At 65.9% G+C, this 115,343-nt stretch carries 103 protein-coding genes and 2 pseudogenes (2 of these 105 running past the window's edge); 37 read left to right on the top strand and 68 right to left on the bottom strand.

Annotated features, from left to right (window positions below; genetic code table 11):
- Positions 1 to 889: the 3' portion of an IS982 family transposase gene (locus ACQPZ2_RS11435; protein ID WP_433523944.1), read on the top strand. It extends 5 nt beyond the left edge of the window; only the last 889 of its 894 coding nucleotides appear in the window; its start codon lies off the left edge, out of view; the stop codon is at positions 887 to 889.
- Positions 890 to 1,039: 150 nt separating this feature from the next.
- Here ACQPZ2_RS11435 and ACQPZ2_RS11430 read toward each other — a convergent pair whose 3' ends face one another.
- The gene (locus tag ACQPZ2_RS11430; protein WP_433525513.1) at positions 1,040 to 2,284 is read right to left on the bottom strand and encodes an AAA family ATPase; all 1,245 of its coding nucleotides are present in this window, start codon (positions 2,282 to 2,284) and stop codon (positions 1,040 to 1,042) included.
- 175 nt (positions 2,285 to 2,459) lie between these two features.
- Here ACQPZ2_RS11430 and ACQPZ2_RS11425 point away from each other — a divergent pair, with 175 nt between their 5' ends.
- Entirely contained in the window at positions 2,460 to 2,825 is a 366-nt protein-coding gene (locus ACQPZ2_RS11425; protein WP_433525512.1) for a hypothetical protein, read from the top strand.
- A 93-nt stretch (positions 2,826 to 2,918) separates the two neighbouring features.
- Here ACQPZ2_RS11425 and ACQPZ2_RS11420 read toward each other — a convergent pair whose 3' ends face one another.
- The 9 genes from ACQPZ2_RS11420 to ACQPZ2_RS11380 all read right to left on the bottom strand — a co-directional run bounded on the left by ACQPZ2_RS11420 (position 2,919) and on the right by ACQPZ2_RS11380 (position 12,468).
- Positions 2,919 to 4,004 (bottom strand): S-adenosylmethionine:tRNA ribosyltransferase-isomerase, encoded by a 1,086-nt coding sequence (locus ACQPZ2_RS11420; protein ID WP_433525511.1) that lies wholly within the window; start codon positions 4,002 to 4,004, stop codon positions 2,919 to 2,921.
- Positions 4,001 to 4,699: an SDR family NAD(P)-dependent oxidoreductase gene (locus ACQPZ2_RS11415; RefSeq protein WP_433525510.1), complete on the bottom strand. Its 699-nt coding sequence runs from the start codon at positions 4,697 to 4,699 to the stop codon at positions 4,001 to 4,003. The genes ACQPZ2_RS11420 and ACQPZ2_RS11415 overlap by 4 nt, the downstream gene beginning before the upstream one ends.
- An 84-nt stretch (positions 4,700 to 4,783) precedes the next feature.
- Positions 4,784 to 6,898 carry an NAD-dependent DNA ligase LigA gene (gene ligA / locus ACQPZ2_RS11410; protein WP_433525509.1) on the bottom strand — a complete coding sequence of 705 codons (2,115 nt, stop codon included), beginning with the start codon at positions 6,896 to 6,898 and terminating at the stop codon, positions 4,784 to 4,786.
- 62 nt (positions 6,899 to 6,960) lie between these two features.
- Entirely contained in the window at positions 6,961 to 7,770 is an 810-nt protein-coding gene (locus tag ACQPZ2_RS11405) for an FAD-dependent oxidoreductase (protein ID WP_433525508.1), read from the bottom strand.
- Positions 7,771 to 7,899: 129 nt separating this feature from the next.
- Entirely contained in the window at positions 7,900 to 8,952 is a 1,053-nt protein-coding gene (locus ACQPZ2_RS11400; protein ID WP_433527393.1) for a methionine synthase, read from the bottom strand.
- 85 nt (positions 8,953 to 9,037) lie between these two features.
- Entirely contained in the window at positions 9,038 to 10,159 is a 1,122-nt protein-coding gene (gene mnmA / locus ACQPZ2_RS11395; protein WP_433525507.1) for a tRNA 2-thiouridine(34) synthase MnmA, read from the bottom strand.
- The gene (locus ACQPZ2_RS11390; protein ID WP_433525506.1) at positions 10,159 to 11,385 is read right to left on the bottom strand and encodes a cysteine desulfurase family protein; all 1,227 of its coding nucleotides are present in this window, start codon (positions 11,383 to 11,385) and stop codon (positions 10,159 to 10,161) included. Before ACQPZ2_RS11390 ends, mnmA begins: the two co-directional genes overlap by 1 nt.
- 69 nt (positions 11,386 to 11,454) lie before the next feature.
- A complete protein-coding gene (locus ACQPZ2_RS11385; protein ID WP_433525505.1) occupies positions 11,455 to 11,607 on the bottom strand; it encodes a hypothetical protein in 153 nt (50 codons plus the stop codon).
- A gap of 36 nt (positions 11,608 to 11,643) precedes the next feature.
- Positions 11,644 to 12,468 (bottom strand): hypothetical protein, encoded by an 825-nt coding sequence (locus ACQPZ2_RS11380; protein ID WP_433525504.1) that lies wholly within the window; start codon positions 12,466 to 12,468, stop codon positions 11,644 to 11,646.
- 342 nt (positions 12,469 to 12,810) lie between these two features.
- On the opposite strand from ACQPZ2_RS11380, the gene ACQPZ2_RS11375 reads away from it, so the two are divergent.
- The 3 genes from ACQPZ2_RS11375 (at position 12,811) to ACQPZ2_RS11365 (ending at position 14,489) form a co-directional block, all read left to right on the top strand.
- Positions 12,811 to 13,215 carry an alanine--tRNA ligase-related protein gene (locus tag ACQPZ2_RS11375; protein ID WP_433527392.1) on the top strand — a complete coding sequence of 135 codons (405 nt, stop codon included), beginning with the start codon at positions 12,811 to 12,813 and terminating at the stop codon, positions 13,213 to 13,215.
- 12 nt (positions 13,216 to 13,227) lie between these two features.
- The gene (locus ACQPZ2_RS11370) at positions 13,228 to 13,650 is read left to right on the top strand and encodes a tyrosine-type recombinase/integrase (RefSeq protein WP_433525503.1); all 423 of its coding nucleotides are present in this window, start codon (positions 13,228 to 13,230) and stop codon (positions 13,648 to 13,650) included.
- A 161-nt stretch (positions 13,651 to 13,811) separates the two neighbouring features.
- On the top strand, positions 13,812 to 14,489 hold the full coding sequence (locus tag ACQPZ2_RS11365) for a hypothetical protein (protein WP_433525502.1): 678 nt from the start codon (positions 13,812 to 13,814) through the stop codon (positions 14,487 to 14,489).
- Between the two features lie 75 nt (positions 14,490 to 14,564).
- Here the strand turns inward: ACQPZ2_RS11365 and ACQPZ2_RS11360 are convergent, their stop codons facing one another.
- A complete protein-coding gene (locus ACQPZ2_RS11360) occupies positions 14,565 to 15,161 on the bottom strand; it encodes a TetR/AcrR family transcriptional regulator (RefSeq protein ID WP_433525501.1) in 597 nt (198 codons plus the stop codon).
- A 63-nt stretch (positions 15,162 to 15,224) separates the two neighbouring features.
- On the opposite strand from ACQPZ2_RS11360, the gene ACQPZ2_RS11355 reads away from it, so the two are divergent.
- Positions 15,225 to 15,974: a nuclear transport factor 2 family protein gene (locus ACQPZ2_RS11355; RefSeq protein ID WP_433525500.1), complete on the top strand. Its 750-nt coding sequence runs from the start codon at positions 15,225 to 15,227 to the stop codon at positions 15,972 to 15,974.
- Positions 15,975 to 16,072: 98 nt separating this feature from the next.
- On the opposite strand, the gene ACQPZ2_RS11350 is transcribed toward ACQPZ2_RS11355, so the two are convergent.
- Entirely contained in the window at positions 16,073 to 17,026 is a 954-nt protein-coding gene (locus tag ACQPZ2_RS11350; protein WP_433525499.1) for an NAD(P)-dependent alcohol dehydrogenase, read from the bottom strand.
- A gap of 282 nt (positions 17,027 to 17,308) precedes the next feature.
- On the opposite strand from ACQPZ2_RS11350, the gene ACQPZ2_RS11345 reads away from it, so the two are divergent.
- Together ACQPZ2_RS11345 and ACQPZ2_RS11340 are read left to right on the top strand one after the other, a co-directional pair.
- Entirely contained in the window at positions 17,309 to 17,755 is a 447-nt protein-coding gene (locus tag ACQPZ2_RS11345) for a hypothetical protein (protein WP_433525498.1), read from the top strand.
- A 60-nt stretch (positions 17,756 to 17,815) separates the two neighbouring features.
- Positions 17,816 to 18,622: a hypothetical protein gene (locus tag ACQPZ2_RS11340; RefSeq protein WP_433525497.1), complete on the top strand. Its 807-nt coding sequence runs from the start codon at positions 17,816 to 17,818 to the stop codon at positions 18,620 to 18,622.
- On the opposite strand, the gene ACQPZ2_RS11335 is transcribed toward ACQPZ2_RS11340, so the two are convergent.
- From ACQPZ2_RS11335 to ACQPZ2_RS11325, 3 genes are all read right to left on the bottom strand, one after another.
- Positions 18,597 to 19,166, bottom strand: a complete 570-nt coding sequence (locus tag ACQPZ2_RS11335) for a hypothetical protein (RefSeq protein ID WP_433525496.1) — start codon at positions 19,164 to 19,166, stop codon at positions 18,597 to 18,599. The genes ACQPZ2_RS11340 and ACQPZ2_RS11335 overlap by 26 nt on opposite strands.
- A gap of 43 nt (positions 19,167 to 19,209) precedes the next feature.
- Complete coding sequence (locus ACQPZ2_RS11330; RefSeq protein WP_433523587.1) at positions 19,210 to 20,103, bottom strand: IS982 family transposase; 894 nt, start codon at positions 20,101 to 20,103, stop codon at positions 19,210 to 19,212.
- Positions 20,104 to 20,433: 330 nt separating this feature from the next.
- Positions 20,434 to 20,592 carry a hypothetical protein gene (locus ACQPZ2_RS11325; RefSeq protein WP_433525495.1) on the bottom strand — a complete coding sequence of 53 codons (159 nt, stop codon included), beginning with the start codon at positions 20,590 to 20,592 and terminating at the stop codon, positions 20,434 to 20,436.
- Between the two features lie 215 nt (positions 20,593 to 20,807).
- Between ACQPZ2_RS11325 and ACQPZ2_RS11320 the strand changes: the two are divergent.
- Positions 20,808 to 21,125 (top strand): annotated as a pseudogene (locus ACQPZ2_RS11320) (hypothetical protein); the annotation flags it as partial.
- Here ACQPZ2_RS11320 and ACQPZ2_RS11315 read toward each other — a convergent pair.
- From ACQPZ2_RS11315 to ACQPZ2_RS11275, 9 genes are all read right to left on the bottom strand, one after another.
- Entirely contained in the window at positions 21,122 to 22,093 is a 972-nt protein-coding gene (locus ACQPZ2_RS11315) for an antibiotic biosynthesis monooxygenase (RefSeq protein ID WP_433525494.1), read from the bottom strand. The pseudogene ACQPZ2_RS11320 and the gene ACQPZ2_RS11315 sit on opposite strands and share 4 nt — an antisense overlap.
- A 10-nt stretch (positions 22,094 to 22,103) precedes the next feature.
- Positions 22,104 to 24,821 (bottom strand): molybdopterin-dependent oxidoreductase, encoded by a 2,718-nt coding sequence (locus ACQPZ2_RS11310; RefSeq protein WP_433525493.1) that lies wholly within the window; start codon positions 24,819 to 24,821, stop codon positions 22,104 to 22,106.
- On the bottom strand, positions 24,818 to 25,645 hold the full coding sequence (locus ACQPZ2_RS11305) for an FAD binding domain-containing protein (RefSeq protein WP_433525492.1): 828 nt from the start codon (positions 25,643 to 25,645) through the stop codon (positions 24,818 to 24,820). Before ACQPZ2_RS11305 ends, ACQPZ2_RS11310 begins: the two co-directional genes overlap by 4 nt.
- A gap of 165 nt (positions 25,646 to 25,810) precedes the next feature.
- Complete coding sequence (locus ACQPZ2_RS11300) at positions 25,811 to 27,121, bottom strand: MFS transporter (protein WP_433525491.1); 1,311 nt, start codon at positions 27,119 to 27,121, stop codon at positions 25,811 to 25,813.
- Positions 27,108 to 27,653, bottom strand: a complete 546-nt coding sequence (locus ACQPZ2_RS11295; protein ID WP_433525490.1) for a flavoprotein — start codon at positions 27,651 to 27,653, stop codon at positions 27,108 to 27,110. The genes ACQPZ2_RS11300 and ACQPZ2_RS11295 overlap by 14 nt, the downstream gene beginning before the upstream one ends.
- A 135-nt stretch (positions 27,654 to 27,788) precedes the next feature.
- Positions 27,789 to 28,262, bottom strand: coding sequence for a cupin domain-containing protein (locus tag ACQPZ2_RS11290; RefSeq protein WP_433525489.1), 474 nt, complete (start codon positions 28,260 to 28,262; stop codon positions 27,789 to 27,791).
- A gap of 241 nt (positions 28,263 to 28,503) precedes the next feature.
- A complete protein-coding gene (locus tag ACQPZ2_RS11285; protein ID WP_433525488.1) occupies positions 28,504 to 29,526 on the bottom strand; it encodes a lysophospholipid acyltransferase family protein in 1,023 nt (340 codons plus the stop codon).
- Positions 29,523 to 30,350, bottom strand: coding sequence for a GNAT family N-acetyltransferase (locus ACQPZ2_RS11280; RefSeq protein WP_433525487.1), 828 nt, complete (start codon positions 30,348 to 30,350; stop codon positions 29,523 to 29,525). The genes ACQPZ2_RS11285 and ACQPZ2_RS11280 overlap by 4 nt, the downstream gene beginning before the upstream one ends.
- Before the next feature lie 176 nt (positions 30,351 to 30,526).
- Positions 30,527 to 31,798: an NAD(P)/FAD-dependent oxidoreductase gene (locus ACQPZ2_RS11275; RefSeq protein WP_433525486.1), complete on the bottom strand. Its 1,272-nt coding sequence runs from the start codon at positions 31,796 to 31,798 to the stop codon at positions 30,527 to 30,529.
- Between the two features lie 111 nt (positions 31,799 to 31,909).
- Here ACQPZ2_RS11275 and ACQPZ2_RS11270 point away from each other — a divergent pair, with 111 nt between their 5' ends.
- Positions 31,910 to 32,767 (top strand): LysR family transcriptional regulator, encoded by an 858-nt coding sequence (locus ACQPZ2_RS11270; RefSeq protein ID WP_063047265.1) that lies wholly within the window; start codon positions 31,910 to 31,912, stop codon positions 32,765 to 32,767.
- A gap of 38 nt (positions 32,768 to 32,805) precedes the next feature.
- Here the strand turns inward: ACQPZ2_RS11270 and ACQPZ2_RS11265 are convergent, their stop codons facing one another.
- From ACQPZ2_RS11265 to ACQPZ2_RS11240, 6 genes are all read right to left on the bottom strand, one after another.
- Positions 32,806 to 33,567 carry an ABC transporter permease gene (locus tag ACQPZ2_RS11265; protein WP_433525485.1) on the bottom strand — a complete coding sequence of 254 codons (762 nt, stop codon included), beginning with the start codon at positions 33,565 to 33,567 and terminating at the stop codon, positions 32,806 to 32,808.
- Positions 33,564 to 34,586, bottom strand: coding sequence for an ATP-binding cassette domain-containing protein (locus ACQPZ2_RS11260; protein WP_433525484.1), 1,023 nt, complete (start codon positions 34,584 to 34,586; stop codon positions 33,564 to 33,566). The genes ACQPZ2_RS11265 and ACQPZ2_RS11260 overlap by 4 nt, the downstream gene beginning before the upstream one ends.
- A gap of 56 nt (positions 34,587 to 34,642) precedes the next feature.
- Positions 34,643 to 35,263, bottom strand: coding sequence for a PadR family transcriptional regulator (locus ACQPZ2_RS11255; protein ID WP_084509625.1), 621 nt, complete (start codon positions 35,261 to 35,263; stop codon positions 34,643 to 34,645).
- Between the two features lie 177 nt (positions 35,264 to 35,440).
- The gene (locus tag ACQPZ2_RS11250) at positions 35,441 to 36,094 is read right to left on the bottom strand and encodes a Uma2 family endonuclease (RefSeq protein WP_433525483.1); all 654 of its coding nucleotides are present in this window, start codon (positions 36,092 to 36,094) and stop codon (positions 35,441 to 35,443) included.
- A gap of 81 nt (positions 36,095 to 36,175) precedes the next feature.
- Positions 36,176 to 37,132 (bottom strand): electron transfer flavoprotein subunit alpha/FixB family protein, encoded by a 957-nt coding sequence (locus ACQPZ2_RS11245; RefSeq protein WP_063047270.1) that lies wholly within the window; start codon positions 37,130 to 37,132, stop codon positions 36,176 to 36,178.
- Between the two features lie 32 nt (positions 37,133 to 37,164).
- Positions 37,165 to 37,950: an electron transfer flavoprotein subunit beta/FixA family protein gene (locus ACQPZ2_RS11240; protein ID WP_063047271.1), complete on the bottom strand. Its 786-nt coding sequence runs from the start codon at positions 37,948 to 37,950 to the stop codon at positions 37,165 to 37,167.
- A 192-nt stretch (positions 37,951 to 38,142) separates the two neighbouring features.
- On the opposite strand from ACQPZ2_RS11240, the gene ACQPZ2_RS11235 reads away from it, so the two are divergent.
- From ACQPZ2_RS11235 to ACQPZ2_RS11225, 3 genes are read left to right on the top strand one after another with little or no spacing between them, the layout of a single operon-like run.
- Positions 38,143 to 38,946, top strand: coding sequence for a class I SAM-dependent methyltransferase (locus ACQPZ2_RS11235; RefSeq protein WP_433525482.1), 804 nt, complete (start codon positions 38,143 to 38,145; stop codon positions 38,944 to 38,946).
- The gene (locus ACQPZ2_RS11230; protein ID WP_433525481.1) at positions 38,943 to 40,475 is read left to right on the top strand and encodes a 1,4-alpha-glucan branching protein domain-containing protein; all 1,533 of its coding nucleotides are present in this window, start codon (positions 38,943 to 38,945) and stop codon (positions 40,473 to 40,475) included. The genes ACQPZ2_RS11235 and ACQPZ2_RS11230 overlap by 4 nt, the downstream gene beginning before the upstream one ends.
- Positions 40,476 to 40,486: 11 nt before the next feature.
- Entirely contained in the window at positions 40,487 to 41,740 is a 1,254-nt protein-coding gene (locus tag ACQPZ2_RS11225; RefSeq protein WP_063047273.1) for a glycosyltransferase family 4 protein, read from the top strand.
- A gap of 3 nt (positions 41,741 to 41,743) precedes the next feature.
- Here ACQPZ2_RS11225 and ACQPZ2_RS11220 read toward each other — a convergent pair whose 3' ends face one another.
- Together ACQPZ2_RS11220 and ACQPZ2_RS11215 are read right to left on the bottom strand one after the other, a co-directional pair.
- Positions 41,744 to 42,289, bottom strand: a complete 546-nt coding sequence (locus ACQPZ2_RS11220; RefSeq protein ID WP_433525480.1) for a DUF1697 domain-containing protein — start codon at positions 42,287 to 42,289, stop codon at positions 41,744 to 41,746.
- A 97-nt stretch (positions 42,290 to 42,386) separates the two neighbouring features.
- On the bottom strand, positions 42,387 to 43,136 hold the full coding sequence (locus ACQPZ2_RS11215) for an acyltransferase (RefSeq protein WP_040693897.1): 750 nt from the start codon (positions 43,134 to 43,136) through the stop codon (positions 42,387 to 42,389).
- Positions 43,137 to 43,374: 238 nt separating this feature from the next.
- Between ACQPZ2_RS11215 and ACQPZ2_RS11210 the strand changes: the two genes are divergently transcribed.
- Entirely contained in the window at positions 43,375 to 44,706 is a 1,332-nt protein-coding gene (locus tag ACQPZ2_RS11210; RefSeq protein ID WP_433525479.1) for a PQQ-binding-like beta-propeller repeat protein, read from the top strand.
- A gap of 35 nt (positions 44,707 to 44,741) precedes the next feature.
- Here ACQPZ2_RS11210 and ACQPZ2_RS11205 read toward each other — a convergent pair whose 3' ends face one another.
- From ACQPZ2_RS11205 to ACQPZ2_RS11185, 5 genes are all read right to left on the bottom strand, one after another.
- A complete protein-coding gene (locus ACQPZ2_RS11205) occupies positions 44,742 to 45,899 on the bottom strand; it encodes a THUMP-like domain-containing protein (protein WP_433525478.1) in 1,158 nt (385 codons plus the stop codon).
- Positions 45,899 to 46,876 carry a class I SAM-dependent methyltransferase gene (locus ACQPZ2_RS11200; RefSeq protein ID WP_433525477.1) on the bottom strand — a complete coding sequence of 326 codons (978 nt, stop codon included), beginning with the start codon at positions 46,874 to 46,876 and terminating at the stop codon, positions 45,899 to 45,901. The genes ACQPZ2_RS11205 and ACQPZ2_RS11200 overlap by 1 nt, the downstream gene beginning before the upstream one ends.
- A 550-nt stretch (positions 46,877 to 47,426) precedes the next feature.
- Entirely contained in the window at positions 47,427 to 48,203 is a 777-nt protein-coding gene (locus tag ACQPZ2_RS11195) for an enoyl-CoA hydratase-related protein (protein ID WP_433525476.1), read from the bottom strand.
- 18 nt (positions 48,204 to 48,221) lie between these two features.
- Positions 48,222 to 48,992, bottom strand: a complete 771-nt coding sequence (locus ACQPZ2_RS11190; RefSeq protein ID WP_433527391.1) for an NUDIX hydrolase — start codon at positions 48,990 to 48,992, stop codon at positions 48,222 to 48,224.
- A 107-nt stretch (positions 48,993 to 49,099) separates the two neighbouring features.
- Entirely contained in the window at positions 49,100 to 49,933 is an 834-nt protein-coding gene (locus tag ACQPZ2_RS11185) for an ABC transporter ATP-binding protein (protein WP_433525475.1), read from the bottom strand.
- A gap of 53 nt (positions 49,934 to 49,986) precedes the next feature.
- On the opposite strand from ACQPZ2_RS11185, the gene ACQPZ2_RS11180 reads away from it, so the two are divergent.
- Positions 49,987 to 50,262, top strand: a complete 276-nt coding sequence (locus tag ACQPZ2_RS11180) for a hypothetical protein (protein WP_433525474.1) — start codon at positions 49,987 to 49,989, stop codon at positions 50,260 to 50,262.
- Between the two features lie 56 nt (positions 50,263 to 50,318).
- Here the strand turns inward: ACQPZ2_RS11180 and ACQPZ2_RS11175 are convergent, their stop codons facing one another.
- From ACQPZ2_RS11175 to ctaD, 3 genes are all read right to left on the bottom strand, one after another.
- Entirely contained in the window at positions 50,319 to 51,083 is a 765-nt protein-coding gene (locus tag ACQPZ2_RS11175; RefSeq protein ID WP_433525473.1) for a peptidyl-tRNA hydrolase, read from the bottom strand.
- Positions 51,084 to 51,157: 74 nt separating this feature from the next.
- Positions 51,158 to 52,381, bottom strand: coding sequence for a phosphoserine phosphatase SerB (gene serB, locus ACQPZ2_RS11170; RefSeq protein WP_327101312.1), 1,224 nt, complete (start codon positions 52,379 to 52,381; stop codon positions 51,158 to 51,160).
- A 235-nt stretch (positions 52,382 to 52,616) separates the two neighbouring features.
- The gene (gene ctaD / locus ACQPZ2_RS11165; protein WP_433525472.1) at positions 52,617 to 54,359 is read right to left on the bottom strand and encodes an aa3-type cytochrome oxidase subunit I; all 1,743 of its coding nucleotides are present in this window, start codon (positions 54,357 to 54,359) and stop codon (positions 52,617 to 52,619) included.
- Between the two features lie 346 nt (positions 54,360 to 54,705).
- On the opposite strand from ctaD, the gene ACQPZ2_RS11160 reads away from it, so the two are divergent.
- The 5 genes from ACQPZ2_RS11160 to ACQPZ2_RS11140 all read left to right on the top strand — a co-directional run bounded on the left by ACQPZ2_RS11160 (position 54,706) and on the right by ACQPZ2_RS11140 (position 72,357).
- A complete protein-coding gene (locus ACQPZ2_RS11160) occupies positions 54,706 to 55,530 on the top strand; it encodes a VOC family protein (protein WP_433527390.1) in 825 nt (274 codons plus the stop codon).
- A gap of 135 nt (positions 55,531 to 55,665) precedes the next feature.
- On the top strand, positions 55,666 to 56,763 hold the full coding sequence (locus ACQPZ2_RS11155) for an ABC transporter substrate-binding protein (RefSeq protein ID WP_433525471.1): 1,098 nt from the start codon (positions 55,666 to 55,668) through the stop codon (positions 56,761 to 56,763).
- Positions 56,764 to 57,333: 570 nt separating this feature from the next.
- Complete coding sequence (locus tag ACQPZ2_RS11150; RefSeq protein WP_433525470.1) at positions 57,334 to 57,792, top strand: AMP-binding protein; 459 nt, start codon at positions 57,334 to 57,336, stop codon at positions 57,790 to 57,792.
- Positions 57,793 to 58,032: 240 nt separating this feature from the next.
- Positions 58,033 to 71,310 carry an amino acid adenylation domain-containing protein gene (locus ACQPZ2_RS11145; RefSeq protein ID WP_433525469.1) on the top strand — a complete coding sequence of 4,426 codons (13,278 nt, stop codon included), beginning with the start codon at positions 58,033 to 58,035 and terminating at the stop codon, positions 71,308 to 71,310.
- Between the two features lie 102 nt (positions 71,311 to 71,412).
- A complete protein-coding gene (locus tag ACQPZ2_RS11140; RefSeq protein WP_433525468.1) occupies positions 71,413 to 72,357 on the top strand; it encodes a dioxygenase in 945 nt (314 codons plus the stop codon).
- A 55-nt stretch (positions 72,358 to 72,412) separates the two neighbouring features.
- Here ACQPZ2_RS11140 and ACQPZ2_RS11135 read toward each other — a convergent pair whose 3' ends face one another.
- Positions 72,413 to 72,826, bottom strand: a complete 414-nt coding sequence (locus ACQPZ2_RS11135) for a DUF7144 family membrane protein (protein WP_433525467.1) — start codon at positions 72,824 to 72,826, stop codon at positions 72,413 to 72,415.
- 87 nt (positions 72,827 to 72,913) lie between these two features.
- Positions 72,914 to 75,034 (bottom strand): MMPL family transporter, encoded by a 2,121-nt coding sequence (locus ACQPZ2_RS11130; RefSeq protein WP_433525466.1) that lies wholly within the window; start codon positions 75,032 to 75,034, stop codon positions 72,914 to 72,916.
- A gap of 438 nt (positions 75,035 to 75,472) precedes the next feature.
- Between ACQPZ2_RS11130 and nrdF the strand changes: the two genes are divergently transcribed.
- Complete coding sequence (gene nrdF, locus ACQPZ2_RS11125) at positions 75,473 to 76,435, top strand: class 1b ribonucleoside-diphosphate reductase subunit beta (protein WP_364393736.1); 963 nt, start codon at positions 75,473 to 75,475, stop codon at positions 76,433 to 76,435.
- 60 nt (positions 76,436 to 76,495) lie between these two features.
- On the opposite strand, the gene ACQPZ2_RS11120 is transcribed toward nrdF, so the two are convergent.
- From ACQPZ2_RS11120 to ACQPZ2_RS11110, 3 genes are all read right to left on the bottom strand, one after another.
- Positions 76,496 to 76,960, bottom strand: a complete 465-nt coding sequence (locus tag ACQPZ2_RS11120; RefSeq protein ID WP_433525465.1) for a hypothetical protein — start codon at positions 76,958 to 76,960, stop codon at positions 76,496 to 76,498.
- Positions 76,961 to 77,124: 164 nt separating this feature from the next.
- Entirely contained in the window at positions 77,125 to 78,489 is a 1,365-nt protein-coding gene (gene mgtE / locus ACQPZ2_RS11115; RefSeq protein ID WP_433525464.1) for a magnesium transporter, read from the bottom strand.
- A gap of 336 nt (positions 78,490 to 78,825) precedes the next feature.
- A complete protein-coding gene (locus tag ACQPZ2_RS11110; protein WP_433525463.1) occupies positions 78,826 to 79,335 on the bottom strand; it encodes a hypothetical protein in 510 nt (169 codons plus the stop codon).
- A gap of 157 nt (positions 79,336 to 79,492) precedes the next feature.
- Here ACQPZ2_RS11110 and ACQPZ2_RS11105 point away from each other — a divergent pair, with 157 nt between their 5' ends.
- Both ACQPZ2_RS11105 and ACQPZ2_RS11100 read left to right on the top strand, forming a co-directional pair.
- Positions 79,493 to 80,485 carry an LLM class F420-dependent oxidoreductase gene (locus ACQPZ2_RS11105; RefSeq protein ID WP_433525462.1) on the top strand — a complete coding sequence of 331 codons (993 nt, stop codon included), beginning with the start codon at positions 79,493 to 79,495 and terminating at the stop codon, positions 80,483 to 80,485.
- Between the two features lie 280 nt (positions 80,486 to 80,765).
- Positions 80,766 to 81,275, top strand: a complete 510-nt coding sequence (locus ACQPZ2_RS11100) for an RDD family protein (RefSeq protein ID WP_433525461.1) — start codon at positions 80,766 to 80,768, stop codon at positions 81,273 to 81,275.
- 34 nt (positions 81,276 to 81,309) lie between these two features.
- Here the strand turns inward: ACQPZ2_RS11100 and eccCb are convergent, their stop codons facing one another.
- The 7 genes from eccCb to ACQPZ2_RS11065 all read right to left on the bottom strand — a co-directional run bounded on the left by eccCb (position 81,310) and on the right by ACQPZ2_RS11065 (position 89,969).
- The gene (eccCb, locus tag ACQPZ2_RS11095; protein ID WP_433525460.1) at positions 81,310 to 84,846 is read right to left on the bottom strand and encodes a type VII secretion protein EccCb; all 3,537 of its coding nucleotides are present in this window, start codon (positions 84,844 to 84,846) and stop codon (positions 81,310 to 81,312) included.
- Positions 84,774 to 85,649: a caspase family protein gene (locus tag ACQPZ2_RS11090; protein ID WP_433525459.1), complete on the bottom strand. Its 876-nt coding sequence runs from the start codon at positions 85,647 to 85,649 to the stop codon at positions 84,774 to 84,776. Before ACQPZ2_RS11090 ends, eccCb begins: the two co-directional genes overlap by 73 nt.
- Positions 85,642 to 86,040, bottom strand: a complete 399-nt coding sequence (locus tag ACQPZ2_RS11085; protein WP_433525458.1) for an effector-associated constant component EACC1 — start codon at positions 86,038 to 86,040, stop codon at positions 85,642 to 85,644. Before ACQPZ2_RS11085 ends, ACQPZ2_RS11090 begins: the two co-directional genes overlap by 8 nt.
- A gap of 82 nt (positions 86,041 to 86,122) precedes the next feature.
- Positions 86,123 to 88,228: a class 1b ribonucleoside-diphosphate reductase subunit alpha gene (gene nrdE / locus ACQPZ2_RS11080; protein ID WP_433525457.1), complete on the bottom strand. Its 2,106-nt coding sequence runs from the start codon at positions 88,226 to 88,228 to the stop codon at positions 86,123 to 86,125.
- A gap of 38 nt (positions 88,229 to 88,266) precedes the next feature.
- The gene (gene nrdI / locus ACQPZ2_RS11075) at positions 88,267 to 88,728 is read right to left on the bottom strand and encodes a class Ib ribonucleoside-diphosphate reductase assembly flavoprotein NrdI (protein ID WP_063046323.1); all 462 of its coding nucleotides are present in this window, start codon (positions 88,726 to 88,728) and stop codon (positions 88,267 to 88,269) included.
- Positions 88,729 to 88,776: 48 nt separating this feature from the next.
- A complete protein-coding gene (locus ACQPZ2_RS11070; protein ID WP_040693941.1) occupies positions 88,777 to 89,010 on the bottom strand; it encodes a redoxin NrdH in 234 nt (77 codons plus the stop codon).
- A gap of 392 nt (positions 89,011 to 89,402) precedes the next feature.
- The gene (locus ACQPZ2_RS11065; protein ID WP_433525456.1) at positions 89,403 to 89,969 is read right to left on the bottom strand and encodes an NAD(P)H-dependent oxidoreductase; all 567 of its coding nucleotides are present in this window, start codon (positions 89,967 to 89,969) and stop codon (positions 89,403 to 89,405) included.
- Positions 89,970 to 90,083: 114 nt separating this feature from the next.
- Between ACQPZ2_RS11065 and ACQPZ2_RS11060 the strand changes: the two genes are divergently transcribed.
- Positions 90,084 to 90,725, top strand: coding sequence for a TetR/AcrR family transcriptional regulator (locus ACQPZ2_RS11060; protein ID WP_433525455.1), 642 nt, complete (start codon positions 90,084 to 90,086; stop codon positions 90,723 to 90,725).
- 6 nt (positions 90,726 to 90,731) lie between these two features.
- Complete coding sequence (nadE, locus tag ACQPZ2_RS11055; protein ID WP_387289529.1) at positions 90,732 to 91,556, top strand: ammonia-dependent NAD(+) synthetase; 825 nt, start codon at positions 90,732 to 90,734, stop codon at positions 91,554 to 91,556.
- On the opposite strand, the gene ACQPZ2_RS11050 is transcribed toward nadE, so the two are convergent.
- From ACQPZ2_RS11050 to moaA, 3 genes are all read right to left on the bottom strand, one after another.
- Positions 91,557 to 91,964 carry a DUF1003 domain-containing protein gene (locus ACQPZ2_RS11050; protein ID WP_433525454.1) on the bottom strand — a complete coding sequence of 136 codons (408 nt, stop codon included), beginning with the start codon at positions 91,962 to 91,964 and terminating at the stop codon, positions 91,557 to 91,559.
- An 83-nt stretch (positions 91,965 to 92,047) separates the two neighbouring features.
- Positions 92,048 to 92,290: a MoaD/ThiS family protein gene (locus tag ACQPZ2_RS11045; protein ID WP_040693948.1), complete on the bottom strand. Its 243-nt coding sequence runs from the start codon at positions 92,288 to 92,290 to the stop codon at positions 92,048 to 92,050.
- Positions 92,283 to 93,326, bottom strand: a complete 1,044-nt coding sequence (gene moaA, locus ACQPZ2_RS11040; protein WP_433527389.1) for a GTP 3',8-cyclase MoaA — start codon at positions 93,324 to 93,326, stop codon at positions 92,283 to 92,285. The genes ACQPZ2_RS11045 and moaA overlap by 8 nt, the downstream gene beginning before the upstream one ends.
- Positions 93,327 to 93,481: 155 nt before the next feature.
- Between moaA and ACQPZ2_RS11035 the strand changes: the two genes are divergently transcribed.
- The 4 genes from ACQPZ2_RS11035 to ACQPZ2_RS11020 all read left to right on the top strand — a co-directional run bounded on the left by ACQPZ2_RS11035 (position 93,482) and on the right by ACQPZ2_RS11020 (position 97,365).
- Positions 93,482 to 94,750 carry a molybdopterin molybdotransferase MoeA gene (locus tag ACQPZ2_RS11035; protein WP_433525453.1) on the top strand — a complete coding sequence of 423 codons (1,269 nt, stop codon included), beginning with the start codon at positions 93,482 to 93,484 and terminating at the stop codon, positions 94,748 to 94,750.
- Positions 94,747 to 95,784, top strand: a complete 1,038-nt coding sequence (gene moaCB, locus ACQPZ2_RS11030; RefSeq protein WP_433525452.1) for a bifunctional molybdenum cofactor biosynthesis protein MoaC/MoaB — start codon at positions 94,747 to 94,749, stop codon at positions 95,782 to 95,784. The genes ACQPZ2_RS11035 and moaCB overlap by 4 nt, the downstream gene beginning before the upstream one ends.
- Complete coding sequence (locus ACQPZ2_RS11025; protein ID WP_433525451.1) at positions 95,771 to 96,208, top strand: molybdenum cofactor biosynthesis protein MoaE; 438 nt, start codon at positions 95,771 to 95,773, stop codon at positions 96,206 to 96,208. The genes moaCB and ACQPZ2_RS11025 overlap by 14 nt, the downstream gene beginning before the upstream one ends.
- Before the next feature lie 146 nt (positions 96,209 to 96,354).
- Positions 96,355 to 97,365, top strand: coding sequence for an AraC family transcriptional regulator ligand-binding domain-containing protein (locus ACQPZ2_RS11020; RefSeq protein WP_433525450.1), 1,011 nt, complete (start codon positions 96,355 to 96,357; stop codon positions 97,363 to 97,365).
- 48 nt (positions 97,366 to 97,413) lie between these two features.
- Here the strand turns inward: ACQPZ2_RS11020 and ACQPZ2_RS11015 are convergent, their stop codons facing one another.
- The 4 genes from ACQPZ2_RS11015 to ACQPZ2_RS11000 form a co-directional block, all read right to left on the bottom strand.
- The gene (locus ACQPZ2_RS11015) at positions 97,414 to 97,605 is read right to left on the bottom strand and encodes a hypothetical protein (protein ID WP_063046319.1); all 192 of its coding nucleotides are present in this window, start codon (positions 97,603 to 97,605) and stop codon (positions 97,414 to 97,416) included.
- Positions 97,606 to 97,804: 199 nt separating this feature from the next.
- Positions 97,805 to 98,875, bottom strand: coding sequence for a CobW family GTP-binding protein (locus tag ACQPZ2_RS11010; protein ID WP_433525449.1), 1,071 nt, complete (start codon positions 98,873 to 98,875; stop codon positions 97,805 to 97,807).
- Positions 98,876 to 99,009: 134 nt separating this feature from the next.
- The gene (locus ACQPZ2_RS11005) at positions 99,010 to 100,356 is read right to left on the bottom strand and encodes an N-acetylmuramoyl-L-alanine amidase (RefSeq protein ID WP_433525448.1); all 1,347 of its coding nucleotides are present in this window, start codon (positions 100,354 to 100,356) and stop codon (positions 99,010 to 99,012) included.
- A 207-nt stretch (positions 100,357 to 100,563) separates the two neighbouring features.
- Entirely contained in the window at positions 100,564 to 101,085 is a 522-nt protein-coding gene (locus ACQPZ2_RS11000; RefSeq protein WP_433525447.1) for a sigma-70 family RNA polymerase sigma factor, read from the bottom strand.
- Between the two features lie 226 nt (positions 101,086 to 101,311).
- On the opposite strand from ACQPZ2_RS11000, the gene ACQPZ2_RS10995 reads away from it, so the two are divergent.
- The 4 genes from ACQPZ2_RS10995 to ACQPZ2_RS10980 all read left to right on the top strand — a co-directional run bounded on the left by ACQPZ2_RS10995 (position 101,312) and on the right by ACQPZ2_RS10980 (position 104,151).
- Positions 101,312 to 101,677, top strand: coding sequence for a hypothetical protein (locus ACQPZ2_RS10995; protein WP_387289550.1), 366 nt, complete (start codon positions 101,312 to 101,314; stop codon positions 101,675 to 101,677).
- A 54-nt stretch (positions 101,678 to 101,731) separates the two neighbouring features.
- The gene (locus ACQPZ2_RS10990; protein ID WP_433525446.1) at positions 101,732 to 102,481 is read left to right on the top strand and encodes an SDR family oxidoreductase; all 750 of its coding nucleotides are present in this window, start codon (positions 101,732 to 101,734) and stop codon (positions 102,479 to 102,481) included.
- Between the two features lie 61 nt (positions 102,482 to 102,542).
- Positions 102,543 to 103,745, top strand: a complete 1,203-nt coding sequence (locus tag ACQPZ2_RS10985) for an MFS transporter (RefSeq protein WP_433525445.1) — start codon at positions 102,543 to 102,545, stop codon at positions 103,743 to 103,745.
- Positions 103,746 to 103,749: 4 nt separating this feature from the next.
- Positions 103,750 to 104,151 carry a PaaI family thioesterase gene (locus tag ACQPZ2_RS10980; RefSeq protein WP_040693984.1) on the top strand — a complete coding sequence of 134 codons (402 nt, stop codon included), beginning with the start codon at positions 103,750 to 103,752 and terminating at the stop codon, positions 104,149 to 104,151.
- Between the two features lie 4 nt (positions 104,152 to 104,155).
- On the opposite strand, the gene ACQPZ2_RS10975 is transcribed toward ACQPZ2_RS10980, so the two are convergent.
- Entirely contained in the window at positions 104,156 to 105,013 is an 858-nt protein-coding gene (locus ACQPZ2_RS10975; RefSeq protein WP_433525444.1) for a cyclopropane mycolic acid synthase family methyltransferase, read from the bottom strand.
- 380 nt (positions 105,014 to 105,393) lie between these two features.
- On the opposite strand from ACQPZ2_RS10975, the pseudogene ACQPZ2_RS10970 reads away from it, so the two are divergent.
- Positions 105,394 to 106,527: pseudogene (locus tag ACQPZ2_RS10970) on the top strand (transcription termination factor Rho, short form); the annotation flags it as partial.
- Positions 106,528 to 106,666: 139 nt separating this feature from the next.
- On the opposite strand, the gene ACQPZ2_RS10965 reads toward ACQPZ2_RS10970, so the two are convergent.
- The 3 genes from ACQPZ2_RS10965 to ACQPZ2_RS10955 all read right to left on the bottom strand — a co-directional run bounded on the left by ACQPZ2_RS10965 (position 106,667) and on the right by ACQPZ2_RS10955 (position 109,244).
- The gene (locus ACQPZ2_RS10965; RefSeq protein WP_433525443.1) at positions 106,667 to 107,425 is read right to left on the bottom strand and encodes a dienelactone hydrolase family protein; all 759 of its coding nucleotides are present in this window, start codon (positions 107,423 to 107,425) and stop codon (positions 106,667 to 106,669) included.
- A 48-nt stretch (positions 107,426 to 107,473) separates the two neighbouring features.
- Complete coding sequence (locus tag ACQPZ2_RS10960; protein ID WP_433525442.1) at positions 107,474 to 108,574, bottom strand: MAB_1171c family putative transporter; 1,101 nt, start codon at positions 108,572 to 108,574, stop codon at positions 107,474 to 107,476.
- Between the two features lie 232 nt (positions 108,575 to 108,806).
- A complete protein-coding gene (locus tag ACQPZ2_RS10955; RefSeq protein WP_433525441.1) occupies positions 108,807 to 109,244 on the bottom strand; it encodes a DoxX family protein in 438 nt (145 codons plus the stop codon).
- A gap of 99 nt (positions 109,245 to 109,343) precedes the next feature.
- Here ACQPZ2_RS10955 and ACQPZ2_RS10950 point away from each other — a divergent pair, with 99 nt between their 5' ends.
- From ACQPZ2_RS10950 to ACQPZ2_RS10940, 3 genes are all read left to right on the top strand, one after another.
- The gene (locus ACQPZ2_RS10950; RefSeq protein WP_433525440.1) at positions 109,344 to 109,913 is read left to right on the top strand and encodes a TetR/AcrR family transcriptional regulator; all 570 of its coding nucleotides are present in this window, start codon (positions 109,344 to 109,346) and stop codon (positions 109,911 to 109,913) included.
- A gap of 37 nt (positions 109,914 to 109,950) precedes the next feature.
- On the top strand, positions 109,951 to 110,298 hold the full coding sequence (locus ACQPZ2_RS10945) for a hypothetical protein (protein WP_433525439.1): 348 nt from the start codon (positions 109,951 to 109,953) through the stop codon (positions 110,296 to 110,298).
- A gap of 442 nt (positions 110,299 to 110,740) precedes the next feature.
- Entirely contained in the window at positions 110,741 to 111,970 is a 1,230-nt protein-coding gene (locus tag ACQPZ2_RS10940) for a wax ester/triacylglycerol synthase domain-containing protein (RefSeq protein ID WP_433525438.1), read from the top strand.
- 138 nt (positions 111,971 to 112,108) lie between these two features.
- Here ACQPZ2_RS10940 and ACQPZ2_RS10935 read toward each other — a convergent pair whose 3' ends face one another.
- The 5 genes from ACQPZ2_RS10935 to ACQPZ2_RS10915 form a co-directional block, all read right to left on the bottom strand.
- Positions 112,109 to 112,582, bottom strand: a complete 474-nt coding sequence (locus ACQPZ2_RS10935) for a nuclear transport factor 2 family protein (RefSeq protein WP_433525437.1) — start codon at positions 112,580 to 112,582, stop codon at positions 112,109 to 112,111.
- 166 nt (positions 112,583 to 112,748) lie between these two features.
- On the bottom strand, positions 112,749 to 113,357 hold the full coding sequence (gene idi, locus ACQPZ2_RS10930; protein WP_433525436.1) for an isopentenyl-diphosphate Delta-isomerase: 609 nt from the start codon (positions 113,355 to 113,357) through the stop codon (positions 112,749 to 112,751).
- Between the two features lie 34 nt (positions 113,358 to 113,391).
- The gene (locus ACQPZ2_RS10925; RefSeq protein ID WP_433525435.1) at positions 113,392 to 114,405 is read right to left on the bottom strand and encodes a hypothetical protein; all 1,014 of its coding nucleotides are present in this window, start codon (positions 114,403 to 114,405) and stop codon (positions 113,392 to 113,394) included.
- Positions 114,405 to 115,217 (bottom strand): SDR family oxidoreductase, encoded by an 813-nt coding sequence (locus ACQPZ2_RS10920; protein WP_433525434.1) that lies wholly within the window; start codon positions 115,215 to 115,217, stop codon positions 114,405 to 114,407. Before ACQPZ2_RS10920 ends, ACQPZ2_RS10925 begins: the two co-directional genes overlap by 1 nt.
- A 2-nt stretch (positions 115,218 to 115,219) precedes the next feature.
- Positions 115,220 to 115,343, bottom strand: the final stretch of a protein-coding gene (locus ACQPZ2_RS10915; RefSeq protein WP_433525433.1) for a DUF1702 family protein. The gene runs 842 nt beyond the window's last position; 124 of the gene's 966 nt are visible here — the last part of the coding sequence; the start codon falls outside the window, past its right edge — the gene reads right to left on this strand; the stop codon is at positions 115,220 to 115,222.

The following is a 115,343-nucleotide window of genomic DNA, read 5'->3' as shown; positions in this document are numbered from 1 at the left end:
GAACGACCTTGACGCCCTCCTGACCGCACTGTACGTGAAAATCGACGATGAATTGGCGGGTCCACGCTGGACGGGGCGGCCACCGGTGCTGACCGACTCGGAACTGGTGTGCCTGGCGGTGGCCCAGTCGCTGCTCGGATTCACCTCCGAATCGCACTGGCTGCGGTACGCCCGCAAGCATCTGACCGGGATGTTCCCGTACCTGCCGCAGCAGTCCGGGTACAACAAGCGGCTGCGCAACGCGTTGGGACTGGTCAAGCGGGTGATCCGAATGCTGGCTCGCGCCAGCGATTTCTGGCTCGACGACTGCTGGATCGTGGACTCGACTCCGGTGCCGTGTGGCATGTCCCGACCCACGGTGAAGCGGTCGGAGCTGGCCGGGTGGGCCGGCTACGGCTACTGCGCTTCCCACTCCCGCTTCTACTGGGGGCTGAAACTGTATCTGGTGTGTACCCCGGCCGGAATGCCGATCCTGTGGGCCCTAGCAGACCCGAAAATCGGTGAACGCGAGGTGCTTTCGGCCATGCTCGAAGTCGATTCAGCTGTAGCCGCTGAGCACGAGGGCATCCTGTTGATCTGCGATAAGGGCTTCGCGGGCCGTGAGTTCGAAACGCTGGTGGGCGAGTACGGGATCACCATGCTTCGCCCGTCCCGCAAGGACGAGAAAACCCGATACGGTGAGCCGTTACTGAAGAAGGTCCGCCAGTTGATCGAGTCGGTCAACGACACTCTCAAAGGCCAGCTCGACCTGGAAGACCACGGCGGACGTTCCTACCAGGGCGTGGCGATCCGCGTTGCCCAGCGCATCCTGGCGATGGCCACCGCGATCTGGCACAACACCCTGATCGGCGCACCAATCACCCGGTCGCTGATCGCTTACGATCACTGACCGGCCTTCGGACTTACTCGTCTAGACGCGACAACAACCGAGTCCGGCGCAACTGCTCGCTGGCATCCCGAGTTGCACCACGCCGCTCGCACTCGGTCCGGACACGAAAACTGACAGCGGTCGACGGCTCATGTGGCCTGAGGACACGGACTACAGCGAGGCGAGTTCGCTGGTGCCGTGATCGGTGCGGCGGATCTGCCAGACCGCGGTGCGGGTGCGCTGGGAGCGACCGTTCGCGCGATCGATCAGCGATCGATTGTTCGTGGTGAAGATCAATTGCGCGCCACGGGAATTGGTCTCCGGATTCTGGAAGAGCTGGATCAGCCGATCGGTTTCCTCGACCGGCAGGTGCGCGCCGATATCGTCGATCGCGAGCACCCGGCCGGAGTCCAGTGCGTCGAGCATGGTCGGCAGCAAGCGCAGCATCGAGAGGGTGGCGGAGGATTCGTCGGTGATGTCGAACGCGGACTCGATGCCTCCGTGCACCAGTCCGAGACCGACGCCGCGACGCTCGACCATCCGGGTGTAGAGGGCATCGCGCGCGGCCTTCAGATTGCTCAGCTCGCGTTCGAGCATGACCTCGGTGATGCCGTTCTCCCGCAGCAACTGGTCAGCATGCGCCGGCGAGGTCGCACACAACTCCACCTGTTTGCCGGTCCCCGCAATGTCGGCGTCGAGTTCGCGCAGATAGTCCGCGTACATCGGGTCCGGATCGGCGATCAGCAGATCGGTAATGCCGAGTTCGGCGGTGCGCAGCAGCATGAGCAGTCGCACCGCGTGGTCCGGTGCAGCGGACAGATGACTGCCGAGGCGATGCGCGACCGCCGTGGCATCCGTCGCGCCGTGCTGCACTTCGAGCATCGCGGAGAACCACCGATACGCGGGTACCAGCGCCTCGGCATACATCTGCCCGGCCAGACTGAGCAGCAACGCATTCGGCCGCACCAGCGGCAACAATGCGGCGATACCGTAGCGCGCGGCCTCGAACATCGGACCGATCTTGATCTGTTCGCCGTTGCGCTCGAACACGATTCGCTTGCGCGAGCGCGGATGCGTATAGAGCCATTCGGCCGTCACATCCGCGCTGTCCAGGCGGAACCCGTAGGTGTACGGCACGCCCTCCGCGACGAAGCTCGCCACGAATTCCGAAGGGCGATCCGGGAATCCGCGGTGCGGTGCGCGTACCGGTCCCGCGTAGGGATCCCAGCCGGTCACCGAATGCAACACCGCATCGCGCATCTGCCCCAGCGCGTCGATCAAGCTCGTCTTGCCCGCGGCACTCGCACCGTGCACCGCCGTCACCGGCACCGCGACCGGTCCGCTCCCCCGGCTCAAACGCAAGTCCTGCCGTTCGGCCAGCGATCTGTGATTCGTCACCTGAAAACTGCGCAGCATCCCGCCATCCTGTCGGTTCGCCTGGCGCACCGCGACACCGCACCCGCTTCACCGGCCTGGACAGACGTCGCTCAGGAGGCTTCCGCCGGACAAATGCGCACGTCACGCGTTATCATGCAGGCGCCGCGGCTACCCGTTGGCATCTGCCGGAAATGTACTGATGAGGGATTCAACGATGGACCTGACGATTAGTCGTCTAGTGGCCCGCAGCTCCGTCGCGGCCGCGCTCGCACTCGGCCCGCTGGTCGTGCTCGGACCGCCGCAAGCTGCCGCCGAGGCGCCCTGTCCGGACGGTACCGCCCGGATCTTCTTCCACGACGAGACCAACACCTGCCAGAGTGGCGGCACCTACAGCTTCGACGGCTCGCCCGCGCTCGTGAAGGTGTGCTCGGTGGGCAAGGTCCAGGTCATCGTCGACACCACCATCCAGAAGAGCCGGACCAAAACCAGGACCGCCCATCTCGATCTCGCCAACGGCAAATGCGGCCGCATCGAAGTCGGCGGCCAGCTCGACTCCACCATCAGCATCACCCCCTCCTAGCACCAACGACCGCCGAGAGTAGTCGAATGGTGGTTCCCTGCGGGGCTGACCCGCCGCCATTCGACGACTCTCGGCGGTCGGCATCGGGTGGATTCAGCTGCGGGGGGTGTTGAAGAGCAGTGCGCTGTCGCCGAATTCGTGCCAGAGGTATCCGGTGTCGAGGGCGGTGGCATACGCCTCGTGGACGGTGGCCTCGCCCGCGACCGCAACGAGCAGCTCCAGATGCGATGCGCCGGGTGCGTGCCAGCCGGTAATGATGCCGTCGACCACCTGGGCGGGGTGTCGCGGACCGAGGACCAGTTCGGTCCACCCCCGGGCCGGATGCACGATTCCGTTGTGGTCGACGGTGGTCTCCAACGCTCGCGTCACCGTGGTGCCGACCGCGATGACGCGCCCACCCGCCGCCGTGGTGTCGTTCACCAGACGTGCGGTCGCCGCCGGTACCGCGAACCGCTCCGGGCTCGGAGGTTCGCCCGCCTCGGGTGAGGAGACCCCGGTGTGCAGGGTGATCGGCGCGATCGCGACACCTGAGGTCACCAGATCGAGCACCAGGCTTTGCGTGAACGGACGTGCCGCACTCGGCATTTCCGCGCTGCCCGGAATCCGGCCGAAGACAGTCGTGTAGTACGAAGGCGACCAACGTTGTGGCACATACGAATAGGTGATCGGATAGCCGTGGGCCGCCAGCAGCCAGGTGGGATCGGCGCTCAGTTCGGCGATCCAGAGTCGGCGCGCACCCGGCAGCCAGGGTTCACGCAGGGTGGCGGTGGCACCCTCCGGAAGCTGAATCTCATTGCCCGGGTGGAGGTCACGCGAATAGGGCGAGCGCTCGCGGGTGCGCACCTCCACTACCCACAGTCCGTCACAACCGCCGAAGGTGTCCGGTGGCCCGCTCGCCCCGTCGACGGGCGCGTTGAGCCAGGTGGACAGATGCAGTGTGACCGGCATGCCGTCGAGAGTGCCGTCGACCGCTGCGGCCAGCGTCGCCGAATTGTTCACCACCACAAGATCACCTGCGTGCAAATGCCGTGGCAGTTCACGGAAGGTGTTGTGGGTGAGACGATCCGCCGCCACCAGCATCCGGACCTCGTCGCGAGCCAGTCCACGCGCCTCCGGCGGAGCGGCGGCATTGCGCTCGGGTGGCAGAACGTCGGGCCATTCATTCAACGCGGTGGTCATCTACCGACCCCCGCGGCGAAATCGGCGGCGGTATAACGGTCGTTCTTGGGTCGCTGCTCGATCAAGCGCAGCAGCGCGGGCACGACGGTCTCGGGCTCGGGACGATCGGAGATATCGTCGCCGGGAAATGCCGCCTGATGCATTTCGGTGCGCATATCGCCGGGATCGAAGGCGTAGATCGACAGCTCCGGATGTTCGGCGGCCAGGATGGCGGTGAGTTGATCCAGGGCGGCCTTCGAGGAGCCATAGCCGCCCCAGTCCGGATACGGTTCGACGCCCGCATCGGAGCTGATATTCACCACGACCCCATCCGGATCGAGCAGTGGCAGCGCGAACTGCAGAACCGCGAGCGGGGCAATGACATTGGTCCGGTACACCAGCTCGAGCTGATCGAGCGGGTAGTTCGCCAGTCGCGGCATCGGACTGGGCCCGAGCCTGCTCGCATTGTTCACGAGCAGGTCGAGATGTCCGAATTCGCCCGCGACCTCGGCCAGCTCGGCGCGATGTGCCGGATCGGTGATATCGCCCGGCACAGCGAAAAAGGCTTCGCCGAGTTCGGATCCGGCACGGGCGAGCCGGTCGGCGCGGCGGGCGGTGCCGATCACCCGCCAGCCGCGCCCGATGAGCGAGCGCGCAAGAGCCAGACCGAATCCCGCCGAAGCACCGGTGATCAGAGCGGTAGTGCGGTGAGTCATATCGAATCTCCTGATAGTTACCTACCAGTCGATCGTCATACCTGAAGTCAGGTTCAGGTCAAGGAGTATTCGCCGACGGCATATCTACTCCTCGGCTTCGGCATCCTCCGCGGCCGTCTCCGGCGTCACCGCTGCCGGACCCTGCTCTAGCAGCTTGCGGAATCCGTCCTCGTCGAGAATCGGCACACCGAGTTCCTCCGCCTTGGCGGCCTTGGAGCCCGGCGCATCACCGATCACCACGAATGCCGTCTTCTTCGAGACCGAACCCGCGGCCTTACCGCCGCGCACCAGGATCGCCTCCTTGGCGCCGTCGCGGGAAAACCCTTCCAGCGACCCGGTTACCACGATCGATAGCCCCTCGAGGGTGCGCTCGATGGACTCGTCGCGTTCATCGGCCATCCGCACGCCCGCGGCGCGCCACTTGTCGACGATCGCGCGATGCCAATCGACGGTGAACCATTCGGCGACCGCGGCGGCAATGGTCGGGCCGACACCGTCGGCGGCGGCAAGTTCCTCCACCGCGGCATCCTGGATCCGATCGAGACTGCCGAATTCCCTTGCCAGCACCCGTGCCGCCGTGGGCCCCACGTGCCGGATGGACAACCCGACCAGCACCCGCCACAGCGGCCGATTCTTGGCGGTCTGCAAGTTCTCCAGCAGTCGCTTGCCATTGGCGGACAGACCGCCGTCCTTGTTCGCGAACAGCGTGGTGGTGAGCAATCGCGCCTCGTCGAGGTCGAACAGATCGCCCTCGTCGGTGATCGCGCTCGACTTCAGCAGATCATTGGCGGCCTCATAGCCCAGCGATTCGATATCGAACGCACCGCGACCGGCCACATGGAACACCCGCTCGCGCAGCTGCGCCGGACAGAACTGCTGGTTGGGACAGCGGATATCGGCGTCGCCCTCCTTCTGCGGCGCCAGCTCGGTGCCGCATTCCGGACAGTGCGTCGGCATGACGAATTCGCGCTCGTCGCCGGTGCGCGCGTCGACCACCGGGCCGAGCACCTCCGGAATCACGTCACCGGCCTTGCGGATGGTGACGGTGTCGCCGATGAGCACGCCCTTGCGCTTGACCTCGGAGGCATTGTGCAGGGTGGCCATGGCTACCGTGGAGCCCGCGATGGAGACGGGTTCCATTACCGCGAACGGGGTGACCCGGCCGGTGCGCCCGACGTTCACCTCGATATTCAGCAGCTTCGTCGTGGCCTCTTCGGGCGGGTACTTGTAGGCGATCGCCCACCGCGGGGCGCGCGAGGTCGAGCCGAGCCTGCGCTGCAGCGCCATCTCGTCGACCTTGATCACCTGGCCGTCGATTTCGTGCTCGATATCGTGACGGTGCTCGCCCCAATAGTTGACGCGCTCGATCACCGCATCGATGCCCTGCACCAGTTTGGTGTGCTCGGAGACCGGCAGACCCCAGGCGGCGAGCGCGCGGTAGGCCTCGTGCTGTGAGGTCGGGGTGTAACCCTCGATGCGTCCGAAGCCGTGGCAGATCATCCGCAGCCGCCGCCGCGCGGTGACCGCCGGATCCTTCTGGCGCAGCGAACCCGCCGCGGTATTGCGCGGATTCGCATACGGCGGTTTGCCCTCTGCCACGATCGCCGCGTTGAGGGTCTCGAAATCCTCCAGCCGGAAGTAGACCTCGCCGCGCACCTCGAGCAGTTCCGGGATCGGGAACTCCGCGGTCGCGGTCAGTTCGCCCGGAATGTCCTCGATGGTGCGCGCGTTGAGCGTGACGTCCTCGCCGGTGCGTCCGTCGCCGCGGGTCGCGCCGCGCACCAGTCGCCCCTTCTCGTACACCAGGTTCAGCGCGACACCGTCGATCTTCACCTCACATAGATAGTGCAGGTTCGACCCGGTCTCGGCTTCGACCCGACCAGCCCAGGTGCGCAGCTCGTCGAAGTCGAAGACATTGTCCAGCGACAGCATTCGCTCGAGGTGGTCCACGGCGGTGAAATCCGTCGCGAATCCGCCGCCGACCAGCTGGGTCGGCGAATCGGGCGTGCGCAGATCCGGATGCGCGTCCTCGAGCGCCTGCAGTTGCCGCAGCAGCTTGTCGAACTCACCGTCGGAGATGATGGGCGCGTCCCGCACGTAATACCGGAACTGGTGCTCCCGAACCTCGTCCGCAAGCCGCTGCCACTCCACCCGCTGCTCTGCCGTAGCCGGCTCCGCCGCAATGTCGCTGTCACTCACCCAACGCACACTAGTCGAGCCCACCGACAAGTCACCGCCACATTCCCGCACGTCGCGGCGGACTATCCGGGCAGCGGATCCTGTCCGAGGTGACGTTGCCCGTCGATAGCGCCCGCCCGCACCGCCGCGAATCCATAGCCGATCATCTCCGTCTCGTACGCGCGCAAGGCGGCGATCAGATCGCCGCCCGCGCGCGCCTCGGTCAGGGCGATGGTCAACCGTGCCGCATCGCGCAGTGCCGTACACGCGCCGGAGCCCGCGGCCGGGCTCATCGCGTGGATCGCATCGCCGAGCAGAGTGACAGGGGTGGTCGGCCACGGGTCGATCGGCACGCTGGTGCGCAGTGGCAGCGCGAACAGTGAATCCGGTTGGCAGCGTGCGACGATCTCGCGGACCCGCGGATGCCAGTCCCGGGTCGCTGCGGTCATGATGGCGTGCAATTGCGCGCCGTTCATCGCACGCAGCACGTCCGCCGAATCCTCGAACCATTCCCTCCGCGCACCGAAAGAGCATGTCATGTAGTCCGATACCGGCAGCAGCGTAAGGCCTGCCGCCGCGCCAGCATGCTGCGGCGGCACGGGAAACTCGACCGGCGCGACGCCGAGGTAGGTGCGCTCCGGACCGGTGATCGCGCTGAAAACGCCGAACATATTGTCGTCGAACAGATCCCGTGTGCGGTCGGTGAGCGGCACCGCGCCGTACAGCTGGCGCACCCCGGTGTCGGCGGTCCGCGCATGCGGCAGGTACTGCTGTCGCACAGTGGAGTTCACGCCGTCTGCGGCGACCAGGACATCACCATCCGCGCGGCCGCCGTCCGCGAAATATGCGACGACTCGGCCGTCTCGCTGCCATGACGCTCCCTTTGCGCACAACGACGGAAGGGACGCACAGGTCGCACTCTGCGTGCGGTGTGAAGCGGAAGGCTGACCGGACTAACCCATACCGGCCCGTGGTCTTCGCGCGTCCGTACCTACGACGATAGCAATCGGCGGCGCCGGGCGTCAGGAGAAGTCCAGGGACTCCGGCTCTTCGGCGAAGGCGCGGGCTACCTCGGTGGAGAGGCGGAGGGCTCGGCGGGCCCATTCGAGTGGGGCACCGCCCAGGCCGCAGGCGGGGGCGACCAGGATCTGCGAGGCCAGGACGGTGCGACGCAGGCCGAGGCGGTCGATGAGTCGGACGCCGGGTTCGGCGATATCGCGCCAGGTCGGGGGTTTGCCGGGTGGCGTGGTCGGGACGAGGCCGAGAGCCAATTGCTTTCCCGCGTCGAGGGTTTCGCCGATATCGTCGAGTGCGCGGGTGCTGATGGTGGCCATATCGAAGCCGATGGCGGTGGCCGCGCTGCTGCGGAGGACGGATAGGGCGGGCGCGTCGGCGCAGGTGTGGACCAGGACCGGGGCGGCCTGCGCGGTGATGACCGCATCCAGCACCGCGAGCGCCTCCGGTTCGGGGACCGCGCGCACCGTGTTGAGCACGCTGACGCCGCGCAGGGAGCCGTTCAGCACATCGGTCAGTGATGGTTCATCCAGTTGCAGAACGACTTCCGCGCCGAGACGTTTGCGCACCTCGTCCACGTGCTGGGCGAGACCTTCGGCCAGAGATTCCGAAATATCGCGAACCGCACCGGAATCGGTGAGGACCCGGTGTCCGACGGGGAGTTCGAGTTGGGCCGCGAGCGTCAGCGGACCGGTGGCCTGCAGTTTGACCGTGCCTACCGAACCCGTTGTCGCCCAAGCCTCTTCGAGTGCGTCAAGATCCGACCTGAGCAGATCGCGCGCACGCCGCGAGACGGCACCGGGCCTGGCCGCCAGCCGATAACCCCGCGTGGTGGTGTCGAATCGCATATCGACCAGGAGTGCCGAGACGCGGCCGATCATGTCCGAACCCACACCGCGCCCGGGCAATTCGACCAGATGCGGCAGATCCGGCAACTCACCGATGATGGTCGCCGCGGCCTCCCGCGGATCGGTCCCCGGCCAGGAACCGACCGCGGTCGCGATCCCGCCCGGAATCCGCACAGGTTCCTTCGCCGGGATTTCGGCTGATTCCTTGGCGATTTCACTCACGACCGCGCCTCGCTGACGCTCGGCTCCGTGGTACGCGATTGCACGCTGTGTCGATGGCTCAGTCGCTGACGCTCGCTCACTGCCTTGTGCTCGCGCCCGCACTACTCACAGAATCCGACGCATCGCGCGCGGTGCCGGTGATGGTGCCGCTGCCGATCACCTTGTCGCCCAACGCATCCGGGCGATACAGCACGACGGCCTGGCCGCGGGCCACACCGGTCAGCGGCTCGCGCAGTCGCACGATCAGCCCGTCGCCGACCGCCTCGGCCACGGCCGCTGCGGTTCCACCGTGCGCGCGCACCTGCGCCACGCACTCGATCGGCCCCTCGGGCGCAGCGCCGGAGGTCCAGATGGCGCGCTCGGCCGTTACGGTCCACACCTGCAGATCCTCGGCCGAGCCGACGCGGACGGTGCCGGAGTCGGGATCGATCTCGGTGACATAGCGCGGCTTGCCATCGGCAGCCGGGCCCGGCAGTCCGAGCCCCTTGCGCTGACCGATCGTGAACCCGTGCACGCCTTCGTGATTCGCGAGCACCTGCCCGTCGGAGTCGACGACCGCACCCGGCCGGATGCCGATCTTCGCGCCGAGGAAGGCCCGGGTGTCACCGGACGGGATGAAGCAGATGTCATGGCTGTCGGGCTTATTCGCCACCGCGAGCCCGCGCTCGGCGGCCTCGGCGCGAATCTGCGGCTTGGGGGTGTCGCCGACCGGGAACATGGCCCGCGACAGCTGCTGCGCGGTCAGCACCGCGAGCACGTAGGACTGGTCCTTGTCGGCATCGACGGCACGGCGCAGTACACCGTCCTGGAGCCGGGCGTAATGGCCGGTGACCACGGCGTCGAAACCGAGGGCCACCGCGCGGTCGGCGAGGGCGGAGAACTTGATCTTCTCGTTGCAGCGCAGGCATGGGTTGGGCGTCTCACCCGCGGCGTAAGCGGCGACGAAATCGTCGATCACGTCTTCCTTGAAGCGGTCCGCGAAATCCCAGACATAGAAGGGAATTCCGAGCACGTCGGCGGCCCGCCTGGCGTCGCCCGCGTCCTCCTTCGAGCAGCAACCGCGCGAACCGGTGCGCAGGGTGCCCGGTGTCGCGGACAGCGCCAGATGTACGCCGACCACCTCGTGACCGGCGTCGACGGCACGCGCCGCCGCCACGGCCGAATCCACACCACCACTCATCGCGGCGAGTACCCGCATCAGACACCTCCCTTCGCACCGGCCAGACCCGCGGCCATGGCCCTTTCCACAATCTGAGGCAAGACATTCAGCACCGCGTCCACATCGGCACGCGTCGAGGTGTGCCCCAACGAAAAGCGCAGTGAACCGCGGGCCTGCCACGGCTGCACGCCCATGGCGATCAACACGTGACTCGGGGTGGCCACACCCGCATTGCAGGCCGACCCGGTGGAGCATTCGATCCCGGCCGCGTCCAGCAGCATCAGCAGCGAATCACCTTCGCAGCCGGGGAAAGTGAAGTGCACATTGCCCGGCAACCGACGCGCACCGTCCGGACCGCTCAGCACCGCATCCGGAACGGCGTCGCGGATGCCCTTGATCAACTCGTCCCGCAGCGCGGTCAATTCCTTTGTGCGCGTCGGCAACTCGGTCGCCGTGTAGTTCAGTGCGGTGGCGAGTCCGACGGCCGCGGCGGTATCGGAAGTCCCGGAGCGCAGATCGCGCTCGTGCCCGCCGCCATGCATAAGCGGCACACACGGCACCTGCCTGCCGAGCAGCAGCACGCCGACACCATGCGGTCCACCGACCTTGTGCCCGGCGAAACTCGCCGCCGAAAGCCCACTCGCCGCGAAATCGATCGGCAGCTGCGCGGCGGCCTGGATCGCGTCACTGTGCATGGGCACGCCGAATTCCTGTGCCACCGCGGCCAATTCGACGATCGGCGCGATGGTGCCGACCTCGTTATTGGCCCACATGATGGACACCAGTGCGACCTCGTCGACATGTTCGGCCAGCGCGGCCCGCAGCACCCGCGGCGACACCACACCGTCGGAGTCGACCGGCAGCCAGGTCACCTGCGCGCCCTCGTGCTGCTCCAGCCACTCGACGGCATCGATGACGGCGTGATGTTCGGTCGAACCCGCGATAATCCTGGTCCGGCGCGGTTCGGCATCATGGCGGGCCCAGTAGATGCCCTTGATCGCCAGATTGTCGCTCTCGGTCCCGCCGGAGGTGAAGATCACCTCCGATGGCCGGGCGCCCAGATCGGCGGCGATCGACTCGCGTGCCTCCTCCAGCATCCGCCGGGCCGCACGTCCCGAACCGTGCAGTGACGAGGCATTGCCCGCCATCCCGAGGGCAGCCGTCATCGCCTCGATCGCGGCAGGCACCATCGGAGTGGTCGCCGCATGATCGAGGTAGACCGTCTGGGGCGCCCCATGGACCGGACCCGCAAAAGCCGACTTCATGACCTACAAACCCTATCCCACCGTTGACCTGCATATCTTCGGGGTATCCCGCCGCTGTCTACGATTTGTCTACGATTCACCCACCACATGCAAGCCGAGCCGGGCGCGACGGTATTCCCTCAACCCCGGCACCAACGCCTCTCCCAGCATCAACGCCTGCGCCTGCTGTCCGTCTACCAGGGCGGTCGTGAGCCGAAGTGGTCCGGCAGCGGTGGGAGTCATAGCTGCAGCATTTGTTGGTTTCGGCGAGCGGCGCCGCTAAGCCAAGTCGTCCCAAGACCAAGGATCGGCGGCGTCCTCGTCAGGTTCCCGGCCGAACCGATAACGGCCCGGATCAGCCATTACCTGAAGGGAGTAATGGAACCATCCAGCTGCGGCTGATCTTTGCTCGAGTTTGCTGGTCTGGACTATCGCGCCAGCTGTGTGTAGGGCGGCAACAAGGCGGGCGACACCGCTGGCAGTTTCGAGGGGGGCCTCGGCATCGGCGCGGCGGGCGAGTTCGCTGACCTGTTCGGTTGCACCGGCGGCGCGGAGTGCATCCACTAACCGGGCGACACGGAAGACGTCGTCGAGGGGGACGCCACTGGCGGCGCGGCGGGCGAGTTCGTCGACCGGTTTGGTTGCGCCAGCCGCATGCAACGCATCCACCAGCTGAGCAATCCGGGATAGGTCATTGGAAGCGACCACAGTCGCGAGGCGCACATAACACGCACCAAGTTGCTCGACCATGCCGGCTCTGTGTAGAGCCTCCACGAGCTGGGTGACATCGGCGGCGTTTTCGAGATCGGTCTCCGCGACTGCGCGGCGGGCAAGTTCGTCGAACTGCGCGGTCACACCGTGCGTATGCAAAACACCCATTAGTTGGGTGATCCGGGATAGGTTATTGAGGGTCGCCTCAGTGGCGACGCGGTGGGCAAATTCATCGGTCTGCGTGGTTGCACCGATCTCTCGAAGTGCACCCATCAGCGTGGCTACGTTCGCCGGGTCTTCCGTGATCGCATTCCGAACAACCCAGCCTGTGGGTTGTTCATCCAGAGTGCCTACGCGATGGAGCGTACGAAGCAGCCAAGCTGCCCCGGACATCTCACCGTAGCGTGATCCGTTCTTCCACAGCTGTGCAGCGTCACGATAGAGACCACGTCTATAGGCGGCCGCGCCCAGGGACCACAGGTCATCGGGGTGTGCGTGGAGGGCGGCAGCTTCCCAAAATGGGATGGGGGAACCTGCTCGGCGCGGAGAATGCCACCGTGCTGGTCTAGATAGTCGGCCAGTCGATACACCGCCGGCCCGGCATCGACACCGGCCTGGGTTTGGAACGGCTGGTGCGAATCCTGCAGAACACGCAGTCCTTCTTCGAGATCGACGTTTTCCAGCCCTGGCTGAGGACCCTGCCCCGAATCTGGGGTCCGCTGGACGAACCGGTCGCTGCGACTGCTGTCGGACCATCTGCGATCCAGCATCATTGTCCTCGGCGACCGGGTCACCCCATCCCCGTCCGGTCGCGGTCATATACTCCGCCGTTTGATCCGCCGCACCCTGACCACGCTGTGGCGCGACGATCCGACCCGCACCCTGTCCGACCTGCCGATCGAGCTTGTGGAACACACCCTCGGGCACATCCGGCAATCTGTTCACTCCCACGAGGTGCGCACCATCCTGCTCGATGAGGAACGCAAATTCGATCTGCTGCTCCAGCGCGGACGAAAAGTCTTGTCCCACAGCCGTTTCACCGGCCCATTGACCGACGACGACTACCACTACCTGCACGACACCCACGGCCTGCCCCGCGATCTCGTGATGTACCCGAACACCGAAGCCGGTGTCAGTTGACATGTCAGGACTGTGTCAGGCCATGGCCGATCCGATCAGCGCCGTAAGCGGCATCAGCGTGCACGAGAAGCGTTAGGGCCCACCCGCTGTCGAAGCCGCAGGTCATCGACCTGCGGCTTCGTTGTTGTGCGGCATTGCGCTATTCGAGCTGATCGCCGTTGGATTCACGCGAAGGTGCCACGCTCGCAGCCCTCAGTCGAGACAGAACTCGTTGCCCTCAACGTGAATCGCATGTTTCCTCGGTTGCGCGAGAAGGCGGGAGTTCCGCAGGTGCGGGTGCAGGATCTGAGGCATTCGTGCGCGACGCTGTTGTTCACGATGGGCGTGGAGGCAGCAACGGTGCAGAAGATCTTGCGGCATAGCTCGATCACGGTGATGACGGATATCTACATGGAAGTGATCGAGGCCGTAAAGCGTGACGTACCGGATTCGTAGCCCACCTGCCAACGCCCCCGAACACGGCCACGCGCGACAGCAGACCAATTACAGCTGGTAACCAGCCTCGATAGCCAGCTGTCTACCCGAAAACAACAGGTCGACTGTGTTCCCGTGTTCCGTGCGTCCCGCCAAGGGCTCGAACCTGGGAAAACCGGACATTGGAAACCATCACACCCCGCTATGACCCACAACCGGCAGTCGACCATGCCTTGTGGTGGATGCCCCGGCCGGAGGCCCCGGAGACGCCCGCGTTGTCAGTTCACCAATTCGTCGAGCGTAGGACCACGGTCCGGAATTCGATGCCACCACCACGGAGCCGAGGACAGTTCGCCATCCGTGAACCGTTCCATCAGGCCGTCGTCATCAGCGGCAGTTATCGAACGGTACTGCCGATCGTACTTTTCGGTGGTGGCAACTACCTTGCCGCGCAACGGTTCCGGAAGCCGGTCGATGCACCCCGCCAGGAAGTCGCGCATCGACATCGCCGCCACGAGATCGTATCCACCCCAAATGCTGCGATCATCAGCACTTTTGAAGCGATCACGGTCGATCTTGTCGACGTGCAATGCCCAACTGATGACCAGGTCGCGGGCGCTGAAGGATCGATGCGGATTCACCTCGTGACGGCAGGACTCCAGCTCGATCGTTTCCCCCTCTGTGAAGATGGATCGTATCGATGCTTCGAGCTCGCCTGCCATAGATCACCTGCTGGGGTAGTAGGTCGTGGATTTCCACGGGACATCGCGGCGTCGGGCGTCTGGTTCACGGTTATCGACCTCAATATGCGCCGTTCGCCGACGTCGTCGGGCGAGCGTGCCTTGTCGGCGAATCCGTGACGGCGATACAGCCGGATCGCGGCCCGATTGTCGGCCTCGACCGAGGTTCCCGATGCTCGAGGTGCTCGTGCCAGGTCACATCGGGCGGGGTCGGGCGACGCCCGTCAATTGTTCGGCAACCAAGGCGACATGTGCCACAAAGGCATCACGATCGTCGCCGAGATTGCCCTCGGTCCATTCGATGAAGAGCGAAATGATCGCACCCGACAGCGCGGAGTAGCGCATCCGGACCTGCGGATCACCCGGGTCACCCGAGACGATCCCGCCCAGGAGAAGCGGGCCGAATGCCGGGGCGAGGGCCCGAACGTGCACCCGCAGGCGCTGATCGGCAATCGGCTCGATCAGCAGGATCCGGCAGATTCGCGGATCGCGTTCCATCAACTGGGCGGCGGCATCGATGATCCCGGCCAGGTTGCCAGTAAGGAGTGCGGGTTGCACTACCTCTTCCAATCGGGACAGCGCGGCACCATATACGGCGTAGAGCAGGGCGTCTGTGTCGACGAAGCTCTCGTAGAAGAACTTCTGGCTCAATTCGGCCTCGCGGCACACCGCCCGCATGCCCAGGGCGGCCACTCCCTGGGTTCCGACCACCGTCATTCCGGCGTCGATCAGGCGAGAACGGCGGCCGGCGGTGCGATCCTCCGCAGATCTGCCGCCATAGCTCCTTGACACAAAACCACGATAACAGTGAGGATTACATTCGGAAGCAGTTGGTTCCCGATTTCAGGAGAGTCGATGTTCAACGAGGCCAAGTTTCAGGAAGCGCTGGCCCAGCCGCGGTTGGCCCAACCCATCCCGCGCATCCTGACCAACCGCGCCGAGCCGGTGCGGGTCCTCGACGAGTCCGAATTGTCCGCCATGACTTCGGCGTGGTTCGACGAATACGAGGAGAAGATCGCCTTCTACCGCGAGCACGGCCTCGACATCGCCTGGACGCTCGACTGGGCCAAGAAGTACTGGTGGAGCTGGCAGGCCCGGGACATGAGTCACAACCACGAGCTCTACGCCGAGAATCTGCGCTACAAGGATGTCACCACCCTGGGCGCCACGATGGTGGGTCTCGACGAATTCGTGAAGTACAACTTCGCCTTCTTCGACGCCATCCCCGACTGGCGATACGATCCGATCCCTGGCCAGTCCTACGTCGATATCGCACCCGACGGCACCGTGCGAATGGTGGTCAGATACTTCGGTTCCGGTCACCTCGTCGGCCCACTGAAACTGCATCCCTACGACGACAAGGCGATCTCGATACCTGGTAACGGCGCGTTCGTGCAGTGCACCGCCGTCGATCGCTACACCTTCAACACCGACAATGTAATGGCTGAGGGAGAGACCCTCTACGACCTCATCGACGCGGTCCAGCTCGCCGGACTGCTGCCAGGGCCGTCGAGCAAGTCCTTCCGCCGGCTGATGCGAGGCGCGGCCATGGCAACACGTGCGTCGTCGGCGTTGCGCCTGCTCGCCGGCCGTCGAGCGGGTTGACGTGTGCACCCCGGCGGCCGAGACCATCCGGCAATCGGCATGAGCGCGCACTCGAGTTCGCTAGAGCCAGCTTGGTGGGGCGGCTGGCGAGGCTGCGATTAGCGGATCTCGACCACCACTTTGCCGAGGGCGCGGCCCGCGCCGACATGGGCCAGCGCGGCCGCGGTCTCGTCGAGCGTGAAACTGCGGTCGGTGTGGATAGCGATTCGGCCCGCGACACACAACTCCGCTAGGGGTGTGAAGTGCGCGGGCCCTTCCTTCACCGCGAGGACCCCGAGCCCGCGGCCGGTCACCATCCCGGCGACCACGCCGACCGTCGTCATCCGCAGCAACGCGCGTGTGGTGCCGCCGACGCAGCGGTAGCGGCCGCCGCGTGCGACCGACCTGCGATACGCGAAGATCGATCGGTGGGCGACGAGATCGAGTACCCGGTCGTACGGCCCGGTTCGGGTGAAGTCCTCGGCGCGATAGTCGATGACCTCGTCGGCGCCGAGCGTGCGCATGAACGCGAGTTTGGCGGCGTTGTCCACCCCGGTCACGTGCGCGCCTGCGCTTTTGGCCAACTGGATCGCAAACGCTCCCGAGCCCCCGCCCGCGCCGTTGATCAACACCGACATACCGGCGGTGATACCGGCCGTGCCCTGCAGTGCGATCGCCCCGGCTTGCGGCAGGGTCGACGCCTCGGCGAAGCTCAGCGACGCCGGTTTGCGGGCCAGCGCTGATTCGGGAGCCACGGCATATTCCGCGAACCCGCCCTTCAGCGTGAGATTGTCGCCGTAGACCTCCTCACCCGGCGCGAACAAAGTGACCTCGCAGCCAACGGCCTCGACCCGTCCAGCGATGTCGGATCCCAGAACGGGGCGTCCGGGTGCCCGGAGCCCGCCGATGCGCGAATACAGCGGTGTCCCCCGCAGGGTCTCCCAATCGGAGAGGTTGACCGACGTCGCGTGCACCTGGACGAGCACTTGTTTCGGCCCCGGGGAAGGTACCGGGACTTCCGCGAGCGACAGCACCTCAGGGCCGCCGTAGCGGTCGTACACGATGGCCCTCATGCGATGCCGACACTGAGGATCGAGCGACAGTCTGACACACGCCAGACTCTAGTTGGCTGCCCGCCCCGCGACCGACGAACTGTGCGTTGGCATCCCACGACTCGCCGAACCCACTCCCGCACACCAGCAACGTCCTGTATTGCCGTTGCGACACGAAACCGCACGATGCGAGTGAACTCGCAGATAGGAGGGCCGAATTCGGTTTCGGTTGTCAGGGGCAGGCCGGACGGGTGAATCGCGTGAACCTTCGTCGATGTCCGTAAAGAGGGCCCTGCCGATGGGATGATCCCGCCCTCACCGAATACTGGAAAACCCGGCGGCGCAAAGGAATACGCCTCCACCTTCATCGCAACGACTTACGACCTCGCGAGCCAGGCCAGGACGAGCCGACGATGGACGGACTGGCGCGAACTCCTTTCGGCGGATCTGCCTGCACGCTGGAACAACGCACAGATCAAGCTCATTACCGGATTAGCAAGCGATCCGACCGTGCGGGACGGGTTGCTGTCCGCGGTAATCGACGCGGATGAGCTTGTCTCCCGCGGTCGCTGGGTGAACACGGCCAAACTTGTCGCCGACGAGTTCCCGGACCTGGTCGCCACGCGACTGGCAGAAGTTTCCAGTCAAGGCGGCGACGACCACAACCGGCCCAACCGGCGATCGGTGGGTGCCAGGGCGACATTGTCGAGTCGTATTGCGCGACGGCTCGCGAAACCGGTGCGGCAGTAGCTGATCGCGAAGCTGGCCGAGTGGGAACCCATCGACCCGCGCGTGATCTGGACGGCTCGAGTGATTCTGGCCGGCGCCGATGTGGATCTGCATGCGGATCTACTGGCCGAGTTCATCGAGAACTATTGGGCCGAGCGAGTAAACGGAGCGCAGGTGGTCGGGAGCACGCTCGATGCCTGGCTCGCCGGCAGCACGCCCGCAGCGTTCCTTGCCGAACACGCTCCGATGTTCCGGGCTATGGTTGCCAGCAAGGGCGAGGACCGCCGGAACCGAACTCGGGCAATGCTCGAGGGTCGAATCGCGCGATTCGCTGAGCTGCGTGTGGAGCAGGGCGAGAATCGCGATGTCGGGCGGGAACTGGTGAGCTTGTCGGCGCGGCTGATCAACCTACAATGGACCGACGCCGAACGAGTCCGCCGTGTCATCAATGGTCTGTCGGCCGTGGTGCTGAAGATTCCGGCATTGCTCGCAGCCGATCGTGTGGGTTCGAAGGAAGCCATCACCTCGGTCTTCAATCTGTGGGCGGATGCGATCGGCATGCTCGCGCAACGTACGCTCCCGTCCAGCGAGGTGGATTCGGTCGTCCGCGACGCGTTGATCGGCTGGGACTGCGCGGATGTGGGCAAGAACATCGTCGATGTGGTCAACAAGGTCATCCTGGGCAGAATGATCCAATCACCAGAATTCGGCTCCTGGGTCAAGGATGAACTGTGGCCGGTGTCGGGGCCCGGGATGAACGAGGCTATCGGCCTGTCGTTCACCGTCTACGAGCGAACCCGTCCCACAAGTATGTCCCTGGAGCTGGCTCAGCGTGACGACTGTCCGCCCGCGGTAGCGGCGATCATCCATCACCGATGGCGCGACTGACCCGCGGGCGGCGCGTCAAAGCCCTTCGGAGAAAGTCGTTTTCGGCATCGAACCCCAGATCGTCGCGCATCAGCGCCCGCAGAGTCCGATAGTTCTCCTGGCAGATACGCCAATTCCGGTCGAGCTCTTCCCCAGTCGCCTCGCCTGCCACCAGTAGCTCGGTGTATTCCAACCGCGGAACGAGCGCTTCGCGGATCAGTCCGCGAGTCTTCTCTGGCGAAACCAGCACCGCCAACCCCAACGCCCTAGTCGCGGCATCGGCTGCGTGCCTCAGCTTTTCGAGATCATCGTCCGCCGAGACCGCGCCTGCGGCCAAAGCCTTCCACACGGGATGCACTGTGGTGTCCCAATATTCGATCGCGCCCAGCAGCAGCGCATACGCCTCCTGCCGCGCCTGATACCGCCGATCCCCCTCATACCGACTGCGATCCCGTCGCCACCGCCGATCCTCCCGCCACGAACCGATGATCTGCGCCCCCAGCACTCCCGCAAACCCCAACCCGGCCACGGCCACTGGAACCCAAGCCGCCACATCACCCGCCATACCTGCCACAGTACGAGCCTAGACGAGTAAGTCCGAAGCCTGGTCAGTGGTCGTAGGCGATCAGTGAGCGGGTGACCGGTGCGGCGATCGTGTGGTTGTGCCAGATCGCGGCGGCCATCGCCAGCACGCGTTGGGCGACGCGGATCGCGACGCCCTGGCAGGAGCGTCCGCCGTGGTCTTCCAGGTCGAGTTGCCCTTTGAGGGTGTCGTTGACCGACTCGATCAACTGCCGCACCTTCTTCAGCAGCGGTTCACCGTAACGGGCCTTCTCATCCTTGCGGGATGGCCGCAGCATGGTGATCCCGTACTCGCCCAGCAGTGTCTCGAAATCACGGCCCGCGAAACCCTTGTCGCAGATCAACAGAATCCCGTCGTGCTCACCCGCCACGACCGCGTCGACCTCGAGCATCGCCGAAAGCACCTCGCGTTCACCGATTTTCGGGTCTGCTAAGGCCCACATGATCGGCATCCCCGCCGGGGTACACACCAGATACAGTTTCAAACCCCAGTAGAACCGTGAATGCGACGCGCAGTAGCCGTAACCGGCCCACCCGGCCAGCTCCGAGCGCGCCACTGTGGGTCGGGACATCCCGCACGGTATCGGGGTCGAGTCCACGATCCAGCAGTCATCGAGCCAGAAATCACTCGACCGCGCCAGCATCCGAACGACCCGCTTGACCAAGCCCAGAGCCGCCCGAAGCCGCTTGTTGTAGCCGGACTGCTGCGGCAGATACGGAAACATGCCGGTCAAATGCTTGCGGGCATACCGCAGCCAGTGCGCCTCGGAGGTAAACCCCAGCAGCGACTGCGCCACCGCCAGGCACACCAGTTCCGAATCGGTCAACACCGGAGGCCGCCCAGTCCACCGCGGTCCGGTCAACTCATCATCGATCTTCACGTACAGTGCGGTCAGGAGGGCGTCCAGATCGTTCGTCACACAATGATCTTCGACGCCCTCCGCCATGTCCGGGCATCACGGGGCCTTCGGACTTACTCGTCTAGGGGCCCACCTCCTTACCAATCCGGTCGAAGCTTGTCTCATCGCAGAATCGGGAAGCCCGAGAACTCCCTACATTGGAAGACTAGGACACCGACGCACTGGACAGACGCGGCGCGACTGGGCCGCCTGAACGCTACTGCGCCCCGGCGTACCGCCTGCCCGGCGCAATGTCCGTCGCGTCGGACAGCCGGGTGCTGGCAGTGTGCCCTCGTCTCATTCGATGGTCCGGCCAGAGAGCGCCATACAACTCCTGCGCCGGATCAGGCACTATCGCAGCGTGAAGACCCGAATGCGGCGAGCAGGGGTCGCGGGCTCGTCTTGGTCGCGGAGGTGGTGGGTATCGGGGACGACGACGATCTCGACGGAGGGGTCCGTCTCCGCGCGCCGGGCCAGTGCGGCGACGGTCTTCTTCTCGCTGGTCTGCACGAGATATGTTCCGCCCCAGAGGTATCCGAACTCTCTGCCCGCGCACGCAACGGCCAGCCGAGCCTCCCTAGCGTCGCTCCGACGGGGGCCTGCTGACAATTGATGTAGCCCACGGCGACAAGAGGAGTCTGCGCGATGGGTTTGCGTTGGGGCAGCATCGCGGACAGCTTCTGTCGGATCGAGGCTCCCGCCGACGAGGCAGGTTTGCCTGTAGGTCAGTGCGCGTGTGGTCGAGCGGGTCGCGGCTCGACGGGCAGCCCGCGATGTATACCGAGAGCCCGAACCATCATTCGAGCACGGTCACGTTCCGGGAGATCGCGTCGTTCGTCCCGTTCACCGATGCGCCTGCGGACAGCGGTGTGCGGGTCGGGACCACCAGTACGACCTCCGGCGCGGATCTGCTCGTCAGCGGACCGGCCGAGATCCGAAAGTTCGGACTGAACCGGGCCGACCCGCACGCCACGACGCTGACACCGATGCTATCGAGCACGATTCCGGCACCGACTGGGCCCGCACCGCTGGGTGGCCGTTAGGGCAACGACCACAGCTTGGTCGTCACTACATAGAAGATGACGACCCAGGCCAGCATGACGGCGACGACAATGGCGACGCCATGGCGGTTCGTCTCGGCGGCCGGTGTGTCCGGAGGCGGTCTCAGCCACCGTCGCAGCAACCGGTTCACGTAGTACGGCATCGTGAAGAAACTCATGACGAAACTGGACAACAAGTTGCCGATCAGCAACCCCAGCCAGAGCGGCATCCTCAGGGGTGACAGCGCGAGGGTGAGCAACACGACGGTCGGATAGAGGCCCACCCATACGGCGATGGCGGTCTTGGTATCCGACGGAGCCGCAGTCTCGTTGCCGTTCTCGTCGAAGGCGAACCAGCTGCCGAACGAGTTATCGATGGTGCGCAGCTCGAAGTCGCTGAACTTCTCGCCCTCGGCGAGGAGCTCTTGCCGCCGCTTCGAAGTGAGCCAAGTGGCCAGGTTCGCCGCGGTATCGAAGCGGTAGAGCGCCGTCCACTCGTCCTGCACACCCTCGATCGGACGGAACAGCTCGGTGCCGCGGAAGCCTTCGAATTTCGCCTCCTCCCGGCTCAGATCTGCTTGCCACGCAAGGAAATCCGCGACGCTGTCGGGCATCACGCGATGGGTCACCACGACCGTCACGAGGGGATCCACCGGTCGCGTGCCGCCGCTGATGACCTGCTGGGTGGCGGGGCCGTCGAAGTACCGCTGCCCGCTGTCCAGGAATTCCTGACGGGTGGCGCTATTTATCCAATCCTGTAGACGACCGACGGAGTCGAAGCGGTAGACCACGACCCATTCGGGCTGCACCGCGGTGGGAGCGGCGATCTCGGCTCCGAGGAATCCCGGATAACCCGATGCCACGGCGTTCAGATCCTCTTGCCAGGACCTGAAGGCCTCTTCGGAACCCGGGCGCACCTTCTGTCCGATGATGACCGTCGCCGCGTTATCGGTGAGCTTCCCGGCTCCCATCCCAGTCTCCTCACGGCTCGGGTCGGACCGGAACCGGTATGAGTCGCCGATAGATGCGCTCGGGCGTGAGCGGCAGCGCGCGGAATCGGACGCCCGTCGCGTCCTGCAGCGCATTGGCCAGCGCGGGCGCGACCGGGTTGACGCAGCACTCCGCGATGCCTTTCGAGTGCATCGCCCCGACGGAATCGGCGGAGTCGACCGTCAGTACTTCGGTGCGGGGAATGTCGGCGTAGGCCGGGATGCGGTAGTTGCGCAGGTTCGGGTTGACCATCGCGCCGTTCGCGTCGACGTGGAAGTTCTCGGTCAGCGCGAAACCGATGCCCTGCGCGACACCGCCCTCGATCTGGCCGCGCACCTGCGCCGGATTGATGAGGACGCCGGCGTCGGTCGCGTGCACGCTGTAGAGGATGCGGATCTCACCCGTCATCCGATGCACGGCGATCCGGAAGCCGTGGGTGTTGAAGACGACGCTGCGCGGTGACCCGAAGGCCTTGCGCGCCTCGGTCAATCGGATGCCGCGACCGCGCGCCACCTCGATCAGCTCCGAGAGCGATACGCGGCTGTCACCGCAGACGATCCCGGTGTCGTCCATCGCACACGAAGCGATATCGACACCGGTATGTTCGGCCGCCAAGAACAGCATGCGATCGCGCAGCGCCTCGGCAGCCCGCAGCACCGCGTTCCCTGCGACGAAAAGACCCGCGCTGGCGAATGCGCCGGTATCGAAACCCGTTCGGTCGGTATCGGATTGCACCAGGCGCACCCTTGCCGGTGTGGTGCCGAGCCGGTCGGCCGCGATCTGCACGTGGGCGGTCGGGGTGCCCTCGCCGAATTCGACGGTGCCGACGGCGAGCTGGTAGCTGCCGTCGTCACCGAGGGTCAGCCAGGCCTCGGAGAGATGGTCGGTCGGGGGCGCGGTCTCGTGCAGCGTGCACGCGGTGCCGGTGCCGATGAGCCAGTCGGCTCCGGGTGGCGGCTCGACGGCGTTGCGCCGCAACGCGTCATCGACGAGATCGATGCATCGGCCGAGGCCGTCCTCACGGAACATGACATCGTCCGGCCCGTCGTCGAATGCGACGAGGCCATCGCCGGGACGCACGATATTGCGCCGCCGCAGCTCGAGCGGATCCATATCGAGCGCGACCGCCAACTCGTGCATGGCCGACTCCATCGCGAATGCGGGCTGGGTCATGCCGTAGCCGCGCAGCGCGCCGCCGGGCACGCTGTTCGTATAGACCGAATACGCGTCGAACTTCTTGTTCGGGCAGCGGTAGGCCGCGACGGCGGCGCCACCGGCGAACAGCGTCTCGCCGCCGTGGTTGCCGTAGGCGCCGGTGTTCGACACATTGCGGACCTGGATGGCGGTGAGTGTGCCGTCGGCCCGTGCACCGAGCTTCACCGTCAGCGACATCGGGTGTCGTGGTGAGGCCGTGGTGAACTCCTCTTCGCGCGTGAACTCGAAACAGATCGGCCGCCCGGTATCCAATGCGGCAAGGGCGGCCAGATCCTCGGTGATGACCTCCTGCTTACCGCCGAACGCACCGCCGACCCGCTTGCAGAACACGCGCACCTGATCGGGACGCAGGTCGAAGAGATAGCCGAGCTTGTTCTTGGCGATGGAAGGCGATTGGGAGCTGGTGCGCACGTGCAGGCGACCGTCCTCGATCCACGCGATCGATCCGTGGGTCTCGAGATGCGCATGCTGAACGCGCGGCGAGGAATACGTGCCCTCGTGGATCACATCGGCCTCGGCGAAGCCCGCCTCGACATCACCCACGTGCCCGTGGATCTCGAGCAGGATGTTGTGCTCGGGATCGTGCATGAACGGGTCGTGCGAGCCGTGCAGTTGGGGTGCGCCGTCGGCCATCGCCGTTTCCGGATCGAAAACCGCGGGCAGCACCTCGTACTCGACGACCACCTTGCGGCAGCCCTCCTCCGCGGCCCCGACGGTGTCGGCCAGCACCGCGACCACGCGTTGACCGACGAAGCGCACCACGTCGTCGAGGATGTAGGTGTCGCTGGGATCGACGAGGTGATCGGTGTGGATCGCGGTCGTGAAGCGCTTGCGCGGCACGTCTTCCCAGGTATAAACGCGATGCACACCGGGAACCGCGAGCGCCGCGGTCTTGTCGATCGACACGATGCGGGCATGGGCGTGCGGGGAGCGCAGCATCTTCAGGTGCAGCATTCCGTCGATCGCGGTGTCCATGGTGAATTCGGCACGACCGGTCACCACCTCGGCGCCCGCCGGAGTTCCGACGCTGGTCCCGATTACTCGGCCCGGCCGGGCAACCTCGATCTCGGTGACACCGTGCACCGCGTCTTCGATCGCCCGGTAGCCGGTGCAGCGGCAGAGGTTGCCCTTGAGCGCGCGCGAAAGGTCTTGCCGCTGAGCGTCGGTGAGCGCCACCGTGGTCATGATCATGCCCGCGGTGCAGAAGCCGCATTGGAAGCCGGGACCGTCGCGGAACTGTCGCTGCATCGGGTGCATGTCCTCGGGTGAACCGAGACCCTCGATAGTGGTGATCGTGCGTCCCTCGGCACGGAATGCGGGCGTGATGCAGCTGTGCACGGGATCGCCGTCCAGCCATACCGTGCAGGCGCCGCAATCGCCCGCGTCGCACCCCTTCTTGACGCCGTGGCAGCCGAGCGAGCGCAGGAATGTGCGCAGGCACTGACCCGGATTCGGCTCGGCATCAAAGGTGTTTCCGTTCACGGTGTATGTCACGGCGGACCGCCTTCGCTGAGCTCGACGCGGATCTCCTCAGCGAAGTACCCGGCCAGGTGGTGCCGGTGGTCGGGCGTGCCGTTCGGGTCGCTGAACCACAGGTCTTCGGGGATGGCGTCGATGCGTTCGCGCAGTGCGTCGGCGTCGGGCATGGTGTCGAACGCCACGCGCACCGGGCGGGTGGTGCCCGCGGTAATGGTGAGCAGCAGGTCCTCGGTCCCCGGCGACTGGGTGGCAATCAGGAACAGCGTGGAGCGGCCCAGGCGCGTCAGGGAGAAGCGCCGATGCGCACACCGCTTGCGAAGTGCGGCGACCGGAATATCGATCCGGCGCAGGATCTCGCCGGGGCCGAGGACGTTCCGGTGGTCCCCGAGGACGAAGTCGGCGGCATCGACGGTGCGTTCGGATCCGTCGGGAGCCCACACCGTGTACGTGGCTTCGAGCGCGACCGTCAACGTGATCATCGGGCCAGCGGGCAGCGACAAGCAGATATTGCCGCCCACCGTCGCCGTGTTCCAGACCTTGAACGAGGACAGGAACGCCTCACAGCACGTGGTGAACAGCGTCCCGGCGGGCCAGTCACTCAGCGGCGCAAAGGAATTCAGCTCGCGGATGGTGCACGTCGCGCCGATCTCCAGGCCAGCGGCGCTCGGCACCAGGCTGTCCCAGCCGAGTGCGGTGAGATCGAGGAGACGACGCAGCTCCGGCTGCTCGGTCGAGAACAACCAGGTCCCCCCGGCCAGCCACGCGTCGCCGTCGCACCAGGCCGCGCCCGGTCGGTCGAAAGGTCGCCGAACGATATCGGTGATCGTATTGAGATCCATAGCGCCGCTCCCTCTGGGAAGGTGCCGCCGATCGCCCGCCGAGTTCGATCACGCTACGACGCCTCTTCGGGGTCATCGCCGATCACGTACTCGCCTTGGGTCAACGTACCCGACCCGACTAGGACGCGACTAGCAATCCCACAGCCACCGTGCGGTCGCTGCGGATCAACTCCTTCGCGAGCTGTGCTTACCGGCACCAGCTCGCGAGCCAGGCGCTGTGTCCGAGGTGACGGCGCAGTTCCAGGCGGCATCGTCGGACAGCGCTGCGTGTGTGCCGCCGGATACACGCCGAACGGCGGGAACCGCGACGGTCGCGAGGCTGGCGCCGACCGCGATCGCGGTGAGTAGCACCATTCCTCCGTGCAACCCGGTGTACGCCGCCAGCTGGCCGGTGGCGAGGTAGGCGACGGGTGTGAGCAGCGTCGAGCCGAAATCATCGATCGATCTCACGCGCGATAGCACCGCCAGCGGTATCCGCTCCTGTAAGAGTGTGCGCCAGTACACCATTGCCATCGAGACGGCTGCTCCGGACAGCGCGCTGTAGACGCCGATGATCGACAGACCGAGCCCGCTGACCAGCAGCGCGGGACGCGCCGCCGCGACGGCCAGCAGTGCCGCGCAGACCGCGGCCGGGCGGGCGGCGGATTTGCGCAGCGCGACCGCGCTCCCGAGCACGGCACCCGCGGCGAAGGTTGCCATGATCACCGCCCACCCGTCCGGACCGCCGAATTCCAGCTGCGCGACCTGCGGCCCGAGCACGAGTACGGCGGGCACCGCCACCGCGCTGAAGACGGTGAAGTTCGCTATCGAGGTCCACAGCCAGGTCCGGGTCGCCACTTCGCGCCAGCCGGTTCGCAGTGCGATCAATAGGGGTTCCGGTGAAGTCCGCTCGCTCGCGGCCGGGCGGCGGACCCCGAGCAGCACAACCACGCTGATCAGGAAGGTAACGGCATCGACGGCCACCGCCGCACCGAGCCCCGCCGCCGCGATGAGTACCGCACCCAGCGCCGGACCGACAACACGCAGCAGGCTGCTCGACATGGCGACCAGTGCGTTCGCGGCGCGCAGTGAGTCGGCGGGCACAAGTTGCGCGACGATGCCACCCAACGCCGGAGTGAACAGTGCCTGCGCGCCGCCGTAGATCACCTGCAACACCATGATCTGCCACAGCTGAGCCGCCCCGAATGCGAGCAATACGGCCAGTACGGCCTGGGTGGCCGCGCGGGTGAGATCCGCCGCGATCATCAACTCGCGACGCGGAAACCGATCGGCCAGCACCCCGCCGAGCAACAGCAGTCCGGTCAGCGGCACGAAGCGGGCGGCGAGGACGCCACCGAGCGCGGCGGGTGATCCGCCGATCTCCAAGACGACGAAGGTGAGCGCGAGCACCGCCGGGGCGTCCCCCGCCATCGATACCGTCTGACCGACGAAGAGCAAACGGAAATCGCTCTGCCGCAAGACATTACGCGCGCTCATCGAACCACTCGCGCACGATGACGGCCGCCTTGTCCGGCGGGACCATCGACACGCCGTCGCCGCGCGCCCCGCGCCACATCTCGTACACGACACGGGATTCCGGCTCCACGACCGTTTCGCCCGCCGCCCGCAGACTCGCCACATGCCGCTGGATCACGGGCTTGTCCCACATCACCTTGTTCATATGCGGAAACCACAGGCAGGGTCGAGGCGCGGCGAGCAGTGTGGTCGTCGCGGGCGTCGACGCGAGTCCCAGCGCCGAGGCCGCGACCAGGTGCGCGGTGGCCGGGAGCACCACGATGCCGTTCGAGGTCAGCGCGAGTTCGACCGGATTGAGGGTCGGGCTGTCGGAGGTGATGACTTCGTCGGCCAACCAGCCGACCACTTCCCGTGGCACGAATCGCTCCGCGCTGCGGGTGAGCAGCACGACGATCTCGCCGGGCTGAGTCTTGCGAAGTTCGGTCAGATAGAGCGGCAGGACCAGGGATGCGCTGGAGCCTGCGGCGATCACCACGAGCGCGCCATGGCGCATGACTGATCTCCTATGGATGGAAGCGGGGATCGCCCGGTATGCACGGGCGATCCCCTCGGGTTCAGCAGGTCGGGCCGTCGTCGACTCCTGTCTCGATCATGGGATTACCTCCTTTCACGTGTGCGAGTTCGGGTTTCAGAACCGGCAGTTGCCGGGGTCCGGTTCGCTGATGCCGGAGGGTTGGCCAGCGGGCGTGATGAGGACGACGTCAAGTGTCAGCGGTTTGTCGGTCTCGTTGCGCACGGTGTGGACGTGGCGCGGATGCTCGACCCAGCCCCGACCGACGCCGAATGTGGTTGGCGCGCACTGCCGATCGTCGGCCTCATATCGAGTCGCGATGCCGTCGGCGACATTCACGAGTACGTCACCGGGATGCGAATGCCAGCCGACGCTGCCGCCAGGGGCCACGGTGAGCACGGAGAACTGGACATCGACGGGGCCGTCCGGAGCGATGTGGATCGGCTCGGTGACAGTCGCCTTGCTGAGTTGCTCGCCGGTCACACCGACATTCGGCGTGGCCACTGCGGGCAGTGTCGCAGCGGTCGACAATACGGCGAGACCGATTGCCGCACCGATGAATCCAACACACCGACGGACGCTGCTGGACATGGATTCCCTCCCCGCGAAATAGACCTTGTTCTCCGCTCCGTGCCAGCTCCTCCCAGCCGGTCGGTGCGGTTGCGAACAAGCATCCGGGCGATGCCTTTCACCGGCATCTCACACGCGTTTCACGAGATATCCGCGCTGCTCACCCACACCGAAATCTATTGCGGCGGAGCTATTTCGCGGCCGAAATGGCGGAGGCCGACCGGGCAATCGCCCAGTCGGCCTCGTGAGGCGTGCCCTTCGATCAGTCTGCGGACACTGCGGACTCGGCAACCTGATGGCCGGAGCCCCTGCGCCGGAACGGTCGCAACCGCCGAGGCGGTCGCTGCGGCTGCGCCTCGGCCGATTCCGGATCCTGTACGCGAGTTGCCGTCGCCTCGATCCAATCCGATGCCTCGATGGCCCCGTGGCGCGACAGTTCGGTGCCACGCACCGCCTGTTCGCACCGGCGAGCCAGATCACGGCGATCGAGTCCGGGATTCTCGACCGGCTCGAGCACCACCTCGGCCACCATGCCGCGCGAGCGCAGAACCCGCTTCGCCGAAGTGCCGAAGCCGTCGTCACCGACGAATCCGGGAATGGTCGACTGGGTACCGTGCGCATCCAGATACCGCACGCGCACCGGCTGCACCGAGGTTCCGGTGTCGACCGCCGCCTGGAAGAGCGCGGGCCGCATCCTGCCGTAGGCGCGGCCACACCAGGTGGTCCCCTCGGGGAACACCGCGACTCGATCCCCCGCCGCCAGCCGTTCACCGAGGCGCGCCACCACACCGGGCAATTCGCGCAGCCGTTCGCGTTCGATCGGAATGACCCGCATGAGTTTGGCCAGCCCACCGAGCAGCGGCCAATCGACCATATCGGCGCGGGCCACGAAGCCCAGTGGCTGCACCGCGGCCATGACGACCACATCGGTCCAGCCGATATGCCCGGCGACGATCAGCAGCCCGTCACCCGAATCGCCGAAGCGCGCATCGGCCGACTCCCCCGCACCGGCTCGGTTGTCGACAACGCGCAACCGAATCCCGAGACAGCTCAGAACCGTTCGCGCATACCGCCGTTGCAACTGTTCGCGCCGTCCGCGCGGCGTCACGACATTGACAACGGGAAAGCTGAGCAACAATCCGGCCACGCCGAATAGTCGGCCGATCACCCGTGCGGTGCCGATCTCATCGACCGGATCGATGCAGCCGGGCCCACATGGGCTCGACGGCATCCAGGAATGCGCGGTGCGCTCTGCGGGCGGCGCGTCGAACACCATCTGACTCACCGTCCCCCGTCGAGTGCATTGGCCGCGTCTTGTAATCGGTTGAGGTAGCGGGTGTTGATCGTGTTCAGACCGAGCAGCGCGACGAAATCGGCGACCGCGAAATCCGGATCGTGCGCCGGTTCACCGCAGATCTCCGCGCCAAGGCGCAGGTAACCGCGCAGCAGCGGGGGCAGCTTCGGGCGCGCGGGCGGCGTCATCTCGTCCAGCGTCAGCCCGTCGACGACCACCGGGCGATGGGGGTGCACCCGCCGCTCGGGATCGGATCCGTGGCGGCCGAGCAACATATCGCGCACGCCGCGCACATTCACACCGGCCGGATCGGCGGGGGTGTCCTGCATGGGCACCGAGACGCAGCCCATCACCCATTCGTATCCGGTGAGCTGGATGTAGTGCAGGATGCCCGCCCACATGAGGGTCAGCACCGAGCCGTTGCGGTGGTCGGGCACCACACATGCACGGCCCATTTCCACGATCCGGTTGCCCTCCGGATCCAGTTGGGCCAGATCGAATTCGGTGGCGGTGTAGTAACCACCCGCGGCAGTCACCTTGTCCGGCGGCAGCATTCGGTAGCAGCCGACGAATTCCTCGGTCCGGTCGTCGCGGACCAGCAGGTGGTCGCAGTGCTCGTCGAAATGGTCCGCGTCGAGACCCGTTCCGTTGTCGGGGATCCGGAAGCCGGGCTCACTGGCGAAGACGCCGTACCGCAGGCGCTGCGCGGCCAGTCGGTGCGCCGAATCGGAGGAGACGACCAGCGAATACCGAGACCGTTCCGCCCCGGAGTCCGTCGGTCGAGCCGGGGCTGTCAACACGGACGAAATAGTCATATCCGTGATGAAGCCAGTCCGAAACTGCGCCCTAGCAACCTCGAAGTGTCGCCGCGATGCCGGTTCGGTGAACGAGATGATGATCACACCGAGCGTTCACCGAACTGTCGCGTCGCGTTCCGTCTCCCGCATCGCTACCGCCGCCTTTTGCCTGATCCGTGACCTTTTCGGAACAGTCAGGCGGCGTCGCGCTCCGATATCCGGACCGGATCCCGCGCCGTATCCACCTCGTCGAAACCGGGGCGGCCCGTGCCGATGAAGGCGACCAGCCACGAGGCCACGGCGGCGAAACGGTTGCGGAATCCGACCAGGTACAGCAGGTGCACCGCGAGCCACATGGTCCACGCGATGACGCCGCGGAAGGTGATGTGCTCGTTGAGTTTCACCACCGCGCTGAACCGGCTGATCACCGCCATGCTGCCCTTGTCCCAGTACTTGAACGGGGTGCCGGGGAGCTGCTTGCGGCGAATGATGTCGGCGGCGTGCCTGCCCTCCTGCATGGCGACCGGCGACTGGCCCGGATAGCCGTTGAGCGAGGTCATATCGCCGATGGCGTAGATATCGGCATGTCCGCCGACGGTCAGGTCGGGATTGATCAAAAGCCTTCCGGCCCGGTCGGTTTCGCAGCCGGTGGCCTCGGCCAGGATCTGCGCGAACCCGCCCGCCTGCACACCCGCCGACCAGACCACCGTTTCGGCCGCGATCCGGCGCTCGATGCCCTGCTTGTCCTTGACGGTCACCTTGCCGTATTCGATATCGGTCACGAAGGTGCCGAGCAGCACCTCGACACCGCTCTTGGTCAGCGATGCCTTCGCGTATTCCGACAGTCCGCCACCGAAGGGCGGCAGCACCTCGCCCGCGCCCTCGACCAGGGTCACCGAAACTTCCTGGTGGTAGTGCCGTTTCGCGAGTTCCTTCAGCTGACCGGCAACCTCGACACCGGTCGCGCCCGCGCCGACCACTACGAAGCTCAGCAGTCGCTTGCGGGTCTCCGCATCGGCGCCCTTGGCCTCGGTGAAGACGCGTTCGATCTGTGCGCGCAGCAGCTTCGCATCGTCGATGGTCTTGAGCGAGAACGTCTTATCGGCGAAATCGTCGCGGCCGAAGTACGACTGCGAGGCGCCGGTGGCGGCGATCAGCGAGCCGTAGCGGATCTGCGTGCGCTCGCCGTCGTGCTCGTAGGTGAGCACCGCATTGTCGGCGTCGATGGCGACGACCTTGCCGACCCGGACGTCGGCTTCCCTGTGCCTGCGCAGTACCGAGGCGATCGGCGGCGCGATCTCGTGCGATGCCAGCACACCTGTCGCGACCTGGTAGAGCAACGGCTGGAAGAGATGCTCCGGAGTGCTCGAGATAAGAACGTAATTGATGCCCGATTTGGCCAACTGCTTAGCGGCGGCAAGCCCCCCGAATCCCGATCCAACGATGACAACATCTGCGTGTTCCATGACAGCCTCCTTCTCTCATTACCAACCGTCATTCGATCCGCAGATATTTCAGGTGTTCAGGCGCATAATAGATATGACTCTTATCTGGATCGCTCATGAATTGGAGATCAAGTGGAGCTTCGCCAGCTCACCTACTTCGTCGCGGTGTGCGAGGAGCTGAGTTTCAGCAGGGCCGCGGCGCGCTGCTACATCTCCCAATCGGCGATCAGCCATCAGATCGCCCGGTTGGAGCGTGACCTCGGCGTAGCCTTGTTCGAGCGTTCGACCAGGGCCGTTGTGCCGACCGACGCGACCATGCGGCTACTTCCGCTGGCTAAACAGATGCTCAGTCTGGAGTCGGCCATCCGCGCCACCGTGCGCACCTCCGGTCACCGCATCCGGCTGGCCGCCAATATGTCCTTCGCGACTCGATCCCTGTCGGCGATCGCCGGAGCGCGCGCCGCGCATCCGGATGCCGAAATCGAATTCGTCATCAAACCGTTCCGGCAGCGGATCACCGCGGTGGCCGACGGCGACTGCGATCTCGCGCTCATCCGCGGCAGTGTCGACGAGCCCGGTCTCGCGGTGGAGAAGCTGTGGATCGAGGACCTCGTCATCGCCACCTCCGCCGCCCATCCGCTGGCCCCGCAGGACCAGGTCACGCTGGCGGATCTGAGCCCGTATCCGCTGCTGCTCCCGCCCGAGCAGGAACAGGTCCTGCTGCACAATGTGATTCGGGCCGCCTTCGCCGAACTGTCGGCGGGACCCACCTTCGGTCCGCCGATTCCACCCGACCACACCGCGACCATGGAGCTGATCAATCGCCCGGACGCCTGGACGGTGCTCTACGCCGACAGCCCGACCGAGGGCCTGGTCGTCCTGCACCTCGCCGAGCACCGGCTTCGTATTCCGGTCTCCGCGGTCTTGCGCAGCGATGCGCGCCGTTCGCCGATCCTCACCACGCTGCTGTCCGGATTGCACCGCCGCTGAGATCTGCTGTCTCCGAGCAGATCTCAGCGGCATCGAGGTCAGGCGTTCTCGCGGGTGAAGCTACGTGCGCCGATCACCATCGCCACCGCGGCGACCGCCAGTGTGAGCCCGGTCCCGAGGTACACCTCGGACGCACCGTAGTCACCGCGGAACAGGGCCCTGGCCGCATCGACGGTGTGCGAGAACGGATTCACCTTGCCGATCGTGCGCAACCAACTCGGCCCGACGCTCAACGGCAGCAGAATGCCGGACAGCAGCATCAACGGCACCGCGAGACTGTTGAGCACCGAGGCGAGCACATCCTCGGATTTGGCCCACAGACCCAGCGCATAGGACGCTGCGGCCAAACCTGCCGCCATGACCGCGATCAACAACACCGACAGCACCACGCCGAGCGGATCCGGCCGAACCCCGAAGGCCGCCATGGCAACTCCGACGAGCACCAGCGCTTGGACAACGAGCACGACCATGTCTTTGAGCACGCGCCCGGTCAGCAGCGCGCCCCGGCTCGCGGGCGTGACCCGCTGCCGTTCGACGACCCCCGCGCGCAATTCCGCCACAATGCTGAATCCGACATAGATCGCGCCGAACAGCCCGGTCTGGATGACCAAAGCGGGCGTGAGCAGCTTCCACGGATCGGAATCCGCGCCGAGCGACGGCGCGATGCCCTTGACGAGCGGCCCGAACAGCACCAGATACAGCACCGGCTGGGACAGACCGATCAAGACCCACACCGGATTTCGCAGATTGGCCCGCAGTTGGGACCAGAAGATCAGTCCGGTATCGCGCATGAACCTCATGAGTGACTCGCCTCCCGCAGCGAACGCCCCGTAATGGTGAGAAAGACATCGTCGAGGCTGGGACGTTTGACAGTGAGCGCACCCGGTACGAGACCGCGCTCGTCCATGGCACGCAATAGGGGTACGACCGCGGCATCGCCGCGATCCACGGTGAGATGCACCAGCGTCGCACCGATCCGGTCCGGACCCGCATCCTCCGAGCGCACCAGCGAGCGCACCTCGAGCACCGACTTGGCGACCTGGAGTGCGAGATCCGCATGGCCGTTTTCGATTTCGAAGCTCACTACGTCGCCGGAGATGCGGCGCTTGAGTTCGTCGGGCGAGCCCTCGGCGACGATGCCGCCGTGGTCCATGATCAGCAGCCGGTCACACAGTGCGTCGGCCTCGTCCAGATAGTGGGTGGTGAGCACGACCGTGGTGCCTCGCTCGCGCAGGCGCCGGATGTGCTCCCACAGATTCGCGCGGCTTTGCGGATCCAGGCCGCTGGTCGGCTCGTCGAGGTAGATCAGCGCCGGGCCGTGCACCAGGCCGAGCGCGATATCGACGCGGCGGCGCTGACCGCCGGAGAGCTGGTTGCATTTGCGCCGGCCGAGGTCGTCCAGGTCGAGTGCGACGAGCAGTTCTTCGGCATTGTGCGTGGCCTGTGCCTTGCTCAGCCCGAAAAGCCGTGCCTGCAACACCAATTCGTCGATGACCAGGGCATCGTCATTGGTCATTCCACCCTGCGCGACGTAGCCGATGCGCGAACGCACAGTCCGCTGCTCGGCCCGTAGATCAGCGTCGGAGATGACCGCCTCGCCCGCGGTCGGGGCGATGAGGGTACTGAGCATCCGCAATGTCGTGGTCTTACCCGCGCCGTTGGGGCCGAGTAGACCGAGGATCTCGCCCTCGTACACATCGAAGTCGACGCCCGTAACCGCTTGGACGGGGCCACTTTTGGTTTCAAACGTCCGCGCCAGCCCGCGTGCCCGGATCACCGAGATGCGAGTGCGATCACGAACGGAGTCGATCGTTTCCACCTGAACAACGGTAGAAACGATCGACCAAATAGTCAAGCTTTACTATTCAGTGTTGATCAGTCGATGATGGCGCTCCGGCCGTCCACCCGCGTCGGGAACCGTTCCCAGACCTCCAACTCACCACTTTCGATGCGTTCCAACGTTTTCTGCGACCAGCGCAGGTCGGCCCGGACATGTTCGGAGGCCAACCGGATCGCGTCGGCGACATGATGCGGCTCGGTCTCCGCCGGATCGCCGCTACCAGCCATCACGCGACGCTCCTCGCGATCGAGTTGCTCGAGTTCGGCCTCGAATTTCTTGATCCGGCTGCGCAGCGCGGCGACGACCTCGTCGCGAGGCGCCTGCGGCAGCAGCGCGACCGCCGCGGCATACGGATGCTTCGGCTGCTCGGCATCCCACAGTGCGTCACGCAGCAGCTGCGCGAAGACCTTCTCCCCCTCGGCGGTGAGCCGATAGGTCGTGCGCTCCGGCCGCGCACCGTCCTGCCCGACGCCCTCCACCGCGATGAGCCCGTCGCGCTGCAAGGTATTCAGCGCGCCGTACACCGAACCCGGTTTCACATTCGCCCAATTGTCCGCCCGCCAGGACAGCAACTCCCGCCGAACGTCGTAACCATGCACCGGCGCCAGCAGCCGCACCACGGCGAGCACCAGCATCCGAGTCGTAGGAACAGCCATATCCGCAGGTTATCCCACTGCACGCGCCGGTGAGTTTGCCCAGGAACGCAAAGACTCGCCAAACCTGTTGCCGCATTACACAACAACAGATTTGGCGAGTCAGGGGTAACGCATTGAGGGCGGGCCAACCCAGCCCGGCGAGCGCATCCTGATCGATGCGAGCAAAGACCTTCCCCGTCAGTAGGCGAGCGCGGTCCACGGGATATTGATCGGGAACGGGTGCGTGAACGACACTCGCTCCTCGCCGTCGTTCACCCATTCACCGACGAGCCGATACGCGGCTGGGTGTAGCGGGCTGATCCCGTCCGGTAGCTGCGCGTACCCGATCTCCAAGCCATATGCGTGGATGAATGCGATGGCGCTGACATCCGCTTTCAGCGTCACTTCCCAGTACCACGGAATCCCGGCCTTCGCATACCGACTCTTCTTGGCCTCGATATCGGACGGAATATTGGAGGGTGACAGCACTTCGCCTACCAGTACGGTGTCGGTGGCGCGGACGTCTCGGTAAGCCCCTCCAAGACAGCGGTGCACCAAGAAATCCGGGGTGAGGAAGTCGGACTTCCCGTTGTTCCCGAGAAAGACATTGGTTTCGAGGTTGGCCACCCAGCAGCGTTCAGCGTCTGACGCCATATCGTTGCGTGCGCACCGCTCGAGCTCATGGGTCAATCGGCGCATGAATATCTGATGTTCACCGGGACCGCGACGCACCCACACCACACGCCCCTCCCAGAGCTCGATCTGTTCCGCGATCTCCGCTGGGAGTTGCTCCAGTTCCTCCCAGGTCATATGCGCGGGCAGGTCAGGACGCTCGATACGGGGCAGGGACATGACGCAATGATAGGCCCCGGAAACACCCGTGGTCCCGGCCGTTTCCGGCCGGGACCACGGGTCGCGTCGGTGCGCGAGCGCTCAGCCCTTGTGGGCCTTCACCGCCTCGGTCAGCTGCGGGGCGACATTGAACAGGTCGCCGACGATGCCGTAGTCCGCGATCTCGAAGATCGGGGCCTCTTCGTCCTTGTTGACCGCGACGATGGTCTTCGAGGTCTGCATACCGGCGCGGTGCTGGATGGCACCGGAGATGCCGAGGGCGATGTACAGCTGCGGGGAGACCGTCTTACCGGTCTGACCGACCTGGAACTGGCCCGGGTAGTAGCCCGAGTCGACCGCGGCACGCGAAGCGCCGACGGCGGCGCCGAGCGAATCGGCCAGCGCCTCGACGACCGCGAAGTTGTCGGCGGAGCCGACACCGCGACCACCGGAGACGACGATGCTCGCCTCGGTGAGTTCCGGACGGTCGCCACCGACGACCGGCTCGCGCGAGGTCACCTTCACGACGCCCTCTTCCTGCGCGGGCACCTCTACGGTCACCTTCTCGCCCGCACCGGCCGAGGCGGTGGCCTCGACGGCGCCCGGACGCACCGAGATCACCGGCACGTCGCCGGTGGCCTTCGCGTCGACGGTGAACGCGCCACCGAAGATGGAGTGCACGACCGAACCGTCGGACTTGACGTCGATGACATCGACGAGCAGGCCGGAGCCGATGCGCGCGGCGAGGCGGCCCGACACCTCCTTGCCCTCGGCGGTGGCGGCGACGATCACGGCGGCCGGGGAAATCGACTCGACCAGACCGGCGAGCACGTCGACCTTCGGGGTGACCAGGAAGTTCTCGACATCGTCGGATTCGGCGATGTAGATCTTCGCGGCGCCCGCGGCGGCCAGCGCGTCGGCCAGCTTCTCGCCGGTGCCGGCCGGGCCGGTCACGACGGCGGCGGGCTCACCCAGCGCGCTCGCGGCGGTGAGCAGTTCGGTGCTGACCTTCTTGATCGCACCGTCGGCGTGCTCGACGAGCACAAGTACTTCTGCCATTTGTGTTCTCTCCTAAGCAGTCTCGGGCGGGATCAGATGATCTTCTGACCGACCAGGTACGCGGCGATCTTGGTGCCGCCGTCGCCCTCGTCCGCGATCTTCTCGCCCGCGGTGCGCGGGGGCTTCGGGGTGGCCGCGGTGACGGCGGTGCCCGAGTTGGCGACACCGACGGTCGACGGGTCGACGCCAAGGTCGGCCAGCGTGAAGGTCTGCACTTCCTTCTTCTTCGCGGCCATGATGCCCTTGAAGGAGGGGAAGCGCGGCTCGTTGATCTTCTCGGTGACGCTGACGATGGCCGGGAGGGTGGCCTCCAGCTTGAACACGCCCTCGTCGGTCTCCCGCTCACCGGTGATCTTGTCGCCGTCGACGGACAGCTTGCGCAGGTGCGTCAGCTGCGGCAGGCCCAGGTACTCGGCGATGATCGCGGGCACGGCACCGGCGCGACCATCGGTGGCCTCGTTGCCCGCGATGACCAACTCGACACCCTCGACCTGGCCCAGCGCGCTGGCCAGCACCCAGGCGGTCTGCACGGCGTCGGAGCCGTGGATCGCCGGATCGTTGATGTGGATGGCCTTGTCGGCGCCCATGGACAGCGCCTTGCGGATGGCCTCGGTGGCACGGTCCGGACCGGCGGCCAGCACGGTGACCTCGCCGCCCTGGGCCTCCTTGATCAGCAGCGCTTCTTCGACGGCGCGCTCGTTGATCTCGTCGAGGACGGCGTCGGCGGCTTCGCGATCGAGGGTGAAGTCACCGTCGGTCAGCTTGCGCTCGGACCAGGTGTCGGGAACCTGCTTGATGAGTACGACGATGTTCGGCATCGGTCTTCGTCGACCTCCTGTTCTGGTTACACGTGTGTGGTGGTCGCACGAGCGGTGCCGTACGTCCTTGTTTGTAGCTCAGGGCGTGACACTACCCTACGTTAAGTTACTCACGGGTAACTTAGTCGCTTCTCTCTCACAACGGTGGTCCTGGCGATAATGTGCGGCCGCGTTACCAGTAACGTCGGAGCGATGAGCGAGGCTGTGATCCCTGCCGCAGTGGGCACCACCCCGGGCATTACTCCCGAGTCGGCCGTGGAGCCGTTGCCGCTGACCGGCGAGCGGACCGTTCCCGGCATCGCCGAGGAGAACTACTGGTTCCGTCGGCACGAGATCGTCTACGCACGCCTGCTCGAGCGTTGTGCCGGAAAAACCGTGCTGGAGGCCGGATCCGGTGAGGGTTACGGCGCGAACATGATCGCCGATGTGGCCACCAAGGTGATCGGCCTCGACTACGACACCAGCGCGGTCGAGCACGTGCGCGCCCGCTACCCGCGCGTTGAGATGATCCAGGGCAACCTCGCCGCGCTGCCGCTGGAAGGCGAGTCGGTCGATGTCGTGGTGAATTTCCAAGTGATCGAACACCTCTGGGACCAGGGCCAGTTCATCCGGGAATGCCTGCGGGTGCTGCGGCCCGGCGGCGAGCTGCTGATCAGCACGCCCAATCGGATCACCTTCTCCCCCGGCCGCGATACTCCGCTCAACCCGTTCCACACCCGCGAACTCAATGCCGACGAACTCACCGAACTGCTCGTCGACGCGGGTTTCCGGGTCACGCTCATGACCGGTGTGCACCACGGCCCGACGCTGAAGGCGTTGGACGCCAAGCACGGTGGCTCGTTCATCGATGCCCAGATCGAGCGCGCGCTGGCCGGGGAGCCGTGGCCCGCCGAGCTGACCGCCGATGTCGCCGCGGTCGCCATCGACGATTTCGCACTGGTCACCGAGGACATCGATGCGAGCCTCGATCTGGTCGCCCTCGCGGTGAAGCCTTGAGTAGACAAGAAGTTCCCGGCCAGTTCACTCTGGTCCTGCATTCCCATCTGCCCTGGCTGGCCCACCACGGTCGCTGGCCGGTCGGCGAGGAATGGCTCTACCAATCCTGGGCCGCCTCTTACCTTCCGGTCGTCGACGTGCTGAGAACCCTTGCCGCGGAAGGCCGTTCACATCTGCTCAGCCTCGGCATCACGCCGGTGCTCGCCGCCCAGCTGGACGATCCGCATTGCCTTGCGGGCATGCATCATTGGCTCGGCAACTGGCAGCTGCGCGCCGACGAGGCCGCGATGGCGGGCAATATCGCTCTCGGCAGGCATGAGCACCGGCTGGCCGCGGCGGCACTCGCGGAATTCGAACAGCACTGGCGCCACGGCGCGGCGCCGGTCTGGCGGCAGCTCATCGACGCCGAGGCCATCGAGCTGCTCGGCGGCCCGCTTGCGCACCCGTTCCAGCCGCTGCTGCACCCGCGACTGCGTGCCTTCCAGCTCGACGAGGGCCTGGTCGATGCCCGGCACCGCTGGGGTCACACCCCGACCGGCATCTGGGCGCCCGAATGCGGCTACACCCCGGGCATGGAGACCGGATACGCGGCCGCGGGTGTGACACATTTCATGGTCGACGGACCCGCACTGCGCGGCGATACTACCCTCGGTCGGCCGGTCCGGGAATCGGATGTGGTGGCCTTCGGGCGGGATCTGCAGGTGAGCTACCGGGTTTGGTCGCCCAAGTCCGGCTACCCGGGCCAGAGTGCCTACCGTGACTTTCATCACTATGACCACGCGACGGGTCTCAAGCCCGCCCGCGTCACCGGCAAGACGGTCGCCGGTCCGGACAAGGCCCCGTACGACCCGGAACTGGCGGCCGGAGCGGTGGTTCGCGATGTCGACGATTTCGTGCGGACCGTGCGCGAACGGCTGATCGAGGAATCGGCGCGTATCGGACGTCCGGCCCTGGTCGTCGCCGCATTCGACACCGAATTGTTCGGACACTGGTGGCACGAGGGTCCGCAGTGGCTGGCCCAGGTGCTGCGGGCGCTGCCCGAGGCGGGTGTCACCCTCGGCACGCTCGCCGATGCGAGGGCGCGCGGGTTTGTCGGCGAGCCGGTGCCGCTTGCCGATTCGTCCTGGGGTTCGGGTAAGGATTGGCGAGTATGGGCCGGTGACCAGGTGAAAGACCTGGTGGATCTGAATGACGATATTGTCCGGCTCACCCTCGATACGGTCGACAAGATGCGGGCCGCGGACGGCGGCGCCGCACTGCGCGACCCGGTTGCCGATCAACTGCTGCGCGAGGCCATCCTCACCGTCTCCAGCGACTGGGCATTCATGGTCAGCAAGGACTCCGCGGCCGGCTACGCACGCGACCGCGCACACCGACACGCCCACGCCGTGCGGGAAATCGCGGCCGCCGTCGGGGCGGGCCAAGTCGCCAAAGCACACCAGTTGGCGGCAGGATGGGGGGCGGCCGACGGCTTCTTCCCGAGTTTGGACGCACGGCGGCTGGCGATCGCGGACCGAGACTCCGCCTGATAAGGACATTCATGAAGATCTTGATGGTGTCGTGGGAGTACCCACCGGTTGTGGTCGGTGGGCTGGGCCGCCATGTGCATCACCTGGCGGTCGAACTGGCCGCGGCCGGTCACGAAGTGGTCGTGCTCGCCCGCCGCCCCTCCGGCACCGACTCCGTGACCCACCCCACCCACTCCTTCATCGCGGAGGGCGTGCTGGTGGTCGCGGTCGCGGAGGATCCGCCGTGCTTCGACTTCGGCGAAGACATGCTCGCCTGGACGCTGGCCATGGGCCACGCGATGGTGCGCGCGGGAGTCGCGCTCGGCAAGCCCGGCATCGGCGACGGCTGGGTCCCGGATGTCGTGCACGCACACGACTGGCTGGTCGCGCATCCGGCGATCGCGCTGGCCGAGTATTACGACGTGCCGCTGGTTTCCACCATCCACGCCACCGAGGCCGGGCGGCACAGCGGTTGGGTCTCGGGCCGGGTCAACAAGCAGGTGCATTCGGTCGAGTGGTGGCTGGCCAATGAATCGGATGCGCTGATCACCTGCTCGACCTCCATGCAGGACGAGGTGGAGCGGCTCTACGGGCCGGAGCGGGTGCCGATGACGGTGATCCGCAACGGAATCGATGTGGGCGCGTGGACTTTTCGGCCGCGCGCACCGCGTACCGGTCCGCCGCGTCTGCTCTATGTGGGTCGGCTCGAGTACGAGAAGGGCGTGCAGGATGCGATCGCCGCGCTGCCGCGCATCCGCCGCGCCCACCCCGGCACCACGCTGACCGTCGCCGGTATCGGCACCCAGTTCGAATGGCTGCGCGAACGCGCCCGGGTGCATCGGGTCGCGCGGGCGGTGACCTTCGCCGGTCAGCTCGATCACGAGGAACTGCTCGGCTGGTTGCACGGCGCCGATGCCATCGTGCTGCCGAGCCGCTACGAACCCTTCGGCATCGTCGCACTCGAAGCGGCCGCCGCCGGTACCCCGCTGATCACCTCCACCGCGGGTGGTCTCGGCGAGGCCGTCATCGACGGCGTCACCGGCGCATCCTTCGAACCGGCGGATGTGGACGGCATCGTCGAAGCCGTGCGCGCCACCCTCGACGATCCGGCCGCCACCCAGGACCGCGCCTACGCCGCGCGCGAACGTCTCACCGCGGATTTCGCCTGGGACGTCGTGGCCGCCGAAACCGCCCTGGTCTACTCCTCGGCCAAACGCCGGGTCCGCAACCCCCTCGGCCGCCCCACCATCATCGAACGTCCCCTCCCCGAGCGCGATCCGAAGTAGCGCCTAGCTCTCCATCTTCTTGACGATCTTCTGGATGGTGAGCCAGGTGCGGGTGGTGATCTCCTTGCTGTAGGTCTTCTCCATCCAGGCCATGAAGTTCGGGGTGCGGGGTTCGGTGTTGTCGATGACCGAGAGGACGACGCGGGCGGCGGTGTCGTAGCCGACGATACGGACACCGGGTTCGGTGTGCTTGTCCAGCTCTTTCGCGACGTCGGGCGGGGCCTGTTTGAGGAAGGTCGCGGTCAGGTAGGTGCCGCGGCCGTGGGTCAGGCCCGGAAACGGATCGGTGTCGAGCAGGTCGCGCAGTTCGTCATAGGCGCGCACGATGGTGCCGCCCGGAATTCCGAGTTCGCTGTTCAGCGCGTCCTGGATGCGGGCTTCCAACTTCGCGATATCGGTGTCCGCGGTACGGAAGACCACATTGCCGCTGGCCAATACCGTGGCGACCTTCTCGAATCCGAGCCCCTCGAACACGCCGCGTAGCTTCTCCCCCTTCATATTGGGGTTCGTCGGCATGATCCCGCGCAACAGCGCCGCGTACCTGGTCATGCCGTGACCGTACCGACTGGCACCGACGCATACCGGCATACTCGGCCGAGACAGCACGAGCCCCGGGTCCCTTCCGGATCCCGGGGCTCGTGTTCGCTCATGCCGACTGGGTGGCGCCGTTCTTCTTGCGCTCGATATCTTCCAGCGCGGCAACATATTTGGCGCGCTCCTCGGCACCGGCCTCCCAGGTCGCCTTGCGGTTCTTGACGACCTTGGCGGGCGCGCCGACGGCGATGCTGTAGTCCGGAATCTCGCCCTTGACCACCGCATGCGCACCGAGCACACAGCCACGGCCGACGCGGGTTTCGCGCAGCACCGTCACCTTGGCGGCGATCCAGGTGTCCGGGCCGATGCGGACCGGGCTCTTGACGATGCCCTGATCCTTGATCGGCATATTGATGTCGTCCATGCGGTGGTCGAAGTCGCAGATGTAGCACCAGTCCGCGACCAGCGTGGATTCACCGATCTCGATATCGAGATAGGTGTTGACCACATTGTCCTTGCCGAAGACGACCTTGTCGCCGATGCGCAGCGAACCCTCGTGGCAGCGAATGGCATTGCCGTCACCGATATGCACCCAGCGGCCGATTTCCATCCGGCCCAATTCGGGGGTCGCGTGGATTTCGACGCGCTTGCCGAGGAAGACCATGCCGCGCAGCACGATATGCGGATTGGCCGCCTTGAATTTGAACAGCCGGTAGTACCGCACCAGATACCAAGGCGTGTACGCCTTGTTCGCGAGCACCCAGCGCAGCGACGCCAGCGTCAGAAATCGCGCTTGCTGCGGATCCCGGCGGCGCGAGCCGCGCCACCGCGAGCGCAACGGTGCGCCCCACATGCTCGTCACGAAGTCATCTCCTGTCGTGGTCTTTGACATGGCGACCGTCCCGGTCGCGACGGCTAGAGCTTATCCCGTCGGAAAACACCGCCGGGACCCGTACAACGTCGGCGGACCCTCCCGTACAGTGATCGCTGCGCCGCCGACGGCGGCGGCGAACCTCCACGCGGGCGGTGGTGCGCGTACCCGGGGGTCGACACGCTTTCGGTCACGTCCCCAGCGGGCAACGACGACAGGAGTGCAGCAGGTGCGAAGCGGCGGCGTACTGGCCAACCCGGCGCGCGGACTCACCCTGTCCCGACTGGGCGCGGCGGCGGCCATCGGCGCACTGGTGTTGACAGGCTGCGGTACCGACGTCGACGACATCACCGTCGGATCGGGCAAGGGCTGGACCACCGCGCACCACGACGGCCGCAACAGTGGCGTCAGCCCGGTCACCGGCTCGCGCAAACTATCGCTGAGCTGGTCGCGACCGGTCGGTGGGCCGATCGAGGAACCTGTGACGCTCGGCCCGGACGGGCAAATGTTCGTCACCACCCTGACCCCGAGCAACTGCGCCATTCTCTCGCTGCAGATGCCGACCGGCCGCAAGCGCTTCTGCAACGCGCTGGGACCGAACGCGATCTCCGCGCCCTCGGTGGTCGACAGCGGCACCAATGTCTACGTCGGCGACGACGGCGGGGTCAGTGCGTTCAACTCGATCGGGCAGCCGCGCTGGCGAACTCCCGTTGCGGGCGTACCGGTTTCGGCGCAGTTCACCGGCGACGGGAACATCCTGACGGTCACGCAGTCCGGTCAGATGGATGTGCTGAGCCGCCAGACCGGGGAGCGCGTCGTCAGCACTGCCCAGCTGCTGGGCGATCCCGATTTCCTTGAGTACCCCGGTCTCACCCGACCCGCGTCCGGACAGGGTCTCGACGACTGCGCGATCGGCGGGCCGCAGTGCCCGGTCGCCAATATCTCGCCGATCGAGGTGTCCAGCGGCCGCTTCTTCGTCACGCTGTGGCAGCCAGGCAAGCCGATCGCCGCACTGGTCGCACTGCGCTACGCCGACAATAAGATTCAGCAGGAATGGAGCGCGGACCTGCTCACCGACGGCAGCGCGACCAGCCCGACGCTGTCCGCCGACGGCCGGACCGTCTACGTCGGCGACAACTCCAAACGCCTCATCGCGATCGACGCCGCCGACGGCCGGACCAAATGGGTGCAGCCGCTGGATTGGGCTCCGCGCGGCGGCATTTCGGTCTCCAGCGACGGCCTGATCATCCCGGCAGGCGACGACGGCCACCTGCTCGCCCTGCGCGACAAGGGCGACGCCGCCGAAATCGCCTGGGAGCGTAAGGATCTCACCCTGCGCGGCACCCCTGTCCAGACCGCGGGCGACACCGGCTACACCGCCGCCGCCATCGGCGACGGCATCAACCTGATCACCTTCGACACCAAGACCGGCGCAACCGTCGACTCGGACGTCCTCCCGAACGCGAAGGGCACCACCACCGGCACCTCCGTCGGCCCCAAGGGCGAGGTTGTCCTCGCCACCCGCATCGGCGAAGTCTTCACCTTCAAACCCGAGCAGTAGACGCTCGTTCCCGGTGGCGCCGTTGCATGGTGGGGTCAGGTGCAGAGGAAGGCGGCGGCGGTGCGGGATAGGCGGGTGAGGATGAGGGTGTAGGGGTGGGTGCCGCGGAGCTTCAGGCGTTTGCGGAGGGTGTCGGGGTCTATGTCGAGGCCGCGGATGCGGATTTCGAGGGGGCCGCAGTTGCGGCGGGTCAGTTCTTGGCGGAGGGTTTTTTCGCGGAATTCCAGGCGGTCGACGATGCGGAAGCCGCGGACGCCGTGGGGGACGGTGTTGCCGGTCAGGTAGGCGATCTGCGGGTCCAGTTGCCAGAGGCCGTGTTCGGCGGCGTAGTGGCGCACCAGGCCTGCGCGGACGATGGCGCCGTCGGGGTCGATGATCCACTCGCCGGGGGGCTGTTCCGGAATCTCGTCGGGGGCGGCGTCGGTGTAGGTGACGGATTCGCTTCGGGAGGTGAGGACTGTCGCGCGGCGGGTGACGTCGCTGTCGGAAAGGCCCGGCGACCACAGGCAGGCCTCGCGGACCGCGCCGTCGAGGGAGACGACCTCGATCTCGCCCGGCCAGTCCAGGCGGTCGAAATCCAATCCGGGAGCGCACTTTACGGCCAGATCGCGGCCGGGATAGGCGGCAAGCAGATCCGGGAGCGGGGGTTGCAGTTTGGCCGGATCGTGGGTGCGGCGACCGTCCGCGCGGCGGGCCGGATCGGCGATGACGACGGTGCCGGTGCTGGTCGGGACGAGGGCATCGGCCTTGGCGAGCAGGACATTTCGGGATGCGGCGAGATTGTGTGCGGCCATGGACAGGCGCACGTCGTCGAGGTCGCTGCCGAGCACCGAAGGGCAGGTGCGAGCCAGTTCGGCGAGTTCCGCGCCGATCGAGCAGGTCACATCGTGTACGGCCCGTCCGGACAGGCGCGCGGCGCGGTGTCGGGCGACCAGCGTCGGCGTCGCCTGTTGCAGTGCGTCGTCGGTGAACAGCCACTGTCCGGCATCGACGAGTTTGGCCGCGGCACGACGGCGCAGACGCACCGTTTCCACCAGTGCGGCCGACCGCTCGCCGAATTCGCGACGCACCCGCTCCACATCGCGCAGGTGCGTCGCGGGAGTCAGCTCCAGCCGATCCACCTCGGCCAGCGCGGCGCGACCCGCCGCGCTGCCGAGGAAGACGACATCCTCGCGGCCGAAGCGGTAACCCACTACTTGGCGGCTGAGCCCGGCTTCACGCCGGTGATCATGGCGTTGTAGAAGAACTGGCGCGGCACCACGCGGCGCATGACGTTCTCGTCCAACCAGCTCAGCCGCAGCCACGCACGGTACATGGCCATCCGGTAGCCCATGGTGAGCTTCTCGTCCGGGACGGCCGCCTCGAAGGTGCGCACCGGCCAGCCCCACAGCGCCGCCGCGAACTCCTCGGTGCTCGCCTTGACCTCGGTGGCGCCGGCGCGCCGGGCCATCGCCTCGAGGTCGCTCGGATCGAAGGTGTGCAGGTCGACGACCGCCTCCAGCGCCGCGGCGCGCGAGGACTCGTCCAGTTCGGCCTGCGGACGCCGCCAACCCGACAGTGCGGGCAGCTTGGTCACGGTGGTGGTGGCCTTCCAGGTGATGCGGCCGAGCCAGCGGGCGTAGAAGTTGCCCGCGGTGGTCGGTTCACCGGCGAATACGAAACGCCCGCCCGGCTTCAGCACGCGCAGGCACTCCTTGAGCGCCAGTTCCACATCCGGGATGTGGTGCAGCACCGCGTGGCCGACGACGAGGTCGAAGGTGTCGTCCTCGTACGGGATGGTCTCGGCGTCGGCGACCCGGCCGTCGACGTCGAGCCCGAGGTTCTCGGCATTGCGCAGCGCGACCTTCACCATGCCCGGCGACAGGTCGGTGACCGAACCGGACTTCGCGACGCCACCCTGCATGAGGTTCAGCAGGAAGAAGCCGGTGCCACAGCCCAGTTCCAGCGCGCGCTCGTACGGCAGCGGCGCGGGACCGACCGCGGCGTCGAACCGGCCGCGGGCATAGTCGATACAGCGCTCGTCATAGGAAATCGACCACTTGTCGTCATAGGTCTCGGCTTCCCAGTCGTGATAGAGCACCTGGGCGAGCTTCGTATCCTTCAGCGCTGCTTCGACCTCGGCCTCGGTGGCATGCGGGTTCGGCGCCGGGTCATCGGGGTGGACCGTCATGGTGGGCTAGCCTAGCCAACCCTCCGCCGCACGTCTGCAGCGGACCAGTGAGTAGGACGTGATTTCGCTCCACCGCGCCGTCCCCCGAGACTCGTTCTGGTTCTGAACCCGCCCGACGATCTACCCCCGCACCGCCACCCGCCCCAGATGCGGTCGGCAACCTGGGGCTCGAGTGGGACTCACGATCATCGAGTGCCGCGAAAGTCACACCACCCACCGACCAGGAACGTGTTCCTGTTTATGGTTCGCATCGACACTCGGATCGCCCGATCCCGACCCGACGGGCCGCGGCACCGCAGATCCTGACTACCGGCCAGTAACGACAAGCAGGCCAAACCGAACCGTCAGCCGGTTGCGTCGGTGCCCGTCAGCGTCCGACTGAGGTTGCCGAACCCGGACCGTCGGCCAGGTTCGCCCCGTGCCGATGCGGGCCCGGCGGCGAAGAGCGCGGTCCATTCGGCGCGAGCACGCTCGAGCCCATCAGACCCGCCTGGGCAGATCGACCGAGAGACTCACCAACGCCCCCGACTCGGCCGAGCCGTGTGCCCCGTCAACGCCCGACGAAAGTCGCCGATCCCGGGCCGTCGGCCAGGTAGGACTCGGTGCCGATGCGGCGGTCTTCGGTCGTGAAGAGGGTGGTCCATTCGGTGCGGGCGCGGTCCAGGCCGTGGGGGCCCGCTTCGAAGACGGCTTTCGCGGCGGCGAGGGCGCGGGTGGGGCCATCGGTGAATTGTTGCGCCCAGCGGATGGCGGCGGTGTAGACGTCGTCGGGGGCGACGACCTCGTCCACCAGACCGAGGGTGCGCGCTTCGTCGGCCTCGACGAAGCGGCCGGTGTAGACGAGGTCTTTGGCGGGGCCGGTGCCGATCAGCAGCGATAGGCGGCGGATGCCTGCGAGCGGGATGAGGCCCGCTTTGATTTGGGGCAGGCCGAGTTTGACGTTGTCGCCGATGATGCGGCGGTCGGCGGCGAGGGCCAGTTCCAGGCCGCCACCGAGGCAGTAGCCGCTGATCGCGGCGACGGTGGGCTGGGGCACCTTGGCCAGGCAGCCGAGTGCCGCCTGCAGATCGGCGGCCATGGCTTCGGCCTGATCCGGGTCGAGCCCGGAGAGTTCGGCGAGGTCGTCACCCGCGCAGAAGACCCGCTCGTCGCCGTAGACGACCAATGCCGCGACCCCGGGGTGTGCGGCGACAACCGCCGCCGCCTCGGCCACCTCCCGGACCAGCTGCGCATTCAGCAGGTTCAGCGGCGGACGGTCGATCCGGAGGACGGCAACGCCACGGACGGCGGGATCCTCGGGCAACTCCAGGGTCACGAATTCGGCCATGGCAGGAAACCTACTGCCTCATGGACGCGCGGATCCCCTGAGCCTGCTGGTATCCGGCAGTCCGGCGAAATAGCGCTGGTTGTCCGGGAACTGGAGCACCTGCCGCCCGCTGTCACCGGTGAGCACCGGCATGATCGGTTCGATCACCCGGTCGATGGCCAGAATCTCCGCCGTGGAAGCGAATTCGGCAATGGCATCGAGCTGCGACCAGGTCGGCGGCAACAGCACATCGGTGCCCGCCCGCCAGCGGTCGAGTTCGTCCGGCGCGGTGCGCCATTGCACCTCGGCCGCCTCGGTGGTGGCGCCGTCGGCCAACTGTCCCTGCGGCAGCACCGCGACAAAGAAGCGGGTGTCATAGCGCCGCGGCTCGATCACCGGGGTGATCCAATTCGCCCACGGCCGCAGCAAATCCGCGCGCAGCACCAGTTTCTCTTCGGCGAGGAAGTCCGCCAGCGAGACTTCGCGACGCTCCAGTCGAGCCCGGGCATCGTGGTAGCCGGTGGTATCCGAGACGACGGTGTCGGCTGTCGGCCCGGCCAGCAGCACTCCGCACTCCTCGAAGGTTTCGCGCACTGCGGCGGCGACGAGCGCCTTGGCCCTCGGCTCGGTGGTGCCGAATTTCGCCGCCCACCAGGCGGGTTCGGGTCCGGCCCATTCGATATCGGCGGTTCCGTCCGACGGATCGACACCGCCGCCCGGAAAAACGGTCATACCGGCGGCGAAGGCCATCGCCCCGACCCGGCGCTGCAGGAACACCTCGGGCCCGGTGGCACTGTCACGCACCAACATCACCGTCGACGCGTCCTTGAGCGGCGGAATGGGCTCCTGCGCGTTCGTCTCACTCACTCCTGCACCCTAACGCCTGCTTGTTTTACGCCGTAATCCCCATCACGGGCTCAGCGCGAACGGTGCCGCCCCAACCGACGCGCGCGCCGCGCGAAGTACCGGCCGTCGACGCGATCCAGCGCGATCGACTGACGGAAGGCCTCGCTCAGGTTCTCGGCGGTGAGCACATCCGGCAGCAAACCCTGCGCGATGACCGCGCCCTCGTTCAGCAGCAGGCCATGGGTGAAGCCCGGCGGAATCTCCTCGACATGGTGGGTCACCAGGACCATGGCCGGGGAATCGGGATCCGAGGCCAGATCGCCGAGACGTTCCACCAATTCCTCACGGCCGCCCAGATCCAGACCGGCGGCGGGCTCGTCGAGCAGCAGCAGCTCCGGATCGGTCATCATCGCGCGGGCGATCAGCACTCGCTTGCGCTCACCCTCGGACAACGTTCCGTAGGTGCGATCGGAAAGATGTTCGGCGCCGAGACTTTCGAGCATATCGATGGCACGGTCGGTATCGACGTCGTCGTAACGCTCACGCCAGCGACCGAGGACCGCGTAGCCGGCGGAGACCACCAGATCGCTGACCTTCTCGTCGCGCGGAATCCGGCTGGCCACCGCGGCCGAGGACCAGCCGATGCGCGGTCGCAGCTCGCTGACATCCGTTTTGCCGATGACTTCACCGAGCAGATGGGCGATGCCCGAGGTCGGATGCACTTCGGCGGCGGCCATGCGGAGCAGCGAGGTCTTGCCCGCGCCGTTGGGTCCGAGGACCACCCAGCGTTCGTCGAGCTCGACCTGCCAGGTGACCGGGCCGACGAGGGTGTTACCCGAGCGTCGGATGGTCACGTCGGTGAAATCAATGAGCAGATCGGGATCCGGTTGCGGCACGGGCTCCATCTTGGCTCAAATGCGCTGTGTTCGTACGACCGACCCATGCCGGTAGCCACGACGTGGCCATTCGTCCGCCACGGCGTGCCTTCGCGGACGGTGCGCGCACCGCTCCCGGCGGATTCTTCGGCGGCTCATCGGTGGAGCGGAACATCCGCGCGACGACCAGCGCCAGCGGAATCGAACAACCTACCCAAACAGCGAGTATCACCAACAGCGTCGTCATCATGATGGCCTCCGGCGAGTGGTGTGCGGCGGTCCTATTGCGTCGAACGTACCCAGATCGGGCCCGGGTGGATCCCCCCAGCGCCGAACAGCGAAACATCTACACCGCGTAATCGCTTGCGGGACCTGCGGTGTAAATCGGTTGCGAGGCTATTCACCCCCCAGGCAATCAGTATTGTCCAGGCACCGCGATCACAGTTATCGACCCCGGAGCGACCTCGGTGAAACCGGCGTCGCGCACCGCGACGGCCTGCCCACGAGACACCTGCTCGCACAGCGACGCCCACTGCTCCGGTCCGGATTCGCGCACCGCGCATCGGAACTCACGCTGCGACCACCGCAGCGCCTCGTCCACGGTAAGCGCACCGGCCAGCAACATGCTGGCGTGACCGACCTGAGCGGCCGCCTTGCCGAGCGTCATGCCGAGTTTCGCATTCACCCACAGCACCGGCAGATCGGGATCGGCGGGTCCGGGATCGTCGTGTTCGAGATCGGTGCCGTTGATCTGCAGCCGCCTGATCCGCGGATCGACCTCGCCCACCGGCCCCGGCACGAATGCCCGCGCCTGCGCACCGTCCACCTCGACGGTCACCCCTTCCGCTTCGTTGGCCGCCAGCCACTGCGCACCGCGCGCCCGCCGCGCCACCTTGCGGATCCGCGACCGCTTCCAGGCCAGGAACCGCTGCTCCCACACACCCTCGGGCCCGACCCGCTCATCCAGGCACAGCGCCACCGTGGCCACCGCCGCGGCCTCGAGCAGTGCGCTGCGCCGCGGCGGATCGACCTTCGGAATATGCAGCACCATCTGCATGGCCTGCACGAGAGCGGGATCCTCCGGATCGCCGAGACCGCCGTAGCCGCGCGCCAGCTCAGCATGCCGAATGCGGAATCCCTCGACACCCGTTGACAATTCGGCCTCCGGGATACTCGACATCACGTCACCTCGATCGTCAACGAAAACCGCCGCGCAGGCGCGACACCCCCAGCGAGCCTACCGACCCTCGTGACTCAGCTGCCGACGAGCGGGACGCGACGGATTCCGCCGTCGCGTGCATCGGCGGCTTCCACCTCGTCGCGGGTCACGCCGAGGATGAACAGGACCGCGTCCAGGTAAGGATGCGACAGGGCCGCATCGGCGACCTCGCGCAATGCGGGCTTGGCATTGAAGGCGACACCGAGTCCGGCCGCATTGAGCATGTCGATGTCGTTGGCACCATCGCCGACCGCCACCGTCTGCTCCATCGGCACGCCCGCCTCCGCCGCGAATTTGCGCAGCGCGGTGGCCTTGAAGGCACGGTCGACGATCTCGCCGACCACCCGGCCGGTCAGCTTGCCGTCCACCACCTCGAGCGTATTCGCCTGCACGAAGTCCAATTCCAGTTCGTGCGCGAGCGGTTCGATCACCTGACGGAAGCCGCCCGACACCACACCGCAGCGGAATCCGATGCGCCGCAGGGTCCGAATGGTGGTGCGCGCGCCCGGGGTCAGCTCGATCCGGTCGGCGACCTCCTCGATCACCGATTCGTCCAGTCCCTCGAGCGTCGCCACCCGCTGACGCAGCGATTCCGCGAAGTCGATTTCACCCCGCATGGCCGCCTCGGTCACCTCGCGGACCTGATCCTCCACCCCGGCGTGCGCGGCGAGCATCTCGATGACCTCGCCCTGGATCAGGGTCGAATCGACGTCGAAGACGATGAGCCGCTTGGCCCGGCGGGCCAGTCCGGCCCGCTCCACCGCCACGTCCACCTGTTCGGCGACCGCGACCTCGGCCAGCGCGGTGCGCAGCCGGGCATCGGAATCGGGGCCGGTATCGGTCGCGGTGACCAGGAGTTCCATACCGGTCACCGGGTAGTCGGCAATGCCGCGGATGGTATCGATATTGGCGCCGAGGGCGGCGAGCTGACGGGAGACCGAACTGAATGCGCGCGCGGTCACCGGCGCGCCGAGGATGACCACCGCATGGGTGGACATCGGCTGCCTGCCGATCTGCGCGTCGACCTCGACGTCGACATGCATGCCGACGGTATTCATCGCCTCTTCGAGCTCGTCCTGCAGCGCCTCCGGATCGCTCGGGCAGGTGACCAGCACGCCGAGGGTCAGTCGGCCGCGGATGACGACCTGCTCCACATCCAGCAGGCTCACGTGGTGCCGCGACATCGCCGCGAGCAGCACGGAGGTCACACCGGGCCGGTCGGGTCCGGTGACGGTGACGAGGACGGTGGTGTCGGCCAACTGAGGTGCTCCAAGTTAGTTGTTTGCCATAGCTGTGCTGGACCCCGGTGTCGCAACGCTGCGGTCGGTGCTGGTCCCACAAATGAGTGTGCACCCACTGATGATCAGTAGGTGCACACTCATCAAGGCGACGCTACTGCACTGCCGGGTACCTCTCTGCCGGACAATGTAGTTGCTCACTCGCCTGGTGGGCTCACTCTCTGCGCGCTTGGACGGACGAATGTCCGGCCACCGCCTAATGCTTTGCCAAGGCGCCTTCGTGGACCTCGGTGGCATGTTTGCCCGAACCCCAGCCCACATGGGCCTCGGCCCGCATCCGGTCGACCATGTGCGGGTAGTGCAGCTCGAAGGCGGGACGCTCGGAACGGATTCGGGGCAGTTCGTAGAAGTTGTGCCGCGGCGGCGGGCAGGTGGTGGCCCACTCCAGCGAGTTGCCGTAACCCCACGGATCGTCCACGGTGACGACCTCACCGTAACGGTAGCTCTTGAACACGTTCCAGATGAACGGCAGCATCGACGCGCCCAGGATGAAGGCGCCGATCGTGGAAATGGTGTTCAGCGTGGTGAACCCGTCGCTGGGCAGGTAGTCGGCGTAGCGGCGCGGCATACCCTCGGCGCCCAGCCAGTGCTGCACCAAGAAGGTGGTGTGGAAGCCGATGAAGGTGGTCCAGAAGTGCCACTTGCCGAGGCGTTCGTCCAGCATGCGTCCGGTGATCTTCGGGAACCAGAAGTAGATACCGGCGTAGGTGGCGAACACGATGGTGCCGAAGAGTACGTAGTGGAAGTGCGCGACGACGAAGTACGAGTCGGTCACGTGGAAGTCCAGCGGCGGCGAGGCCAGGATGACACCGGACAGACCACCGAAGAGGAAGGTGACCAGGAAGCCGAGCGAGAACAGCATCGGCGATTCGAAGGTCAGCTGGCCGCGCCACATGGTGCCGATCCAGTTGAAGAACTTCACACCGGTCGGCACCGCGATCAGGAAGGTCATGAACGAGAAGTACGGCAGCAGCACGGCGCCGGTGGCGTACATGTGGTGCGCCCACACCGCGATCGACAGCGCCGCGATGCCAAGGGTCGCGTAGACCAGCGTGGTGTAACCGAAGATCGGCTTACGCGAGAAGACCGGGAAGATCTCCGAGACGATGCCGAAGAACGGCAGAGCGATGATGTACACCTCGGGGTGGCCGAAGAACCAGAACAGGTGCTGGTAGAGCAGGATGCCGCCGGTGGCCGGATCGTAGATGTGGCCACCGAGGTGACGGTCGTAGGCCAGGCCGAACAGCGCGGCGGTCAGCAGGGGGAAGGCGAGCAGCACGAGGACGCTGGTGACGGCGATGTTCCAGGTGAAGATCGGCATACGGAACATGGTCATACCGGGAGCACGCAGGCAGACCACGGTGGTCAGCATGTTGACGCCACCGAGGATGGTGCCCAGACCGGAGACCGCGAGGCCAAGGATCCACAGGTCGGTGCCGACGCCGGGCGAGTGCAGGATGTCGGTCAGCGGCACGTACGCCGTCCAACCGAAGTCCGCGGCGCCGCCGGGGGTGATGAAGCCCGCGGTCGCCATGGTCGCGCCGAAGGCGTACAGCCAGTAGCTGAAGGCGTTCAGGCGCGGGAAGGCGACGTCGGGGGCGCCGATCTGCAGCGGCAGGACGATATTGGCGAAGCCGAACACGATCGCGGTCGCGTAGAACAGCAGCATGATCGTGCCGTGCATGGTGAACAGCTGGTTGAACTGCTCGGGGGACAGGAACTGCAGACCCGGCCGGGCCAGCTCACCGCGCATCAGCAGGGCCATCAGGCCACCGATGAGGAAGAACGCCATCGAGGTGGTCAGGTACATGACACCGAGGACCTTGGGGTCGGTGGTGGTGACCATCTTGACGATGAACGAGCCCTTCGGCCCGGTCCGAGCCGGATACGGCCGAGTCGCTTCCAACTGAGGGACTGGCTTTGGCTCTACGGCAGTCACTGATCCTCCTGAAAGGTGCCTTTAGGTCGCTCCGCAGGCTCCGCTGCTCGCATCCGCCCCACTACCGTGGACAGACGAGGAGTTCGCTTGCGCTCCTGAGATCGTAAACCGTGCTGCGACAGCCATCCGCACGGGTCCTACTCTGTGTCGTATTTCGCCGTGTGGGCGACTGCAACCACCGATCCGGCGATCATGAAATCCGGCCCCTTGCCTGCCGACCATTTCGAGCAACCTGCAAGCAGTCGCGAGCGATGACTTTCCCGGCCAGCCGACGTCTCTATCGATGACAGTGATCCACTCTCGGCCAAGGAGACCTTTGATGAGCACAGCATCGCGTAACGATTCGATGAGGGGCGACGGTCGGGCGACGGGTGGGCCCGCACCCAAGACCGGCGATCCCTGCTGGGTCGACGTTTACACCTCTGATCCGGACCGGGCCATTGCCTTCTACGGCCAGCTCTTCGGCTGGACCGCCGACCGCGCGGACGAGGAGTTCGGCGGTTACATCACCTTCCGCAAGGACGGTAAGGCCGTCGCGGGCGGCATGGGCAAGACCGCGGACGGGGCCGAGGGACCCGATCAATGGACGGTCTACCTCGCTTCGCCCGATGCCAAGGCCACCGCCGACGCGGCCGCCGAGCACGGCGGTGCGGTCGTCGTGCCGCCCATGGATGTGGGCGATCTCGGCGCGATGGCCGTGCTCGGCGATGTCGGCGGCGCGGGCGTCGGCATCTGGCAGACCGGCACCTTCGGCGGATTCGAGACCATCGGCATCGCCTCGGGCGGCACCTGGACCGACCACGTCGGCATCCCGTCCTGGTTCGAACTGCACACCCGCGACTACGCCCGCTCGCTCGACTTCTACCGTGACGTCTTCGGCTGGAGCGATACCTTCGCCATTTCCGACACCCCGGAGTTCCGCTACACCACCATCCACGCCACCACCCCGATGCTCGGCGGTGTCATGGATGCCTCGGCCTTCCTGCCCGAGGGTGTACCGGCGGGTTGGACCGTCTACTTCGGCGCCGATGACGTCGACGCGGCCGTCGCGAAGGTCGTCGAACTGGGCGGCACCGTGCTGGCCCAGCCCGAGAACACCCCCTACGGCCGGATCGCACAGGTCGCCGATCCGACCGGGGCACGGTTCAGCATCGGCGGCAACGCCACGTAGCCGATCCGGCGACCGCGCGGAATCCGCTGTACGACAGCGGGATTCCGCGCGGTCGCGAACATGGCCCGGATGCGACGTGCACGCGGCGGTGGCCTTCGCGTCCCGGCACCCACGCCACGCGGTACCCTCACCCGCATGCCGGTGAGCGCCCCTGTTCGCACCCGAAACCGCACGGACTCCCCCCGATACGGCACCGCCAGGAATCGCGCGGTCCGGCACGGGGGCACGGCGGTCGCCCTGCTCTGCGCCGCATTGCTCGTCGCGGGCTGCAGTCAGAAGGACGACGCCAGCTCGATCATTCGCACCACCACGAATATCGCGGGCGCGGGCGTGGTCGGCCTGGAGCGCGACACCTCGAAGGCCTGCCCGCTGCCGAGCGCACCCGATCCGTCGAACGGCAAGACCCGCACCGTCACCCACGCCGCGGGCACCTCGGAGGTGCCCGCCGATCCGCAGCGCGTCGTCGTGCTGTCCACCTCAGCGTTGGACGCCACCTGCGCGGTCGGCCTGTGGGAGCGGGTCGTCGGCGCGGTTCCGATCGACGGACCTCGCTCGCAGCCCATGTATCTCGGTTACGGCGTGCTGAAGATTCCCACCGTCGGTTCGGCGGCGCAGCCCGATCTCGGGCAGATCGCCGCCCTGCATCCCGATCTGATCATCGGCGATATGTCGAGCGGCCCAGGTGGTTTCGCCGCATTGCAGGCGATCGCGCCGACCGTACTCGCCGATCCCGGCAGTGGCTGGCAGACCGAATTCGGCACGCTCGCAGCGGGTCTCGGCCGCCACACGGCAGCGGTATCGGCATTGGAGTACTACCGCACCGAGGCGCGCGAGACCGGTAGTGCCTTGGCCGCCAGCCAGTCCCAGGCCTCGGTGGTCCGCTTCACCGCCGATCACGACCAGGTCCAGGGCAGCAATAGCTTCGCCGGACAGGTCCTCGCCGATGTCGGCGTGCAGCGGCCGACCGCGCAGCGCGGCACTTCCTTCGACGTGACCGAGCAGGACCTGACCAAGGTCGAGGGCGACATCATCTACGTCGTCTTCGCGGGCGAGGCAGGTGAAGCGCACGGTAAGACAGTGCTGCGCAGCGACGCCTGGAAGGATCTCGGCGCCTCCGCCGATAAGCGCGTCTTCGCGGTCGAAGACACCGTGTGGCACGGCGACGGGCTCACCGCGGCCCGCGCCCTGCTCGCCGACCTGCGCAGCAGCTTGAACGGTTTCGTCACCGACTGAGTCTTCGGCCGCGCCTGCGGCGCGGCGTGTTCGCGGCCCCCTGATGTCTCGCGTCCGAGCCGTCGAGACTCGCGCCTGCGGCGCATGCGCTTCGACGACTCGGACGCGAGACGGGCCGCGAACGTCGCTCGTAAGACTCGCTCCCCGATGGTCACTGACGGGCAGGACGTCCTACACCTGCCACACACGTGCCGGATCGCTGAGGCCCCCGCATGCGCTTCGACCACTCGGACGCGAGACGGGCCGCGAACGTCGCTCGTAAGACTCGCTCCCCGATGGTCACTGACGGGCAGGACGTCCTACACCTGCCACACACGTGCCGGATCGCTGAGGCCCCCGCATGCGCTTCGACCACTCGGACGCGAGACGGGCCGCGAACGTCGCTCGTAAGACTCGCTCCGTCGTCGTTGCGAGCAGCTCGATCAATTCGATCGGGGCGCACACCTTGGGTATGGATTCGCTCACCCTTGGAGTGCTCCCACCAGCGCTTGGGTAGCTGTCGCCAACCCCTCCCGGCAGCGAGATTAGAAGGGCACCGAGAACAAAGACGGAACCTGTGAGGGGATCACAATGAGCACTCTGGTCGAAGCGCCCGCCACCAACGTCATCCAGCTGCAGCCGCGCCTGCGGAAAGCGGCCGAGCTCGAGGTGTGCGCGGTCCCGAGTGACTCCGGGACGCTCGCCAACGTCGAGCTGGATCGTTGGGCGAACCGGCTGGCCCGAGTGCTGATCAATCGTGGTGCCGCCGTGAACACGCGAATCGCGCTGGCGATCGACCCGCAGATCGAAGCCACGGTTGCCGCATCCGCCGTCGTCAAGCTCGGCGCGACTCCGGCATCGGTGGCCGAGGACGCGACCGCCGTCCCCGGTGCCTACATCGGCATCACCACCAAAGCCCGCCGCCCCGAGCTCAGCGATGCCATCGACTGGCTGCTCCTGGACGACCGCTCGACGCTGCAGCGCTACCTGGTCAGCTCCGACGCCCCGATCACCGATGCCGATCGGCTGACCGAGCGGAAGTCCGCCTGACCTGCTATTCAGCCTGCGCGCCCGAACCCACGGAGTTCGGGCGCGCTGCGGCGCGTATGCCGGACCCGGAGGCGGCAGCGCCGCGCGACCACCTAAGCCTCCGGGACGCCGCCGATCGAACACAGTGTTGTCAATACGCCTTCGGTCGGCTCGGCACCGGTCCAAAATGAACTTGCTACTACGCGACGGTCGGGACCAGCGGTGCACAACCGCTCCAGACGTCAGAACGCAGGTGTGCTTATGCAACAGCCATCGTCCTCGAACGGAAAAATAGGCACCGCACCGCCCGACAGCGCGTTCCCGCTGTCGGCGGCCCAGCGCGGCATCTGGTTCGCCCAGCACATCGCGGGCGATACGCCTATCTCGATCGCACAGTACGTCGAACTGATCGGCGAAGTCGATCTCGACGCGCTCGCCGCGGCCGCCCAGCAGACCGGGCGCGAATTCGGGACCGGATACGTCCGGCTGCTCGATGTCGAGGGGCAGCCGTACCAGCTCGTCGACACCACCATTGTCGACGAACTCACCGTCATCGACCTGCGCGATAAGCCCGATCCCGAAGCAGCCGCACATGCCTGGATGCGCGCGGAGTACTCCGCGCCGCTGGATCTGATGCACGACCGATTGGTCGCGGTGGCCATGCTGCGGCTGGCCGATGACCACTGGTTCTGGTACTCGCGCATGCACCACATCGTGCTGGACGGTATGGGTGCGCTCGCACTGGTACAGCGCACCGGCGAGATCTACAACGCGGCCATCGAGGGCAGCGAGGCGCCGCCCGCCAAGGCCGAACCACTGCAGAAGATCGCCGAAGCCGACCTGGCCTACCGCGGCTCGGACCGATTCGACGCCGACCGCGAGTACTGGCGCGAGCATCTGGCCGGGATGGCCGACCCGGTCAATCTCGCGGGTCGCGAGGCCGATGTCGACGCGCCGCCGAGCCGGGTCTCGGGCGCACTGCCCGCCGCGACGGCCGAATTGCTCGATACCGTGGCGAAGGCGGCCGGCTCGAACGCCGCGCCGACCATCGTCGCCGCCTTCGGCGCCTATCTCGCCGCGATGACCGGTGCGCCCGAAGTGGTGCTGAGCCTGCCGGTTTCGGGACGCACCACGGCGGCACTGCGCCGCTCCGGCGGCATGGTCGCCAATGTCGTTCCGATGCGCCTGATGTTGTCACCGACCACGACGGTCGGCGACGTGATCCGGGCAGCGCAGAGCGAGCTGACCGGGGCGCTGCGCAGACAGCGTTACCGGCAGGAGGACATCGTCCGTGATCTCGGCTGGTCGATGGACGAGGCGTCGTCGTTCGGTCCGGCCGTCAATTTGATGATGGTGGACACCAGGATTCAGCTCGGCTCGGTCACCGGACGACTGCACGTGCTGACATCCGGGTTGATCGATGACGTGTTCTTCAACCTGTATCCGGGCGTCGGCGGCGAGAGCACCCACATCGATCTGCAGGGCAACGGAAACCTGTACAGCACCGATGAACTGGCCGCACACCATGCCCGCTTCCTGATGTTCCTGCACGGGTTCCTGGCCGCCGGACCGGATGCGCCGCTGAGTACCGTCCAGGTCGTCTCCCCGCAGGAGCAGGATCGGCTGGTGCCCGCGCGCGGACCCGAAGCAGTCGCACCGCGCACCCTCCCCGAAATCATCGCGGCCGGTGCCGCACTCGACCCGGAGGCGGTGGCGCTGCGCGGCGGCGATACCACCATGACCTACCGTCAGGTCGACGAGTACACCAACCGCCTGGCCCGCGTGTTGATCGCGGCGGGCGCCGGACCCGAACGCACCGTCGCGATTTCGATTCCGCGTTCGGCCGAATCCGTCCTCGCCACGCTCGCGGTGGCGAAATCCGGTGCGGCATTCGTCCCCATCGACCCGACCTATCCCGCCGACCGGATCGAGCATATGGTCGGCGACAGCGGGGTCGTCGCGGGCTTGACCGTACACCCGGCGCGAAAGTCCTTGCCGGACCGTGTGAATTGGCTGCTGCTCGACGACGACGCGACGGCCGAAACAGTGGACGCGCAGGATTCGGCGACGATCACCGATGCCGAACGCCGTGGGCCGGTACACCTGGATCAGATCGCCTACATCATCTACACCTCCGGATCGACCGGACTGCCCAAGGGTGTGCTGGTGTCGCATCGCGGCCTGGCGAATTTGGTCACCGGTTCCGGCGCCGGATTCGGTGTCGATGCTGATTCCGTAGTGGCACACGCGGTTTCGCCGAGTTTCGATATTTCCGTCGAGGAGATCCTGGTCACCCTCGCGGCGGGTGCGACGCTCGCCGTCGTGCCGCCGTCGTCGTATGCGGGCGAGGAGATGGCCGAAGTTCTACGCGCGCACCGGGTCACCCATCTCAATGTCACCCCGACGGTGGTTGGCTCGCTGGACCCGGCGACGCTGCCGGATCTGCGGACGATCGTCGTCGGTGGTGACGCGTGTCCGCCGGAGTTGGTGACAACCTGGTCCGGGCGGACGCTGTTGAACGGCTACGGGCCCACCGAAACCACCGTCACCGTGACCTTGAGCGGGCCATTGCGCCCCGGCGGGCCGGTAACCATCGGCAGCATCGTGCGCGGCGTCACCGCTGTCGTGCTCGACCCGTGGCTGCGGCCGGTCGCCCGCGGCGCGGTCGGTGAGCTGTATCTGGCCGGCGCGGGCGTCGCGCGCGGCTATCACCAGCGCAACGGTCTGACCGCCAGCCGTTTTGTCGCCAACCCGTACGCGCCGGGTGAGCGGATGTACCGCACCGGCGATCTCGTGCGGTGGACCGCAGACGACGAACTGGAGTACCAGGGCCGCAGCGACTTCCAGGTCAAGGTGCGCGGGTTCCGCATCGAACTCGGCGAGATCGATGCCGCGCTGCAACGGCAGCCCGATGTCGATTTCGCACTCACCATCGGAGCGAAGACTCCTACCGGAGTGACCGCACTGGTGGCGTACGTGCTCGGCAAGCCCGGCACCGAGATTCACCCGGAGGCACTGAAAGCCGCTGTCGGTGAGACGCTTCCGGCCTATATGGTCCCCTCGGTCATCATGGTGCTCGACAGCATTCCGCTGACACCGCTCGGCAAGGTGGACCGCAGGGCCCTGCCCGCTCCGGATTTCAGTGTCCGAGCCGTTGCGAGCCGGGCGCCGTCGACGCCGCGCGAAGCCGCATTGGCCGACTTGTTCGCCGATGTCCTCGGACTCGAGACGGTCGGTGTCGACGACAGCTTCTTCGCACTCGGCGGTGACAGTATCGTCTCCATCCAGCTGGTATCGCGTGCGAAGGCCGCCGGGATCGGCTTCAGTGCACGAGATGTGTTCGAGCGCAAGACCGTTGCCGCGCTGGCCGCGATCGCGACCGACGTGCGCGCGCAGACGGTCACCGAACTGCCCGGCGGCGGGGTCGGCATCGTGGAGCTCACGCCGATCGTGCACGCGATGGTGGAGCAGGGACCGACCTGGAGCCGCTTCGGTCAGGCCGTCTTGATCGGTCTCCCGGAGGCTTTCGGCCGCGACCAGCTCAGCGCCGCGGTCCAAGCACTCATCGACCATCACGATGTGCTTCGCTCCACCCTGCGGCACACCGAGCACGGCTGGGAATGGGTTGTCGCCGAGCGTGATTCGATAATCGCCGATGATTTGATCGAGGTAGTCGCGGCCGACGCGGACTCCGACGACAGCTACGAGCGCGAATTGCAACAAGCGGCGGATCTGCTCGATCCCGAGGCGGGTGTCGTCGCGCGCTTCGTGCTGATCGAGCGGGCGGGGGCCGATCCACTGTGCTGGCTGGTGCTGCACCATCTGGTGACCGACGGCGTCTCCTGGCGAATCCTGCTGCCGGATCTGGCGATCGGGGCGGCGGGCGGCGCACTCGCGCCCATCGGCACCTCCTTCCGGCGGTGGGCATACGGTCAAGCCGAACAGGCACCTGAGCGGATGGCCGAACTGCCACTGTGGCAACAGATGCTGGCCACCCCGGATCCGGTCATCGGCTCGGCGGCACTGGATCCCGCGGTCGACGTCGTCGCCACCATGGGCCAGTGCCGGACCACCGTCGATCCGGACATCGCCAACACCGTGCTGGCCACGCTGCCCGACCAATTCCATTGCGGTGCAGACGATGTGCTGCTCACCGGACTCGCCCTCGCGGTGAGCCGCTGGCGCGATCGCAATACCGCGCTGCTCACCCTGGAAGGCCACGGCCGCTCCGAGACACTGCTGCCAGGCGCCGATATCGCCCGCACGGCGGGCTGGTTCACCAGCATCTACCCGGTGGCCATCGACGTGACCGGCATCGATGTCGACGACGCGTTCGCCGGTGGCGCCGCGGCGGGCACCGCGATCAAGAAGGTCAAAGAACAGCTGCGTGCGGTGCCGGACAAGGGCATCGGCTACGGCATGCTGCGCTATCAGCATCCGGAGTCCGCCGCCGCCCTCGCGGGCGCGCCGATCCCGCAGCTCAGCTTCAACTATCTCGGCCGTGCGCTCACCGGCGGGCACGCGGGAGCCTGGCTGCCACAGCGTTTCGCGGCGACGCACAACGAGTCGGCGCCGCTGGCCGCGGTCGTCGATATCAATGCCGTGCTCACCGATGTCGGCTTGGAGGTCACCTGGGCCTACGCCTCGCGGCTGCTCGACGAGGCGGATGTCGCTCGACTCGCCGAGCTGTGGTCGCAGGCGCTACGCGCGCTCGCGGCGCACGCAGGCTCGCCGGGTGCGGGCGGACGCACCCCGTCGGACTTCGAACTGGTCCCGGTGCGGCAACAGCAGATCGAGAGCTGGGAACGCACCTACCCGAATCTCGTCGACGTCTGGCCGCTTTCGCCGTTGCAGTACGGTCTGCTCTTCCATGCGCTCTACGACACCGACACCGCCGACGACTACACCGTCCAATCACTGCTCACCCTGGCGGGCACCGTCGACGCCGCCCGCTTGCGCAGGGCGGCACAGGCCTTGCTGGAGCGGCACGAGAACCTGCGCGTCGCCTTCGCCGAAACCGATGACGGTCCGCGCCAGCTCGTTCTCGCCGGTGGCGAAATCCGCTGGCACGATATCGATCTCACCGATATCGCCGACGATGACGAACGCGACCGCGAACTCGACCGCCTCATCGCCCTCGATGCCCGCACCCGATTCGAACTCGACCGCCCACCGCTGATCCGCTTCACCCTCATCCGCATCGGGGCCGATATCTATCGGCTGGTCATGACCAATCACCATCTGGTGCTGGACGGCTGGTCGACGCCACTGCTGGTGCGCGAGCTGCTGACGCTCTACGTCACCAGGGGCGACACCTCCGCACTGCCGCCCGCGCACTCCTACCGGGAGTTCCTGGCGTGGCTCGACGAGCAGGACAACGAGGCCTCGCTCGCAGCCTGGACGCAATCGCTGGCCGGTGTGGATTCGCCGACGCGCGCGGTCCCGTCGTTGGCCGGGATCGAATCGACCGAGGCCGGAATGATCTCCCGCGACCTGACCCGGGCCACAGTCGAGCGGCTGGAGACCACCGCACGCGAATCCGGCGCGACGGTGAACACCGTGGTGCAGGCCGCATGGGCAATGCTGCTCGCCATGTCGACCGGGCGCACGGATGTGGTGTTCGGCGGCACCGTATCCGGTAGGCCACCGGAGCTGCCCGGTGTCGAAGAGATGGTCGGACTGTTCATCAATACGCTCCCGGTCCGGGTCCAGCTCGATCCCGCGGAGAAGGTCGCCGACCTGCTGACCCGCATCCAGGCCGAGCAGGCGCGCCTGCTGGACCACCAGCATGTGGGGCTGGCCGCCATCCACCGGGCAATCGGCCTCGCCGAACTCTTCGACACGCTCACCGTATTCGAGTCGTATCCGATCGACCGGGAGGCGCTGTCGCAGGCGCTCGATATCGCGGGTATGCGGGTGCTCGATATCGCGGGCACCGACGCGACGCCCTACCCGTTGGGCCTCATGGTCATTCCGGTGCACGGCGAAGACGGGCACGACACACTGCGCATCAACCTGAAATTCATGGCCGACCAGCTCGATCGCGCGGCGGCACAACCACTGCTCGAGCGCTTCGTCCGGCTACTGACCCAACTCGCCGACAACCCGAATACCCTCGTCTCCCAACTGCGATACTGCGACGACGCCGAACTGGCGACACTGGCACCCGTGCGCGGTGCGGAATCGGTTCCGCCGCAGACACTTCCGGACATCCTGTCAGCGGCCGCGCGCATTGAGCCGGATGCCATCGCGATCACCGCGGGTGATCTCAGCATGAGCTATGGCGAACTCGACGCCTGGTCCAACCGTTTCGCCCGGGTACTGCTCGGTCGCGGTGTCGGTCGGGAGGTCTTCGTCATACTCGCACTCACCCGATCACTGGAATCGGTGGTGGCCGTCTGGGCGCTAGCCAAGTCCGGTGCGGCCTTCCTACCGCTGGATCCGAGCTATCCGGTGGAGCGGATCGAGCACATGCTCACCGATTCGAAGGCCCCGATCGGCGTGACCGTCACGGCGACCGGTGAGACGCTGCCCGGCACCATCGACTGGCTGCTGCTCGACGACCTGAACACGATTCGACGAGTCATGCTCGTCTCCGACGCACCCATCACAGACGAAGAGCGCGGCGGCCCTATCAATATCGACCAGACCGCCTACCTGATCTACACCTCGGGCTCCACCGGCAAGCCCAAGGCTGTCCTGGTCAGCCATCGCGGCCTCGCGAATATGGCCACCGCACAACAAGAGGGCCTCGAACTCGATCCCTCTATCAGTTCGCTACAGGTCGCATCGCCGAGTTTCGACGCATCGGTCATGGAGTTGCTGATGGCGCATTCGACCGGTGGCCGCCTGGTGGTAGCGCCACCGGATGTCTACGGCGGCAGCGATCTCGAACATCTGCTGCGCACCGAACGGATCACCCATGCCGCGATCACGCCGTCGGCGCTGGCCACCATGGAACCGACCGATCTGGCCGACCTGCGGGTGCTCGGGGTCGGGGGCGAGGCCGTCTCACCCGAACTCGTGGACCGCTGGGCGGTCGGGCGGCGGATGGTGAATCTGTACGGCCCCACCGAATTCAGCGTCTGCGCGACCAGCCCCGCCGAACTGCTGCCGGGGAAACCGATCACCATCGGCGGGCCGATCCGCGGCGCGTCGAATCTGGTGCTCGATACCTGGCTGCGCCCGGTACCGGTGGGCATCGCTGGTGAGCTGTACCTGGCCGGGCCGGCGCTGGCGCGAGGTTACTTCAATCGGTTCGAGATGACCGCGGCGCGCTTCATCGCGAATCCGTACGGCGCGGCCGGGGAAAGGATGTATCGGACCGGCGATATGGTCCGATGGGTCACCGGTGCCGATGACGCACTCGAGCTCGAGTATCTGGGCCGCAGCGACTTCCAGGTCAAGATCCGTGGTCTGCGGATCGAACTCGGCGAAATAGATGCCGTGCTCGCACGCGACGAACAGGTCGAATACGCGGTGACCATCGGCCTCACCGGACCGGCGGGCGCGACCGTGCTGGTCTCGTATGTCCTGCCGACCACGGGCACCGAACTCGATCCCGAGCGCCTGCGGGAGCAGGTGGCGGCCGAACTGCCCAGCTATATGGTGCCCGGATACCTGGTCGTGCTCGACGACATTCCGCTGACCCCGGTCGGCAAGCTGGATCGCAGAGCCCTTCCGGTGCCGGACTTCTCGGCGGAAAAGCGGCCGTATCTCGCGCCGCGGACACCGGTCGAACAGGCGGTCGCCGAGGTATTCGGCGAGGTGCTCGGCAGCGAGCAGGTAAGCGCCGACGAGTCGTTCTTCGAACTAGGCGGCAATTCACTCAGCGCGACCAAGGTTGTCGCCCGGATCAATTCGTCCCTCGGCTCCACCATCGCGCTGCGCGATCTGTTCGACGCGCCGACCGTCGCCCAACTGTCCGCACGGGTCATCCCGGCCACCGACGGCAAGCCGGGCCGGTTCACGCTGGCGCCGCGCATCCGTCCGGATCGAATTCCGTTGTCCCCGGCCCAGCAGCGCATGTGGGTACTCAATCGGATGGATCCGGCCTCGCCCGCGTACAACATCGCGGTCGCCTTGCGGCTCACCGGGAACCTCGATGTGGCGGCGATGCAACATGCGCTCGCCGACGTGGTCGATCGGCACGAGAGTCTGCGCACCATCTACCCCGCCGATACGGAGGGACCCCGTCAGGTGGTGATCGGTACGGCGGCCGCCGCGCCGGAGTTGACCGTGATCGACACCGGAGACACCGCGGCCCTGCGTCATCGGATCAATGCCTTGGCCGGTACCGGATTCGATATCACCAAGGAGCCGCCGCTGCGGGTCGGCATCTTCCGGATCGGCGACGGCACCGGTGCGAACGGCAAGGGATCGGTGCCGGTGCCTTCCGGCGCCGGCGCGGGCATTCCGCCGGTGTCGTCGATTCCCCTCGTGGCCGCGGCGCCGGTGGTGGTCGAACCGCCCGCTGTGCATGTCGTCGTGCTCGTGGTCCATCACATCAGCGCCGACGGCGCCTCGATGGCGCCATTGGCGGCCGATCTGGTCGCCGCATACTCGGAGCGGACCAGCGGTGCCGACACGACCCGCGTGCCGCTCGGCGTGCAGTACGCCGATTTCGCGCTGTGGCATCGCGAGTTGCTCGGTAGCGAGTCGGATCCGGAATCGCTTGCGGCACGGCAGATCCGGTATTGGTCCGATATCCTCGGCGGTGCGCCGGATGTGCTGGAGTTGCCCGCCGATCGCCCCCGCCCGGCCGTGCAGTCGATGCGCAGCGCCGACGTCGATTTCAAGCTGGACGCGCAATTGCACGGCGCCATCATCGAATTCGCGGCCGCGAACAATGTCAGCGTGTTCATGGTGGTGCACGCCGCGCTCGCGGTGCTGCTGGCCCGGCTCGGCGGTACCGACGATGTCGTGATCGGCACGCCCGTCGCGGGCCGTGGCGAGGAGGCGCTCGACGAACTAGTCGGCATGTTCGTCAATACGCTGGCCCTGCGCACGCCGGTCGATCCGGGAACCGGATTCCGGCAGTTCCTCGCGACCGTGCGGGCCGCGGATCTGGATGCATTCGGCAATACCGATGTGCCGTTCGAACGGCTCGTCCAGGTGCTCAACCCGACCAGATCGACGGCTCACCATCCGATATTCCAGGTGTCGCTTTCACTGCAGAACTTCGTCGAACCGGTCCTGGAACTGCCCGGATTGCGGTTCGAGGTGGAGGATTTCGATCGCGGCGCCTCGCAATTCGATCTGACGCTCGACCTGCGTGAACGCTTCACCGCCGATGGCCCGGACGGCGTCGAGGGTGTATTGACCTACGCGACGGACCTTTTCGACGAAGCCACGGTGGCGACCTTCGTCGATCGATGGCGTCGCGTGCTCGCGGCAACCGTCTCGGATATCGATATCCGCCTGGCCGATATCGATATCCTCGCCGAATCCGAACGCACCGAGCTGGTTCCGGTTCGCGGCAGCGAGACCGCGGGGACCACCACGCTCACCGATGCGCTCGCCGCATCCGCCGCAGCCTATTCGGACCGCCCGGCTTTGGTCGCCGACGGACGCACGGCGACCTACCGTGAACTCGACACCACGTCGAACCAGTTGGCCCGGCTCCTGCTCGAAGCGGGCGTCGGCACGGAAACCGTGGTGGCTCTTGGGCTCCCCCGCTCCGCTGAACTGCTGATCGGCATGTGGGCGGCCGCGAAGGCCGGTGCCGCCTTCCTGCCGGTCGATCCGAAACATCCGGTGGACCGGATCGATCACATGCTCACCGATTCCGGTGCCCGGGTCGGCCTCACCCTCGCCGCCTACCGGCCACTGCTGCCCGACAGCACCGAATGGCTGGTGCTCGACGAGGCCGAGTTCAGCGGTCGCCAACGGGCGGCAAGTGACGCACCGTTGTCGTCGGAGTCGATCCGTCCGGACAACCCCGCATGGATGATCTATACCTCCGGTTCGACCGGAACACCCAAGGGCGTCACCGTCTCCCATCGCGGTATCGCCGACCTCATCGCGGCACAGCGGGAATCGCTCGGCGTCGACGAGCACTCGCGGGTATTGCAGGTCGCCTCACCGAGTTTCGACGCATCGGTCTTCGAGGCGCTGATGGCATTCGGCTCCGGCGGCGCATCGGTGGTCGCACCACCGGAGGTCTTCGGTGGTAGCGCACTCGCCGAATTGATTGCAGCCGAACAGGTCACGCACATGGTGATCACGCCGTCGGCACTGGCCACCATCGATCCCGCCGAGGTGTCGAGTGTGCGGGTGCTCGCGGTGGCGGGCGAGGCGGTCGGTGCCGAATTGGTCGAGCGCTGGTGTGACGGCCGGAGCATGCTGAATCTCTACGGTCCGACCGAATTCACCATCTGGGCAACAGGTTCCGCGCCGCTCGTCGCGGGCACACCGGTCACCATCGGTGCGCCGATTCGCGGTGCTGCCGTACTGGTCCTGGATGATCGGCTGCGTCCGGTGCCCGTCGGTGTCGCGGGCGAGCTGTACCTCGCGGGCCCCGCGCTGGCCCGCTGCTATCACGCCCGGCCGAGTCTGACCGCCGCGCGCTTCATCGCGAACCCCTTCGGCGGTCCCGGCGAACTCATGTACCGCACCGGTGACCTGGTGCGCTGGATTCGGGCGGCCGGGTTGGAGCTGGAATACATCGGCCGCACCGACTTCCAGGTCAAGGTGCGCGGTCAGCGCATCGAGCTGGGTGAGATCGATGCGGTTCTCGGTCGTGCGGACGGGGTCGACTTCGCGGTCACCCTCGGCGTTCCCGGTCCCACCGGATCCACGGCACTCGCGGCGTATCTCGTGCGCAAGCCCGGTATCGAACTCGATATCGCCCGCGTGCGCGCGTTCGCCGCCGATACCTTGCCCGCGTATATGGTGCCCGCCGCATTCGTGGTCATGGATGCCATCCCGCTCAATGCCGTGGGCAAGCTCGATCGAAGAGCATTGCCGGAACCGGAATTCGTCGTCGAGGAGACCGAGTACCGCGCTCCGACGACTCCCACCGAGGAGATCTTGGCGCAGATCTACGCTGAGCTGCTCGACCGCGACAAGGTGGGCGTCGACGATTCGTTCTTCGCGCTCGGCGGCGACAGCATCATGGCGATCAAACTTGTCTCCCGCGCGAAAATGCATGGCATCCAGTGCACGCCGCTGCAAGTCTTCGAACATCGCACGGTTGCCGCATTGGCCGCTGTGGTGGCCGGGCCGGTCGTGACGCTCGACGAACTGCCCGGCGGCGGGATCGGCGAGTTGCCGCTCACTCCGAGCCTGCACGAGCTGGTCGAGCGTGGCGGCGATATCGACCGCTGCGCGCAGTCCGTGGTGTTGGAACTTCCGGTCCGCGTCGAGCGTGCGCAACTCGTCGCGACACTCGCCGCGGTGGTCGATCGGCACGACATACTGCGCTCGCGGCTCTGGCGAGCCGAGGACAGCTGGCAGTGGCGGGTCGACGAGCCCGGCTCGGTCGATGTCGACGTGCTGGTGCACCGCATCGAATACGATGCCGGAGCCGACGCGCTCGATCTGCGCGAATACGCCGCCACCGAGCTGGATTCCGCGGCAGATCGGCTCTCCCTGGCGAATGGCATTGTGCTGCAAGCTGTCTGGCTCGATCCGGTCGGCGACGCCGGGGCCAGGACCCGATCGGGCCGCCTGATCGTGGTGGCGCATCGACTCGCCGTCGACAGCGCGTCGTGGCGAATTCTGGTGGCGGACTTGATCGCCGCCTGGGCGCAGGTTTCGGTCGGGAACACACCTGTTCTCGCCGACGTCGGTACGTCGATGCGCCGGTGGTCGCATGCCCTCGTCGAGGAGGCGCGGACCGATCGGCGCAGTGCCGAACTCGAGTACTGGCAGGACATGATCGCCGGTCCCGATCCGCTGATCGGCTCCCGCGAGCTCGATCCGGCGATCGATCAGGCGCACACACTGCGCACAGTCGGATTCGAGGTATCCGAGGAGGTCACCACCGCACTGCTCACCACACTGCCGGAACTGTTCCAGGGCGCGGTCACCGATGCTCTGCTCGCCACGCTGACATTGGCGCTGGTGCGGTGGCGGAATGTGGACGAGTCGACGGCCCTGCTGCGTTTGGCGGGCGATGGCAGACGGAATGTGATCCCGGGTGCGAATCTGAATCGGACACTCGGCTGGTTCACGAGTGTCTACCCGGCGCGGCTGGATCTGTCCGCGATCGATATCGATGATGCCAGCACGGGCGGTCCGGCTATGGGAGCGGCGATCCGTGCGATCAAACACCAGCTGCTCGCGGTGCCGGACAAGGGCGTCGGATACGGGATGCTGCGCTACCTCGATCCCACTGCAGCAGAACAACTTCCGGCTCGACTGCCGGGCCGGATCAGCTTCGAATACCTCGGTCGGCACTCGGATGTCGATATTCCCGCCGGACTCGAAGGGCTGGGCTGGTCCGCCACCGATGAATTCGGCGACCTGCGGGCCGATGAGCATCCCGAACTCCCGGTCGCGTCCGCGATCGAGATCAGCGCGGTCGTCGTCGACGATCGGTTGCACGCGGATCTCCGCTTCCCGGAAACACTCGTGGACCGATCCGAGATCGCCGAGTTGTCCCACCTGTGGTGCGAGATTCTCGGTGCGGCAGCTCATTTCGCGCACACCCCCGCGGCACAGCGCGCGGCCGACGATGAAGCCGCGACGATCGCCGCACAGGTTGCGGCACGCGAAACCGCCACCGCACCGGGCGGACTCGGTCTCGATGTGCTGCTGCCGATCCGGCTCGGCGGCACCGAGCCCGCACTGTTCTGCATTCACTCGTCGTCCGGAATGTCCTGGAGCTACTTGGGATTCGCGGAAAGGCTGCGGCCGGGTCGCCCGATCTACGGACTACAGGCCCCGGAACTCAGCGGGCGCGAACCGGCCGCAAGCTCCATCGAGGAGTCCGCCGACCGGTACATCCGCGAAATCCGTGCCGTCCAGCCGAACGGGCCGTACCACCTGCTCGGCTGGTCTTTCGGTGGCCTCATCGCACACGCCATGGCGGCGAAACTGCAGGCGGCGGGCGAAACGGTCGGTGTCGTGGCACTTCTGGACAGCGACCATGCCGATATCGACAGCGACTCCATCGAACATCTTTCCGCGGGCGCGTTCGTCAATACCTTCGGCGCGATCTTCGGCATCGAAGACGTTCCCGCCGAGGCGAGCGCCCAGGAGGCCGCCGAACTCATCGAGGCCCGGCTCGGTATGGAACTCATCGACGCCGAGATCATCGAGCGAATGGCGGCTTCCTACAACGCGGCCGCGCGCACCCGCACCGGCTACCACCGCCCGGTCTACCGGGGCGACCTGCTCTATTTCAGCGCCACCGTGGACAGCTCCGATATGGTCGGGCCGGACGGCTGGCGGCCCTACACCTCCGGCCGGGTCGTCAACCACGATATCGACCTCGCCCACAACGACCTGACCTCGCCACACGCACTCGCCATCATCGCGCCGGTACTCGATGAGCACCTCGCGGCAGCGCCGACACCGGAACCGGGCACGTGACCACCACTCACAGCTTGCTCCCAGCCTGGGCCCACATACCGCCTAGCCTGCGTCCATAGCGTCACGGTCGACAGCTGACCGCGACGACGGAAGGACAACGCAGTGAGCGCACAGCCCGCGCACCGCCGCGATGGCGACGCACACGAGCACGATCTCGGACTCGCCCACGATATGAAGGTGATGTCACGCCGCCGCGCCCTGGCCTTTTTCGGCGCAGCCGGGGCGGCGACGGTGGCGGCTGGCTGCGCATCGGCGACGACCACCACCAGCACCACGACCACCAGCACCAGCACCAGCACCGGCACGGTCGCCGCCGCACCGCAGGAGACTGCGGGCCCGTACCCGGGCGACGGCTCGAACGGCCCCAATGTGCTGATCGAATCCGGCGTGGTCCGATCCGACATCACGACCAGCTTCGGCACGTATTCCGGTGTCGCACAGGGTGTTCCGATGACACTGCGATTGAAGCTGCAGGACTTGGCCAAGAGCGGCGCCGCGGGCGCGGGCATGGCCGTCTACGTCTGGCATTGCGACCGCTCCGGCGAATACTCGCTCTACGGTAAGAGCATTACCGACCAGAACTATCTGCGCGGCGTCCAAGTCGCGGATGCCAATGGCGAGGTGCGGTTCACCTCGATCTTCCCCGCCTGCTATTCCGGTCGCTGGCCGCATATCCATTTCGAGGTCTACGACTCGCTCAGCACGGCCGTGGCGGGCGAGAACGCCCGCCTCACCTCACAGATCGCACTGCCGCAGGACGTGTGCAGCACCGTCTTCGCCGCCGACTCCGGATACGCACAGAGCATCAGCAACCTTTCCCAGATCTCACTCGCCTCGGACAATGTCTTCGGCGACGGCTGGGATGCCGAAATGGCTACGGTCACCGGCACTCCGAGTTCGGGGATGACCGTCTCGATCACCGTCGGCGTCGCCGAGAAATCACAGAACACCCAGTCCGGTAATGGCGGCACGCCACCGGGACAGGGTGGTCCCGGCGGACAAGGTGGCCCCGGCGGACAGGGCGGACCGCCGCCGCGCACGAGGTAAGCAGACACCTCGGCCCCCGGCCGTACTCGACGGGCCGGGGGCCGATAACGCGAACCTATCGGGCGACTCCGCTTTCAGCGCCGATCTGCCGTGCCAGCGCCCAGATGATGAGCACGTCGAGCGCGATCATCACCAACGACCAGAACGGGTACATCGGCGCGAACAGGAAGTTGTCCAGCAGGCTGATCGAGGCCATGACGATACCCGCCAGATAACCCCAGGTCTGTCCGGTGATAATGCCGATGCCCGCGATAATGATCAACACCGCGATCACCAGGTGAACCCAGCCCCAGGCCGAGACATTCACCTGGAAGACCTGATCCTCGGTCAAGACGAATAAGTCACGCTTGGCGATGGCCGCTATGGCGGCGAGCAGATGCAGTATGCCGGTGATCAGAATCAATACGCCCGCGAAGATCGTCATGTCATTGAGCGCGGGTCCGGTTTTGGTCGGGCCGGGACTGGTCATAACACACCCTCCTTGGCGAAACGCGTGGTAACCGACGGCCACAAGGTAACCCTCGCCCCAGCCGAAATGCGGCAGCGCGGCGGCGGGTCACTTACTGAGACTGGTCTCCGGCTCGCGCTGCGCCGCCACTCTGGGGCGGGCCAGTGTGCTCGGCCACCAGATCCGGTCGCCGATATCCAGCGTCAGGGCGGTGACCAGGATCGAGCGCACGATCAAGGTATCCAGCAGCACGCCGACGGCGATGACAATGCCCATTTCGGCGAACGTCACCACCGGCATGGTCGCGAATACCGCGAATGTGCCTGCCAGGACCAGTCCGGCCGAGGTGATCACGCCGCCGGTTGCGGCCAAGCCGATGAGAGCGCCCGCCTTGGTGCGATGCTTGATCGCCTCCTCGTGCACCCGCGACATCAGGAAGATGTTGTAGTCGATGCCGAGTGCAACCAGGAAGACGAAGGTCAGCAGCGGCAGTCCGGCGTCGGCGCCCTTGAAACCGGCCAGATCGAAGATCCAGCGGCTCAGCCCGAGTGCGGCGAAATAGGACAGCACCACGGTCGCCGTGAGCAGAATCGGCGCGGCCACCGCGCGCAGCAGCACCATCAGGATCGCCAGCACAATGGCGAGCACCACCGGCACGATGACCCGATTGTCATGTGCCACAGCACGTTTGATGTCGAGCACGACGGCGGTCTGCCCGCCGACCCTGGCCTGCGGATCCACCGCGTGCACGGCCGCACGCACCCGATCGATGGTGGCCTCGGCGGCCCGGCTGTCCGGCGGATCCGTGAGCGTGCCCTCGAGATAGGCCAGATCATCCTTGACGATCGGTCGCGACGGCGCGGTAATTCCGGGGGTCGAGCCCAACGCGGTGGCGACCGCATCGACGCGCGCGGACGAGGCGACGACCATCACCGGCTGACCGGTGCCCGCCTCGAAATGCCGTTCCAGCACCTCGGTTCCGCTGACCGCGGCGGATGAGCCGACGAAAGCGTCCTTATTCGCGATGCCCTCGGCCTCCAGCCCACCGGCGCCGAGTGCCAGTGCGCCGAGTGCCAGTGCGGTGCCGATCCAGACAGCGCGCGGCCGCCGGGCGATCGCAAATCCGACGCGCGCCCAGATCCCGGATTCGGTCTCGTTGACGGTGCCGAAATTCGGATGCCGCGGCCAGAAGATCCACCGGCCGACGATCACCAGCAACGCGGGCAGCAGCGTCAACATCGCCAACAGCGCCACCGTGATGCCGATGGCACAGACCGGCCCGATGCCCTTGGTGGAATTCATCTCCGCCACCAGCAGCGACAACATCGAGACGATCACGGTGCAACCGCTGGCAAGCACCGCGGGCCCGGCGCGATGCAGTGCGACCGCCATCGCCTCGTGTTTATCGGGATGGCGGCGCAGTTCCTCGCGATAGCGCGCAACCAGCAGCAGCGCATAGTCGGTGCCCGCGCCGAAGACCAGCACGGTGAGCACGGCCTGGCTCTGCGCGTTGACGGTCAGCCCCATCTTGGTCGCGCCGAACACAGCGGCCTGCGATATCACCAGCGCGAAACCGACAGTGATAAGCGGAAACGCCCAGAGCATCGGACCGTAGGTGAGCAGCAGAATGACGATGACGACCGCGGCGGCCGAGTACAGCAGCAGACCGTCGATCCCCTTGAACACCTCGCCGAATTCGGCCGCGTACCCGGCCGGTCCGGTGGCATAGAAGGACAATCCGTCGGGCCGCTCCCCCGCCGCGTCATTGATCGCACCGACCACATTCGTCAGGCGGTTCCAGCCCTCGGATCCCATCGAGATCGGCACCAGGATTTCCAGCCCCTGACCATCTCCGGACTGGATCGGGCCGAGCACCTTATCGGGCACGACATGCTCGACCTGCCGGAACCGTTTGGCATCGGCGCCGACCGCCAGCCGATCGGCCTCGGTGAGCCCGTCGCGGCGTTCGTACACCAGCACCACCGGAACATCGTCGCTATTGCCGAATTTCTCGGCCAGCTTGAATGCCTGGGTGGATTCGGCGCTGTCCGGCAGCCAGGTGACATTGTCGTTCTTCTGTGCGCCGGTGAGCTTTCCGGCGAAGGAGCCCAGTGCCAGCAGGGCGATGATCCAGACGCCGAGCACCACCCATTTGCTCCGACGGCCACTCGGCACACGCGCTAATCGGCCGAGCAGATCGGACATATCCGGGTCGGTCGGTGCGGACATCGGGCCCCCTCGGTCGCCGCCACTCAGTCGGACCGATGCTACTGCCGGGCTCAGACATCCGCGAGTGAAAATGTGATGCTGCGCCCACTTCGGTGCAACCGACCGGGCCCGGCGCACCATCGGTTGCCACCGAGTACGTGCAGCAATCTCGGTTCCGACACCACAACCACGTGTCCTCGCCGCACCGGCCCCGCGACCGGCCGGTCCGCAACCTGCGGGCGACCACGATGACGGCGCCGGTATCGATGCACGGATTCGGTGGCATGTGCCGCACAATGGGTGCCGCAGGCGGTGGTCACCGGCGCATCTGCGCCATCGCGAAAGACACCGCTGCGACACAAGGTGTTGTGCTGCATGGACTTGTCACCCCCAAGGAGTAGTGTCCAGGGCGTAGCAATTCCGTGACGGCAGCGTGCTCGGGAAGGGTGTGGAGGCAGGATGAAACTGATCGATCGGGTGTCGGCCATCAACTGGAATCGGGTGCCCGACGAGAAGGATGCCGAGGTCTGGGATCGCCTGACCGGCAACTTCTGGCTGCCCGAGAAGGTGCCGGTGTCCAACGACATCCCGTCGTGGAACACCCTCACCGCCGACGAGAAGCAACTGACCATGCGGGTCTTCACCGGCCTGACGCTGCTGGACACGATCCAGGGCACGGTCGGCGCGGTGAGCCTGATCCCGGACGCCGCGACGCCGCACGAGGAGGCGGTGCTCACCAATATCGCGTTCATGGAGTCGGTGCACGCCAAGAGCTACAGCTCGATCTTCTCCACGCTGTGCTCCACCCGCGAGATCGACGATGCGTTCCGCTGGTCGGAGGAGAACCGAAACCTGCAGCGCAAGGCCGAGATCGTGCTGGAGTACTACCGCGGCGACGATCCGCTCAAGCGCAAGGTGGCCTCCACCCTGCTGGAGAGTTTCCTGTTCTACTCCGGCTTCTACCTGCCGATGTACTGGTCCTCGCGGGCCAAGCTCACCAACACCGCCGACCTGATCCGCCTGATCATCCGCGACGAGGCCGTACACGGCTACTACATCGGTTACAAGTACCAGAAGGGCCTGGAACTGCTCGGCCAGGCCGAACGCGACGACCTCAAGAACTACACCTTCGAGCTGCTCTTCGAGCTCTACGACAACGAGGTCGAATACACCCAGGATCTCTACGACGAGGTCGGCCTCACCGAGGACGTCAAGAAGTTCCTGCGCTACAACGCCAACAAGGCACTGATGAACCTCGGCTACGAAGGCCTGTTCCCCAAGGACGAAACCGAAGTCAACCCGGCCATCCTCTCGGCCCTGTCCCCCAACGCCGACGAGAACCACGACTTCTTCTCCGGCTCCGGCTCCAGCTACGTCATCGGCAAGGCCGTCAATACCGAAGACGAAGACTGGGAGTTCTGAACTACCACAATGAAATCTGGCTCGGCCCCAGAGGAGCCGAGCCAGATTTCTTCGCCTGAACTAATTGTCGTCGTCAGGTTTCCGCAGAATCTGCAGAATCTGAGCAACATCTGACTTGAGTGTGCCAACGTCGGACTTAAGTGTGCCCACATCCGATTTGAGCGTGCCAACGTCGGACTTAAGTGTGCCCACATCCGATTTGAGCGTGCCAACGTCGGACTTGAGCGTGCCCACATCCGATTTGAGCGTGCCCACATCCGACTCTATCGACGCCAGTCGAACATCCATCACATCTTGACGCGACGCCATATTCCCCATGTCGACATTCATCGAAATCAAGCGCGATGCGACCGAACGGCCATCCAGGTCACCGATGCTGGTGCGGATGTCGCCCATGCTGGCGTGGATCGCCGCCAACTGCTCATGGATTTGGGTCACCGTCACAGTATCCCTGGTGATCTGGTGATCGCGCCACAGTTCTAGTTCGCATACGCGTTGTTCAAGAGACTTCCCGCTGGTACTCATGGTCGAACCCTCCCCTGGCCATTCGGTGTCGAAAGCACGTTCGACAATAGCGTTGGGCTCTGACAACTTCCAAGCTTCGGCCGGAATACATTTCCGACACACCGGAGACACGCTGGCCTGCCTGTTCGAGGGACGGCAGGCCTTGTGCGCCAGGGCGATTCGCCTCAGATGCCGAGGACCAGCTTGGCGGTGGTGAAGTAGATGATCAGGCCGGTGGCGTCGACCAGGGTGGTGACCATCGGGGCCGAGACGACCGCCGGATCGATGTGGAATCGCTTGGCGAGCAATGGCATGGTGCCACCGATGGTCGCGGCCCAGCCGCAGATGATGATCAGGGTGATGCCGACGACCAGTGCGGTGCCCGGATCGACGAACAGCGCGCCGATGGCGACGCCCGCGGTGGCCAGCATGGTGCCGAGCACCAGGCCGACGCGGCATTCGCGCCAGATCACCTTGAACAGGTCGGAGCCGCGCACCTCGCCGACGGCGACCGCACGCACACATGCGGTCGCCGCCTGGGCACCCGCATTCCCGCCCGCGCCGATGAGCAGCGGGATGAACAGCGCCAGATGCGCCGCCTGCTGCAGGGTGCCCTCGAAGAAGTCGGTGACGCTGACCGTCAGGGTGGCCGCGAACAGCAACAGCAGCAACCACAGTGCGCGGTAGCGGGCCAGCTGGAACACCTTTGCCGCCATGTAGTGGCCCTCCCACGGTGCCGAACCCGCCTGCTTGGCGACGTCCTCACTGTCGGCGGCCTCGATGACCTCCACGGCGTCATCGATGGTGAGCAGCCCGACCAGCCGGTCCTCGCTGTCGACGACGGGCAGGTTGATGACATTGGTTTCGCGCATCAGCCGCGCCGCCTTCTCGGCGGAGTCGGTCGCGCGCACGAATGTCGGCTCGGTGACGACCAGATCCGACACCATGGTCTCGGGACGACTCAGCACCAGCTCACGCAATTCGACAATCCCGGTGAGCCGGCGACCGGCGTCGACAACGGGCAGCGTGTACACCGTTTCGGCATTGATGCCCTTGATCCGTACCGTCTGCAGCGCGTCGGGCACGCTCAGATTGCGCGGCAGCGCAACGACTTCCGGCGTCATGTACAGCCCGACCGAACCCTCCGGATAGCCGAGCAGTGCAGCGGTCATCCGGCGTTCGCGCGCACTCAGTCCGGCCAGCACCTTCTTGGCGACCTTGGCCGGCGCCTCGCGCAGCATCCTGGCGCGGTCGTCGGGATCCATGGCCTCGACCAGATCGCGGAAGCTCTGATCGCGCAGACCCTCCAGAATCTGTTGCTGGTCAACGGGTTCGAGCTCCTCGAAGACGGCGAGCGCCAGATCCTTGTCGAGGAGACGGAACGCGACGCCCGCCTGGACAGCGTCCATGCGTGCGAGTTCGTCCGCTATGACATGCGGCTGCTGGTTGTCGAGCCAGTCGAGTGCGGCGTCGACACGATGGGTGTCCACGATGTCCTGCAGGGATGCGGACAGCGTCGGACGTGCTTCGATGAGATCGGTCTGCGACATGGGAGGTCCTCAGCACACGGCGAGATAAGCGAGTGAATCGAAAGAACGAAGTCACACCGCGGGCACCAACCCCGGGACCGACTACTACAGGACGGTTTTACGAAGGGGCGGTGCCGCGCGGCCTTCGACTGGGAGGTTCGCTGCGCATCGCAACCCCACCTCCTCAACGCCACCACAGGGCCGTCACCACTGCGGATTTCTCGAATGCGCCGCCCGGATCGGGCCGACCGCACAGCTTCCGGTTGAAGGATACATGCGGTGACGCGGGTGTTCACACTCGAATCGCGTAAAGATCGACGATATCTCGCTCGAATATGATCGGACCCACATCCGGTGTCAGGATGGCAAGGTGGCGCTGACGGCGATCTCGACATCGGGCCAGGTCGGCGTGTGCTCCACCCAGTCCGGTACCGGCCCGTCCTGTACACCGAAGAGATACAGATTCGGTACCAGATCGCGCAGCGCCTGATGCACCTCCAGGCGGTCGTCGATCATGTGGGTGATCCCCAATTCCGCGCAGTGCTTCGCCTTGTCCGCCCTTGCCCGGCAGAACCGCACGTTGCCCCCAGGCACGCCCGTCCGATCGTAGAACGCGTGGTGGTCGAGCCACTGCAGGGTGCGCTCCTGAACCCGGGGCCCGCATTTCGAGATGACCCATGCCCGGCCGTCGAACCGACGCACCAACCGCGCCAATACCTCGAATGCGTCGGCACTCGGCGGGGATGCCAGCGCCTGCTCGATTCCCCCGGACAGAAATACGGTGTCCGAAGCGCCCGCCGCGAAGGCCGCCCCCTGGATGACCCGGCCGAAGTCGATGCCGAGTCGCTGTTGTCTTTCTTTGTTCATCGACCTTCAGCATGACCCGGACCGCACCCGCGCCGCCAGCGAATTTTCCGGCCAGCAGGAGATTCGACGCACGCCGAGCCGAACTCTGCACCAATCATGGGAGGCCCGCGAGGATCGTTGCGGCTAGGTTCGGTGAAAACATACGAAGGAGAGATCTGTGCGCTTCGGCATCTTCATTCCACAGGGGTGGCGGCTGGATTTGGTCGATATCGACCCGGCGGCGCAATGGGGGGTGATGCGCGATCTCGCCCAGCGGGCGGATGCCGGAGATACCTGGGAATCGCTATGGGTGTACGACCACTTCCACACGGTGCCGGTGCCGACCGAAGAGGCGACGCACGAAGCGTGGACGCTGATGGCGGCGTTCGCGGCCACCACATCGCGCGTTCGGCTGGGGCAGATGTGTACCGCGATCAGCTACCGCAATCCGGCATATCTGGCGAAGGTCGCCGCGACCACGGATCTGATCTCCGGTGGCCGGGTCGAGATGGGCATCGGCGGCGGCTGGTACGAACACGAGTGGCGCGCTTACGGTTACGGGTTTCCGTCGGCGGGTGAGCGGCTCGGGCGGCTCGACGAAGGCGTGCAGATCTTCCGCCAGGCCTGGACCGAGGGCAAGGCCACGCTGGACGGCAAGTACTACCAGGTCGACGGTGCGATCGTGCGGCCACTTCCGTTGCAGGAGGGCGGTATTCCGATCTGGGTCGCGGGCGGTGGTGAGAAGAAGACGCTGCGAATCGCGGCAAAGTACGCCCAGTACACCAACTTCAGTGGCGCACCGGAGGAATTCACCCACAAGTCCGAGATCCTGCGCGCGCACTGCGCAGAGGTGGGTACCGATTTCGATGCCATCGTGCGCTCCTCGAACTTCAACGCCGTCATCGGATCCACCGAAGCCGAAGTAGAGCAACGCCTTTTGGCCTTGCAAGCCCGCCTGGCCACGGCGATCAGCGACGACCAGGCCAAATCCTTCGTCGACGGCATGCTCCGCACCTCCCCCGCCGTCGGCACCCCGGAACAGATCACCGAGCGCCTGTCCGCCGTCCGCGAACTCGGCCTCGGCTACGCCATCTTCAACTTCCCCGAAGCCGCCTACGACACCAGCGGCATCGACCTGTTCGAACGCGAAATAGCACCAACCCTGCGGTAACCGCTCGTTTCCGGCGTGTCGCGCCTTGATCCCATTCCCCGGACCCGCAGTTTCGAGGAACGGGCCGGGACACGCCAGTCCGCGACAGTCACTTTCGCCGATACCGACAGTCCGAGTCGTTGCGTGATCCATTCCACCCCAACGAGTTCGGTGCGGCTGACCGTGCGCTTGCCGATGGACCGAGGTCCGCAGGCCACGCCGCCTGCGGACCTCCCACCAGTGGGACCGCTGACACAATGGTCGGCGATCAGCTCACGACACGATGACTCGGGAGATATCTGTGGTGCATGACAATCCGGGCCGTTATGCGGACGCGCCGATGCTGCCCACGGCTGTGCAGTCGCGCTTCGAACACGACCCGAACGGGGCACTGCGCTACGTCGAGCCGGTACGCAAACCCGAAGCGACAGAATATGATTCGACGTCGCTGAACGCCGGTCGGCTGCGCCCCGACGGCACCCTCGAAGAGCCGAGATGGCCGATGCTCATCGCCTTCGCCATCGATCTGCTGGTGCACGCAGCCATCGGCGGCGGCGTCTGGCTCACGATCACCGAATATGCCCCAGACCCCGAGCAAGCCATTCCCCTGGCCATAACCGCCGCCGTCGCAACATCTTTCGTGCACCGCACATTCATCCAGCGCATAACCGGCACAACACTCGGCAAGGCATTCTTCGGCCTACGCCTGCGCTACCCCGACGGCACCTTCCCCACCCTCTGGCAATTGATCAAACTCTGGTGCGTAGGCACCTTCACCGTCGTAGTGACTCCCCTCCAACTCTTCGGCTGAGCCGTTTCTCGAAACGAGAAGGGGCCGAGAGCAGTCAGTCTTCCCACGGCATATCGCAGATCTGCACCAACTCGGGTTCGCGAGACCGTGTCACAAGAACTCCACGGCCCGGCGGCAGTGGCGACGCCCGTACACCAGCGATCAGCGCCCCCTCCTCCCGGGACCCGCTCATTACCACCCCTTCGGTCCCGAGATCACGCAACCTGCTGAGCACCGGATCGTAGAGGGCACGTCCGGCACCGCCGGTGCGCCGGGTGAGGATCAGGTGGAACCCGAGATCCCTTGCCTGCGCGAGGTAGTCGACCAGTGGCAGCAGTGGATTACTCGAGCTGGTGACGACCAGGTCGTAATCATCGACGATGATGAACAGCTCGGGCCCATGCCACCAACTGCGATCGCGTAGTTGCTGCGGCGTGACATCCGGTCCCGGGGTGCGACGAGAAAGGAACCCGGCAAGTTCGGTAACGATGGCCGACGCGGCCTGCTGGCTGGTCGAGTAACTCGCGAGGTGTAGGTCGTCGACCGTGCCGAGCATCGACCGCCGAAAGTCGAACAGCGCAATCCTCGCTTGCTCCGGCGCGGCGTGTTCGGTCAGTCCGGCGACAATATTCCGTAGCAGCGTCGTCTTGCCCGATTCGGAGTCCGCGAACACCAGAAAGTGTGGCTGGCTACGGAAATCCAGAACCACCGGCTCGAGATCGGATTCGCGTACACCCACCACGATGCGATTCCAGCTCGGTTCGATTCCCGATGTCGCGGCGGCCTCGAGCACCTCGGTGCGCGTGATGCGGTCCGGCAGCATCCGAATCTCCGGCGCGTGGCGATCGGGATATTCCTGGCTCAGCTGCCGCACGGCGGCTTGTATCCCCGCGGATAACGTATCGAAGTCGCTATTCGAGTCCAGCCGCGGCAGCGCCATCATCATGTGCAGGACACCATTCGGTCCCAGAATCAGTCCACGGCCCGACACTCCGGGCACCAGGGCCGCCGCCTGCCTGCTGAGCGTGGATTCATTCGGATCGTCGAGCCGCAGCTCCACTCGCAGTCCGAATCGCTCGCGGATCGCGGGTCGCAGATGCTGCCATCCGGATACCGAGATAATCACGTGGATACCGAACTGGCTGCCCTGTACTGCAAGAGCATTCAGGTCGGTGTCCAGTGATTCGAACTGCCGGAGCAATTCGCGCCACCCGTCGACGACGAGGAATACTTGGCCGAACCGATCCGACCGCGGCGGATCCGCGGCACGGTTTGCGTCGAGCGGGGTAACACCTTCCGACAGCCAAGGCGGGAGATCAGGCGTCGACGTGCTCTTCTCCGCGGCGAACAGCTCCGAACGCCGACGCAGCAATGCCGTCAGCTCGGCCACGGTGCGCCGCACTCGATCCGGATCCGAGCCGTCCGCGATCAACCCCACGTGCGGCATGCCCGCGAAGTCCGCGAACAATCCACCGTCGAAGTCGAGTATGTAGAACTGAACCGCCTCTGGTGAACGCGTTGCCGCGATCGACATGACCATGGTCGCCAATGCCCTGGACTTGCCGGACTTTCGGCCGCCCGCGACTGCGATACTTCCTTGACCACGCCCGGTCGGCATCATCGTCAGCACATCTTGGCGCTGGTAGTAGGGATCATCGATCATGCCGATCGGCGCCTGTGACCACTCGGGCGTGTTCAGGGGTGATATCAGCATGTCGATCGTCCTCGGCACGGTCAACGGCGGCAACCACACCGTACGTGCTGGTCGCGCACCCCCCTGCAGTTGCACCACCAATGCTTCGAGCAGCGTCCGCTGAACCGTTGCGCCGGTGTGGTTTCCAGGTGCGCCACGCTCGGGTCGCGATACGTACGCGGCGCGGAAGCGAACCAACTCGCTGTGCTCGTATCTCAGGTAGCCGTGTCCCGGCGTCCTCGGCAGCTGATACGCATCCGGCACACCGATAACCGCACGTGATTCATTGGCCGAGAACGTATGCAACGCGATCCGATAGGACAGGTGCCCCTCGATCGCACCGATCCGGTAACCGTCGAGTCGTTGCGTTGCCAGCAGCAGATGCAGGCCCAATGAACGACCGAGACGTCCGATCATGACCAGCGCGTCCGCGAATCCTGGCCGCTGCGTGAGAAGTTCGGCGAACTCGTCCACGATAACGAGCAACGCAGGCAGGGGATCGAGCTCCACGCCCACCATACGCGCCGACTCGTATTCGTCGACGTTCGCGAACTGCCCCGCCGACTGCAGCAACTCCTGCCGTCGCGCCACTTCACCCGCGATCGTCTCGATAAGGCGATCGACCAGCGCAAGATCAGCCTCCAGATCGGCGACGATCGCCGAAACATGTGGCAGCTCGGCGAATCCGTCGAACGCGTCGCCGCCCTTGGCGGAGATCAGCAGGAAGTTGAGCGCGTCCGGCGCGTGGTTGAGCGCCAGACCAGCGACAATATTCTTCAGGAATGTCGACTTGCCCGATCCTGTGGCACCGACCACCAGACCGTGCGGCCCCATACCCGCCTCTGCGGCTTGCTTCAGATCCAGCTCGACGGTTTCACCCGTCGGCGTCACACCGATCGCAACTCGCAGCCGCTCACGCCCCCTCCTCGGCCGCCACGCCACGTCGAGATCGACCCGGTCGTCGGCATCCAGTCCGAACAGTTCAGCGAAGTCGACCTCACCGTCGAAGAGCGAACGCCGCACCTGTGGACCTTGCGCGGCGGGCCATGCTCCGACGACCCGGCTGACCAATTCGCCCGCGCCGTCTGTCATCTCCACCATGCCCACCGAATCCGGTTGCAGCTCACGCAGATCCGGCATGGCGATGCGGAACGGCCGCTGCCCATACAGTGCCCAGCCCGGCCCCTCCGGCAGACGCGCGGCGCGCTCGGGATTGAGCCGCGACTCCACCGGTCGATGCAGCCGAAGTTCGATATGGGCGGGCAGCAGATCGGCCAACCAGTCCGGGATTTCGGTCCAGTCGCGGGCCGTCGCGACCACGTGCACGCCGTACTCCGGACCCGCACTCGCCACCTGTTTGATCTTGCTGTCGAGTTCGGCGATGTGCTCCCGGAAGTCACCCCACCGATCGATCAGCAGGAATATGTCGGCGACCGGACCGTCGGTCAGCAAGGGCCGGGCAGCACGCAGGCTGGCAGGTGAGTCGATATCGTTGTCGCGGTAGAGCTTCTTGCGAGTGCGGATCTCGGCGGTGATCTGCTCCAGCAGCATCAGCACCTGCTCGGGTTCGTCATCGCTGGCCACGTCGGCGAGGTGCGGTAATGCGCTCATCGAACCCAGGCGGTTGCTGGACTCCAGCACATAGATCTGCACCTCGTCCGGGGTATGCGTCAGTGCCAGTGATCCGGCGAGGGTGCGCAGCAGTGTGCTCTTGCCGGCCCCGGCTCGACCGATTACCAGAAGGTTCCCATTGGAACCGGCCAGATCCAGCCAGACCGTCTCCCCCTCCGCGCCGTCCGCGCGCCGCTCCTGACCGATCGGCACCTTCAGTCGCCCTGTCCCCCACCAGTTCTCGGCACGTAGACCCGCGACCGGATCGCGTTCGAGGCGACCGAGCAATTCGCCGAGTTGGACTCGATCCCTGCCTCGAGGATGCTGGAGTACTTCCGCCGGACCCGTGCGATGTACACCTCATCCTTGAACACCCCGTAATGATTCGGGGTCTGCCTGCTCGTGCGGTTACGCACATCGGCACTGACATAGGTCCACAGATCGTGCGTTCCGATGAGGCCACTGCCGTTGTCGGCAAGGCCGGTGCCGATGCCCTTCACCAGCGCCGAGGTGAAGACAGAAAGGGGCGCGGACTGGTCCGCGGTCATCCGTCCGTCCTCGGCGGTCTCGATCGCGCTGGATGCGGTCAGCACGCAAATACCGTCTCCCGCGGCGAGTTCGCGGCCGACATCATCGATATCCGGCGCGGACTTGACCACATCCGGGCCGAGAAAGGCGCCGCTGTAGCAGCAGTCCAACAGAATGATCTTCGCCGCCGCGGCCGATTCCCTGATCAGTTCCCGAATGAACGTCGAGGACACCGCCGTACTGCTGATCAACTGCGGGTCGGTATTGCTGGTCGCCAGATACAGGTTCTGTCTGGTCCGCAGGCCGTGACCGGAGAAGTAGAAGAGGATGACATCCTCCGGCTCGGCCCCGCGGAACAACCGCTCGATGCTGCGTTCGATCTCGGCCTTGGACTCGTTGATCAACAGCTCGGTCGGCCGGAAACCACCGATCTCCGGGTCGCGCAACAACTCTCGCAGCTGATCGGCGTCGGCGACCGGCGCGTAGAGCCGAGGCAGGCCGTCGAAGTGGTAGGTGTCGTTGGCGACGAATAACGCCAGCCGGCGTCCGGTCGGACTACTCATCGTGGAGCAGGTCGCGCAGCTGGTCGACGATCTTGTCGACCTGCCCGTCGCTGGGCCGAGCGATGGTGACCTCCCGATCGCCATTTTTCACCGTGACCGAACCGGCCCTCGTGCGGTCCAGGAACTTGATCACGATGTCCCGGATCGCCCAGGCCATGGTGCCGATCGCACCACCGGAGGCCACCAGTTGGCCGACCTGCTCGAGCGCTCCGGATTTCATGCCATCGCCCGCGGCCGCCGTCGCACGCCGTACCGCGAGACCCCTGATCTCGCGCAGATCCGCCTGTAGCTCATCGGTCAGCTCGTCGAGCCACTCGGAATCTCGTCGGCTGCCGGAATTGATCACCAGCACAACATCGGCCATGGTCCGTCGCCCCTCCTGTCGACCCATATGCACTATGGTCCGATAACTCTAGCCAGGAGAGCCGAAAGGGGCGGCCGCGCAACGCCAGACCGCCCCTTTCGGACATCGACTACAGCATGCAGGAGACGCAGCCCTCGACTTCGGTTCCCTCCAAAGCCATTTGGCGTAGGCGGATGTAGTAGAGGGTTTTGATGCCCTTGCGCCAGGCGTAGATCTGGGCGCGGTTGAGGTCGCGGGTGGTGGCGGTGTCCTTGAAGAAGAGGGTCAGCGACAGGCCCTGGTCCACGTGCTGGGTGGCGGCGGCGTAGGTGTCGATGATCTTCTCGTAGCCGATTTCGTAGGCGTCGTCGTAGTACTCGAGGTTGTCGTTGTCGAGGTAGGGCGCCGGGTAGTAGACGCGGCCGATCTTGCCTTCCTTGCGGATCTCGATCTTCGACGCCACCGGGTGGATCGAGCTGGTGGAGTGGTTGATGTAGGAGATCGAACCGGTCGGCGGGACGGCCTGCAGGTTCTGGTTGTAGATGCCGTGCTCCATGACCGAGGCCCTCAGCTCACGCCAATCGTCCTGGGTCGGAATGTGCACGCCCGCATCGGCGAACAGCTGCGCGACCCGTTCGGTCTTCGGCTCCCACACCTGATCGGTGTACTTGTCGAAGTACTCACCGGAGGCGTACTTGGATTCGGGGAAGCCGCCGAAATAGGCGCCGCGCTCCTTCGCGATCAGGTTCGAGGCCCGAATCGCGTGGTACACCACGGTATAGAAGTAGATATTGGTGAAGTCGATGCCCTCTTCGGACCCGTAGTGCACCCGCTCACGGGCCAGATACCCGTGCAGGTTCATCTGGCCGAGGCCGATCGCGTGGGATTCGTTGTTGCCCTGCTCGATCGAGGGCACCGAGTAGATATGCGTCTGATCCGATACCGCGGTCAGCGCCCGGATCGCCACCTCGATGGTGCGTGCGAAGTCGGGTGAATCCATCGTCTTGGCGATGTTCAACGAGCCGAGATTGCACGAAATGTCCTTGCCCACCTCGGCATAGGACAGATCGTCGTTGAACAGCGACGGCGTCGACACCTGCAGGATCTCCGAGCACAGATTCGAGTGCGTGATCTTGCCCGCGATCGGATTGGCCCGGTTCACCGTGTCCTCGAACATGATGTACGGGTAGCCGGATTCGAACTGCAGCTCGGCAATGGTCTGGAAGAACTCGCGCGCCTTGATCTTCGACTTGCGGATGCGCTTGTCGTCGACCATCTCGTAGTACTTCTCGGTGACATTGATATCGGCGAACGGCACCCCGTAGATGCGCTCCACGTCGTACGGCGAGAAGAGGTACATATCCTCGTTCTTCTTCGCCAGTTCGAAGGTGATGTCCGGGATCACCACACCCAGGGACAGTGTCTTGATGCGGATCTTCTCGTCCGCATTCTCCCGCTTGGTGTCCAGGAACCGGTAGATGTCCGGGTGGTGCGCGTGCAGGTACACCGCGCCCGCACCCTGCCGCGCACCGAGCTGGTTGGCGTAGGAGAACGAATCCTCGAGCAGCTTCATGATCGGGATGACACCCGAGCTCTGGTTCTCGATCTTCTTGATCGGCGCACCGTGCTCACGAATATTGGTGAGCAGCAGGGCAACTCCACCACCGCGCTTGGACAGCTGCAGCGCCGAGTTGATGGAGCGGCCAATCGACTCCATGTTGTCCTCGATGCGCAGCAGGAAGCAGGACACCGGCTCACCGCGCTGCTTCTTACCCGAGTTGAGGAAGGTCGGGGTGGCGGGCTGAAAGCGCCCGTCGATGATCTCGTCGACCAGCTTGCTCGCGAGCACCTCGTCACCGGCCGCCAGCGTCAGCGCCACCATGCAAACCCGGTCCTCGAACCGCTCCAGGTAGCGCTTACCGTCGAAGGTCTTGAGCGTGTAGGAGGTGTAGTACTTGAACGCGCCGAGGAAGGTCGGGAACCGGAACTTCTTGGCGTAGGCCTGTTGGAACAGCGTCTTGATGAACGCGCGGCTGTACTGCTCGAGAACCTCTGCCTCGTAATAGTTCTCGTCGACCAGGTAGTCCAGCTTCTCGTCCAGATTGTGGAAGAAGACGGTGTTCTGGTTGACGTGCTGCAGGAAGTACTGGTGCGCGGCCTCACGGTCCTTGTCGAACTGGATCTTGCCGTCGGCGCCGTACAGGTTCAGCATCGCGTTGAGGGCGTGGTAGTCCATGACCTCGCCTGCCTCGGCGGTACGGACCGGTGGCTGCTCTAAGCGAGCCGTTTTGCCGGTCGGTGCTGTCGTTGCTGTTGCCAAAACAATCCCAATCCCTCTCGGACGCGCTCGACGTCCTCAGCGGTTCCCATGAGTTCGAAGCGATACAGGTAGGGCACCCCGCACTTACGCGAGATCACCTCGCCCGCATAGCAATAGGTATCGCCGAAGTTCGTGTTGCCCGCCGCGACGACGCCGCGCAGCAGCGCACGGTTGTGCGGATCGTTGAGGAACTTGGCGACCTGCCGCGGCACGAAATCCTTATCGGATCTATTTCCCCCCAGTACGTGCCGACCGCCCCCGTAGGTGGGGACGATCAGCACGTATGGTTCGTCTACGCGCAGCGAGTCAGCGGTGTGCAGTGGTATGCGAGTCGCCGGGAGTCCCAGCTTCTCGACGAAGCGGTGCGTATTCTCCGAGGCGCTGGAGAAGTAGACCAGCGCTGTCGCTGTGGACATGGCTACCTCCTCCCCCTTCCATCGGATACACCGGAAAGCAGGATGCGGTCAGGCCGCCACGGTCGCGAGCGACTTGATGCGGTCGGGCCGGAAGCCGGACCAGTGGTCCTCACCGGCGACGACGACCGGGGCCTGCAGGTAACCCAGCGCCATGACGTAGTCACGCGCCTCATCGTTCTCGGAGATGTCGATGACTTCGTAGTCCACCCCGGCCTTGTCGAGCGCCTTGTAGGTGGCATTGCACTGGACGCAAGCGGGCTTGGTGTACACGGTGATGGTCATTGATGTCCCTCTCTCCTATGCCTGATCCACAGCCTGTGATCCGTATGCAGTGCTTGATCCGACGTACGCTGCGCAAACTCCTGGATCCGTACCTGAAACCCCTGCTCAGCCGCTCGCGGCCGAAGCTGATCTCATCCCGTCTTCCAGTACCGAAGACACTACACCTAGTGGCCGACAGAGTCATAAAACACGACATGTTGCGAGTCACAAAGATGAAATTCCCAAGCGGTAAGTACCTGGACGCTCGATTCGCAACCTGACACAACAGTGGCGCAGATCACAATTTCGTACCGTAGCGCCCTTCCAGCAAACTTCCTTCGACGAACGAAAAAAGGCCGCCCCCGCACTCCACGAATGGAGCCGGGGGCGACCCTGACGGCAAGACTCGACGCTTAGGCGGACACCAGTTCGCCGGTCGCCTGCACCAGTTCGTGCACGGTCGCGCCGAGCTGCGTCAGCGCCTCGGCATCCTCGCGCGGATGCGAGGCGGCGAACCGCTCGCCGAATCCGGCGAAGTGCAGATGGGCGGTCTCGACAACCCTGGCGCCCGCGACGCCGAGCGCCTTGACCACATCGCCGTGCGCCCACTTGGCCGCATTCTGGCTGATCGAACCGCTGACCACCGCGACCGGGCGATCCTTGAGCGCGCCGGTACCGTACGGGCGCGAAGCCCAGTCGATGGCGTTCTTCAGTACGGCGGGGATGCTGCCGTTGTATTCGGGCGTCACCAGGAGCAGACCGTCGGATGCGGCGACCGCGTCACGCAGCGCCTGCGCGGCGGCGGGTACGGAGCCGGGCACGTCGAGATCCTCGTTGTAGAAGGGGATATCGGCGAGGCCCTCGTAGATGGTGAGCTCGACACCCTCCGGCGCGGTCTGCGCGGCAGCCTCGGCGAGCCTGCGGTTGATCGAGGCGGCGCGGAGGCTGCCGACAAGAGTAAGAATCCGGGTCGCGCTCATGTTTTCTCCTGGTGTACTGAATGGGGTGTCCGTTCTTTTGCCTACACTAACCGGACCATGGTCCGATTCCATTCCCGGGAGAACCGCGAGAGGCCTGTGAGCTACAGCACATCCATGCCGGACGGAATGATGCCCGAGCGACCACTGCTCGGCATCGGTGCGCCCCTGCCCGGAAATCACGAACGCGCCGACGCCGCGCGCAACCGGCAGCTACTCCTGGACGCGGCGCAGGAGATCGTGCGCGAACAAGGCGTGGACAGCCTGACGATGGACGCACTCGCCAAGCGGGCAGGCGTCGGCAAGGGCACCGTCTTCCGACGGTTCGGCAGCAGGTCGGGGCTACTGCGCGCGCTCTTGGACCACGCCGAGCGAAAGTTCCAGGAAGAGTTCATGTTCGGACCGCCGCCGATGGGGCCCGGCGCACCGGCGGTGGAGCGACTGGTCGCCTTCGGCCGGGCCCGGCTACTCGATATCGAGGTCGCGGGCGAACTGCATCGCGCCGCGGAAATCGGCGAGGCGGGCGACCGCTTCACCGGCCCGCCCTACGGACTGCTGCGCGCACACGTGACGATGCTGCTGCGGCAGGCCCGGATCGACGGCGATGTCGTACTGGTCGCCGATGGTCTGCTGGGCCTGCTCGGCGCCGCATTGGTGATGCATCAGATGCATGTCCTCGGTTACGACCGATGTCAGATCGGCGACAACTGGGAGGCGTTCGTTCGGCGGGTGGTCATCTCGGCGCGGCCAGTAGAGTGATGCGTCATGGGGAACCTGCGTGAACAGATCATCGCCGAGTTGGGCGTCCAATCGAATATCGAACCGAAGCTCGAGGTTCGGCGTCGGGTCGATTTTCTCAAGGACTATCTGAGCGCAAGTCCCGCACGAGGTTTCGTACTCGGCATCAGCGGTGGTCAGGACAGCGCGCTGACCGGACGACTGTGCCAGCTCGCCGTCGAGGAGTTGCGTGCCGACGGCGCGGATGCCGCCTTCATCGCGGTGCGACTGCCCTACGGTGTGCAGGCCGACGAGGCCGATGCTCGGATCGCGCTGCGGTTCATCCAGCCCGACCGCTCGGTGGTGGTCAATATCCGCCCCGGCGCCAATGCCGTTGCCGCCGAAGTCGCCTCGGCGTTGCAGGTGGACAAGCTGCGCGATTTCGTGCGCGGCAATATCAAGGCCCGCGAACGCATGGTGACCCAGTACGCCATCGCCGGTCAGGAAAATATGCTCGTCGTCGGCACCGATCACGCGGCCGAGGCGGTCACCGGCTTCTTCACCAAATTCGGCGACGGCGGCGTGGACATCACCCCGCTGACCGGCCTCACCAAGCGCCAGGGCGCGGCGCTGCTGCAGGAACTCGGTGCGCCGTCGAGCATCTGGTCCAAGGTGCCGACCGCCGATCTCGAGGACGACCGCCCGGCCCTGCCCGACGAGGAGGCGCTCGGCCTGCGCTACAGCGAGATCGATGACTATCTGGAGGGCAATGACGTCACGCCGGAAGTCGCCCAGAAGCTGGAGACGATCTTCCTGAACACCCGCCACAAGCGCACCGTCCCGGTCACGCCGCTCGACACCTGGTGGCGCTGACTACTTCGGGTCCGGAGTCTCCAGTAGCCTGCGGTGCAGTTCCTTGGTCATCTCGTGGATGGCCCTGGTCAGTTCGGTATTGGTCTTGAGCTCCAACTCCTGCTCGTTGAAGTCGTGATCGGCCTTCATCTGCTGGAACTCGGCCTGCCGATTCTGGCCGATCATGACGAAGGTGGACAGGAATATCGCCTCCAAGGAGACGACCAGCGTCAGCGTCGGCCATGGACTCTGTTCGGCCCAGATCATCCAGATCGAGAAACCGATGGCGTGGATGTAGACGAACCGCATCGACCCGGCGAATTTCGTGATCCAGTCCGCCACCCGCAGTTGCAGGCTCTCTCCCCGCACCTCGTGGAACCGCACCACCGCCGGGTGCCGGGCAGGTACCTGATTCGACGGCTGGGACATATCGACTCCTGATCCGGTCCGGCGAACTGCATTGGCGCAGATGCTAACCCGGTCGACGAGCGCCTACGTGCCCACACACACCGTCAGCCACCCGCGAAGGGTGGGAGGACGTCGACGCGCGGAGTCAGCGCGACCGACGGGTCGCGGGTGAGTTCGTCGCCGACCAGGTAGGCACAGACGGCGAGCATCTTGTCGAGGTCGGGACCGTAGCACTCGGCGAGGGTGGTACGCAGGTCGGCGACGGTGGCGTCGGCCGGAAAGTCCAGGGTTTCCCGGTCCTTGCCGACGACGTCGGCAATCGCGGCGAAGTAGCGGATCTCAACCACCGATGGCTCCCATCGTGCGTTCCGGCGGGACGAAATCCTCGGCATCGATCCCGTGTCCCGCCCATTTGTTCCACATGGCGCCGCGCCAGATGGTCGCGATCTCCTCGTCGTCCGCGCCCGCCCGCAGTGCTTGGCGCACATCGAATTCCTGATCGCTGAACAGGCACGACCGCAGCATGCCGTCGGCGGTGAGCCGGGTCCGGTCGCAGGTATCGCAGAATTTGCGGGTCACCGTCGCGATGATGCCGACCGCCGCCGGACCGCCGTCGACGAGCCATTTCTCGGCCGGAGCGGCGGGATCCGACCGGCCGACCTCGGTCAGCGTGAATCGGGTACCGAGCACGTCGAGCAATTCGGCCGCGGTCACCATATTGGCGCGGGCCCATTCGTGATCGGCGTCCAGCGGCATCTCCTCGATGAACCGCAGTTCACAGCCCTCGTCCAGGCACCAGCGCAGCAGATCCGGCGCACCGGCGAGGGTATCGCGCATCAGTACGGCATTGATCTTCATCGGCGCCAGTCCGGCGTCCCTCGCCGCGCGGATGCCCGCGAAGACAGATTCGAGCCGATCGCGGCGGGTCAGGCGGGCGAAGCCGAGCCGATCCACGGTATCCAGCGAGACATTCACCCGGCTCAGCCCGGCGGCCGCGAGCCCGCGGGCCCGATGGGCGAGTCCGACGCCATTGGTCGTCATGGACAGCGGGACCCCGGGCACCCGCTCGTGACACCCCGCGACGATCCGCTCCAGATCGCGGCGCAGCAGCGGCTCACCGCCGGTGAACCTGACCTCACGCACCCCCAGCTCCCGCACCGCGAGCGTGACGAGTCGCACAATCTCCTCGACCGTCAGCAGTTCGTCCTGCGGAATCGCGGGCAGGCCCTCCTCGGGCATGCAGTAGGTACATCGCAGCGAACACTTCTCGGTGATCGATACGCGCAGATCGCGTGCGGTGCGCCCGAATCGATCGACCAGGTACGGCGTGTCCGGCCGCCCGTCGAGTGAGGGCAGCCTGGACCGCACGGCGGGAATCCCCATCTCGACCAGCGTCACAAGTCCATTATGACCGGTCCGCACGCTGTGCCCATGGGCGGACCGCACCATCTCGAGCTCACAAACTCCGAGTTCAGCGGGTGAGCGTTCGTGCGATACGACAAGAGAACTCGCTACCGCTGGGCGATTAGGCTGGCCGTATGACCTCGCGTGCCGACACCTCCGGTGGCCACCGGCCCAGCCCGCCCGCCACCGCCCGGTCCGTCGACGCCTACCGGGACACCATCGAGGCGCTGCTGCGACCGCTGGCCGCCCGCGCGGTCGAATCCGTCGCGGTGCCGGCGGCGCTGGGCCGACAGCTGGCCGACGATATCCACGCGCCGGTCGATCTGCCGGTCTTCCGCAACTCGGCGATGGACGGCTACGCGGTGCGTGCCGCATCGGTGGTGGTCACTCCGGTGACGCTGCCGCTGGTCGGTGTGGTCGCGGCGGGTGCGGCCGGACAGACGCCGTTGCCGCTCGGCGCCGCGATGAAGGTGATGACCGGTGCGCCGATTCCGCCCGGCGCCGATTGTGTGGTGCCGGTGGAGGATGTGCACAGCGATGACGCGACGGTGACCGTCGAGCGGGGTCGCACCGAGGGTGAGTTCGTGCGCGAACCGGGCACCGATGTGCGCACCGGTGAGCTGCTGGCTCGCGCGGGCACCCTGCTGGCCCCGCGTCACATTGCCGCACTGGCGGCGGTCGGACTGCCGAATGTGCCGGTATTCCAACCGATTCGGGCGGCGGTCATCACCACCGGCGACGAATTGGCCGCCGCCGGAACACCATTGCGCCCCGGCCAGATCTACAACTCCAACGGTATCGCGCTCGCGGCCGCGCTCAGCGCCAACGGCGTCAGCGTCGTGTCGGTGGAGCACAGCACCGACGATCCGGTGAAATTCCGCGCATCGCTTTCCACCGCAACGAAATCCGCCGATATCGTCTTCACCTCCGGCGGGGTGTCCAAGGGCGATTTCGAGGTGGTCAAGGAGGTATTGCAACCGCTGGGCGGTGAATTCGGCTCGGTCGCGGTGCAACCCGGTGGGCCACAAGGGCTTACCGTCGTCAACGGCGTGCCGGTGCTGAGCTTTCCCGGGAATCCGGTGAGCACCATGGTGTCCTTCGAGGTCTTCGCGCGCCCGATGCTGCGCCATATCGCGGGCCTGCCCGAGGTGGAGATCTACGAAGTACCGCTGCGCAATGCGGTGCGCTCCCCGGAGGGACGACGCCAATTCCTGCGCGGTCAACTGGTGCGCGACGACGCCGCCGCGCCCGGATTGCATCGCAGGCCGACGGCCGTCGAGGTCGCCTCCGGTCCCGGTTCGCATCTCATCGCGGGCATGGCCTGGGCGGATGTCTTGATCGATGTGCCCGCCGAGGTCACCTCGCTGCCGGTCGGCGCACCTGTGCGAGTGTGGTCGCTATGAGTGAGTTGTCCCATGTCGACCGGGAAGGTCGCGCCCGCATGGTCGATGTGAGCGCGAAGTCCGACACCACTCGGATCGCGGTCGCGGCCGGTGAGCTGCGCACCACCGCCGAGGTGGTCGCGCTGGTGCGGGCCGACGATATGCCGAAGGCCGATGTGCTCTCGACCGCGCGAATCGCCGGTATCGCGGGCGCGAAAAAAACCTCCGAACTCATTCCGCTGTGCCATCAGCTGGCGTTGTCCTCGGTGAAGGTCGAATTCGGCTTCACTCGGGACACCATCACGATCGAGGCGAGCGCGAAAACCAAGGGCCCCACCGGCGTCGAGATGGAAGCGCTGACCGCGGTGGCGGTGGCCGGACTCACCCTGCACGACATGGTCAAAGCAGTCGACCCCGCGGCGACGCTCAACGGCGTCCGGCTGCTCACCAAAGAGGGTGGCAAACACGGGCATTGGGAGCGGCCCGCAGAGCAGGCTCCCGTGGACATCCCCACCCTCGCCGACGAACCAGAACCCACGGAAGACATTGCGCCGGAAGAGCTCTCGGATTCCGACCAGCGCACCGCCGTCGTCCTGGTCGCCTCCACCGGAGCCGCGATCGGCACCAGAGCGGACACCACGGGTCCGGTACTCGCGGAATGGCTTGGCGGACTCGGTTTCTCGGTGCGCGGCCCGCTGATCTACGCCGACGCCGAAATCGACATCGGCCTGGCCGACGCCCTGCGGTTCGAGCCGTCGCTGGTGATCAGCACCGGCGGCACCGGCGCCTCCCCCACCGATGCGACACCCGAGGCGACGCTGGCCGTCCTGGATCGCGAATTACCCGGTGTCGCAGAGGTGATTCGGCAACGCGGCACCGCGAAATTCCCACTGGCCGCGCTCAGTCGCGGCGTGGCCGGACTTGCGGGCCGATCGGTGGTGGTGAATCTGCCCGGCTCCCCCGGTGGTGTCAAAGACGGCATGGCGGTGCTCGAGCCGCTGCTGGATCATCTGCTCGCGCAAGTAGCCGGAGGCGGCAACCATGACAACAAGTGAATTCGCGGCCGTACGCCTAACCGGTATCAGCGATCAGCCACTGGATCCGGCGGCGGTCGAGGCGGCGGTGACCGGACCTGAGCACGGCGCCATAGTGGTTTTCACCGGCAAGGTGCGCAATCACGATGGCGGACAGGCGGTTTCCGCTCTGGAATACTCGGCGCATCCGGAAGCTGAACGGTTCCTGCGAAATTGCTGTGCGGAACTCGCCGAGCGCTCCGGACTCCCGGTCGCGGCCGTCCACCGAATCGGTCAGTTGACCGTCGGCGATCTAGCGATCGTCGTCGCGGTCGCCGCCCCGCACCGCGCCGAAGCGTTCACCACCTGTGCGGAATTGGTGGATCGGATCAAACACGAGGTGCCGATCTGGAAGCGCCAACTCTTCGCCGACGGACTCTCGGAATGGGTGAACGCCTGCGGGTAAAGGCCCATTGCCTGTGCATAACGGCGATGTGAGCGCCTGATGTTGTTACCCGAAACAACACTGTGACGCGAATTCAGTGACGATTCAATAGGCGCGGGATAGCGTTCTCCCGCACGAGGACGTCGATCCGCGGTAGGAGGGGCGCATTGGGAACCGATCAGGTACTGCTGCACAGATTCGTCATCTCGCAGCTCACGGATGCCGGGCTGGATCGGGATCGACTGATCCGCGAGACCGGCCTACCCGAATGGACCATGGTCGGCGCGGACGTACACCTGCCGAGTCACACCTTCTCGCGACTCTGGGAACTGGGCGAACACGGGCTCGGCGATCCGAACGTCGCATTGCACGTGGCCAGTCGCTACAAACTCAACAGTCTCGGCCTCTACGACTACCTGTTCGCCACCGCGCCGACACTCGGCGCGGGCCTAGCGACCTGCGGTCCCTACGTCTGTGCGGTGACCACCAATCATAGGTTCGAACTCGTCGCCGAGAACGAGCACGAGGTCACCCTCTACCTCGACATGATCAATGGCGAAGGCCGCGGCCGGGATCTCACCCAGGTGTGGGGCCTGGCGGCAGTGCTCAGCAGGGCACGGCGTGTAGTCCGGATCCCGCTCGTCCCGTTGCGGGTGGCATTGCGGCAGCAGGCACCGGCCAAAATCGACACCTTTGTCGAGGTATTCGGCACTCCCGCCATCGAATTCGGCGCACCGGTCGATGCGATGACCTTCCGCGCCGGCGATATGAATCTGCCGCTGACCACCAGCGATCCGGTACTGGCTGCCGTGCTGCAGCCGCTCGCCGATGCCCTGCCGCCACCGCCACCCCTGGCGACCGCATGGCCGGATCGAGTAGCGAGCGCACTGGCCGAGGCAATGGCGGACGGTGCAGTATCGCTGGATCGGGTGGCCCGCCGGCTCGCCACCAGCCCGCGGACGCTACAGCGGCGGCTGATGGAGGCGGGCACCACCTGGCGGATGGAATTGGAGCGGGCGCGCAATGCCCGGCTCGCGCAGGCGAGTACCGAGGGCGCGGTACTGAGCCGAACACGCCAAGCCGAACTGCTCGGATATTCGGATGTGGGTTCGATGCGGCGGGCGGCCCGCCGTCGATCCATGACCCAGCTCATGTACCGATCGGAACTACCGGCCTGATCCGCCGCATCCCCACGCGCCGCATCCCCTATCGTCACGCCTGGCCGTTCAGACCTTCAGGAAGGCCGCCGCGATGCGCCAGAAGGTCGCATCCTCGATAGCGCGAAAATCCCAGCTGTCGGCGATATCTCGGGTTGCGGCGACGATGGCGGGCACGTCGAAATCGTCACGCGTCGCGGTGCCCTTGGCCTCCAACGCGGCGACCACGTACGCGGTGGCACTCTCCCAGGTCTCGGACACGGAACTCTCCAATCGGTCGTAGAGACAAATACGGTCGATCACGGTTCTTGGGCCGAACCGACACCGCGCGCGCCACGTTCGCTCCGTTGCGCACATGCCGCATGCGGCGGGGCAATGTCTCAGTTCTATGTCGGCGCGATCGCCGCGCCAAGTACCGAACGCGCCAGCTTCGAGCAGAACGCGCCAACCTTTCCCGGCGTCAGTGCGGGGTGTAGCGCCAGACGCCGAGCATGGCTTGTTCGTCCAGCGGTTCGGCGGCGGTGTGCACGGTATCGTGCAGCCGCGCCAGTGCCGCGTCGGCGGGCAGACCCGCACCGATCAGCACCAATCGGGTCGTGTGCGATTCACCGCGCGACCAGGAGACCGGTTCGAAGACGATGTGGCGACCGACCATGTGCAGCACGAACTTGCGGCGTTCGGCGGCGACACCGAAGGCGGCGAAACCCTTGGCGCGGAACAGGCCGGGCGGCGGATCCTCGAGGAATTCGACCAGGCGGCGCGGATCCAATTCCCGGTCGCTGGTGAAGGACACGCTGGTGTAGTCGTCGTGCAGATGCCGGTGCGGCCCGCAGCGACTGCTTGCGGGGCGCTCGAAAATATCGGCATGGTCGTGGTGGTCATGGTCGCGGAGCAGTTCGTCGAAGCTCAATTGTTCGGCGACCCGCGGGATTTCCCGCAGCGGCTCGTCGAAGAGCAGGCCGGGGTCGATGCGGCCACGGGTGGTCGCGTACACCGGCACCTGCCGGATCAGCTCGGTGATCTCCTGCCGCAAACCGTCCAGCCGATCCTGCGACACCCGATCGGCCTTGTTGAGCACTACCAGATCCGCCAAGCGTAGATGGGTGGCCAGCTCGGGATGACGCTCGCGACTGTCCGGGAACTGCTCGGCGTCGACCACCTCGACCAAACCGCCGTAGCGGATGCGCGGGTTCTCGCTGCCGACCACCATCCGAATCAGATTGCGCGGTTCGGCCAGTCCACTGGCCTCGACCACGATCACGTCGATCTTGGCACGCGGCTGCGCGAGCTTGGTGAACAAGTCGTCGAGTTCGCCGACGTCCACCGCACAGCAGACGCACCCGTTGCCGAGCGACACCATCGCATCGACCTGCCCGGCCACCAGCATGGAATCGATATTGATGGCCCCGAAGTCGTTGACCACCACCCCGATCCGCGTGGCCCGGTTATTGCGCAGCAGATGATTGAGCAGCGTCGTCTTCCCGGATCCGAGGAACCCGGCGACGATCAGAACAGGAATCCGCTCGGCCACCCGGCTGAGTCTATTGGCAGCGCCTGCGGCGTTGCGTGTTCGCGGCCCCCTGGTGTGCGGTGGCCTCGCATTCGCTCGTCCAAGCGCAACGAACGCGGGCCACTCGCGACTAACTCCACAGTCAGGCGACTGTGTTACTTGGTCGGGCCGAGCAGGGTGCTGGCCAAGGTGTAGGCGAAGTTGATCAGCTCCGAAGTGATCACGGTGTTGTCCATACCGAGGGACTTCGCCAGCGGGAGCATCAGTTGCATGATCGTGCCGACCAAGGCCGGCAGGGTACCGGTCGTGTTCGGCGCTGTCTGGCCCGGCGACAACTGAGAACCGGGCGACTGCGGGGTATTCGGCGAGAGCCCATAGCTCTGTGGTGAACCCGCTTGCGGAGTACTGGGCGACTGCGCCGATCCCGGTGTCTGCGGATCGGGTGAGCTCGGCACCTGCGCGTAGCCCGGTGCCTGGGTGTACCCCTGCGGCGGATTCGATGACGCGGGTGCGGTCGGCACCGTCCCCGAGGAATTCGGGGCCACCGCGGGTTCGGGGACGGCCTGCGGCTGCGGGATAGCCGAAGCCTGCACTCCACCAGGAGCCTGCTGCGCAGCGGGAGCCTGCGGAGTATCCGACACCGGAGCCGAGGCAGTCCGATCGGTCGACCCGGTCTGCGCCGGAACCGCCCCCTGCGCCGCCGTCGCCTGCTGCGGTGCACCGAGCAAGAAGCCCACCAGGCCGGTCGTTATGGCCAGCGCGTGTTTGACCTGGCCCTCCGGACTCTCCAGCAGTGCGGCGTCCTCGGCATTGGCGCCATTGCCCATCTCGATGAAGACATCGGGCACGGTGGTCAGCGCCGGACCGGCCACATCCGCCCGGGTCTGCAGACCGTCCTGCGCGCCCGCATAATTCGCGGCCGGGAATCCGGCCTCGAGATACGCGTCGCGCACCGCCTTCGTCGCGACGAGACCGGGTCCGGACTGGACCTGATCGGCCTTCGGATCCGGGATCGGCAGCTGCGGCACGATCAGATGGAAGCCGCGGTCCTGCGCCGGTGCGCCATCGGCGTGGATGCTCACCGCGACATCGGCGCCGGAAGCATTGGCGGCCTGTGCGCGTTCATCGACGCAGCCGCCCCACCCGGAGTCGTCCTGACGGCTGAGCACCACCTTGGCGCCCAGATCCTGCAGGGCGGCCCGGACCAGGTCGGCCACCTTCCAGTTGATGGTGTGCTCCGGCACGCCGTTGACGGTGGTCATGCCGGTGGTCTGGCAGTCCTTGGTGCCGCCGCGACCGTTGCTCACTTGCGTTGCCAAATTCTCGGCGTGGTTGGGCCCCTGATGACCCGGGTCCAGGAATATCGTCTTGCCTGCGAGTTTCGTCGACATATCCGGCGCTGCCGGATCCGCGATCGCGGCCGGGGTCAGCCCCGACAGCGTCACCACCACGGCGGCCGTGACGGCGCCGCAGATACCGGTGCTGATGATGCTTGGCTTCATGTGCGGTGTCGGTGCCCCGGGACGGAGCACCCCTCCCTTCCCACTAGTAACACCAAACCCAGTGGTCCACTCTGGCAACGCCAGCATCAGCAAAGCAAGCTACGTTATCGAAATGTTATCGATGCAGTCGAGTGTATTCCCGCTGATCAGACGACCAAAACGCGGCTCACGCCGCCGTGAAACGGGGATTGCCAACCGGATGCGGGCTCAGGCCCCGATCGGCAAGCGACGCAACGACCGCAGCGCATAGTGCACCCGAGTCTTGACCGTGCCGACCGGGACGCCGAAGTCATCGGCCACCTCTTGATAGGCCCGGTCCCGCAGGATCACCTCCACCACGGCCGTGCGCTGCAGTTCGGGCAGCCTGGCGAGAAGCTCGGCGACGAGCAGACCGTCGACGAGACGTTCGGCGAAGTCCGGATTCGCGAAGCGGACATCGCTGAGCTCGGTGATCTCATCCCAGCCGGTATCGGCGGGCCGGGCGGCGCGGGCGCGGGCGATATCGATCATGACGTTGCGTTCGATGGCGAGCAGCCAGGTGCGCACCGTGCCCTTGCGTTCGTCGAACCCTGAGCACGAGCGCCAGGCTCGCAGCAGCGTCTCCTGCACCGCGTGTTCGGCGAGGCCCGAATCGCCGAGTCCGCGCATGGCGCGCCAATGCAGGAGCGCCCGGTCCGCGGCGAGCACGGAGGCGAGCCCGTCCTCGGTACAGAGCCCAGCACATGCCACCCCGCAAGTCGACCGCCTGCCCGCGACATCGACAACCACCGGACAAATACCACTCATATAAGAGATATCGCGGGAATGCGGGCGAGTGGAATCACACCCGATGCGGAATCTGGCGATTCCACCGAAATCGACCATCGAGTCTGGTAGACCTTGGCCCCGGAGATACGGGGATCTCCGCAGGTCAGCCGCCAGTGGCGGCTAGAGCACAATTCGAGGAGACAGCAGTATGCGTGCAAGCACGCTCGTGATCGCGGGGGCAATGGCGTCCACCGTGACACTGCTGGGCACCGGCACCGCGGCCGCCCAGCCGAGCAACACCATTACCGAGGATGGCGTCTACCTGGTCGGCGTCGATATCTTCCCCGGTACCTGGGAGGGCCAAGGCACACCCGACCCGGCGGTCGGCTGCGACTGGCGGCGGCTGCGCAAGGTCGAAGGCGATAACACCGATCAGCACTACATCATCAATAACGACTTCACCAGAAACCGTCCGGTCCGCGCCGAGATCGCCCCGACCGATGTCGCCTTCAAGACGGTGAACTGCGGCGCCTGGCACATGGTGCCACCGAGCACGGGCTCATTCGGCGGCTGAGCCGAACCCCACGGGATATTGACTCGCGTTCAGTAGCCGCTATGGTTCGCAACCATGACGCGGAGCAAAATCCTGATCACCGGCGCGAGCGCCGGACTCGGTGCGGCCATGGCGCGAGATTTTGCAGCCATGGGCCGTGACCTGGCTCTATGCGCCCGCCGCCTGGATGCACTCGAGTCCCTGCGCGACGAACTCACCGCCGCGCACCCGGGTATTACCATCGCGGTCCGCGCGCTCGACGTCGATGACCACGCGGCCGTCCCACGGGTTTTCGCGGAGCTGCGCGATGAACTCGGCGGAGTGGATCGGGTGATCGTCAATGCCGGTATAGGCAAAGGCGCGCGGATCGGCACCGGCCGTGCGGATGCCAATATCGCCACGGCCACCACCAATTTCGTCAGCGCCCTCGCCCAGACCGAGGCGGCACTGGAGATCTTTCGTGCCCAGGAGTCGGGGCATCTGGTGCTGGTGTCGTCGATGAGCGCGGTGCGCGGGCTGCCGGGCAAGAAGGCCGCATATTCCGCGAGCAAGGCCGGACTGGCCGCTCTCGGTGAGGCGCTCACGGTCGAATTCGCCAACTCACCGATCGCGGTGACCACACTGCTTCCCGGATTCATCGCCACCGATATGGCGGCGAAGGCCGGTGACGCACGCATGGTCACGCCATTGGCGAAGGGCGTCGCGGCGATGGTGCGGGCGATCGAGCGCGAGAAGATCCGCGCCTGCGTTCCGGGGTGGCCGTGGCGGCTCATCGATGTGGTGCTGCCGCATCTGCCCGGCGCGGTCGTCACCCGGATGAGCTGAGCGCATTATGAGGGCCTGAACCCGCCAGAAGTCGACGGGCGGGATTGCTGGACTGGAGCGCATGTCCACAGCTCTTGTGTCCTCCCCCAGCACCGTCGCCCGGTCGCCGCTGATCCGGTGGCTCGCCGTCGTCGCGGTGATGCTCGGCATCTTCTCGATCGTGACCACCGAGATTCTGCCGATCGGCCTGCTGACCTCGATCGGAGCCGATTTCACGATCTCCGACGGCATGGCGGGGCTGATGATGACCCTGCCCGGTCTGCTCGCCGCGATCGCCGCGCCCCTGGTGACCGTCGCTGCCGCGCGGATCGATCGCCGACTGTTGCTGTGCGGCTGCACGTTATTGCTGGTGATCGCCAATGCGGTGGCCGCGCTCGCACCGGAATTCTGGGTGGTACTCGCCTCCCGCGTGCTGATCGGAATCACCATCGGCGGCTACTGGTCGATCGCGGCCGGACTGGCCGGCCGATTGGTGCCGCCGGAGTCGGTGCACCGGGCGACGGCGGTGATCTTCTCCTCCGTCCCACTCGGCTCGGTGCTCGGCGTGCCCGCGGGCACGTTCGTCGGCAATGTCGCGGGCTGGCGGGCCGCGTTCGTGATCTTGGGCCTGCTGTCCGCGGTGGTGCTGGTACTGCTCGCGGTCGCACTGCCCGCGCTGCCCGCCGAGCAGGCGCGTCGCCTGACCACACTGCGCATCGGTCTGCGCGGCGAGAGCGTCCGAATCGCTTTGCTGGCAACGTTTTTCGTGGTGATCGCGCAGTTCGGCAGCTACACCTACGTCACGCCGTTCCTGGAGCAGGTCACCGAGGTGAGTGCGGGCACGATCACGGTGCTGCTGCTGACCTACGGTGTGGCGGGCATTGCCGGAAACTTCCTGGGCGGCACCTTGCTCGACCGTCCCCGTCTCGCGCTCGGCTTCGCGGCGAGTGCGATGGCGGCCGCGATGCTGCTGCTGCCGTTGCTGGGGCGCTGGGAGTTCGGTGCGATCGCGCTGCTCATCGTGTGGGGTATCGGATACGGCGGCGTGCCGGTGGTGCTGCAGACCTGGTTCGCCGATGCGCTGCCCGATGCGCCGGAGGTGGCGTCGGTGCTGTTCACCGCGTCATTCCAGGCGACCTTCTGTGTCGGTGCACTGGTCGGCGGGGTGATCGTGGATCGGACATCGCCCGGGACGGTGCTGCTCTACGGCGGTGCGACCGCGCTGCTCGTACTGCTGATTACCTCAGGAGTAATCGACGCGCGCCGGGTGCATCGGGCAAGCTGACTTCATGATCGACGAAGTGGGCACCAAGCTCTTTCACCAGTCCATGCCGTTCACCGAGCGCCTCGGAGTCGAGGTGCTCGAACACGGGACCGAATTGGTGCGCAGTCGAATCGCCTGGGACGAATCACTGTGCACGCTGGGCGGAGTGCTGCACGGCGGGGTGCTGATGTCGCTCGCCGATGGGACCGCCGCGGTGTGTGCGTTCCTGAATCTGCCCGAGGGCAAGCAGGGCACGACGACGGTCGAATCCAAGACGAATTTCCTGCGGGCCGTGCGTTCCGGCTATGCGACCGCGACGGCGCGACCGCTGCACGCGGGACGGTCGTTCATCGTGGTGGAGACCGAAATCCGTGACGACGCAGATAAACTCGTCGCCAAGGTGACGCAGACCCAAGCCGTCCTCTGATCCCTCACTTTGCCAATGTGAACTGCATGACATCGATGTGCCCGCTGCGGAAGTACCGGGCACATCCGGTGAGATATTTCAAATATCTGGCGTAGACCTCCTCCGAGGCGATCCGCACCGCCTCGTCGTGCCGGTCCGCCAGCGCGTGCGCCCACTGATCCAGCGTGCGCGCGTAATGCAGGCGCAGCGGCTGGATCCGCTCGGTGCCGAACCCGGCCTGCCCGGCCAGGCGGGTGACCTCGGCGGGCTGGGGTAGCTGCCCGCCGGGGAAGATCTCGCGCCTGATGAAGATGTGGAAAAGCGCGGCCTCCCTGGTCACCGGAATATTCATCCGGCGTAGGTCGTTGAGGCTATGACCGATGATCGTATGCAGCAGCATCCGGCCATCGGGCGGGAGCGTGCGGTAGCAGCGCTCGAAAAATGCCGGGTACCGCTCGCGGCGGAAATGTTCGAACGCACCGATGCTGACGATCCGGTCCACACCCCCGTCGAACTCCTCCCAACCTTGCAGCCGGATCTCGACGCCCGCCACACCGCGCCGACCTATCTCCGAGCGGACGTGCTCGTACTGATTACGGCTCAAGGTGAGACCGACGACCTTCACACCGTAACGCTCGACCGCACGGAACATCGTTGCGCCCCAACCGCATCCGATGTCGAGCAGGGTCATCCCGGGCCGCAGATCCAGTTTGCCGAGCGCGAGATCGATCTTGGCGAGCTGTGCTTGTTCGAGGGTCACATCGTCGCGTTCGAAGTAGGCGCAGCTGTAGGTCATCGAGGGGTCGAGGAATAGCCGGTAGAAGTCGTCGGAGACGTCGTAGTGCGATTGGACTTGCTGGTAGAACGGTTCGAGTTCGGCCATTGCAGCTCCTGCCTTCGGTCGGTCCTGGCCGGATATGGACTGATACGAGACACACCGACGAGCCGTTCGCACGAGCGGCTACCGATACGGAAACGTGGCCTGCACCGTTTGCCGTGACCGAGCTGTGACCATTGCGCGACACCCGTTGGACGATGTATCCTCGGCCCTGTCCTTGTGGATGTTGGTATCCCGGCCGATCAGAGCCGAACTCCCGCAAGATTTCTCGACTTCCCGACCACGATGGTGGTCCACCTCGTTCCCGGAGCCCACAGGGACATTCACCGCAGCGAGCCCACTCGCCGCTGCCTCACACGGCCGTTCGCCGTACCCCATGCAAAGGAAAACCCATGAAAGACACCACATTTCCCGTATCACAAGACGGGGGCGCGGCGGCCGAGACCGCCCAGTACCCCGTACGATCCGTCAGCGGCATCCTCGATATCGCCGACAACCGCGCCGCCACCCTCCGGGTCGACGGCTACCTCCCCGGCCCGCGTGACGTGCACGTACCGCCCCGGCTCATCCGTGAATTCGGTTTGCGCCGTGGCGATTTCATTATCGGCACGGCCGAGCCCGCACGCAGCGGCAAGCTCGATCCGCTGGTCCGCATCGAATCGGTCAACGGTCAGGATCCCGAGCGTGCCCGGCCCGGCTTCGAGGATCTCGTCCCCATCTACCCCAACCAGCGGTTGCGTCTGGAAACCGAACCGCATGCCATGACCACCCGGGTCACCGATCTGGTCATGCCCATCGGCAAGGGGCAGCGCGCACTCATCGTCGCGCCGCCCAAGGCGGGCAAAACCTCTGTGCTGCAAGCGATCGCGCACGGTATCGCGAAGAACCACCCGGAGTGCGAACTGATGCTCGTACTGGTCGGCGAGCGTCCCGAGGAGGTCACCGATCTGGCCAGGTCGGTACCCGCCGACGTCGCCGCCGCCACCTTCGACCAAACCCCGCGCGAGCAGATCGCATTGGCCGAACTCGCCATCGAACATGCCAAGCGCCTGGCCGAAATGGGCAGGGATGTCGTCGTACTGCTCGACTCACTGACCCGCCTCGCCCGCGCGTACAACAACGCCGCACCGTCCTCCGGGCGGGTACTTTCCGGTGGCGTCGATGCCGCCGCGCTCGCGCCGCCGAAGAAGTTCCTCGGCGCCGCACGCAATTTCGAGAACGGCGGCTCGCTCACCATTATCGCCACCGCCCTGGTGGAGACCGGTTCGCTGGCCGACACCGTGATCTTCGAGGAGTACAAGGGCACCGGCAATGCCGAGCTGAAACTGGATCGCGCGACCGCGAGCCGCCGGGTCTTCCCGGCCGTCGATATCGCGCAGTCCAGCACCCGCAAGGACGAATTGCTGCTCACCCCGGACGAATTGGCGGCCACCCAGCTGCTGCGCCGCACCCTCGCCGCGGTGGACGGTCAGCAGGCCACCGACCTGCTGCTGGAGGGCCTGCGTCAGGCTCCGACCAATGCGGAATTCCTGGCCCAACTCGGCGCCAAGCGGCACTGATCCGCTTGACACGTCTCCATTAAGGCTCCTTTAAGGCCCTGTCAAGCTCTCCGAGGAATATTTATTACAGCCCGATCGGGCCTGTCTTCGGAGGGGGAGACAGGGCCGGTCGGGCGCTTTCATCGTATTCCGTTCGGGCTCAGCCCAATTCGGTGGCGAACAGCTCGGCGGTCCGCTGCCACGAATCCTGAGCTGCGGCTTCGTCGTACGGTTCCCGACCGGGGAAGAAGAAGGCGTGCTTCGCACCCGGGTAGACCACCGATTCGTGCCGCACACCAGCCTGGCTCGAGGCCGCCTCGACTTGTTCGCGCTGTTCGGCATCGATGACGTGATCGAGTTCGGCGAAGAACAGCAGCACTCGCACATCCCCCTTGGCGATGTTCTCGGTCGCGGCCAACAGCGGCTCCGGCCTGCTCAACGCGGTGCCCGCGGTGGTCAGCCAGCCCGGGTAGAAGATCGCCGCGGCATCCAGGTCCAGTCGGGTGGCCGCGAAGTAGGCAAGGTGGCCGCCGAGGCTGAAGCCGAGCACACCGGTCTTATCGGTAGCACCGCCGTGTTCGCGGGCATAGGCGATAGCCGCCCGGAAGTCGGCCTCGACACCATCGCGGGTGAGTTCGCCGAGCAGGCCGAAGGCACGCGTCCGGTTCTCGTCGGTCTCGGCCAGTCCCGCAGCCGTTTCCGGACCCGAGCGGTGATAGACGTTCACCACGAAGGCCACATAGCCGAGCTCGGCGACCCGATCGACGATCCGGCGCGCGTCCTCGGTGAGTCCCCACAACTCGGCGCCGACCAAGACGGCCGGAAATGTGCTGTCGCCCTCCGGTCGAGCCAGATAACCGTTCAGCGATGAGCCGTCCACATCGAGGTCGAACTGCCGAGAAACGATCTTGTAGGTCATGGGATACAGCCTATGGCCGTTCGTGGTCCGCGGCACCCGGTGCGAACTTCATCGCACCGCGGTCTTCGGCCAGGCGCGGGCGAGGCCGAGCAGATGCCGGAGTTCGGCGTCGAAATCGCGTGCGGTGCTGGGCAGCCGGGGGCCGGAACCGACCACGGCGGGCAGTTCGCCTGCCTTTCTGGCACGCACGGCGTGTGCCAGTCGGTGTGCGTAATCGGTTATCTCCCAGTCCGATTCAACCCTATGCGGTGGCAGGGTCGCGGCCGGGAGGTAGGAACCGAGATGCAGCATCGCATCGCGGATTTCCACGGTCATGCGGAACAGCCGGGTGACCGAATCCGCACCGTGCCGTGTGTCGGCGGGCAGCACGATCTCCGGGACCGCCGCGGTGAGGTCGCGCCACAGCGGCCGCAGTCGGCGACAGATTCGAGCGTCGCGATCCCAACCGGCCAGCGTGAGCAGCGCGCTGAGCAAAGGTATGGCGAGCAGGGTCACGTTGAGGGTCACGCAGAGCACGAAATCGAGTTCTCCACGCGGCAGATGCGGACCGAGGGCGGGTCGCCCCGTCAGCAACTGCGCGGTGGAAAGTGCCTGATTACTCAAGACGAAGCCGCCGCTGATGCCCAGAATCCAGCAGACCACCTGCATCTTGGCGCTGAGGTCGCCCAAGCGCAGCTCGTGGATGCCTGAGAGCAGGAAAACGACCATACTGACCGCAAGCGGTGCGGCATAGGCGATCCCGAAGATCGCCGCGGGCCCGTGCGCGCTCAGATCGACCGGTCGTCCGTTGTCCTGTGCCATCATCCCGGCGAGCAACATGGCGACAGTGGCCGCCGCGGCGACGAAACCGCACCGACGCAGCCGCCGCCACACCACTGTCGAATCGGTCTCGGCGAGAATGTATCGGGCTATGACAAACAGGTGCATGGTTGTCATTTCCACGCATCCCAGCGCGAGGACGTAGACCGGACTGGTGACACTCGTCTGGGCGCATCGGTAGCACAGCAGGGCGGCGATGCTCCAGAGCAGGTTGCGATTGATGAGCTGATCGATGATCGTGTCCCGCAACAACATCAGCCGACCCAGCGTAATGGCGCCGACGTAGCCGAGCACCAGCCAGCCGAGTGTCGCGGGAATCAGTGATGACATCGATATCCTCTCGACGGCGCAACCGTGCCCGTCGGAGGATACCGATGCGAACACGCACGTCATGGTGCTGTGGACCGCTGGCCTCCGCACGCGTCGGGCCGCGCAGCTGTCGCAGGTCGGTAACAAGGTGCTGCCGATCAAGCCGCAACATACGACACCAGCAACCCGCGAGGCTCTGACACAACAGACGTCGGCACACCGGAATTCGGTGTGCCGACGGTGGTTTCGGTGATCAGCCGAGCAGGACGAGCGCGCCCGCGCCGAGGAAGATGCCCTGCACGATGGTGCGTAGCGGCAGCGGCATGGTCTTGATGCCGATATCCGCCCGTGCCGCACGGATATTCGCGGGGAACATCACGATCAGCAGCAGGATCAGGCCCGCAGCGGCCAGTTTGGCGATGGGCGGGATCAAAAGGCCGATCGCGCCGCCGATTTCGAGCAAGCCGGTGAAGGTCACCCAGCCCGCCGGATTGGGCAGCCGCGGCGGCACCATGGCGATCAGTGCGCCGCGCTTCGGCTCGACGAAGTGCGCGCTCGAGGTGAGGGCGAACATCGCGGCCAGCCCGAGTGCGGCGGCGTGCGGCCAGGAGTCGAGCCAACCGAGGTTGCCGAGCCAGCCGATGAACCGAGCGAGTCCGGCGATGACGATGAGTACAACCAGCGGTGCCATCAGAGTCTCCTGTGGGTCGAGCACCAAATCTTGACAGTGACTAGATTAGGTCTGAGCGGGAAACTTGTCAATGGCTAGATTTTGGGCGACCATCGAGACATGGCGAAGAGCGGCTATCACCACGGCGATCTGCGGGCCACCATCCTGGCCGCGGCCGCCGATCAGATCGCGACCGACGGTGTCGACGCGGTATCCCTGCGCGGGCTGGCCCGCCGGGCCGATGTCTCACATGCGGCCCCCGCGCATCACTTCGGTGATCGCGCGGGGCTATTGACCGCACTCGCCATCGAAGGTTTCGACCTGCTCGCCGAGCAGCTGGCCGCGGCCGGACCGGAATTCCGCGAGGTCGCGGTCGCCTACACGCGCTTCGCCCGCGAACATCCCGCCCATTTCGATGTGATGTTCCGGCGCGAACTCCTGCACGCCGACGACGAGCGCCTGGTCGCCGCCCGCACGGCGGCGGGTGCGGCACTGCGCTCCGGAGTCTCGCTCATGCAGCCCGACAACACCGTCGAGCAGCAACAAGCCACCCGCCTCGCCGCCTGGTCACTGGTCCACGGCTTCGCGGCACTGTGGCGCGAAGGGGCACTGCAGGATTCGGCACTCGGTGACAGCTCCGATCCGGAAACCCTGGCCCGCCGGATGATCGCCACCGTCCACTTCGAATGACCACGGCCCGTTCGCCTTTGGCCGTAAATTCTCTGACATGGATATCCACGCCTACCCCACCGAGGCGAGCACCCCGGTGGATCTCGCCGAGGCACAACGCCTCGCCGACCACTACCTGTCCACCGACAACGGCGTCAGCAACCTGCTCACCGAATTCGACGCGGGGTTCACCGTCGTCGCCATCTTCCCGCCCCCACCGGGTATCGACCCACACAACCCCCCACTGCCCCCGACCATCGGCGGTTCGGTCTGTGTCATCGACAAACCCACCGGCGCCATCTCCTACTGGCCCACCTACCCCACCCCCGTGGTCGCCGAACAGTACACGCAGGCAATGCAATCCGGCCGCCTGATCATCGAGGACAGTTGGCCGGAAGACGACTGAGGTGTACCCCGCGCCGGGTCGGGCACTTCTTCGCGGTAGACCACCGTCCGCACAGCGAGTGGATGACGTACGTAAGCATGGCGAGGGTGATGGCCGATACCAAGGATGCCATTCTTACGCTCCCCGGACGCCGGTAGCCCGATCAGATACGCCCGCGCTCACGGCCGCGGCTCGGCCCGATAGAACACCCGCCACCCGCGCGAACACCTCGTCGAACGCTGTGCGCCACGCTGAAATATCCTCGACTACAGCATCCTCCGACACAAGCTACCGCAGGATCAACCGCCTTGCAGTACAACAAAACACAGCTATCTCACCTGGCGGCACTACTGACTTGGATGGAGAATCCACGCTGACGCGGCGATGCCGCCGCAACCGCACAATTGGAGGACACGGCACGATGAGCGCATCCCGGAGCACCCTCGACATGCCCACCACGGCAATGGATCGGGCGCTGCGCGTTTTAGGCGCCCCCGACAATCAACTGAATATCGGTGCAGTTCTCCATTTGGACGGACAACCGCCCCACCTCGCTGACATCCAGGACTACATCGCTGCCCGGCTGGCCGCTCTGCCAGCGTTGACCGCATGGATGCCCCGTGGAGCCCGGCATTGGACGGTGGCCGACAACATGGACCTGACCAACTACGTCGTCGAGCATATTGTGCCCACTCAGGAAAATCTGGAACAGGTCGTTTCCGAACTGGCGAGGACTCGGCTGCCGGAGGACGGTCCGCACTGGCGGATGTGGTTGCTGCGCGGCTACGCGCCTGATCGGTACGCCCTGCTGTATCTGGTGCACCACTGCGTGCAAGACGCCGCGGGAACAGTACGAACATTGGAGTCGCTGTTCGCACCTGGTATCCCCGAGAGCGAATCGTCCGCCATATATCACGGTTTCGCCCAGTACCCTCACGCGTCGGCCCGCACACGAGCGCAGTGCGTCTCGATGAGTTTGCAGAGCATGCGGAGCCTGGGCGCCTGGGACCTGCCTGGGCGCCAGTCCTCGCGCGAGATCGGATTCGCATGGGGCCGCGTACCTACCAGTGCGCTCGCCTCCGCTGCCCGCGCTTTCGGCGGCACCCGCAATGACACATATGTCGCATCTATCGCCGACACGCTCACCCGTTGGCAGAGCGAGATCCGCGGGAGTGCCGACTTGCCCGACATACCGTTACTGGTGCCTGCCAACGTCCGTCGCCCGGACGAGGTGGCCTTGGCGGGCAACAGGACAGCCACCACCTACCTCAGATTGCCAGGAGCGCCGCTTCCGTTCGAACAACGGATGACCAGCACCATTCGCGCTACCGCACCGTTGAAGTCACCAACAGTCCGGGCAGCGTTCCGTCGCATCGGCGACGGAACGCCCACATGGCTCATGCGCACAATGCTTTCCGCTATCTCGGCTCCGCGCCGCGCTCCGGCCGTGCTGTCACATGTCGTTTTGCGTCATCGCCTCGCGCTGCACGGTGATCCCGTCACCGCGATCGATCCGATCATGGCCACCCAAGGCGACATTCCGCTGAGCGTGCTTCTACTTGTCTATGGGGACAGCGCCACCGCATGCTTCAGAACCAACGCCGGATTCTCCGGCCTCGACCAAATACATCGCGAGTGGGAACAAACCCTACTCTCGTGGCAGAGCGATGCGGCCACGTCGAGTCGATCCTGATCCGAAAATGATCTTGGTGACCGGGCGCGACCTCCTCTCGACGCGGACCGGGCGTCCATCGGCGGCCCGGTTCCAGATCCGGTGGCAGCCCGACATCGGGCTGTCCGATAGGTAGTTGTGCGCTGCCCGCGGGCTGTGCTACGAGATGTCGGCCAGGTCGAGGACGGAGTGGGGGTAGGTGATGCCATCGGGGATGGGGGCGTCGGGCTGGTTCATCAGGAGGTCGCATTTGCGGCGGGCGATGATCCACGATCCGTTCTGCTGAATCAGTCGGTCACGGTACAGCGTTCGTGACCGGTTGATGAGTTTCGGTTTATCGCGCATCGTCCACTCGACGAACCCGTAACAGGTTCCCCAGATACCGTCGGCGTCCGCACCGACGACGTGATTTGTCATCGCGTGTTGGATCCAGGTGCAGTCGTCATGGAAGGGCACGAAGAACTCCAACCAGTGCTCCATCCCCGAGAAAGGCATGCCCGGGTACTCCGCGACAACGTCGGGGGTGAACAGCGTCCGGAAGAGGTCCCAGTCGCGCGTGTCGATCGCACGCGCATATGCGTTCTGCAATCGCATCGCTTCGATCGCGATACCGGCCAGCTCGCTGCTCGTCATCTCAGCCTCTCCTGGTATTGCCTATTGCCATCCCAGCGACATACCTTATACCCATTTCAATATTTCAGGCACAATTTGTTGATTCGTCCCGAAAGCATCGGGCAAGGTAGCGCATGCACGACCGTATCATTACACTCTTATTGAGCAGAACACGCTCTCGCACACGTCAGGAAGACCCACCGATCGAGCCCCTGGTTGAGGGCTTCTGGTTGCCCACATGAGTGAAATCAGCTGCGTGCGTGGCGATCTCGAGGACACCTCGCAGCCACGGGGTATAGGACTCGGGTGCCGTCGCGATACGTCCGAGCAGCTCGGCGGGGTCGGCCCAGGCGCATTCGGATACCTCGGCCGGGTTGGGGTGGCGTAGGTCGCCGGATATGACGCCGACCAGCACGTGATCCCATTCGTGCTCCACCTGATCGCCGCGTGGGTCGGCGGCTCGATAGCGGTAGATACCCGCCTCGGTCAATTCCGTGACGGTCAGGTTCAGCTCCTCCATCAGCCGGATCGATGCCGCGGCGACCACCTCCTGGCCCGGGGCGGGATGACCACAGCAGGTGTTCGAAAAGCGTTGTGGAAAGCGGGTTTTGACTGCCGCCCGCCGCTGCAGCAAGATCCGTCCGGACGCGTCGTACAGCAGTACGGAGAAGGCGCGGTGCAGGTAGCCGGGTGGGCGGTGCGCCTCGGCCACGGAACGTGATCCGATCGCGCGGCCGTGCTCATCGACGAGTTCGACGAGCAGGGCCTCGCGGTCGGAGCGAATCTCGGTGGTCATGATGATCGTGGCTCCATGGTCTTTCGCGATCCGCTCATCGTTGGCAGAACACCGCGGCAGCCGGAACGACGGCCGCCCAGGCAACGAGCGCGACCATGTATACGAACAGCTTCGCCTGCGATCGGACGAGCGGCATGGCGTCGTCCAGCGGCTTGCCCCAGGTGCCGAGCTGGGTCCGGCCCAGGTAGCCGATAACGATCGACACGCCAACGGCATATACGAGCAAGGTCCAGGTGAATCCCACCATGGCGACGACGGACCCCGCCACGAGTGCGGCGCCGACGGTGATCCGCGTCATCGACTCGAACAGCGAGACGCGCAGACCGAGCGCCACCACCGAGGTCCGGAATCCGTGCTCGGTGTCTTCCGGAATGTCTTCGGCGGTGTTCGCGACGAAAACTCCGGTGGTCGTCAGCCCCAAGCCGAGAATGGCGACGAGCGCGGGTATTTCGATCGGGCGGTCGTACAGCCGGAGCACGACAATGCCAGGAAAGACCATGGTCATGATGTAGGTCCAGGGGATCTGCCAGAATCCGGCGGCCTTGAAATGCCAAGGTGGCAACGAATATTCGAGCAGCAACAGGGTACCGACCGGAATGATCAGCAGCAGATCGAGATGCCCGGTCGCCACGGCGAGGTAGACGGCACCGACACCGATGCCCGCGGTGGTGAGGTAGATCTGCCAGGCTACGAATCGCACGCCGAGATCTCGAACCATGCGGGAGAACTTGGATTTGTATTCGACGTCCACCCAGCGATCGGCCAGGCAATTGGCGACGTGCAACAGTTGAATCGCGACGGCCAGCACGACCGCGGCCACGATCATCGGCGCCGACCAGATCTCTGCGCCGGTGTGCGCGCTGAACAGGACATCGGCCACCATGACCGCACCCGACATCGGCGCGATTTCGGGGCGGGTCAGCCACAGTGCGTAGTTGATCTTCGTGCGCAGCGGCAGCGGACGCCCCTCCTCGCCGGGGCCCGCGGTGAAGATGCGGCGCAATTGTGCACGCAACGAGGCTTCCCCGCCACTGACTGTGGTGGACATCAGGTCTGCTCCTGCTGGGCATGTCGACGTGCTCGGGCGATACTGCGGCGGAAGAACGGCCGGGACAGATCCTCCGGAAGATTGGCCCACCGCATGAAGAACGTCGTGAGCGGATCCAGCGTGATGTGGTGGCGGCCCCGCTCCAGGCCACGCACCGCAGCTTCGCCGACCTTGTCGGCGGGCATCGGCTTGATCGAACCGGTAATGGCTTTGGTCTCGGCCGGTTTGCGCAGGTTCTCCCTGGCGAGTCCGGGAGTGTCGGTGTCGGCCGGGTACAGCACGGATACCGTCACTCCGGCGGGCTCGACTTCGTAGCGCAGGCACAACCCGAGCTGGCGGACGCTCGCCTTGGTCGGCCCGTAGCTCGAATATCCGGGGATGCCGAGGAAGGCCGCCGTCGAACTGGTCAGCAGGACACGCCCTTCGCCACGTTCGACCATGCCGGGCAGTACACATCGAATGGCATTGACCGAGCCGAGATAGTTCGCATCGTTCTGGATGCCGAATTCATCGCTGTCGATGTCGAGGAAGAGTCCGGGCAGGGTGAGACCCGCGCAGCAGGCGATCACCGCGCAGGCTCCGTTGCGTTCCTCCAGTTCTTTTACAGCGACCGCGAGCCCCGTTCGGTCGGTGACATCGGCGGTGCGCCAGTCGGCCCCGATCCGCTCGGCGGTGGAGCGCAGTGGCGCCTCCCGCCGGGCGATGACCGAGACGCGCGCGCCGCGCATGGCGAACGCGGCGGCCACGGCGGCCCCGATGCCCTCGGAGCCGCCGGTGACGATCACATGCTTATCCGTCCAGCGCACAGTCATTTTCAGTTCCCGCCGGGTACGGCGAGCTCACCGAGACGGTCGCGCCAGGCGTGATAACTGGTGGCGGTACCGTCCTCCGGTATGCCGACGAACGCCTTATCGATCAAGGCCGCGGCCTCGTCGATG

This window comes from Nocardia pseudovaccinii (assembly GCF_050942345.1).
Taxonomy (GTDB): domain Bacteria; phylum Actinomycetota; class Actinomycetes; order Mycobacteriales; family Mycobacteriaceae; genus Nocardia; species Nocardia pseudovaccinii.
Note: the sequence above shows the minus strand (reverse complement) of the source record. Positions and strands in the feature narration are given on the sequence as shown.

Coding starts and splice junctions, on each gene's coding strand:
- ACQPZ2_RS11430 (WP_433525513.1), bottom strand. CDS start 2,284: ATGCTGCGCAGTTTTCAGGTGACGAATCACAGATCGCTGGCCGAACGG.
- ACQPZ2_RS11425 (WP_433525512.1), top strand. CDS start 2,460: ATGGACCTGACGATTAGTCGTCTAGTGGCCCGCAGCTCCGTCGCGGCC.
- ACQPZ2_RS11420 (WP_433525511.1), bottom strand. CDS start 4,004: ATGACCACCGCGTTGAATGAATGGCCCGACGTTCTGCCACCCGAGCGC.
- ACQPZ2_RS11415 (WP_433525510.1), bottom strand. CDS start 4,699: ATGACTCACCGCACTACCGCTCTGATCACCGGTGCTTCGGCGGGATTC.
- mnmA (WP_433525507.1), bottom strand. CDS start 10,159: ATGCGGGTACTCGCCGCGATGAGTGGTGGTGTGGATTCGGCCGTGGCG.
- ACQPZ2_RS11390 (WP_433525506.1), bottom strand. CDS start 11,385: ATGAAGTCGGCTTTTGCGGGTCCGGTCCATGGGGCGCCCCAGACGGTC.
- ACQPZ2_RS11385 (WP_433525505.1), bottom strand. CDS start 11,607: ATGACTCCCACCGCTGCCGGACCACTTCGGCTCACGACCGCCCTGGTA.
- ACQPZ2_RS11380 (WP_433525504.1), bottom strand. CDS start 12,468: ATGTCCGGGGCAGCTTGGCTGCTTCGTACGCTCCATCGCGTAGGCACT.
- ACQPZ2_RS11355 (WP_433525500.1), top strand. CDS start 15,225: ATGTTCAACGAGGCCAAGTTTCAGGAAGCGCTGGCCCAGCCGCGGTTG.
- ACQPZ2_RS11350 (WP_433525499.1), bottom strand. CDS start 17,026: ATGAGGGCCATCGTGTACGACCGCTACGGCGGCCCTGAGGTGCTGTCG.
- ACQPZ2_RS11345 (WP_433525498.1), top strand. CDS start 17,309: ATGATCCCGCCCTCACCGAATACTGGAAAACCCGGCGGCGCAAAGGAA.
- ACQPZ2_RS11335 (WP_433525496.1), bottom strand. CDS start 19,166: ATGGCGGGTGATGTGGCGGCTTGGGTTCCAGTGGCCGTGGCCGGGTTG.
- ACQPZ2_RS11315 (WP_433525494.1), bottom strand. CDS start 22,093: ATGGGAGCCGGGAAGCTCACCGATAACGCGGCGACGGTCATCATCGGA.
- ACQPZ2_RS11305 (WP_433525492.1), bottom strand. CDS start 25,645: ATGGATCTCAATACGATCACCGATATCGTTCGGCGACCTTTCGACCGA.
- ACQPZ2_RS11300 (WP_433525491.1), bottom strand. CDS start 27,121: ATGAGCGCGCGTAATGTCTTGCGGCAGAGCGATTTCCGTTTGCTCTTC.
- ACQPZ2_RS11295 (WP_433525490.1), bottom strand. CDS start 27,653: ATGCGCCATGGCGCGCTCGTGGTGATCGCCGCAGGCTCCAGCGCATCC.
- ACQPZ2_RS11290 (WP_433525489.1), bottom strand. CDS start 28,262: ATGTCCAGCAGCGTCCGTCGGTGTGTTGGATTCATCGGTGCGGCAATC.
- ACQPZ2_RS11280 (WP_433525487.1), bottom strand. CDS start 30,350: ATGACTATTTCGTCCGTGTTGACAGCCCCGGCTCGACCGACGGACTCC.
- ACQPZ2_RS11275 (WP_433525486.1), bottom strand. CDS start 31,798: ATGGAACACGCAGATGTTGTCATCGTTGGATCGGGATTCGGGGGGCTT.
- ACQPZ2_RS11265 (WP_433525485.1), bottom strand. CDS start 33,567: ATGAGGTTCATGCGCGATACCGGACTGATCTTCTGGTCCCAACTGCGG.
- ACQPZ2_RS11255 (WP_084509625.1), bottom strand. CDS start 35,263: ATGGCTGTTCCTACGACTCGGATGCTGGTGCTCGCCGTGGTGCGGCTG.
- ACQPZ2_RS11250 (WP_433525483.1), bottom strand. CDS start 36,094: ATGTCCCTGCCCCGTATCGAGCGTCCTGACCTGCCCGCGCATATGACC.
- ACQPZ2_RS11245 (WP_063047270.1), bottom strand. CDS start 37,132: ATGGCAGAAGTACTTGTGCTCGTCGAGCACGCCGACGGTGCGATCAAG.
- ACQPZ2_RS11240 (WP_063047271.1), bottom strand. CDS start 37,950: ATGCCGAACATCGTCGTACTCATCAAGCAGGTTCCCGACACCTGGTCC.
- ACQPZ2_RS11235 (WP_433525482.1), top strand. CDS start 38,143: ATGAGCGAGGCTGTGATCCCTGCCGCAGTGGGCACCACCCCGGGCATT.
- ACQPZ2_RS11225 (WP_063047273.1), top strand. CDS start 40,487: ATGAAGATCTTGATGGTGTCGTGGGAGTACCCACCGGTTGTGGTCGGT.
- ACQPZ2_RS11220 (WP_433525480.1), bottom strand. CDS start 42,289: ATGACCAGGTACGCGGCGCTGTTGCGCGGGATCATGCCGACGAACCCC.
- ACQPZ2_RS11200 (WP_433525477.1), bottom strand. CDS start 46,876: ATGACGGTCCACCCCGATGACCCGGCGCCGAACCCGCATGCCACCGAG.
- ACQPZ2_RS11195 (WP_433525476.1), bottom strand. CDS start 48,203: ATGGCCGAATTCGTGACCCTGGAGTTGCCCGAGGATCCCGCCGTCCGT.
- ACQPZ2_RS11190 (WP_433527391.1), bottom strand. CDS start 48,992: ATGTTGGTGCGTGACAGTGCCACCGGGCCCGAGGTGTTCCTGCAGCGC.
- ACQPZ2_RS11185 (WP_433525475.1), bottom strand. CDS start 49,933: ATGGAGCCCGTGCCGCAACCGGATCCCGATCTGCTCATTGATTTCACC.
- ACQPZ2_RS11175 (WP_433525473.1), bottom strand. CDS start 51,083: ATGTCGAGTATCCCGGAGGCCGAATTGTCAACGGGTGTCGAGGGATTC.
- ACQPZ2_RS11160 (WP_433527390.1), top strand. CDS start 54,706: ATGAGGGGCGACGGTCGGGCGACGGGTGGGCCCGCACCCAAGACCGGC.
- ACQPZ2_RS11155 (WP_433525471.1), top strand. CDS start 55,666: ATGCCGGTGAGCGCCCCTGTTCGCACCCGAAACCGCACGGACTCCCCC.
- ACQPZ2_RS11150 (WP_433525470.1), top strand. CDS start 57,334: ATGAGCACTCTGGTCGAAGCGCCCGCCACCAACGTCATCCAGCTGCAG.
- ACQPZ2_RS11145 (WP_433525469.1), top strand. CDS start 58,033: ATGCAACAGCCATCGTCCTCGAACGGAAAAATAGGCACCGCACCGCCC.
- ACQPZ2_RS11135 (WP_433525467.1), bottom strand. CDS start 72,826: ATGACCAGTCCCGGCCCGACCAAAACCGGACCCGCGCTCAATGACATG.
- ACQPZ2_RS11130 (WP_433525466.1), bottom strand. CDS start 75,034: ATGTCCGCACCGACCGACCCGGATATGTCCGATCTGCTCGGCCGATTA.
- nrdF (WP_364393736.1), top strand. CDS start 75,473: ATGAAACTGATCGATCGGGTGTCGGCCATCAACTGGAATCGGGTGCCC.
- ACQPZ2_RS11120 (WP_433525465.1), bottom strand. CDS start 76,960: ATGAGTACCAGCGGGAAGTCTCTTGAACAACGCGTATGCGAACTAGAA.
- mgtE (WP_433525464.1), bottom strand. CDS start 78,489: ATGTCGCAGACCGATCTCATCGAAGCACGTCCGACGCTGTCCGCATCC.
- ACQPZ2_RS11110 (WP_433525463.1), bottom strand. CDS start 79,335: ATGAACAAAGAAAGACAACAGCGACTCGGCATCGACTTCGGCCGGGTC.
- ACQPZ2_RS11090 (WP_433525459.1), bottom strand. CDS start 85,649: ATGAGTAGTCCGACCGGACGCCGGCTGGCGTTATTCGTCGCCAACGAC.
- ACQPZ2_RS11085 (WP_433525458.1), bottom strand. CDS start 86,040: ATGGGTCGACAGGAGGGGCGACGGACCATGGCCGATGTTGTGCTGGTG.
- nrdE (WP_433525457.1), bottom strand. CDS start 88,228: ATGGACTACCACGCCCTCAACGCGATGCTGAACCTGTACGGCGCCGAC.
- nrdI (WP_063046323.1), bottom strand. CDS start 88,728: ATGTCCACAGCGACAGCGCTGGTCTACTTCTCCAGCGCCTCGGAGAAT.
- ACQPZ2_RS11070 (WP_040693941.1), bottom strand. CDS start 89,010: ATGACCATCACCGTGTACACCAAGCCCGCTTGCGTCCAGTGCAATGCC.
- ACQPZ2_RS11065 (WP_433525456.1), bottom strand. CDS start 89,969: ATGAGCGCGACCCGGATTCTTACTCTTGTCGGCAGCCTCCGCGCCGCC.
- ACQPZ2_RS11060 (WP_433525455.1), top strand. CDS start 90,084: ATGCCGGACGGAATGATGCCCGAGCGACCACTGCTCGGCATCGGTGCG.
- nadE (WP_387289529.1), top strand. CDS start 90,732: ATGGGGAACCTGCGTGAACAGATCATCGCCGAGTTGGGCGTCCAATCG.
- ACQPZ2_RS11050 (WP_433525454.1), bottom strand. CDS start 91,964: ATGTCCCAGCCGTCGAATCAGGTACCTGCCCGGCACCCGGCGGTGGTG.
- moaA (WP_433527389.1), bottom strand. CDS start 93,326: ATGGGGATTCCCGCCGTGCGGTCCAGGCTGCCCTCACTCGACGGGCGG.
- ACQPZ2_RS11035 (WP_433525453.1), top strand. CDS start 93,482: ATGACCTCGCGTGCCGACACCTCCGGTGGCCACCGGCCCAGCCCGCCC.
- moaCB (WP_433525452.1), top strand. CDS start 94,747: ATGAGTGAGTTGTCCCATGTCGACCGGGAAGGTCGCGCCCGCATGGTC.
- ACQPZ2_RS11025 (WP_433525451.1), top strand. CDS start 95,771: ATGACAACAAGTGAATTCGCGGCCGTACGCCTAACCGGTATCAGCGAT.
- ACQPZ2_RS11005 (WP_433525448.1), bottom strand. CDS start 100,356: ATGAAGCCAAGCATCATCAGCACCGGTATCTGCGGCGCCGTCACGGCC.
- ACQPZ2_RS10995 (WP_387289550.1), top strand. CDS start 101,312: ATGCGTGCAAGCACGCTCGTGATCGCGGGGGCAATGGCGTCCACCGTG.
- ACQPZ2_RS10990 (WP_433525446.1), top strand. CDS start 101,732: ATGACGCGGAGCAAAATCCTGATCACCGGCGCGAGCGCCGGACTCGGT.
- ACQPZ2_RS10985 (WP_433525445.1), top strand. CDS start 102,543: ATGTCCACAGCTCTTGTGTCCTCCCCCAGCACCGTCGCCCGGTCGCCG.
- ACQPZ2_RS10980 (WP_040693984.1), top strand. CDS start 103,750: ATGATCGACGAAGTGGGCACCAAGCTCTTTCACCAGTCCATGCCGTTC.
- ACQPZ2_RS10975 (WP_433525444.1), bottom strand. CDS start 105,013: ATGGCCGAACTCGAACCGTTCTACCAGCAAGTCCAATCGCACTACGAC.
- ACQPZ2_RS10965 (WP_433525443.1), bottom strand. CDS start 107,425: ATGACCTACAAGATCGTTTCTCGGCAGTTCGACCTCGATGTGGACGGC.
- ACQPZ2_RS10960 (WP_433525442.1), bottom strand. CDS start 108,574: ATGTCATCACTGATTCCCGCGACACTCGGCTGGCTGGTGCTCGGCTAC.
- ACQPZ2_RS10955 (WP_433525441.1), bottom strand. CDS start 109,244: ATGGCACCGCTGGTTGTACTCATCGTCATCGCCGGACTCGCTCGGTTC.
- ACQPZ2_RS10950 (WP_433525440.1), top strand. CDS start 109,344: ATGGCGAAGAGCGGCTATCACCACGGCGATCTGCGGGCCACCATCCTG.
- ACQPZ2_RS10945 (WP_433525439.1), top strand. CDS start 109,951: ATGGATATCCACGCCTACCCCACCGAGGCGAGCACCCCGGTGGATCTC.
- ACQPZ2_RS10940 (WP_433525438.1), top strand. CDS start 110,741: ATGGATCGGGCGCTGCGCGTTTTAGGCGCCCCCGACAATCAACTGAAT.
- ACQPZ2_RS10935 (WP_433525437.1), bottom strand. CDS start 112,582: ATGACGAGCAGCGAGCTGGCCGGTATCGCGATCGAAGCGATGCGATTG.
- idi (WP_433525436.1), bottom strand. CDS start 113,357: ATGACCACCGAGATTCGCTCCGACCGCGAGGCCCTGCTCGTCGAACTC.
- ACQPZ2_RS10925 (WP_433525435.1), bottom strand. CDS start 114,405: ATGTCCACCACAGTCAGTGGCGGGGAAGCCTCGTTGCGTGCACAATTG.
- ACQPZ2_RS10920 (WP_433525434.1), bottom strand. CDS start 115,217: ATGACTGTGCGCTGGACGGATAAGCATGTGATCGTCACCGGCGGCTCC.